This is a genomic window from Vibrio splendidus (assembly GCF_002873455.1).
Lineage (GTDB): Bacteria > Pseudomonadota > Gammaproteobacteria > Enterobacterales > Vibrionaceae > Vibrio > Vibrio splendidus_J.
Genome location: NZ_MCUN01000013.1, coordinates 1 through 115,343 on the forward strand (window position 1 = coordinate 1; position 115,343 = coordinate 115,343).

Consider the following 115,343-nt stretch of genomic DNA (forward strand, 5'->3'; position numbering starts at 1 on the left):
CGATGTTATCGTCATGCGACAGTCCATCATTCAGATAGAGGGCTTCAGTATTGTTCGAGTCTTTATCAAGAGAAGCTTAAAAAGCATGACATAACACCGTCGATGACGGATGGTTATGACTGTTACCAAAACGCGTTAGCTGAGCGCGTCAATGGTATCCTCAAGCAAGAATTCTTGCTTACTCAGTGCGAAGATCTTCGCGAGTTGAAAATGCTTGTTGATGAGTCGATATATACGTACAACGAAATGAGGCCGCATCTCAGCCTAGGTATGAATACGCCAAATAAGATGCATGAAAAAAGCCAGCAACTTGCGTTACTGGCTTACTAAAATCGTCAACGTATTTTAGGACGAGACATAAACTAGGGCGCGTTGACCTTTCGTGGTGAAATTTTGTTCGAAGTAAAAGCGTTTTAATCGCGGCGAGGGAGAAGTAGCCTAGTCATTCTAAGCAAATCTCCCTCAACAAAGAGTAAAGCGCTTTTAGTCGAACCCTTCGGGCAGCGTTTGCTGGTCATTTCTACTACGTTATCGGCTTCTCATGTAGGCTAGCTACACATCAAAGCCTCTGCCTTGTATAAATACCCAGCAACTCGCTGCAAAAATCAGCTCGAAAGATCAACACGCCCTAACAACCTTATCCGTTTTCAGAAAAATTCAGAGCCGTATCAACTAACAGAAACTAGATGCTTCTCTGCCAATGCCATCGCAATGTTCGCTTTGGCGTAGGCGCTCTCATTAATGAAATGTGGATAGATATCTTGTTCGCGCTCCCAATAGATATCATAACCAAAGAAAGTCGCTAACAACGGCTCGCCTTGCTTCACTACTTCGAAATCTCTACCACAGATCGCTGGGTGTACTGTAGCTACTCGCATACCATCAGGACCAAGTGGAACATTCACCTCTTCAACATAGAAGAAGGCACTGTAGTCTTGTAACGCTTTAACCTGCTTCAAGTTATGGTTCTCAACATAATCCAGTACCACTGTCAGCATCTGTTTCATCAGTTTAAGGGTATCAAACTTGAGTGACCCATGCGCCTGAGCTCCCACTTCAATCATGACGCCACAATCACCGGCTGTACAAAGGTATGGCTGCTCACCCCACGGTTTTCTATCTTCGAACAGGATGTTAGCTTCAGGCATACTTTGCTTCACGTACGCGCCCATTTTTTGGTAGAAAACATCATTTGAAAGCAAGATTAATGTCGCGCCCATATTGCTGGTCGTATTGTGTAAATCAACGATCAATTGCTGCTCTCGATTTGCGTACCTTTCAACAAACTGACGCGCAACAGCCTGTTCAGCTAAGTCAGATCCGCTTTCTTCATCACCTATGGCAAATTGACGATTTAGGTCTGTATCTAAGTATCGTACATTCTGTTCTACTGCTTTCGGGTTTGCGATAACAGAAGTCGCAGAAAACGTCGAACGATCAGGCCCATACATGCGTTCTTTAATCAGCTTATGTAGGTAAATACCTGAGAGCTCATTGCCGTGTGTTCCCGCAACCAGCAAGACTTGTTTAATTTTATCCATGATATCGATGTCCAAATGTCGAGTAATTCAGCTACTTATTTTGATACGATATAACATAACAATTAAGAGCGAAATTCTCCAGATAACTTAACCGCCTTATGTAAGATAAGTTTAAGAAAATCCAATACACAGATAAGATCTCACAAGTGCGAGGTCCTATCTGTCATTAAAAACTGTCCATGCAACACCAGCTTTCTTCAATCATTTTTGTTCTGCAAGTTTCGTTGTAGCTTTCGTGTTCAATACCTTAGCAGGCTTAACTATTAAACCGATACCGACTAAAAACAGTACAGATGCAACAACTTGAGCGACTGACAACACTTCGTTATACATAAAGTAACCACTGATCAATGCAAAGATAGGCACTAATAAAGTTAACGGCGCAGTAGTGCTTAACGGGTATTGGATTAATAGCTTATTCCATACCCAATAACCAAATAGCGTGGTTGGATAAGCCTGAAACAGCACCGCTATCGTCGTGTTCCAATCCCATTGTTCGATGCCCTGCCAGATAATTTGTTCACCGTGTAGCATCACGGCAAACAACACTAATGGAACTGGTGCAAACAGCATTCCCCATACGTTAAACGAAAAAGCCTGAGTGGTTTTAGACGCCTTAACAATTACGCCCATTAACGTCCAACTGCACGCTGCAATCATAATCAAGATTACACCATTAACGGTGACATTGCCCGTTGCTGCAGATACCAATACCGCTAACGCACACATGGCTAACATCGCACCAACCAGCTTACGAACTGAAGCACTTTCCTTGAACACCCACACGCCAACCGCCATGCCGATTAATACGTTAGTTGAAAGCAATACCGATGAAAGCCCTGAAGATAGTCCAGCGGTGATAGACCATGAAGCCATACCCCAAATTCCCACACCGAACACAAAGCCATAACTGACTAAGTAACGCCAAGCGACATTAGGTCTCGCCACAAAAAATATTACCGGAATCACCGCCAACGAAAAACGCGCTGCAGTGGCTAATAATGGATGAACGTTGGTCACACCCATTTTGATCATCGAAAAATTGAATCCCCAAATTGCCATGACGAATACCGCTAACAACAAATCATTTCTTTTCATACTCACCCCTCCATTGTTTTGAATGAGTATCCCTTGAACAATAAAACCAGTACAGATACAATTTTTACAATAAATACCAGTACAGTTAAAAAACGGTCGTAACAATGAGTATCTACAGAAAGCTAGCCAATCAGTTTATCGATGAGATAGAAACAGGCAAAAGACAGGAGGGCGGACGCATGCCTTCGCTTCGTCAATTGGCCAAGCAACAAGCGATCAGCATGTCGACCGTGGTGAGCTGCTACCAAGAATTAGAATCACAAGGTTGGATCCATTCACGACCACAAGCCGGGTATTTTGTCTCGCCTCATAAACCTTCTCACTCAACTCCAGAGTGGGCACAGTTCGAAAGCAAAGTATCCAGCGTTAAGCAAACCTCATCGACCCACAACTCAACCAATGGGCCTTTAGGAGTGTCGAGTACCACCAATGATGAACAGTCAGTCGTTGAACTAGAGCGTAGTTTTCGTCGCGCTATTAGGCGTATGAGCAACAGGCTAAACCATTATCCAGATACACAAGGTGAACCGATATTGCGACAGGCATTATCCACTCACTTTGCCAAGCTCGATGTGCACTTTTCACCTGAAGAGATGGTCATCACAGCAGGCTGTATGTCAGCGATTAAGGCTGCGCTTGAATCGTGTACCAAAGAAGGCGACACAATCGCTATTAGCTCGCCATGTTTCAACGGTATACTGGAATTGCTCGGGAAAATGTCGCGACAAATCATCGAGATCCCGTCTCTGGATGATGGTGTCGACTTGCAACAACTGGAAGTGCATTTGAAGAACAAGCAAGTGGATGCAGCGATCTTTTGTACCTCTCATATGAACCCTCAGGGGATCAATATGTCAGCGAGTCAAAAGCAAAAACTCGCCGCGTTGGCTAATCAATATCGAGTGCCAATCATTGAAGATGATGTGTATCTCGAACTTTCTTACTCTTCACACACGCCACTGCCTGCAAAATACTATGACAAAGGCGGCTACGTATTGTGGTGTGGATCGGTATCAAAAAGCCTATCGCCAAGCTACCGTTTAGGGTGGTGCTTACCAGGTAGGTTCATCAAAGAGTACAAGGCCCAATTTTCGGCAGCCAGCTATGGCGTTGCCCTGCCCACTCAGCTTGCGGTTGCTGACTTTATCGAATCTGGTCAATACGCAAAGCACGTTCGAAGACGGTGTACTCAAATCCTTTCTTTACGCCAGCAATACTTAAGTTATTTGGCACAACACCTTCCTCAAAGCGTGAATATAAGTAATCCACAAGGTGGTATGGTGCTTTGGTTGCAAATACCAAATTTGAACCAATCAACCTTTGCTCAAGCAGTTGCCGACCAGAACATTGATATCAGGCTTGGACACCTGTTCAGCACTCTCGACCTTTACAACAATTGCTTACGCATCAATATTGGGTACTCGTTAGAGGGAAAAACCAAGCAACAATTGGACGACTTAATAGAGCTTATTCATACTCATAGTTAATACGCATTAGTTCATAGTTAAGTTAATAGATAATACAAGTTAATAGTTAACACGCGCTAAATTATAGTTAATACGTGCTAGCTCATAGACGCAGCTAGCACACCGTAGCTTTTCAGAGTCGACCTTTTATAACCATACGAGCACCTAATTTTAATAGCCTTTTATCATAAAAAAGGAGGCTATTATTCCCATCAGAACTAGGCTAAATCCCCCGTACTGTAAGGAAAATCATTCGCCTCAAAACCCTTAAATACAGAGTTTGCAAGGGCGTGCAAAAATATGCAACTTGGCTAATGACAGCTCATTTGTTTTCTTCAATATACCTCCGGTCAGCGCTGGCGTTTTCCTGTATTTGAAGAGAACTATTATGAGTGATAAAACAAAAACCAAACCACTACCTTCCTTTATCGAAGAACGCTTGAACTTCTATATTCAAGACCTGATTACCCAAAACGAAAGCCAAAAACATTTGGTATTGGGTAAACGACCTAAGCGCAATGCTGTTGTGATGCAGAGCAACGATTACTTAGCACTATCACACAACAAAACGATCCAAGAAGCCCATCAAGCGGCAATTAGAGAACACGATGACAACGTGGTAATGTCTGCGATTTTCTTACAAGATGAGCAGTCTAAACCCGCGTTCGAAACCGAGCTCGCGAACTATGTCGGAATGGAGAGCTGTTTGCTTTCTCAGTCTGGTTGGGCGGCTAATATAGGGTTGCTTCAAACCATCTGCCCATCAGGTACACCCGTGTATATCGATTTTTTTGCACACATGTCGCTATGGGAAGGCATTCGCGCTGCAAGCGCCCTCGCCCACCCGTTTATGCATAACAATATGAATCACCTACGCAAACAGCTAGAGCGCCACGGCTCAGGTGTCATCGTTGTCGACTCGGTTTACAGCACAATCGGCACCATCGCCCCGCTACGCGACATCTACGAAATGGCGCAGGCGTTTAATTGTGCCGTCGTCGTTGATGAATCGCATTCACTGGGGACACATGGAGAAAATGGGGCTGGCTTAGTTCACGCATTGGGTCTCACTAACCAAGTCGACTTCATTACCGTTAGTTTGGCTAAAACCTTTGCTTATCGTGCAGGCGCTATCCTTGGTCCGAAACAGCTGTCAGAGACCTTGCCTTTTGTCGCATATCCCGCGATTTTTAGCTCGACAGTGTTACCACAAGAGGTGGTTCGTTTAGAGAAAACACTGGAGGTAATAAAAGGCGCAGAAGACAAACGAGAAGCCTTGTTTAAGCGAGCTAAATCGCTCACTACAGGCCTCAAACGGATTGGCTTTAACATCCGCAGCGAATCTCAAATAGTGGCATTAGAGTGCGGTAGTGAAAGAAACACTGAGCGTGTACGTGACTTCCTCGAAGAACGTGATGTATTCGGAGCTGTTTTCTGCCGCCCCGCGACGGGCAAGAATAAAAACATCATCCGCTTTTCAGTGAATGCCGACATGACACCAAGAGATATTGACCATGTGCTCACCGTTTGTCATGAGGCATACAATCATCCGGAGCTAGAGTTCGTATGATTGTATGGTTGATTCACATCTTAAGATTCTTTGAAAGATAAGAACCCTTCCGATAATCAACATAAACGGCAGGACTGAATGGACGCTATCATGTCGCGATACAAAAAGAGCCCAGCAAATTGCTGAGCTCTTTTTGTGTTCATCTATTCATCTATTCATTTATTCATTTATTCATCTATTCATTTATTCATTTATTCATTTATTCATTTATTCAGCCGGATAACTGGACGGTGCAACAAATCAAATCCAGTGAGCGATTTTGTCGAACAGTCGGTTTTTGTCTGCCGGTTTCACAATAAAATCTGACATGCCTGATGATTCCATTTTTTCCAATGTTACTGGAGAACTGTCGCCCGTGTGAGCAATAATAGGTACTGAAGAGTATGCTTTGTTAGCACTTCGAATTCGGCGAGAAGCTTCAACACCGTCCATGATTGGCATCTCGATATCCATCAGAATCAAATCGATATCGTCGCTATCCAACGCGTCTAAGGCTTGTTGCCCATCTTCTTTCTGCACTACGTCAAAGCCCTGTTTTTCCAATAACATCGCGGTAAACCGACGCAGAGATTCGTTATCGTCGACCACCATGATCGTGCGCTTATTGTTAGCTTCTAACGGTTTTACAGAAACTGATGACATCACGTAGTTGGAGTCGAAAAGTAAGCGTTCGATGGTCGCCTTGGTATTCAATAGCCAGACTTGTGTTTCCACCCAAACAGGTTCAAAGGTAACGTTTCGGACACGTTTAATCGGATGATGTTCATACAAATAGATAATTCGAGCTTCAGTGAACGAAAGTAAAGATTCAATCCTGTCGAGGCAGCATGCTCTCAAATCCAAGCTTTCCATATCCACGAATAGCAAGTCGAATTCGAACTGGTATTCCTTATTTTTAAGCGCTGATGCTACATCTAATACAGTGAGTTCGAACCCCATAAAACGAGCTGCCTCAATCATTTTACTGGTGAGAACTTTCTGGTCACTCACCATTAGCACAGTCTTAAGTTTTGTCAGCTCACTCTGGATTTCTTTCACTGAGTGGGAAGCTAAAGATGGGAACGACATCGTGAACTGTGTCCATTGATCCACTTCAGACTGACATTTGATTTCACCACCAAACGAACGCATTACCTTCTGACAAAATGGCAAACCTAAGCCGTAATTTCCCGATTGACCCGTGGTGTAAAAATCTTGGAAAATGCGTCGAATTGCATCACTTGAAATACCAGAACCGTTATCAGTAACCATTATTTGATTGGCCACTTCATCACTGCACATTGTGACATGAATATGAAAATCTTCAGGGCTGCGATGGTGGAATGCATTCTTGAACAAGTTATACATCACGTACTTCAACAACGTGTCGCTACCCAAGAAATCAAAGTTACTCTGTACGTCTAAAGAGATTGCTGATTTATCGGCTGAACGCTTGTAGTTAAAGCTGTCTATCGCGCCCTCGATCACCGCTTGAGCGGTATGCTTCTTGAACGTAGATCGAGAGACTCGGTTTTCATCAATTGAAGTCAGTAACAAATCAATCGTTTCGTTACCTGAGTGAATGATCTCCATCGCTTCATCGCCCACTTCACGCAACTGTATGACGTCTTCATTGCTTAAAGCATATTGCCCTTTGTGATCACCACTTTTAGGGTTCGGCAGTATTGACTGCATAACATCAATCGAGGTCAACAAACCACTCAGAGGGTTTCGCATCTCATGAGCAATACCTGCTCCAAAAGATTTCGCCAACGACACCTTATTCTCATGTTCCATCTGATTACGAAAGTAGAACAAGTTGCCGAACAAGTAGATAAACAAGAAGATTGGCACATGCGTCCAATCCATAGTGAGTTCTAAGTAGAAACCTTGCGCCACCCATGCGCACAAGGTTGCCAAGCCAATTCCGGCAAAGGTTTGTGCGAACATCACTCTGGTGACGTGCACCAATAAAATATGAAGAAAAATGGCCGACATGAAAGACATAACCCAAACACTGGACCAATTATTCATTAACAGCATGTAGAAGAAGAAAAACGGTAAACAGAGGGTTACGGCGACTTGATAATAAGCCGGAAGGTACTTTCGCCATTCAAATGGGACACGATTGCGATAAATAATGCCGAAAAATAATACTGAGCAAAACAGACGCAGCATTAAGCTTTCATAAGGTTGAGGGAATAAGAGCTCCCACACAATATAGTAAATTGGGAAACCGACAAAGCCCATCCAACCCACGAGAGTAAGGTTTGGTTCTGCGTACTGATAAACTTTACGAATAGCGTTCATACGAAATTCTTTATTCTCTAAGCCCTAACGTTTACTAATTCTATGGTTTGATTTTTATTCTTTTATTTTGCCGTGATTATATTACACATCACCTTCGAGCAGTGAGGTTTCAATCAAATATGTATCAACGCTTTTGATTTTATTATTGAGTTAGATGAATGAAGTGTCAGTTTTATACTCTCATCCAGACACTAAACCTGAGTTCCTGAGATTTTTACGCTAACGCTTACACCAATAACGCCTCTTACTTACCATTATGTCACTGTAACTCGGTGCATTTTTCTTGGAGTATCACCATAATCGATCACCGCATAGTGCTGCGTCACTCGATTATCCCATATCGCTATTGCTCCTTTCTCCCATTTGAAACGCACCTGATACTCTGGACGTCGCGCGATTTCAAACAACTGGCTGAGCAAGTCATCGCTCTCTTGACGATCGAGTTCGTTGATATAACGGGTAAACTGCTCATTGATATAAAGCGTTTCTTTGCCGGTTTCCGGATGGATCTGAACAACAGGATGGATTACTGGTGGATTGTCCTGTGCGGTTTTAATCAACGACTGGTGCCAATCAAGCTCAATCTGATCTGACTCTATCCCTTCGAAAGCCACCAACGAATGAGTCGCCGATAAGCCCCTCAGTTTTGCTTTCATACTTTCATCTAATGACTCGAAAACCGCCGTCATAGAACACCAGATAGTGTCTCCACCTACGCTTGGAATGTGTTGAGCATGCAACAAAGAGGCTTTAGATGGCAGGCTACGCCACGTTAAGTCAGTATGCCAATAGCTTTCCATAGGTGCATTGCCACGCGTTGTTTCAATCACACTCACCTGAGGTGCGCTTTCCACGCTAGGAAAAAAAGGATGCGCAGGTTCCAACTTGCCAAAATGCTCTGCAATCATCAAGTGTTGTTCTGGCGAAAGGGTCTGCTCATTCAGGAAAATGACTTGATGGGTAATAAGCGCCTGATAAATCCAATTCAGTTCATTACTACTGCACTTAGCCAGCTCCAACCCTTGGATACGCGCACCGATATGAGGGGTAACTTGTTCTATTTTCAACATACTTCCGCTTATTGGTTTTCTCTGAGTCGAGCTTTAGATTGAGATTCAGTGTAACAGCCTGTTATTAAACCGGACAAAAACAGAATTTCTTTCGACACTATTCGATCCAAAAGAAAAGTTCACCTTAGAAAGAAAAATACGACCTAAAAAAAGAGCCCCTACATAGGAGCTCTTTTCGCTTTTTGATACTTCCTGTATCCATAGACAAGTCCAATCTGTAGTACTTTCACTGAAAGCCAGATCATCGATATCTCCAGTTGTGTATCATCAATAAATCTAGCATACAATCTTCAGATTGTTCTGCGACACAGCCGAGATAATGCGCTTAGTGCCACTCCATCTCGCCACTCAGCACTTTAGCGCCAAGTTCTAGGTCGCCTTCCGTTGCATTAAAGTGCGGGTAAGCAGTCTTCATATATTCACTGATATCGACTGAAGTTGGATTACTTTTGCTCGCCAGTGCTTTTTCGATGTCAGCAACATAATTCATCGTGAACTGAACAGCATTAACGCCTGCCGGCATTTCACCTAAGTAGTGACCCGGGATCACAGTCTCAGGATCAAGCGCTTTTATACGCTCTAAAGATTGTGACCACTGGTTGCGAATCTCTTTTGATGCGGTATCTGCCATCCATACATGCACGCCGCTATAAACCGACACGCCACCGAACACCGTTTTTTCAGATGGAATCCACAAGTATGCTTGATGCGTGTTTATCTCTCTCACTTCGATGGTCTTGCCTTCGATACTCAAAGTAGCGTCATTCATCACCGCTGGAACAATCACTTTAGACGGTGCGTTGTCTTCCAAGATTGGGCCCCAGTAGGCAAGTTTCGCCTCTTTAGTGCGCTTGATATGCGCAACGATCGCTTCGCTGGCAACGATTTCAGCATCTGGAAATGCCGCTACAATCGGTTCCAAGCCAAAGTAGAAATCTGGATCACCACTGCTGATGTAAACCATCGACAACTCTTTACCAGTCGCTTTGATTTGCTCCACCAACTTTTGTCCATCTGCAACGCTAAATTGCGCATCAAACAGAATCACTTCTTTCTCTCCTGAAACCAACACGGAGCTTGCGGGGAATATCGCGTTTTCACCCGGATTGTAATGAGTGATGTTTAGCTCAGCAGCAGCTACAACACTCGATGCAGCTAACATACTTCCTAGACTCATCGCTCCTAAAAGCGCAGTTCTTGATAAAAGGACTTTAGATAATTTATTCATAGCTTTATACCGTTATTTAGAGCTGAACGCCTGCCAACTCGTTGTGTGTGCAAGTATCTTATTTGATTAAATTTAGATGAAATAGGTATCAAATTGACTTTAACTGTTGCAGTTTTCGGACATATACTGAAATCGGTTTGATTATTTAGGCAGTAAAACAATGGATAAACTTGAGGCAATGAATGTCTTTGTCACCATAGTGGAACGTGGCAGTTTGAGCGCAGCGGCAGAACATCTTGATCTCTCACGCACCAAGGTCACTCGCTATTTGGGAGAACTTGAAAGCTGGATGGACACACGCCTGCTTCATAGAACCACTCGAAGCTTGAGCTTAACCAGCGCAGGAAAACAGACGCTTGAAGTCGCAAGAGAGCTGCTTGCCCTTGAGGCGTCGTTAGCAGGTATCAGAAATCAAAGCCACGAGCACTTGAAGGGCCAACTGCGTATTACTGCCAGTTACTCCATTGTCGATAGCTTCTTGATGGACGTGATCAGCCGCTTCATTGACAAGTGGCCAGAGGTTTCTATCGACATCATCTCGACCGACCAAACCGTTAATCTTGTTGAATCACGTATTGATTTAGCGATTCGTATGACCAATGAACTCACGCCCAATATTGTCGCCAAACAGTTAGGTGAGTGTCGCTCAGTAATATGTGCGTCTCCTCAATACCTAAAAGAGAAAGGCACGCCCAAAAACGCGCAAGATTTAACGCACCACAACTGTCTATCATTCAGTTACTTTGGTAAAACAGCGTGGACGTTCAATGGGCCCAATGGGCTCGAATCGGTTCCAATTAAGGGGAATATCAGTGCCAACACCTCTGAGGTATTGCTATCTGCCGCATTAAAAGGCAACGGGATCAGCATATTGCCTGGCCCTTCAGTCGAAACGTTGATACGTGATGGTTTGTTAGTACCACTACTTGCTGAATGGCAACCTAAAACGCTCGGTGTTCATGCTATCTACGGAACTCGCAAACAAGTCACTCCGCTGTTAAGAGCCTTTATTGATCACCTATCTCACGAGATGGAACAATCGAAAAGTTGGTAGATATACAGTTTCATGAAGGCGAAAGTAATGTCATAAAGCTGAGAGCAATCTCGGCATTAACGATACTGATGAATAATAAGAATTATTAATTTTACTTATATCAAGCTTGCTCTTATCGTAACTAGAACCGTTCGAATGAACCAACGTAAACGTCATAGCACTTAGCACTTAGCACTTAGCACTTAGCACTTAGCACTTAGCACTTAGCATGAGCTGGAAGAAATAACATGTGCACGAACAAAAGGATAAAGAATGACTGCCATTACCGATTTAGATGTCTTGTTGAAATCCATGTCACCAGAACTGATTGAAGGGAACTATGTTTTTTGCACTGTTGACGGAGCATTAACGGACTATGTTCAGCTCAATCCAATCTCGACTTTTCGTGAAAAGGAAGGTTTAACGCTAGTTCTTGAAGAAAACGTTGCGACTAGAGCTCTACTAGACTTCGACGGTATATTTAGCCTTATCACATTATCAGTACATTCTAGCCTTGAAGCGGTTGGATTAACGGCTGCTTTTGCCACAAAGCTAGGCTCATACGGCATTAGCGCCAACGTGATTGCAGGCTACTATCACGACCATATTTTCGTTCAGAAAGAGAAAGCAGACGAAGCAATGAGCGCGCTTAGAGAGTTTTCAAAAGCAGATTAATAAAGAACTCTGTTGTTCACAAGCACAAAAAAAGCGACGTAATCTACGTCGCTTTGGCTTATTGCTTACCGCTCTTTTACTGATCAGGCATCAGTAAATGAAGCCGTTAAGCAAGCTTAAAAGTCGCCACTTTGTCACTTAAACCAGCGGCTTGGCTCTTAAGTTCGTTCGACTCAGTTAAGCTGTCCTGTGCCCCCACAACTAAGTGGTCAGTGACATCTTTAATGGTCGTAATATTCTGGGTAATTTCACCCGTCACGTGCGTTTGCTCTTCCGCAGCCGTCGCGATTTGAGTCGCCATATCACTAATCAAAGCAACTGCAGTGTTAATTTCTTCTAACGCATGCGAAGCTCGGTCGGCATCTTCTACTGAATGTATTGCCAGTTTAGAGCTGCTCTCCATAAGCTCAACCGCTTGAGCCGTTGTTCTCTGGAGAATATCAATCGTCGATTTGATCTCTTCAGTAGAAGAATGCGTGCGTTGAGAAAGCACACGTACTTCATCAGCGACCACAGCAAAACCACGACCTTGTTCACCAGCACGAGCCGCTTCAATCGCAGCATTCAAAGCAAGCAGGTTGGTTTGTTCTGCAATACCTTGAATCGTCGCAAGTACCGTCGAGATCTCTTGAGCATGCTTGTTTAGCTCGCTGATCACGTTACCCGCTTCGTTCACTTCATTGGCTAGGTTATTGATCGAACCTTTAGTATCTACAACCAAAGCGTGACCACTGTTAGTGCTTGTCGCTGAGTCTTGTGCTGCTTTTGCTGTTTGCTCAGCATGCGACGCAATTTCTTGAGTTGCACAGGCCATTTCCGTTACAGCCGTTGCCACCATTGTGATTTCTTGCTGTTGATGGTTAAGCTCGTCCACAGAACGGTTCGCACGTTGAGCACTTTGCTCTGACTGGCTGTTTAACTGTTCTGACTGCCCACGAATATGACCAATCAACTGTTGTAAACTACCCACAAACGTATTGAAGTTATGCGCTAGCTCCCCTACTTCGTCTTGGTTTTCAACATGAATACGTTGAGTTAAATCACCACTACCATTCGCGATTTGTGCCAATGCTTGTGAAACATGGTTAAGCGGACGGAACAACATAGTACATAACAGATTAAACAGTACCGTACATACAATCACCACCAACAATGTCACCAAAACTTGGCCGATGACAGCATCAAATAGAGGTGCCACCAAAGAATCGTGATTCACGACACTAACAGTAATCAGGCTTGTTCCTTCTATCGCGCTCGCATAAAGAACATAATCAGTGCCGTTTAACTCAATGGTTGTGTCTTTTCTGCTAGCTAACGCTTTTTTTACATCAGAAAAATCCAACCCAAGTGAGCTAATATTTTTATTCAATAACTTAGTGTCAGAGTGCGTGTAAACCGTACCTTTGTTGGTCGCGATGAACATGTAACCTTCACCCGGTAGAATGACTTTTTCAAGGCTGTTAAGAATATCGGTAATCTCAACGTCAGCACCCAAAACAACTTGCTGTCCATGCAGTTGCATTGCTGTTCCTAACGAAACAACATTAGCACCCGTTGCAGCGGCAACCGTTGGGTTGTCCATGAACACTTTACTTGGATTCGCTACCGCATTGGTGTACCAACCCCACTGGCGAGGGTCATCATTACCCGGTGGCAATACCACTCCGTTCGCATTCTTTTGCGAACCATCAGGAAAAGCCAAGAAAACATTATCAAAAGACGCTGAATCACGAACTTGTTTAAGGTGAGTCTCCAAGCTGTCTTGTTTTGATTCTTTCGAAAGAGAAGTCAACGCGCGCTCTTTGGATAATATCCAATCTGATACATACTGATTGTAAGAAGCCGATGTCCCTTCTAAACGTTGTGCAACCTCAATATCCAGTCGTTGCAATGAAGCTCGAAAAGAAAGGGCCTCAACCAAAATCCCCCCCAGGATGATGGCCATACTAGCTGATATCGCTAGCTTATTTTTAAGCGAGAGTTTCTTGAACATAGGAAACCTATAATTTGGAAGTAAAAAACCGTGGCGACAAATTTGTTACCAAGACGGTTGCAAGCTGAATATATTTTACGCTTTAAAATAAATAATAGAACCAACCAGAGGGTTGAATTATTGATATGTGTGAACGAGGGCACGTACAGTGGCATATTCATGGAGTAAATAGCCCGCCACTCCTCAATAAATCATATCTGACAATCTCTCGAGGGGATGACTTATCGAATGCGTTCTATTTTATCAGTACGCTGATACATCAAATAAAAAAGGACCTAACGTATGACGTTCAGTCCTCTTTATTCCTACTGGAACTGACTAAATATAATTTCTTGTCCAGTCAATATTGATATCCGAATACTTAGATTACTTAACTTATTGAAAATTAATAACCTCTACAAATTGAGACTCAAATAAGTGAGGTGTTGAAAAATTCACTTTCTAGCTTTTGATCTTTCTTTCACCAAATAGCTTTGGTTTGAATGAACCTAGTACTAACTCTGCAAGCAACGGAAGCGCATTAGACATACCGATCAGCTCTTCAATTTTGGCTTTGTCTAGGTACGCTTGGCTTACCTTTCCTTGAGGTATTGATGCTTTAGCAAGCTCTACCATTTCAGGCATCATCGGCACCAAGAACACGAATGCATTGACGCTCAAGAACGCTAGCATCACAAGTTTCATTTTTAACCAATTAGGCTTCTGTTTTGTAGAAAAGTAACAATATAAATCAGCAAACAACTTTAATGCTAACCCCGGTAAAATCAGAATATATGCACTCAACTCTTTATAAGTACCAACATGGTAAGCCGTTTCGGCAGTTTCGTGGCCTAGCGTAGCGCCGATTACAATGTGAGACAAAATACCGCCCACATACATGATGGTGCCGATTTCGTTTAGAAAATTGATCAATCGATTATTCATACTGTTCGCTTTTATATTTGTTTGCTTGTCTATTTATCTGAGTATCTGAGTATCTGAGTATCTGAGTAAGTTTGGTGCTGTTATCAATAATTAGGGTTACTCGTTAATAAGCAGCACTCAATCACAACTATTATTTGTTATTCGTCAAAGAAAGCTTGTAACCCAAATATTGAACATTCACATCAGCATACCCCAACGTAACAGCTTCAAATTGGTGACTTAGCTCTTTTGCATGCTGCGCATCCTTAGCAATAAAAGAAACCGAATACACAGGTCGAACAACATTGTTCTCAAGTTTTTGCGTATCAAGATACGATGACGTCACAAGCCCTGCTTGATTGAGACTGATCACTCTTTGTAAATCAATGCTAAGCACACGGTCTATTTCAAGGGCTTCAATTCCCTGCTTCCATGTGATTGTGACGCCGTAGTTATTGTAATCTGGCGTATTGTCTAACCACTTTGAGCCTAGCGGAATAATTTTGGCAATTTTAACCAAATCTTTCTTATAAAGAGGTAGGTGAGCTAATTTGGCTTGGACCTGTTGTGAGTCATTCGCTTCAATAACAAAACGCAGTAACTGCACCGAACGGCCATCAATCTCACTATGCGATACATACATATCTTTTATCTCGCCTTGGTCAATCAGCTTACTGAATTCAGCTTTTTGTTCCGGCATATTGTCGAGGACTTGTTCTAAGTTGTTTGTATTCCACTCAAGTTCAACGGCATAGTCTGCTGCGCTGGTAAAGGTAGAAAATAAGATTGAAGCTGCAAATGCGGTAAATGTAATAGTTTTCATGTTTTGTTCCTTTTTGGCTGATTAGGTTTGGCTGATAAAATGTGATTAATTAAATTTAACTGGTCGAGTTGGTTGAGTTGTTAAAACAACGCTACCAACGAGAGCGGTATGAGCGATGGCAACTTTTGCAAGTATCTTGCGCTGCTTCTAATCCTGATTCCGCTAGTGATGCATCACCTTGTTGACTACCTTGGTAAAGTTCCTGAAAACCCTGATCCATTTGCATTAGGAGACGATTGAATTTTTCGGGTTCACTCCAAACACTCTCTTTTGCTTTACTCCCCTCTTGGCTGCCCAACGGAAATGACGTCAATAACGCCTGACTGTGAGTTGTTAGCTCAAAGCTCGTGTCTTCGAGTGTCTGCCAATGAGTATCATCGCCATCTAAAGTGTCATTGGCCTTCTCGACTAAGGTTTCAACTTGTGCAAATGCGTGCTGGCGCTGTTCAATTTGGTTTGAATGATCTTGTGAAGAATTACTTTCACTTGCATCGCCTTGTGAGGCCAAAACGTGGGTACTCATTAAAACGGTTGTAGTACACAGTAGGCTCACCAATCTCTTGTGCATCATTCTCTTGTTCATATTGCTCTCTCTTCGCTTCGTATAGCTTTTCTATTTGGTTTCGATACAGACATCGATGATTCGGTTCGATGTTCCGTTTTGTTTCGATGGGCTTAATTTACACAACAATAGTTGCAGTTGCAACTATTGTTGTGTAAATTAATGCAAATGGAATATACATTAAATGAACAAACACAGTAGAGAGAATGAAGTTATGAAAATTTGGGATCTATCAACTCGCCTATATCACTGGGCTCAGGCAGCGCTTTTTATAGGGTTAATGGTATCGGGCATTTCAGGCAATGGACCCCACGTTCAACTGGGGCTAGCACTTATGACATTAGTCGTTTGGCGATTGGTTTGGGGTTGGGTGGGAAGCGAAACAAGCCGATTCAGACAATTTCTACGTTCACCCAAGTCAGTGGTTCGTTATTTATTAGGAAAAGAAAAAGAAAAGCCAGGCCATAACCCTGCTGGCGGTTGGATGGTTGTAACACTGTTATCAGCTTTAATTATTCAGTGTGTTTCTGGTTTAGCCTTGGCTGGGCTTCTTGATCACTTACCCTATGCAAATATCTGGTTGAATGACTCCGTATTTTCATTATTAGAAAACATTCACCTAACTATGGTAAAAGTGCTTCCAACTCTGGTCGCGGTACACGTCTTTGCCGTTTTGTTCTATAAATTACGCTCTAAACCATTAACTTGGGCAATGGTCACTGGCTTCCAAACAAGAATCCAATTTAGTGGAAGCGTAGCGTTTGCATCGCAATGGCGTGCGTTGTTTGTACTTGCTTTAGCTGCAATGTTTACCGTTATTTTGGTTGCATTGGCATAAATCAAACCGATTTAATTTGGAGCATAGGAACGAATCAATGAATGAAGTGTTTAATAGACAGCAAACTGCTAGTTGGTTGATCCATGTAATCGCACACGATGCAGCGAAGACATTCGACTCGGAACTTAAAAAACACGGATTAACGATCGCTCTCTGGCCAACCTTAATGTGTTTGTGGGAAAAAGAAGGAATAACTCAACGAGCAATCGCTAGGAAATCTAAAGTAGAAAATTCGACCACGACTCGAACCTTGGATAAGCTCGAACGTCTTGGTTTGATAGAACGACGACCCGACCCAAATAGTCGTCGTTCTTTCAATATTTATTTAACAGAGAACGGGCGCGCTATCCAAAGAGAGCTCTTGCCGATTCCCGTTCATGTCAATCAAGAATATTTAGGTATATTGGAGCCAGATGAACGAAAAGAGATAAACCGCCTACTAAAAAAAATAGTCTCGCAAATATAATGCGACTAACCAAAATCTAACGTCAACAATAGCCGTGTATCGTTTGATGAAGTCACTGGCGAACGATGTACAAGGCCAGTGTTTTCGTTACCACTCCAGCGCTCGCCTTTTAACAAAGCAACATCGCAACTAGAGAGTTGCTGAATATCAGATTCGTGATTGTACAAGCCTGAAACAGAATCAGATTGCCCGTTGCTTCCGCGGCCTAACTTTGAGCGGTCAACCGTCTCGTTTGGCAACCATTGCGTGGCAACACCATGATAAGTGGTCACTAAACGGCAAGGGACTTGGTCAAAGTGAAAACGCGGACACATCGCTTTGTTTAGAACAGCTAAACGCAGCCCTACTTCTTCAAGCTCGAACAAACAACAGAACATATCCACCAGCTCTGCCATGTTTTCTAATAACGCTTTAGAAGCCGTTCCGTCTGTCGAAAATTCTAGCTTCTCATAGGCATTGTCTGATGAAAGGCTCAAAGACTTACTGAAGTTTGGATTCAAGGCGATAAATTCACGGATTGCCATAGTTAAATCTTCATCAAAATTACGCTGCCATATCGCAATGTTGATTTCACGCTTGTATATGTCTGTCAGAACAGTCGGCTGCAGAGAAGCACTAAAGCATGGCTTGTGACTGTCTTGGTCCTTGATACTCACAGCGGAACTAATATTAATTGGCTGATTGTTATTCGTTGTCAAAGGCTTGGTTAACATGGCGTTCATTACGTCATCTCCTTGATACATGCTTATCGTTTCTCTATTAACACTGTGATCGTCATCCACAGTAAGAATGAACTTTAGTTATGTTATAACATAACTAAAGTTACACAAATAACTTTGTCGATCATGGTTCCAAGAACATGGCGATGCTCTACCTTCCTCAGGTAATTTAATGAATGCTGAACTAAGCTTTTACCTACTCTTCTTCCCTAAAAGTTGTGTAAAGGGTGTTCTCTAAACAACCAGTTCCATAACATTAAATCTGTAAATTCATCAATGTGGTGACCACTTATGAAAAAACTAATCTCTACACTCGGCCTCCTATGCACCGTTATCTCCGCTCAATCTTTCGCGGAAACGGGCTACACGTTAGACCCCAATTTATCGAATATTACGTTCGCAACTATCAAGAAGCAGTTTGTTGTTGAGCCCGCATCCATCAAGCCTTTATCTGGTGGTCTTACCGAAGCGGGTCAATTTGCCATATTGTTAGACTTGAAGAGCATCAGCACGGGAGTATCGATTCGCGACCAGCGACTCAATGAGCTCTACTTTGAATCGATGACTTTCCCTAAAGTGAAGATATCTGGAAAAGTTGAACCGTCAATGTTGTCTGGTGACCCAAAAAGAACAACCATTGCAGCGGAGGTTACCTTGCACGGCGTAACAAAAACGATTGATTTTCCCGTTTTAATCGTTCCATCAGAAGAGTTAGTGATGGTTAGTTCAGCCTCGACAATCATCGTCAATGGCGCTGATTTTGGAATATCGACAGACAACTTGAACAAACTATCAGCTACCGTTGGTGGGTTAGCGATTTCCGACAAAATCCCTTTAAGCTTCAATCTGCTCTTCGATAAATAATAGGGTCACACCTACCCAGTTAGATCTTTTTTAATTCACATTCATCCATCGTTTAAGGCGGGTGAATGTGAGTTAGAACCGGCAAGTCAGTACACAGTTCTAGATAAACAAATCACTCATGTTCAATTAAAGTGGCCTGTCATCCGACTTTGGTCTAACAATTAAACACTCAAATCTGCGGTGATTAAAACAAGCGCTTATTGCCTTATCCACGATAGAACAACACATCCATCTAAGTGTTTAAACACACTCGCTATTTACCTATCTCAAAACCGCTTTTAGATATGCAACTTCTATGACTAACAGCCTAGTGATATTGATGGTAAATGATGTCAGTATACAAAACTAAACAAAGACCTTGCCCTAGAGCTAGAACATCTAATTGAACCTAAAAGAGCCCTTTGATGCTGAATAAACACATCGTTAATCGAGACAGCTTGGCTGGAATGGGGGCGACTCTAATAGGCAACGGGATCGGTAGGTTTGCCTATATCGCATTAATGCCGGCTCTCATTCAAAGTGGTTGGTTTAGCGAAAGTGATGCATCTTACCTTGGTGTCGCGACCCTTCTTGGGTACATATTGGGTGCACCTGCTGCCAACATACTGCTGCGTTACTTTAGTGCTGGGCAGTTAATTCGATTCGCTATGTTGATAAGCAGTTTTAGTTACTTAGGCTGCGCGTTACAAGAGGCACCCTTAACATGGTTCTATGTTTGGCGAACGTTGGCTGGAATTGCGGGTGCCTTATTAATGGTTGTCGCCCCACCAGTGATTGTCCGAAAGTTTAATCCCGATGTGAAGGCGCGTGTCAGCGGTGCCATATTTTCAGGCATTGGACTTGGTGCGATGTTATCAGGCACATTAATCCCAGTACTGATCTATTTTAGTGTGGTGTCGGCTTGGATTGGCATGGGAATCATCGCATTGGTCACCACGATACTGACTTGGAATGCATGGCAAACCCAACCTAACTCGTCAAAAGCGCCTTATATAAAAGCCTCTTTCTCTCAGCTCTCCAAGCCAAAATCACTCAGCGTGGTGCTTATTCTGGTGGCGTATACTTTCGACGCTATCGGTTACTTGCCGCACACCTTGTTTTGGGTTGATTACATTGTGCGTGAACTGGGTATGTCGTTCAGCAGCGGTGGTTTATTCTGGGCAACCTTTGGTATTGGCGCCGCCATCGGCCCATTGATCACTGGCACCTTGGGAGACAAGCTCGGGCTTAAAAAATCCCTCTGCATCGCGTTTAGTCTCAAGGCTCTAGGTGTCGCAATACCTCTTGTTAGTACCCATCCTATCGCGCTATTAATTTCGTCATTACTGGTCGGAATTTTCACGCCGGGAACGGTAACTCTTGTGTCAACTTACACGTTGGAGATTGTTGGCTATGAACTGCACACCAAAGCGTGGGCGGGGATGACGTTATCTTTTGCTGTATCACAAGGTGTGGTTGGGCTTTTGATGGCGTACTACTTAAATCATATGGCTTCATACGACGTTTTGTTCACCGTTAGTACTACTGCTTTGATTTTGTCTTCAGTATGTATCTTAATGACCGCAACTCGATCTAAGCCTGAACACTCGATCTAGATCTGAACTCGCTTTTTTAGCTCAGTTGTCGAATAAAATAAAGGATTATCATGCAACTCTACTTAAATGAAACCTCTCCGTTTTCACGCGTGGTCGCAGCAACTGCGCTTTTATCACGCTGCTCGCCTTTGTCTTTTGTTTGGGTTGATCCATGGAGCTCCCCAGCCAACCTAAAAAACGTCAATCCGTTTTGTTTAATTCCAGCACTCAAACTTGAAGACAAAACAGCACTGACGGAAAGCTTATGCATTTGCCAGTACTTAATTGAAACGTATCAGCCTCGAACTCTACGGCAGGTAACGTTGAGTCGTGCCAACGAAATGCAGCATCTAGGGACAGCAAAGACGTTAATGGAGATCGCGTTTAGAACCGCGGCATTGACTCGCTATGCAGACAATGACAATGCGCTTGTCCAGAGAGGGCAAGAAGGTATCGTTGCCGCCCTAGAGCAACTTGACCAAGAGATAAAACAACAAGGGCTAGAATCCCTTCTGAACGACAACTTGGCCACGTTGTATCTCCATGTCGCTTTAGATTACGTCCAGTTTAGACATACTGAATTGTTTGATGAAGTGAACAGCCGCAACATCATCGATTTTTTACACATTTCTCCGTTCACAGACGTACTGACGCACATAAGCATTGAGAGTTTGGCAAACAAACCCGATTATCACACGTTGCTTGATTCGTTCAGTCGAGATACCTAAGAGCATCCAAAACTAGAATGCGTAAAGTCTTGAATTCAACGTGAGACAAGCTCAGAGATGTCGTTGATGTCACATGTCGTTACACAGCATGACGTGTTAAGGCTTTACATCTTGGACGAGGTAAACAACAATCCCTGAGAATAAATCCATAACATAATGTATTTAGAAATTATGAGTAACACAGAAAACAAAAAATCGAACCCTCTTTTCGAAATCGTTTTTAACGTATTTCTTCCGTCATTCATCTTAATGAAGTTCAGTGGAGAGGAGCACCTAGGAACGGGTTTAGCACTGCTTGTCGCCCTTGCCTTTCCTATCGCTTACGGTGGTATGGAGCTAATCCGCAACAAGAAGTTTAACTTCATCGCTGCGCTTGGCTTTGTCAGCGTGCTATTAACCGGCGGTATTGGTTTCTTCGAATTAGACACGCGTTGGTTAGCACTAAAAGAAGCATTAATACCCGGCCTAATTGGTTTAGCGGTTCTTGGTTCTACTTTCACTCGCTACCCGTTTATCCAAAAGGTTATGTTTACGCCAGCACTATTGAACATCTCTCTAATTGAAGAGCGTTTAAGACAGTTCGGTAACCAAGCAAAGTTTGACCGTTGCCTCATGACATCAAACTACCTATTCGCGAGTACTTTCGCCTTTTCTTCTGCGATGAACTACTTTCTTGCGACTTGGATTGTGACAAGCCCTGCCGGTACTGCAGCCTTTAATGAAGAACTTGGTAAACTGACACTTTACAGCTACCCAGCGATTGCTATCCCAAGCATGCTGATGATGTTAGGCATTTTCTATTACATTTGGCGCCAAGTTCGCGCTATGACGTCACTAGAAACAGAAAAAATATTTATTACTAAGTAGCTCTTACCGAACGACCTTAGTATCTCGTCCTAAAATAGAAACACACCAAAAGCTCAGCAAATTTGCTGGGCTTTTTTGTTTCTATTCTCTCATTTAACCAACAAGTGGTACGCTGAATTAGATTGGCTTTCTCAAAACAATGATAGATTGCGGTCACCTTTCTCGTACTCGCTTGGTCGCTAGCATTTAAATTACCAATAGCTAAAGAACCGCATTCGGTTATACTGAAAGATGATTTAACGCTCAATCTTGTTGATTACTTTACAAAACCCTGCCTAGGTGTTAACACTATTTCAGCCCTTATTGCTAAGATAGAACGAGCTTGGCCTTAAAGTTAAGCGCCAGCCGTACTCAATAAGGAATATAGAATATGAATAAATCTCAGTTGGTTGAACACATCGCAACTTCAGCAGACATCTCAAAAGATCAAGCAGGTTCAGCGTTAAACGCACTTGTTGAAGGTATTTCTAACACATTGGCTAAGGGTGATGATGTTGCCATCCTTGGTTTCGGTAGTTTCAAAGTTAATTCTCGTGCTGCTCGTACTGGTCGTAACCCAAGAACCGGAGAAGAGATTCAAATCTCAGCATCAAAAACACCTGCGTTTAAAGCAGGTAAAGCACTAAAAGAATCATGTAACGCTTAGGGTAAATAGTAACTCAAAGCAGAATCCAAGGAAGATTACGATGTCTATAACTAAAGAAAAAGTTAAAGCTAGCCGCAGTAAAAAAGCAGGCAAGTCAACCAAAGCACAAGCCGAAACGCCTAAGACTCGTCAACGCATTGAAGAGCTTATGGAAGAGCGCGAATTAGCCAAACTGTTAGAGTTATAGTTTGTATCCTTCTAATGCCACTGCAACCCTGCAGTGGCATTGTTTGTTTAAGAGCCAGTGTTCCTAACAACCCCATGTCTATCAGTTATTTTTACCCCCTCCTAATACACTAACGGCACCGCGGTAATATGCTTAGAAGCTTCGCTGATATACTTAGATGCTTCGCTAATAGACTTAGAAGCTCCGCGCTGGATAAACCGCATAAACATAACTCGGTAATTGAACACGATCTAAGCACTAAGTAACTGACTTAATTATATTGTTATACATACCCATACATACCCAAATCGGATTTTTCACTATCATCATTTTCATTGTTAGTTATGAGAGTCAGGGAAGTGTTCGCAACACTGATGTGTTCGTGCAGCGTTCCTTTTTAGAGGTGATTATGAATGTCGTTCGCATGGGAATAGAAGCTAATACCCATAAAAATAAGGGTAAGTACAAGGCGATAATTAAGTTTACTATTCGAGCCCTATTTTATTATTCAGCCACTAGAAAAATGAGTGATAATTTTAACTCTGAAGAGAGAAAGCTGTTATTTATCAAGCAGCCAAACTTCCTATCTAAATTTGTGACTCCTTACTTATGTACTGGCTTTAGCAATAAAGAAAAGATAGAAATCTTATCCAAGCACTACGACTGGTTTGAAGACGCCTTCGCAACAGAAGCTAGACACCAAATTTATAATGAAAGACTCAACCTTTTAAAACTAGAGATAGATGACAACGTTTATCTGGTTAACCTCAGCTTTGAAAGAAATGCGAGAAAAGAAGGTGAACTGACAATTTCATTGACCAATTCTTTACTCGAAAAAATGTATAGTATCTCGTTCACTGTTTTCGACAACAGCATCTACATCGGTGGTATTCAAGGTGGAGCCAACGACAATGGGTTTAGCCGTACCTTCACAAAAGCTTTCTACGGTTTAAGACCTAAATCTTTCATGGTAGAAACACTACGACTGGTAGCCATTAGCTTAGGTATCGACAATATCTATGCAGTAAAAGAATCCGGACATGTGTCGAACTCATTACGCTATGGTAAGAAAAACAAAGACATTAGCCTCAAGTACGATAGTTTGTGGGAAGAGCACGATGGGCAGGTGCATGATGACTATTTTTATCGTCTACCGCTCAATCCTAGCAGGAAAGATCTTGAGGCTCTAAAACGCCAAAAACGTAAATTGTATCGTGAGCGTTATTCGTGGTTAGATCAATATGAGCAAGATCTGCAAACCGTGATGATCCAGCACACTCAGGGTCTATAGACCTAGCTAACGCAAGCTGATTAAGCCAATACGATTTGAATTAGCCAACGCGAGTTAATCTAGCTAATGCAATCTGATTTAACTGTTTAACTGTTTAACTGTTTAACTGGCTCAAGCTAGCTTAACCAACGCGTGCTCATTGAATAAGCAGATAAGCACCCGTGGATCTAACGCTACAATTCAAGTTAACAATTTCGATTAGAGCCAATTCCTTTCTCTTATATAAGATGCCTCTTCACTAGAGGCATCGTCGATACTTGTAACTAATCCGTTATTCCCAACACCAAAAAAATTAGATTTACATTCCTACCCTCTCACAAATATTAGTAAACCCAAAACAAACATTAGACAATGCTAATATTCATCTTTATAGTATCTAGGTATTTCGAAAACCACTCAATAGTCGGCAACTGGACGGTACTTAGGCAACATGAAAATCCACGCTCTGTGCTCGGCAATTTGTATCGTTAAACTTAGAGACAGTAATAGGTAAACAAATGACTAAAATTGTAATCATCGGAGGCGTAGCTGGAGGTGCATCAGCTGCTGCCCGTGCTCGTCGTCTTAGTGAAGATGCTGAAATCATCATGTTCGAGCGAGGCCCGTTTGTCTCTTTTGCCAACTGCGGGTTGCCGTATCACATTGGTGGTGATATCCAGGACAGAAGTAAACTTCTACTCCAAACACCCGAGAGTTTTTTAGCTCGCTTCAACGTTGATGCGCGCGTGATGAACGAAGTTGTCTCTATCGACCGCACCAACAAATCTGTTTCGGTAAAAAACCTCGTTGATGGTAGTAAATATAATGAAAGCTACGACTTCTTATTGCTAAGCCCGGGAGCCAGTGCTGTAGTTCCGCCGATTTCAGGGATAGATAATCCACTCACCCACTCGCTACGCAACATTCCAGATATGGATCGCATCATCGAAACAATCCAAATGAACAAACCTGAACACGCGACAGTTGTTGGCGGTGGTTTCATCGGTTTGGAAATGATGGAAGCGTTTCATCAGCTTGGGATTAAAACTTCTTTGATCGAGATGGCCGATCAGGTCATGACACCGGTAGATCGAGAAATGGCCGGCTTTGCTCATGCAGAGATTCGTCAAAAAGGCATCGACCTTAAACTCGGTATCGCGCTTGAATCAGTGAAATATGTCCCTAATGAACACATCGCAAGTTTTGATTCCGGGGAGAGTGAAAAGCATCAACACCTAGAAGGTGAATTGGAATTAACACTCAATAATGGTGAAACACTCACTACCGATATTCTGATCATGGCGATCGGTGTCCGCCCGGAAACCAAATTGGCGCAAGAAGCAGGCCTACAACTGGGGGCTTTTGGTGGCATTTATACCAATGAATACATGCAGACTAGCGATCCTTCAATTTATGCGGTCGGTGACGCAATAGAAGATCAAGACTTTGTGACTGGTGAGCAAACACTCGTTCCATTGGCTGGCCCAGCGAACCGTCAAGGTAGAATGGCGGCAGACAACATGCTTGGTCGCCAAGAAACTTATCAAGGCACTCAAGGAACGGCAATTTGTAAGATCTTTGACATTGCCGTCGCTTCTACAGGTAAAAACGAGAAACAACTAAAACGCTCCGGGATCGACTACGAAAAAGTTTATGTCCACACAGCAAGTCATGCGAGTTACTACCCCGGCGCAGAAATGGTTTCGTTCAAGATGTTATTCGATCCGAAGACAGGAAAAATACTGGGCGCGCAAGCCGTCGGTAAAGATGGTATTGATAAACGCATCGACATTATGGCCGTTGCCCAACGTGCAGGCATGACCGTTGAACAGCTTCAACACTTAGAGTTAACCTACGCACCACCTTACGGCAGTGCCAAAGACGTGATTAATCAAGCTGCGTTTGTTGCTAACAACATCATCAAAAGTGACTCTACACCTATTCATTTCGATGAGATTGAAACACTGGGCGACCATCAAATCTTACTTGATGTTCGTAACCCTGGCGAACTGGAAAATGGTGGCTTTATTGAAGGGGCAATCAACATTCCTGTAGACCAACTGCGTCATCGAATGAATGAACTTCCAACAGACAAAGAGATCGTAATCTACTGTCAGGTTGGGTTACGTGGTAACGTAGCTTACCGCCAACTCGTCAACAACGGCTTTAAAGCACGTAACTTAATCGGTGGTTATAGAACACTCATGTATGCCAAAGCTTAATGGCTGATAATGAATAACGGTTAACCAATCGCTTTTGTAGAGAGCAAATGATTTTTTCTAGACACTAAATTAAACAAGAGCTTGGTATTTGAGAAAGTGCCAAGCTCTTTTGCTATTCGTACGAATCAATAAAGGCTTGAAGCGCATGCTGATCGATGATCTCTAGTCCTTGCTGGCCTTTCTTGATAAAGCCTTTGTCTAGCAGATCTTTAACCGCTCTTCGATACACTCGACTCGATGTACCAAAACGTTCGGCCTCTTGATTCACTTTATCAAAACCACCTAACACAGTATCCGTCTTATTTTGAACCAACAAATCATAGGCAATATTGTAGGTAATTGAGTGTAATAGCCGGTTGGTGTAAATGCCCATAGAGTCTTGGTAATCTTCTGCCAATGCAGACGCGAAAAAGAACATCATTTCAGGCTTTTCATGCAACGCTTCTGCTAACTTCTGAATGCAAACAACATCAACTTGCATGTGTTCATTCAATCCTTTACCTACCTCTCCATTAATGAAAAGCGTGACTTCCAAAAACGAAACTTTAGCTTACTGGTTTTTGGATGATATCGCGTTGACGAGCGAGTTTGAGAAGCGCATTCTTTAATTTCGAACAGAACAAATTTTAACCTCGCAAGAGTGTGGTTCACTCATGCTTTGTTCTGTGTAACGCATCTAATTGAATGGCAGGTCACATGAATAAAATTGTTATGTTAGTAATGGGGCTGCTTTTTACCAGTCGATTGTTCGCCAGTATTGTGCCGCATGTTAGCCAACTTGAACATGATGCACCTATCCTCATCCGTTCGGCAATGATTGTGGGTGTTGCGGCTTACGCCGTCTGGAGTGCATTCAAATACTTCAAAAAGAACAAAGCTTCTAGTTCAGAACCACTTTAGGAATCAGCATTAGAAACATTTGAGAGTCAGTAGCTAAAATCGGTTACTTATCCGCAAAGTAATCGACCAAGATTTTACGCCACTTTCGCGACTCACGAATTTTCAAAAGAGCACGATTAATCTCTTCTTCATACGCGTTGTTTTCAGTGATGATAAAGCCATAATTCTGCTTTTCTAGCTGATATGGCAACACCTCTAGATCATCAAACTGCCCGCTTATTCTGCCATTACCGATCATATATTTGAGCACCACATCATCAGCGACAATCGCTTCCACTTCACCATCCTCTAAAGCCGCCAACAGTCTTGGCATATCGACATAACTCTTGTGTCGAATACCAAAGCTTGTGAGCATCAAAGAAGAAGTCGTTGCTACCTTGGCGCCCACCTCTACATCTGCGAGATCATTCACGCCTTTAATGTGCGATGAACCTTGGCTCAAAGTAAGTTTGCTCGCTAACACAGCCGTAATACTGGCAATGAAAAGCATGCTAAACACACCAATGAACACCGTCGCAATTCGTCCGGTTAGGCTCTTAAACTCAAAGTAATTAAATGGGCCACGAGTGATAAATAACAAACCTAATATGAAGCTTTCTAACCAACGACCCGTTTTGCTTTTCATCGAGTAGAGTTTTTCATTTTCTCCGTGTTCCAATAGGTAGAAAAAGGCACCTATTAAGCCGGATATAAAAATGATGACACCAATGATTATCCATAAGGCGGGGTTTAAGAATATGGAATGTAGCGAGTGAAGGTAACCTTGCTTCTTAACGGCGATCGCAAGATGAGTTTCGTAAAAGGAATGGGAAAAGTCAGCGAACAACTCGCGTTCTGGGGTTATTGAAATACAGGATACACCGATGTCGATTTGCTCTGTTTCAATGGAATTTAGTAGATCATCTAAGCGGTGATTCTCTACCGTAAACTCTACGTTCATTTCCTTCGCTATCAGCTCCCACAGCTCAATGCTTAAACCGTTCCATTCATTTTCCATAGAACTAACCACAAAAGGAGGACAAGGATAAACACCGACTTTAAGCGGAGAAGCCGACGAAAAAGTGCTCAACAAAGTTAAAAGAAAAATGACTAAAGCTACACAAGATTGAAGTGCCGATTTGAAACAACTTGGCATTGGCAAACCCTCAAGAAAGAGGCAGCGATGAATTGAATCGAGTAGAAGAGCTCGTTCTAATAAACAGAGTTAAGCACGCTCAGGAGCTTAGAAAGTTGATAGTAAATTCAATACTGCCCTAGTTTTTTTCGTTAGTAACTTAACTATAGAAAACCTCTATTTATTGTGCAAAAGAATGGGGTCAATAAAGCGACTTTTACCGAACTTAGGTTCATTGATTAAAGCGACGACATAAACTGGCTTTTTGCCGATGAACATAACTTCCCGCATTGAGTTATTTGGCTTTCTAAGAAGTAAATGTTACGTCTGCTTTTGACCCATTGAGCGCGGATCTCTAACTCTTGGCCAATCAAAATTGGATGATGAAAACGAGACGTTAAGCTAACCGTCATGGCAGTGATATTATTTTGGAACAAGCAATGCAGCATGGTGGCATCGTGTAACGCGGTAACAATGCCGCCCTGCATAATGCCATCGTAGCCCTCAGCTTTATCTGTTGGTACAATCTTGGCTAAAGCTTCATACTTACCTGAGGTTTCATATTTAACTGAAGTTTCATGCTTAACTGAGGCTTCATTCTTGGTTAAGGTTTCGCGCTTAGCTAACGTTTCGCGCTTTGCTAGGGTCTCATGCTCAGCTAAAGCCTCGCGTTCGCTAACAGCTTCAAAGCAAATTGGGCTGTCTGAAAAGAAGCTTTGGCTGCATACTTGGCAGCGCCGATGGTTGTGAGGAATGAAAACTTTCATACTTACCCTTATTCCTTTTACCCTTAGATTCCTAGAGATTGATATGGCTCGACCAAAAAAACATCGTAAGTTATGTACCCGAGCAGCTTATTCTTGTTTTAAGCCCAATGGTGTTCCTATGGACGAGCTTCATAAAGAAGAACTGTTGTTAGAAGAACTGGAAGCACTCCGCTTGGCTGATCAAGAAGGCCTGAGCCAACTTGAAGCCGCCGAACAAATGCAGGTGTCTCGTCAAACTTTTGGTAATATCGTCAAGCGAGCAAGAGCCAAAGTCGCTAACTGCATCGTCAATGGCCATGCGCTAGTGATTCAAGGCTCTTAACGAACACTCAGGCCTTAACTCATGACCTAACCTGACGACCATTAGTTCTCAATATCAGCTTGATGGCTCTGAGATCTGATAAAGCTTCCGGCTATGCTCTTCACACACGTCTTTGCAATTACATTCACGCTCAATGTCTATCTGTGCTAACCCTCCACAACTGCCTTTGATTGGTTGGCGTGAAAAAATCACACCGATCGCCATCAACGCAACGATTCCAATGAAGCCTAATAGTGTCAGTAGGAAGGTCATTTGCGACACCCGCGGATAACACCTAGGTGATTCGATTGTGGCGTAAAAATCACACCTTCTTTTTTATGCCCTTTGTTGCCGCACCCTCTTTTATTGTGTCCTTTGTTACTGTGACAAGCGTTTCGAGGCTCTCGCCCGTAATCTAAATCAGTCACTTCTTGTAGATTGTTAAAATCTAGAGCGCTGATCTCAACCTTTCCTGCCGACGCCAACACTCGGATATCGTGACTGAACAAATGCGCCAGCATTCTCTTGCCAATATGACGAACAACGACGGCCTGCACATCATACGAACGAAGGACAGAGATCCATTGCTTCTTCTTATTACAAGACGCGTCGGATTCAACCAAAGGAACAAGCTGCTTAATTTGTCGTTGCTCATCCACAATCGCTATCTGTGGTGAACGAGCAAAATGGTTGCCGATATGGAGGTTAAGACAAGGTACTGCGTATAACATGGTAACTCCCTGTTATTGATGATTAGGAGTTCAGTATAATCCTCATTATTGGCATATGCCAATAACTATAATATGAAAAATTAGATTTACAGACTGTAGAAATCGCATCACAACAAAGACAGTTCAGAGGAATAAGTGACTGTTGGTATGGTGGGAGAAGTGATAGTAGGTTTAGAGGCCGAAGACAATATCACCTTGTAGTATTGTCATTAGAATTTCAGTATCTGTTATATCGTCGACTGACGAGCGAGTGATATCTTGTTCCAAGACAGCGAAATCTGCCGACTTACCCACATCAATAGAGCCTGTAATATCTTCTATTTCAAGACTAACCGCGGCTTTATGCCATACGCAGCAGATTCTTCCAAACCAGCCTTTAGATTTGTTATTTATGTTGCAGGCCTTTAAGTAAGGAATTTGTCTCTCTTTGATTCAATAAGCATAGCAGTACGACCAAGGGGGCCTCAGAAGAACAAGGATGAAATACGCTTAAGCCGGATAAGTTTGAATGTTAGAGCATGGGCAATTTTGAAGTGACAAAAACACAAATTGTTATATTATAACATTACACTAAATAACCATTAGTCCTCATGAAACAGTTATCTGCATTAATCAACGCATTCACTCGCTTTTCTTTACGCCTTGGAAGTCGATTCTCAGCGTGCGGTTTATCAAAACACGGCTTTTCAAAAGGCGGTGTATCAAAGCGCGATTTTCCAAAATGCCACTTTCCCACACATCACTTTCTTAAACGCTTACCACTTTGGTTTGCGTTATTGTGGTTTGCGTTATTGTGTTTTGCTCCAAACCTATATGCCCACCCTCACTCTTGGATTGAAATGAAAACGCACATTGAGGGAGAGAAAGGCATGATTACGGGCCTCTCCATGGAGTGGTCTTTTGATGCAATGACTTCAATGTACATGTTGGATGGAGAAGACATCTCTGCCGATACAGAAGCTGAAACATTCAAAAAGCTCGCTGCGTCTGTCATCAAAAACATGATGTACGAGCACTACTTCACCTACTTCTATGATGATGAAGAGCCAATCAAATATCAGGTTGCAGAGCACGCCAAGTTTGAGCGTGATAAAGCAAAAATGGTGCTCACTTTTGACCTGCCGCTTTCCAAACCAAAACCGGTAACAAGAGACACGCTTCGTGTATTGATTTTTGACCCTAGCTACTTTGTCGATATGTCGTGGCTCTCTAAGGGAGACGTGACCTTATCGACAGAGCTCGCGAGACAATGTCAGTTAGAACTCGTTGAACCTAACCCGACTCCAGAACAAATGAGTTATGCGATGTCTTTGCCAACAGATGCTGATCCAGATAACACACTCGGGCAACTGTTTACTCAATCGGTCAAGCTTCATTGTGCAGCGCTTCCAGCTTCCTAGTCGCACGGGTTCGTCTCAGTGATTAAACGTCTTAGCTCAAACGAGTTAAACCTTCCAAGTTAGTGAAAATAATAATCTCAAATACGGGTTCTTGTTATATGAAGAAAAATCAATTTAAAGCCAACCATGCCCTCATTGGTGTCGTTGCCTTATTGCTTATTGCTGTCGGTGCATATCAACTGTGGTCGATGTGGCCATCATTGGTTATCTCAAGTATCCAATGGCAAAGAGAAGTTAATTCAGAACTTGCCGACCTACTCTACGAAGCCAAATCGAACCCTTGGGGAGCAGGGAGTTACCTGATTGGGTTTAGCTTTATCTATGGCATGCTGCACTCATTAGGGCCAGGTCATGGCAAAGTTATCGTGTCGACTTACTTAGCTACTCACCCCACCAAAGCGAAAGCCAGTTTAGTGCTTACGGTTGTCTCCGCCTTGCTACAAGCGCTGGTCGCTATCTTATTAGTAAGCGTATTAATATGGGGCTTCAGTGCGTCAATGAGGGTGGTAAATGACAAAGCGAATATGTTTGTGTCATTGAGTTTCACGTTGGTCGCTGTAGTTGGTGCGTTGATCTGTTGGAAGGCTTTGAAAAACATTTACAGCACAATGCGTAAACCTAAGCTTAAAGTGAAAGCCATCACCACATTAGCCACCGATACGTCTTCTGTGATGTCTGCTCGTCCATCAATCTCAGTCCAATCGCCAATCGCGCGTCGTTCATCGGTATCTGCTGATTCAGCGATACTAAACCCCACTAACGCATTACAACCTGTAGAACACGCTCATGCAGATCACTCACACACTGACTGCGGGTGCGGACACCAACACGTCGCCGACCCTGAAGCCATCAATAAAGCCTCAACAATCAGAGAGTACGCAGGGATAATTGTTACCATCGGCGTAAGGCCGTGTACTGGAGCCATTATGGTACTGCTTTTTGCCAATATGGTTGGCCTGTATTGGATGGGGGTGCTTAGTGCGTTGGCAATGGCGGTAGGAACAGCGTTAACGACTTCACTCATAGCGATGATGACGCTAACAGGCAAACATTTAGTAAAGCGCTACTTGGCGGCGGGTAACAACAAAGGTACTGGTTCACTGAAAGTCACTGGTCACTATTTGCAGCTTTTGGGTGGCCTCTTGCTTATCGTAATTGGCCTGCTACTCATGAACGGACAAGGTGGTGGTATGTCGCCTGTCTTCACCATGTAGAGCACAAAAGTATAGTAATAAATCTGAAGTTCTTTTCATCCGTTCCGCACACATCAAGGCCTCGTAAACGCGAGGCCTTAGTTTTAGTCATCATTTAATATCAATTCAGGCAAACAAGTGGGCTATGCCAAGAGTAAACCCGGTCAGTATTATTGATTTACAAAAGAGGATTGAAACCGCTAAGCAAAATGAACATGAAACGATATAATGCGCCTCAACAAAGAATTACAAAGTAACCACACATGTCTAAAGATCCCGGTTTCACCACAGAATATACCCTCGACAAGACGTTTTTCGCAGAGTGCTATGATCAAACCAGCCTTCCTACTCAGTTTCCAAAAGCTTATTTGAAAGGAATACTGTTTCTTGTTTTTGGTGTGGTTCTATTGGAGTTTGAACTATTACCTAACGGTTACGTTGGCTGGTTCTTTATTGTATTAAGTGTGATCGAAGCGTTCAGTGTGTACTGCAAGAGAACCTGGTGGCTATGGCGACAAAAAATCAGCTCAGGTGCTGGCAGCAAAGTGGTCTTTCAAGGTGACACTAATGGTGTGAGTTATAAAAACGCTAAAAATACCAATACTATCGCTTGGACTGACATCTCCCAACTGCAACAAACCGATTTAGGTTTTATCCTTCATATTGGAAAACAGCGCCAATATGTCAGTAAATCTTGCTTAAATGATGAGGCAATTGCGTTCATGATTGAACAACACGAAGCATCGAAAGCAAACTAATATGATTGAATAGCAAGGACACTTTGTCGTCCTTGCTATTCATTGACGATGCGGCTCCCTATTTCAATCATCATATCTTTCATCCAGTTATAGAAAGGGTCTTCACTAAGCCCAATAGACCAGCACATAGAAATAGGAATGGGCTTTAACATTGGCAATGGGATGCTGTTGTAGTAGTTTTTGTCGTCAATGCTTTCAATAAACTTGCTAGGCCCAACCAGATAAGCGTCCGTTGATTTCACCGTTTCTAAAGCTAACCAGAGTGTCGTTTCGTCAAGCAGTACCGGACTCTCACCGATCAGCTCATCATATATGTTCTGATATCGATGCGAGCCTCGAATTTTGACAATGGGGAAACTGGAGAGAGACTGTTCCAGCTGGTCGGTATTAGAAAAAATCGCGTGTTCACGTCTCGCAACCAATGAACTCGACACCTCCCCGATTTCATGGGTCTCGAACCCAGAAAGGCCTTCTGGCAATGATCCTAACGCAAAGTTAATCTCACCCAAGGTCAATTTCTTTATATTCTCATAACTCCAACTCTTGCAGGTAACCGTCACATTAGGTGCATGCGTTGATACTTTTTTGATGACTTGAGCCATCCAATGAGGGCTTGCGTAATCTGAAAGCATGATAGTGACATTTTGTGTCACCTCACTTAAATCAAACTCCTCTGAACCGACTAAACTTTTGAACTGATTACATAGCAGCTCGACTTTGGGATATAACTGAATCGCTTTTTGTGTGAGCACCAATTGATTCCCAACTCTCACCAAAAGAGGATCATCAAACATCTCTCGAAGTTTGGACAATTGCTTGCTTACAGCAGGTTGAGTGATAAACAACAGCTCTGAACTTTTAGAAATATGCTTTTGATCCAATAGAACAAGAAGTGTTTTTAGTAAGTTGAGATCAAGCGCTCTAATCTTTGAGAACTCACTATTCCTCATAGTTATACCCTTCATAAATATCCATCACTTCAAATTCTAAGCGCAGCCGTTATTCTTTTCAAAAGAAATCAATTAGAAATGGTCATTGGAGCAAAATATGATGAGAAAAAGCGTGTTAGCCACCGTTTTAGCCGGTGTACTGCCTTCCCTATCAGCAACGGCAACAGAACAACCCAATGTGGTCATTATGATGGTCGACAACTTGGGTTTTGGAGAGCTTCAATCGTATGGCAGTACACGAGGCGTCGCGACACCAAACCTAGATAAATTAGCAGACGAAGGCATCAGGCTGACAAACTTTAATGTTGAACCTCAATGCACTCCTACCCGTTCAGCATTTATGACCGGTAGACGCCCATTGAGAACGGCAACAACAGAGGTTGTTTGGGGTATGGATTACGGCATGGTGAACTGGGAAGTTACCATGGCAAATAAGTTTAAGGATCAGGGTTACAACACCGCAATGTATGGCAAGTGGCACCTTGGCGATACTGAAGGTCGCACACCTTTAGAGCAAGGGTTCGATGATTTCTTTGGGGTGCTTAATACTTCAGACGAATCACTCTATTCGTCACAACTCCACTTTGAAAACGAAGATGGGTACGTGCCAAAGATCCAAGACACCGTCGATGGAAAGACAAAAGATGTCATGGACTTTAATTTAGATACTCGTCGTACTATTGATGAGCAAGTCACTCAACGAGCGATGACACACATCAGTCAACAATTAGAAAAAGGCAGTCCTTTCTTTACTTTTGTCTCCTTTACTCAGCCGCATCTGCCTACGATTCCTCACCCTGATTTTGCAGGAGTGACAGGCAAAGGAGATTATGCCGATGTTTTGCATGAGATTGATTTTCGCGCAGGGCAAATTATCGACACCATTGATAAAGCCGATGCCAGAAAAGACACATTGATTATCTTTATGTCAGACAACGGCCCTGAGTGGCACTACCCTCATCATGGTATCGCGGCACCATGGAGAGGCAATTATTTTACAGCGCTTGAAGGTTCAATACGTGTGCCATTTATCGCTTCTATGCCAGGCACAGTGAAAGAAAAAAACGTCAGTAATGAAATTGTGCACGTTGTTGATGTAATGCCATCCATCGGCGAGCTTGTCGGCTATGAAATGCCATCAGATCGTCATATCGATGGTATTAACCAATGGGCTCATCTGAAAGGCGACACGGAACAATCTAATCGTGATGGTTTTTATATCAGCAATGGACAAATAGTTCAGGCGTACAAATGGAATGATTGGAAATTACATTTCTACGATCAAGATATTATGCCTGAAGCACCCGTTAAACGTCAGATTCCAGCCGTATACGATCTGTCTAGCGACCCTCAAGAAATGTATGACATGCGAGGCGATGGTGTCCGAATTTTCCCAACGGTAGTGAAACGAAACGTCGCGATTCAGCGAAACCTTGCGGTAAGTTGTGACACCATTCCTTTTCCTGCTCCTATGGGGTACGAACCTGACTGCAAGGGCGTTGATTTCACTCAACATATACCGGACGGTTTTAGAAAAGCTGAAAAGTAATCACCATTTACACGACTGTCATTAACGTTAGGCAGGTAGGACATAAAACCCTACCTGCGCAATCTGAGGAATAAATATGGAAGTGTCTAAGTCTGTTCATATTATGAGTAAACCAACGGGTTCTGTATGTAACCTAGATTGTGACTATTGCTTTTACCTTGAGAAAGAAAAGCTATACCCCGAGCGTAATACTAACTGGAAAATGTCGGATGAAACGCTAGAAATTTATATCGAGCAACACATATTGGCTCAACATACTGACCATGTGACTTTTGCTTGGCAAGGAGGCGAACCTTTGATGGTGGGGGTTGAGTTCTATAAGAAAGCCGTCCAATTGCAAAACAAATATGCGAAAGGAAAGTCCATAGAAAATACGCTGCAAACCAATGGCCTATTACTCAACAATGAATGGTGTGAATTTTTCAAAACAAACCACTTTTTGATTGGTATTTCAATTGATGGACCTGAGCATCTTCACGACAAATACCGCACGAGTCGCTCTGGTAAAGGTTCTTATCGCAAGGTAGCGCAAGCCATCGATTTATTGCGTGCGCATCGCGTTCAGTTCAACACTTTAACGGTCATTGGCAGCCACAATGTTGACCATGCATTGGAGGTATATCAACATTTAAAAGCTTTGGGTAGCGAAGTACATCAATATATTCCTTTAGTCGAAAGAGCAGCAGCAAAGCCAACGTTAGAGGGTTTATATTTAGTTGACCCGGAGCATGATAGCTCAGCTAAGTTGACGGAATGGAGCGTACCGTCTTTAAAGTTTGGACAATTCCTCGCGACCATCTTTGACTATTGGGTGAAACATGATGTTGGTCAGATATTCGTGCCTTATTTTGATAACACTCTCGCAGGTTGGGCGGGAGAACAAGGCAATATGTGCACAATGGCCCCACGGTGTGGCAGTGCATTTGCAATGGAAGCAAATGGAGACATCTACAATTGCGACCACTATGTTTATCCTGAGCATAAGCTAGGGAACATTCACTCAAAAACAATTAATGAAATGAACTTCAGTGCCCAAAACTACGAGTTTGGTATCAAGAAGAAAGAGCTCAGCGAAAAGTGTAAGCAGTGCTCATATATAAAACTCTGCAATGGCGGTTGCCCGAAGCAGCGCTTTATTCCTAGGGCGAATAGCGCCCCCGATAACTACCTTTGCGCAGGCTATGAACACTTCTTTCACAGTAGCGAAGTAAAGATGAAAACAATGTGTGACTTATGGTTTTCTGGCCGTTCTCCCGCAGAAGTGATGGCGCTTTAAACATCCAATTAAAGGCCGTGATACAGGGAATATTGATTCATTGTTGAAAACAGAATGATGAGAGCGGATTATGTAAACATGACATTCAATTGATTCAAGGTTATTTGCATGAAAAGTGAAGTGATACTGTTTGATATAAACGAAACGGTTTTAAATTTGGAGTCATTACAACCCAAATTTAAAGCTGTGTTTGGACACGAGGATGCACTATCACTTTGGTTCTCAAAGCTTTTACACACTTCAACAGTTTGCATCGCAACAAACGTAAAATCGACTTTTGCAGAATTAGCGGGGGTAGCGCTCGAAGCTATAGCACAACGGTACAATTGTCATTTAACGACCGAAAGTAAGAATGCCTTGTTAACTTCTTTTGCAAGCCTACCTCCCCATAAGGATATTAAAGAATCTCTACATAAATTGCGTAAAAAAGGTTTCAAAACAGTCGCTTTTTCCAACTCATCCTTCGACCTCATAACGGCTCAAATCAAAAATTCAGGCTTAGAAGATTACTTCGATACAATAATTTCTGTCGAAGGCACTGGCAGCTTTAAGCCAAATTCAGATGTGTATAAATTTGCCGCAGAAACTTTAAAAGAACCTGTCAAAAACCTTCGACTTGTCGCTACTCACGATTGGGATACGCATGGTGCATTATCTGCAGGCTTACAAGCAGCCTATATAGATAGAACTGGTGTTGAGTATCATCCCTTGTATTTGAAGCCAGAGATTCGCTCAAAAACGATGAATGGTGTGGTGGAACAAATAATTAGTCAGAATTTAGAAAAGTAAGCTCTCAAATACTTTCCCTCATTCTTGTATATGCTTTAGTGTTTGATGTTCAAAACAAAAAAGGAATCTTCATACAAGCAGAGAGCCATGTCTGCGCTACCAATGTGATAAGCGGTTCTGAGACTTTCAGACGGCTGAGTACATGAGAGAAGGTATCTGCGAGCGCCTCTTGCAAGAGACCTGCTTTTGAAACCTCGTGATAGGTGTTCTGATTAAATTGGCTAGTTTTTTAGCTCGATGGGTGCTTGTTGTCGAACTAGTGGATCTTCCGTTGGGTTGATAGTTATGCGAACTAAGCAACACGATAAGCCAAACTGTTTGACGATTGTCTATCGATGTAGCTTGGGGAAAACTTCTAGTTTGTTGTGTTTCACTAGAAGTTTGTTGTGCTTCAATTTATCAATCTGTGATTGAAGCCAGCACTTGAAGAGGTTTGGCGTTACACTCAATAAGGTCGAATAAATAAAGTGGATCTATGACGTTTTCTCCTACCATTTTGCGTAAAGTCTGGTACTCCCCTTCCATTAACCTTGGGCTTCGTGCAACCACTGCCATTGTGTTGTTTCTTGGTTTAGGGGTGCTGTCGAATCAACCCGCTCTCGCAATGACCGCGTTAATGACTATGCCTGCGGCTTTAATTAGTGGTCTTGATGCGGCAGGCCCAAGGCGGTGGACACGTTTTGCGATTACCGCAACCGCTTGGGGAATCACTCAGGCCGTCAGTTACACTCTACTGATCAGCGGGCTGCCTCTATGGGTGACCTATGGCGCAATGGGCGCTTTGCTTGCCAGTGCCGCAGTCAATGGTCCATTCTGGGCGCGGCTAGGTATGTCGAGCCTTCTGGTTGCGGTCGTCACCCTCTCACTTCACAATTCCAACACAGCGCTAAGTTTGTACCCTATGTTGGTACTCGGACCTCTTACTTTTGCACTGTTTAGCTGGCTTTGGTTTGCCCTGTGGAAACACTATGCGTTGCGTGTGTGCCTATCCGCGATTTACGAAACGTTGGCAGACTACATCCAGTATCGCCAAGCATTCCTGCTAGGTAGCGAAAATGACGAACCGAAAAGACGCATCAAATACCAGCTCATCGAGTTGTTCCAACAGGCTCTTCAGTCCGAATCTTTTCGATCGAAACAAGAAGATGCAAGTTCGCTCCGACAAGCTTTGTTCCTAGCTCTCGATACATTTGAAGTGATACTGACCAGTCACACAAGTAACCCTGATCTACTAAGCCAGTTTCAGTCCAGTAAGCAAAAACGAGACTTGTTATTGGTTTGGAGCCAACATTGTCAGCAAAGACTAAGACACAAAGCTAAGCAGCTTTTGCACAACACACATGAAGAAATTAGGCACTTAAGCTCATTAGAGCAAGAAGCCAATGACTTGATCGAAGCGGTCAAGCTCGAAGACCAACCCCGGTTTCGTTATTGGGCCTACGCCGTGAAGCACATCTCTCGTCGTATTGAGCTTAATGAGCCCGCTTATGAACGTTCTTTTGAAGTGCAGCCGTTCGAGTTGTCTTTTCGTCTACCAAGCCGAGGCAATCCGATTTGGCGCCATGTTACCCGTGTCGGTTTGATGTTCGCACTTGGCGCTGGGATTGCGGAATACTTTGAAATGATTCGCCCTGACTGGGTATTAATTTCGATGTTGATGGTGATTCAACCAAGCTTCTTGGCAACACGCAGTAAAACTTGGCAACGCTGTTTAGGTACTGCGCTTGGCGTGCTGTTCGCGACTTCTGTGATTCACATTGGCGTACCGACGACCGCGATGTATACGCTAATTGTCATCCTCTTGCCCGTCGCAATGCTCAATATTTTGCGCCATTACTCGTTAGCCATTGGCTGTATTACAGCGCTATTGATTTTGGTGTATCAAACCATGACCCACCAAGGACTCGACTTTGCAGCGCCACGTTTAATCGACAACATAGTAGGTGGCGCAATTGTCTTACTCGGATATAGCTTGTTATGGCCACAATGGCGAGGCAAAGAGATCCACAATCAAGCGTTAAAAGCACTTGATAGTTCAAAAAACTTATTTGTATATTGCTATGAACAGCTACAAATTGACACTGAACAACATGACCATATTGCACTAACTAAGCAACGTGCTGCCATGTTAACCGCAGAAAGCGACCTTGAGCTGATTTACAACGAAATGCAGCAAGAGCCAAAACATACTCGCGCCGATCCTCACTATTATGAAGATATGCTGAGTCACTATCGACTATTAAGCCATTACCTCTGCTTGCTGATTCCGTTAGTCAGAAAAGGCACGCAATATCAAGGCTCACACCAAGTCGAACGCTTAATTCATGACGCAATGGACGCGTTAATAAATACCATTCGAGATAATCGCGTCCATGAACTGCCGGCGCTAACCAATAAAACCGATGCCGACCACCCCACTTCCAAAACGGGTCAACGCTCAGTAGAAGAAATCATTTGGTTGGCATTGATGACAGTAAAACAGATGCACGATTTAGTTAGACGTAATCTAGAAGGCTAGACTCAGGGCTTAACTATCAAAGGGTCTAACTATCAAAGGGCTTGAATATCAAAGAACCTAAATACCAAAGATCTTAAACACCAATAGCTACTCAGATTTTGATCTGTATTTTTAGAGCGTAGCGTTTGGCACACCTTTAAGAAAAAGAAGAGTATCTAAAACTGGTTATTTAATTCATTCCGTTACTTACGTCCTTTTTCAGTTATTGAATATATCTGGTCATAACGACCACATTGATCTTATTCATACGAGCAATCCAAACCTTGAGTGTTTAAGTTGAGATGCTCTCACCATGAGATTCAAGTCACGTTCATCCGTGTTTTTTCTAGGTATCGTCTAGTCCTCTCAACTGTTTAATTAGAAGCTGATATGACAAAGAAAATCATCCTAGATACAGATCCGGGCATCGATGATGCAATGGCAATTCTATTTGCAGAAGCACACCCAGATATTGAGCTGATGGGGATCACGACCGTCTATGGAAATGCGACGATAGACAATGGCACTCAAAACGCTCTCTATCTGAAGCAAAAATTCGGTATGAAGGCACTCGTTGCTAAAGGTTCGGACAAGCCCTTATTAAGAGATCCCGTTGGAGCAACAGTTGTAGTTCACGGTGAAACGGGGTTTGGTGATGTGACGGCACCAAGTTCGCTAGATTCTGAAGCGATTAAAAAGCCAGCTTATCAGTTCATTATCGACAGTGTTCGAGCTGAACCTAGAGAGATCACTCTTGTGGCTGTCGGTCCTCTGACTAATCTTGCACTTGCACTGGAAGCTGCTCCTGACATCGTCGACTTCGTAAAAGAAGTGGTCGTTATGGGTGGTGCATTCGGTGAAAACGGGCACAGAGGGAATGTAACACCATTTGCCGAAGCGAATATTCATGATGATCCTTATGCTGCCGACAAGGTGTTTACGGCATCATGGCCAGTAGTCATTATTGGTCTCGATGTTACAGAAGAGAGTTTTTTTACCAGCCAATACCTTGATGAGTTGCGAGATGACGCTGGAGAAGTTGGGCAGTTCATCTGGGACATTAGCCGTTACTACTTAAAGTTTTATTCTGACAAAGTAGGAATGGATGGCTGTCATGTTCATGACCCATCAGCCATTGCTTATGTTATCCAACCGTCTCTTTTTACAAGTCGTAGTGGCCCGGTCAGAGTTGTCACAGATGGGCCAGCGGAAGGGATGACTATTCAGAAAGCTGATCAACGTACCTATATGAATGATGAATGGGGTTTATTCCCTGCACAACAAGTCGGCGTTCAAGTAGATAGTGGTACTTTACTCTCACTCTACAGAGAGACGTTGATAAACTATTCACAGCAGTAAAGTGGGTCCTGCCGCAAATGTTGAGTAATGCGCGGCAGGCTCTTTAGCAATTATAATCCAAGTTAAGTCCTAAATAGTCATCACGCAACTTACATGATGTACGGCGTTGTTGCGTAAAAGGGCAAACCTCTAATACAGCCTGCTATTAAACACTTAAGATTCATGACAACCTTATTGTTCAGTAAGAAACTGAAGTAGCATTAAAACTCTCTACTGAATCTAAATATAGATACTGTGTTAATTTTCTATAGAGCAACAAATCCCATCTACTCACAATAATTAATATTTTTCACAAAAAATACACACCATGATTTATAAAATCCTCAGCAGATTCTAATAAACTCAACTGAGAGAAAGTGATGAAGTTAAATCCGATCAAGTGTGCCCTACTAATAACTGCATTTGTAAGCACTGGCTACACTACCAGTGTGTTAGCTCATGCTGACCATGTTCATGAACAGACACTACCTACAAGTGTCAGTAGTTCAAACCAGATGACAATGGAAGCAAGCAAATTGCTTGAAGCTTTAAGCAACGAACAATTAAACGATATATTGTATAAGTTCAGTGACAGTAGCAACCGAACTTATTGGACAAATGCCCCTGTTGATTCGCAAGCGAGAAATGGATTGCCTATTGGTCGGCTCTCTATAGAGCAACGCCACCAATTACATCAACTTCTTATCTCATCAACTAGTTCTCAAGGTTATTATAAAATCTGGGCAGCGATTCAAGGTGATAATCAACTAAAGAAAGAAGGCGAGAATCGCGAGCTAACCTCCGAGAAATTTTTTAATAAAAACCAAAGTCTAGGAGCAAACAACTACTGGGTTTCCTTTTATGGCGATCCCAGAAGCGAAAGTAAATGGGGTTACATGCTAACAGGTCACCACTTAGCCGCTAACTTTACTGTTGTAGATGGAAAGGCTACTTTTGTTCCTATGTTCTATGGTTCAGATCCCGCAGTTATTAGCGAAGGTGCTGAAGCTGGTTATCAATTTTTGCCACAAGAGCGACGTAGAGGCTACGAATTACTTAACAACTTAGATCCTAAGCAAAAATCATTAGCAATCATTAATGACACGGTTCCTTTCACAAAATATGGAGCTAAAGACTTCTTTGGTCCAGGAAGCAAAGACAGCGAAATACAAAAAAGAGGAATCAGAGGGGATCAACTCAACGCTCAACAAAAAGAGCTTCTTTGGATTCTTATCGAAGAATACGTACATAACGCTGACCATGATGTAGCAGATAACCAGTTAGAAAAAATTAAAAACGATGGATGGGAAAACATCTACTTCATGTGGATGGGTCCTAGCGATGGAAGTGAGCAAGTATTTTTCAGAGTTAATAGCCCAAGCATTCTCATTGATTTTGTTGATCAGCGTACGGGGTTCGACTGGAACACACACCCTCACACAATCGTTCGTGATCCATCAAATGACTACGGCGAGAATTGGTTGAAAACCCATATTAGTGAACACCACACGAAAGGGATAAGACCTGAAAAACAATAACTCAACTCACAGAGTCAGTAGGATTCCCCACTGACTCTGTTCTGCATGATGACAAATCACGATCGAACATCTACCTCTATTAACCCTCAGTAATTCTCAGTAATTGATATCGTATAGTGGGTGAATAATCTGGAAAAAAAACAGAGGCTTTGAGATACCTTAGATAATCCGTTAAATACTAATTTAGACAATCCGCTGAATGATTTCTGTCTAGAAATGTTTTTAAAATTGATCAAACTCTATTGTCCTCTGACAACAATGGCTAGATATAGAGCGAGCATAGGGTCAGATAGAGTTTAAAAGTAGGTAGTGGTTAGGGGGGAGTTGGTGATCTTAATTACACATCCCTGTGTAACGTATTCTGAATGTCAACTGGCTTTAAAGCGCTTCATAAATTGACTAAAGCGTGGAATCAGGTTTTGCACAGTCGGTGCATCGGGAATCTCATTTACAAAAATCATAAAGCGCTGTGCTTTACTTTTATCACCTTGAGCAGTCCCTGCTAGTATTGCTTGAGCTAAAATTACATGCTCAGCGGTAACGTCCTTATTCGAAAATTCGTGAATCAACATAGAAAATCCTAATAAGTATAAATACGAATGTAATACTACAATATATTGATGTTTATACCGATAGCTTATGGCATTCATCAATGTCAGATTTGTGTAAAAGGAAGACAGTGATGTGCACCATCAATACTGGACAGTGAACTTAGTGACTTTCCATACTTATGCTAATTCGTGATTTGCTAATACTTGGTTCTCCGAAACTCACTTCTGTCCAAGAGTTTGTTATCACGCCCCGAAAAACAAAAATCCTCACAAGTACGAGGTCTTAGATTTGTCCATAAATAGTGAGTACATATCTAACCTAGGGAAGAGCCCCTAGCCTCCGAATTTTCTGTTATTTTTTCGCGTCTAGATTCGCTTGATGTTTTAAGTGCTCAATGAACATCGGAACCTTTTTTGCTATATGCTTTCTCGACGCATAAAAGGCGTACAGAACCAAATCTTCAGGTTTGTATTCAAGTTCTATGACTTCCAAAGAGCCAGTATCTATTTCATCGCGGCAAAATTCAGCAGGGAGTATCGCAAAGCCCAAACTAGCCAATGCACCTGCTTTGGCAAGTTGCCCACTATTGACCTTAAATGCAGATTTTACTCTTTGAGTAATTACCTCACCGGTTGCGTTCTTAAATACCCATGGCGTACCATTTAACACGGTAAAGCTACTAATACACGGGACATGTTTCAAATCCGTAATCTGAAAAGGTTTAGAAGATACTTGCAGGAGTTTGGGCGATGCCACAACAATGCTAGGCCAACGCTTAATCTCTTTCGCTATCCAATTGTTATCCTCAAGCTTCCCTCGATGAAAACTCAGAATAACGTCAAAACCATCCACAAAGTCCTCTTTAGAACTGATGCTTGTATCACAACACAATGAAATGGAAGGATGCTGAGCACAAAAAGACACAACGGCTCGGGCTAATTCCTGTGAATCTGGCATGAGTACGTTGAGTTGCCCCACCACCTCGCGAGAATGTTGTGTTACCTCTTCGAGCGCATCATTGAGTTTGTCCAACAATGGTTGAGTTCGTAGATAGAGGTGGTCCCCTGCTTCTGTCGAAGCAATTCGGCGAGTCGTTCTATCGAATAATCGAAGGTCTAGTTGCTCTTCTAACAAAGCGATGTGGCGACTGACATTTGAGGTCGGCAAACACAAAAACTCTGCGGCTCTTTTAAAGCTGTTGTTCTCATAAACACAGTGAAAACTTTTAAGCCATTGTTGGTCAATCTTCTCAAGCATTCTAACCATTCCCCCTTATCTCAATAATCTCACGCACCTAAACAATTCCACACACTCAGATAATCCCATCAGGTTGGATTATAAAGCCAATTTTAAGCACTTTATTACCAATATCAGGCTTATACAATACTCAACATTAAAAGTGAACTGGATAAGGTCTCGCCATGAGCTGGTTAGAAAAGCTATTCGATAAAAAGAAACTAATAAGTACACGTAAGGCATCAATTCCTGAAGGGGTATGGACCAAATGCCCCTCCTGTGATCAGGTCTTGTACTACATAGCCCTTAAAGAAAATCTAGAGGTATGCCCTAAATGTGAACACCACATGCGGATGACAGCACGCTTTCGTTTAGACACTTTTTTAGATAAAGGTGAACGAACTGAGTTAGGTAAACAACATGAACCGAAAGATTTGCTCAGTTTCAAAGATAATAAACGCTACACAGAGCGCCTAGCTTTAGCTCAAAAAAACACAGGGGAAAAGGACGCGATGATTGCTATGAAAGGCGAACTGGTGGGGTTGCCTGTTGTAGCGTGCGCTTTCGAATTTTCTTTTATGGCTGGCTCTATGGGATCGGTTGTCGGTGCTCGATTTGTGGAAGCCGTTAATCAAGCAATAGCATCAAACTGTGCACTGGTTTGCTTTTCGGCTTGTGGTGGAGCTCGCATGCAAGAGTCATTGATGGCTTTAATGCAAATGGCAAAAACCAGTGCTGCTTTAAAGCGGCTATCCGATGCAAAGCTCCCTTATATCTCCGTCTTAACCGACCAAACCTTTGGCGGTGTGTCAGCCAGTTTAGCGATGCTTGGTGACATCAATATTGGTGAACCCAAAGCGCGAATTGGCTTTGCAGGACGTAGAGTGATCGAACAAACGGTACGAGAGAAATTACCTGACGACTTTCAACAAAGTGAATTCTTACTGGAGCATGGCGCTTTGGACATGATTATTGATAGACGTGATATGCGTATACGCGTCGCAAAACTCATCGCGATGATGACCAACACACGAATTCAAGCTTAGGATCAATAGCCCCCGTCCCACTCTAACTCTCCTTCGAATGAAGTTTAACGATCTGTTTAGATTGAAGACCGAGGGGAGAATATTCTTTGTCGCTGAACAGGCAGCTGTATTTGCACTAGCTTCTTATAGTTAAAATGCCGTATGGTACAAACGATAGAACCATAAAGACTTGCGGCCTTGCCACAGAGACTCTCCATTTTAAACGATAAGACTTACTATGAATTTTGATATCAATGCACTAAAACACCACCAACTGGTCGAAGATGGTCAACTCGAGGGGTGTTACATTCACCAGCCTGTGCAAGGCAGTCAACCAGATGACAAAGCCGTTTTAGCAGAGCGCCAAGCGCTGGAAAGCCAAGGATATAAGGTAGTTCAGGTTAAAGCGAAGGGCGGAACAACTACGTTTGCCGAGGCTATGCAAGAACTTGCGAGGAAGACTGGCCACCAGCCTAAATAGTAACGAGTGGATAGAGAGAGTGACAAAGTTCGCTAACGACAATCTTTCGTCTATCCTATCGGTTGATCTCAATTAACACCGTTTCGAATTTGCGCAATAAAACGACGAAAATTTCAGTCTAAAATTACCTAACTTTTCTTAATGGTTGTAGTATCAATTGATGCATAACAATTGTGGGACTAATTTAATGAGAGCACCATTTCAGGTATTGATATTCCCATATAAATTTGAAATGGCAAACCCTATGTTCTTGATTGCTCGTCGAGCAGATAATGGTGAATGGCAAGCAGTTTCTGGTGGCGGTGAAGACCGAGAGTCTTTACTCGCTGCTGCGATAAGAGAATTATATGAAGAAACCTCGTTAACAGGTATTGATTGGATCCAATTAGACTCTATGTGTATGTTGCCTAGAGTGTTTTACTCTGATCATGAAAAATGGAACACCCATCCTTATGTGATACCAGAATACGCATTCTCAGTGAAGGTTTCGGGTGAACCACAGTTATCTTCAGAGCACACTCAGTTTCGTTGGTGTAAGGCCTCTGAAGCGAGTGAGTTTCTAAAGTATGATTCAAATCGAATAGCTTTATGGGAGTTATCTGAGCGGCTTAAGTTCCACCCTCGAAAGAGTTAGAATCGAATTTATGTAAGTTCAATTTCTAATGTCTCGAAGAAAAGAAACAAACAGATTTTTGTTATTTCTCAAGCTCCCGAAATATTGCTTATCTAATTATTCGAGTAACGTTAAACCCTTTTGTCAAAGATTCTCCGACCTGCGTAAGTTCGAGTGAAACGCTACGTGAATCTTGATTAGCGCTACCTTTGACTATCAGTTCCTTTAACACCAAACCTCTCATCAATTTGGATATTGCTATCTTATTTAAACTGGTAGTTAATATTATTTCCGCTTGTGTTAGTTGTTTTCGTTATCTTTCACCTTAGTACTGAAGCGAGTATTACAAACTGAGTATGATTAAGAGCCTTAAGTATCCTTAGTGCCTCAGAGTGCCATTTGGTGTAAGTCGCTCAAAATTGTAGCCCTATGCTTTGCGACTAAAGGTCGGGTATAGCCTAAAATTTAACTCTATGTACAACATCGGTGAACTCACATTTATTCTGATTCATTCGAACAGCAATACCCTTACCAAAAATCATTTAAAAACATTCAAGGCGGACATATTTAATATTTACGTCACGTGAATATTAATAACAAAATTATCAATATTAGTATCTATAACCTCTAAACAGTCAATAGAGGTAACATGCCTATAATATTTTGCTACAATCCTGTCGATAATAATTATCGTGAAACCCAATACGTTATCAATCCACACCAGTCATTAGCTTAACAAATAACCCATCGAGTTATATATAGGTATCTTATGTTTGGAATAAAACGAATTAAATTAGAAAATGAAGCACTCAAACAAGAATTAACAGACCTAAAAAAGAAGCATAAGGCTGATGTAAGCGCCCTCGAAAATCAGCTACAAAAGTCTCAACATATTGTTCAGTTAGCACAGCAAGAACAACACAACAGTAATGAAATGATGTCGAATTGTTTGAAAGGTGGAGATATGCTCAAAACCATTCAAAAAGAGATGGTTGAAAGTGCTAGATCCATGGCTCATGAGAACCTAGAACTTCAGCAACTCGATGATATGTTTAAGCAGACGCATCAAGCATTAGTGCGCCTAGACAACCGAGCGCTTAATATCGGTACTCAAGCATCTCAAAGCATTGAATCTGTCACTATATTAGATAACACTGCTGGTGCTATTTCTAACCTTGTATCAACCATTCAAGAGATTTCGGACCAAACCAACTTACTGGCATTAAATGCTGCGATCGAGGCAGCACGTGCAGGTGAAGCAGGACGAGGGTTTGCTGTCGTCGCCGATGAAGTTAGAACCCTTGCAGGTAAAGCCAGCGAAGCCAGTGAAAAAATTGATTCATTAGTGAAACAAGTTTTGACTCAAGTAAATGCGATTAAAACCTCTATCGATGAAAACCAAGTTTGTGCTGAAGAAGTTTCAGCATCTTCTGCGCAAATCAGCTCTATTGTGAATGAAGTTGTTGTGAAATCGGAAAACATGAAACAAGTTATTCATATTGCTTCCACTCGCGCTTTCTTAGATTCGGTGAAGCTCGATCACGCCATTTGGAAAAATAACACTTATCGCTTACTACAAAGCGGTGCCTTTAGTGAAACGATCAATACTCACTCAGAGTGTCGTTTAGGTCAGTGGTATTATCGTGGTGATGGCAAAGCTTACAACCACCTGAGAAGTTATCAATTGCTTGAAGAACCTCATAAAGGGGTACATGACAATGGTCGTAAAGCAATGAATCAAGGAGCATCGGGGGACATTGAAGGAACCATAAAATCAGTTAAAGCAATGGAAGAAGCAAGTATACAAGTTGTCTTTCAAATCGATCGTTTAATGAATGAAATTATCGAAACTGAAGCAAAGTAGCTTGTATTTGTACTTGTACTTGTACTTGTACTTGTACTTGTACTTATCCCATACATTCAAATTGGTTAACGCAATACCACTAACCAACGTGTTCCCAAAAAATTGGTAGAAACCGATTTATTGTGACCACTCTATAAGCAAAAGGCCACGCACACGCGAGGCCTTAGTTTTATCTATCGAACGATTACAACCGCCCTACTCCACCACCGTCATCAACTGTTCATTAAACTGCTTTGGTTGTTCTAGCATTGGGAATTGGTTCAAGCCTTAAAATTAGCCTGGTTAAAGCGCTAAACCATCGACACAGGAAGGGCTATCAGCTAGAAACTACTGTAAGAATGAGGAAGGCGATTTTCTTCGTCCCAACCTAACAACTCAATATTGATCAATGATTTGCGCTTCTCATTACACAATGAAGCGATATTGATGATAGGCAGTTGGCTACGAAACTGCGCGGTAAGTATGACCTTTTTACTTTCACTCAGGCTGTTTCGACATTGCGCTAAAACCGCTTCAGTATCGAGTTGATGTGCGTTCTCGATAATCTGGATATCAGTATTCTCTTGATAGTAATCTATCAGCCAAGATACAGCTGACACTTCTATGCTGGTGAGCACGATGACATCTTTTGTTGCCATAAGCTCGTGGAGTTCAAGCTCTTTTAGTTCAGTTTCCATAAATACTCTCATTCAGCAACAAATACATTAAAGCCGGTTACCCAGTTTAGCCTGTGCCAAATGGTAGCCTCTATCTATCATCTCTTGTGAGCGGTCAAACTCTAAGGTGCCACAAGCATTACGTGGGAGTTCAAGCGTAATATCGGCGGGATAAGCGGCCAGTTTTTGGCGAGCAATAGTCGATTGCATCGCATCAAACGCTTGGTTAGCAATGTCGTAGGCAACAAAATTAAAGCTCATTTTGCTTTTTACGCTGCTACCTAAATTATCAATAAAATGAACAACCTTCTCATGCAGGTTACTCTCTTTCGTTGGTAGGGAAACAGGTATCGTTTCCTGTTGAACCATTTCAGGTTCACCACCTAAATTCACAGCCAGTGTAAAGTCTGTCTTATCTCCGAAAGTGGGCGCAATCGGCACGGGGTTGAGCACTCCGCCATCAATCAGCACTTCGCCATTGACGACATGAGGTGTGAAGAACAGTGGTAAAGAGATTGAGGCGCGAATCGCATCAAACAGAGAACCTGATTGCAGCCAAACCTCTTTTTCATCGGCAACGTTGGCGGCAACCGCGGTATAAGGGATGGGCAAGTCTTCAATTGAAATCTCGCCGATCAGCCCACGTAGTGTGTCGATGATCTTGTCCCCTTTGAACATACCACTCGACTGCCATGAAAAGTCCAACATCATAGTCATATCCGATTGGTCGATACTGGTAACCCACTCCTCAAATTCATCCAACTTACCCGCCGCATAGACACCGCCGATAAGTGCGCCAATTGAACAGCCAGAGATGGATTTTATCTGATAGCCATGCTCAATTAACCAGCGGATGACTCCAACGTGAACCAAGCCTCTTGCGCCACCACTGCCAAGTACTAATGAGACCGTTTTTGCCATCGTATTAATCCTTTAATTTTTGATTCTAGAGCGGCTAACTCGCTGATTTACCAATCCGCCAATCTCAAGTGACTGAATCATTTTCAGTCCATGCGAGTAATGAAGGTTTGCTCGTCATCGACAAAAGCCACATAGTCGCCGTGATAGATAAACACCCGACCACGCCCTTCCACTATACACGCTAGCTGTGGGTTTAAATCTTCTTCAAGATTTTCACTTTGAAAAGTGCCGGTATCGGTGATCACACCCCGGAGTTTAGGTAAAAATCCATAACTGCGCTTGGCTTGGTCAATCAGGCTCAATTCACTGGCGGTAGAAAAATAAGCTGGGATTGGGCCTGCATCTTCGATAAACATCGGTTTCAGTTCTTCAAAAGCTGTAATCACAAGCCAGTCGATGCCGTTTACGTGATGGATAAACATTGTTGATAAATACCTAGTTTTTCGATAATTCTTATGGGGAGATTCTAACACTATCAAGTGCTGAACGTGGGAGAAATTAAGGGACTACAAATAAACAGACACATACTATCTACAGGGTCTAATACTAGTCGTCCGACTCTACGACTAATGTCTAACCGACTGAGACTATTTGTTTTTTTTGGTTTGGTATAAGGTACCAGCCACTAAATGTTAATGAATCTTTAATGATAAGTTTACACATTGTTTACGCCTTTGCGTGAGTCAATAACGTTTGTTGGAATAACACACCTTAGAGTGTGAACGAAAGGAATCAAAATGAGCAGCACTTTAGAGTCGGTACATATACGAACAGATAAGCCTCAAGCCAACGAGGACGAACTCTCCTATGAACAACAACACAAACCAAGCTCAGAGTTTGACTCCCGAGAACAGTATTTAGAACACGAATTACAAATTATGTCGCCTAAACGCTGGCGTCCCAATTTGCCGTTTAAAGATTATCGATTCGAAATAGAAGATACTATCCCAGCGATGGCGGCGACCATTGGCAAGATAGTTATGGTGGGCGCGATTGCAGCCACCTTTGCTGGAGCGCTCGGCTTAAACGAAGGCTTCATCTTAGAAAACGTTCGTTATGAACTGCTCATCGCCTCTGTTTTCATCATTCTTTTCTCTGGTTTTTTATTGCCGACCGCTAACCTCGCAGGTACACACGGCCCACTCATCCCTTTAATTCCAATTGTGGTTGCAGCAGGCGGACACCCTATGGCGTTTGGGTTATTGATTGGCGCTTTTGGCCTCATCTTAGCCATCAGTAAAGGTGGCAGCATGTTGGCCAACCTCACCAGTAAAGGCGTATGTGGCGGATTATTGCTCTACCTTGGCTTTGTTGGAACCGCTTCTCAAGTGAAAAAGCTGTTCGCTTGGGCTGAGGGAATCGGCATGAGCCATATCGCGTTTGTCGTGATCTTTTGCACCATTATTTTGTACGCGCTATTGGAACACTTCCGTAAACGTTGGTTAGCAGTACCTCTTAGCTGCTTGCTGGGTGGTACGATTGCATTTGCCATGGGAGCCCCATTTGCTTTCCACACTGAGCCAGGCTTGCCTAACATGAACCCTATGTATTGGTGGGGAGAAGATACAGGTTGGATGCTAGGCCTACCGACGATTGAACACTTCATGGTGGTATTGCCGTTTGCAATTTTGGCTGTCGCTATGTGGTCGCCAGATTTCTTAGGACATCAAGTATTTCAAAAAATCAGCTACCCAGAACGTACCGAAAAAGTACACATGAACATTGACGACACCATGACCACGGCTTCAATTCGTCAAACGTTCGGTTCTCTGCTCGGTGGTACTAACTTTACGTCTTCATGGGGTACTTACATCGTACCGGCGGCGATTGCTAAACGCCCTATTCCTGCTGGCGCTTTGCTGACGGCTCTGTTCTGTATTATCGCTGCAGTTTGGGGTTACCCGATGGATCTAGCTATCTGGCAACCTGTATTGTGTGTAGCACTTATTGTTGGGGTATTTGTGCCATTGCTAGAAGCTGGCATGGAAATGACGCGTGAAGGGAAAACCACACAATCAGCTGCGATTGTTGTATTTTCTTCAGCACTGGTTAACCCAGCATTTGGTTGGGCTCTCACCATGCTGTTGGATAACTTAGGCTTAGTCGGTTGTAAAGAACGTAGTAGTGAACTGAGTAAAATGAGCCGTTGGGTATTGCCTGGAACTATGTTTATTGTGCTAAGTGGTGTGATGGCGTTGGTTGGTCTTCTACCGGGCATACCAGCGATTATCCCGAGCTTTCGTTAGGCTCGATTAATATTTAGTTTTATTTTGAAAGCATAAGGCCTCGCACACGCGAGGCCTTGTTTTATCTATCAAACCAGTGAGATCAATGAGTGTCGCTATTGTTTCTGTAGCTTATCGAATCCATTAATTCGCTGATGAATCCGTTGGCTATAGGCGAGCGTTAACCTATATTACTGGTACGTTTACGTTCTCATATACTCGGTGTGCTTCGACTGTCACGTATTGACCTAGATAATAGCGGAACTGGTTTATCGCCAGAACTGGTGGTGCTGAGACCATGTCTTGCGTTACCCAATAAAGTAAATCTGCGTCTATGTCTTTTGGTAGCGAGTCTTTCACGAACGTAATGATGCCGGTTTATGCTTCAAGCGGTTTGCTCATTGCATCTAGGTCGCTTTGTGAAACCGCTAGTGCGACGTTTTACGATGTGTCGACATTTACTCTCTTTGCCATCAGTGGTCGGCTTATGCAATAACACCGTCGACCATAAAGTGAATAATCAAGATTACTAAGTCAAATTATTATTTCTCATTAATTTCATTGGCTTGACCTAAATTCCAAACCATTCCAGCATTGCACCAATCACCCATTTTTTCTTCAAACACAGTTAATGATTCTTTATTTGCTAACAGCTTGGGGTCAGAGTAAGCGTTCGCACAATATCTACGTAAATCTCTAGTCTCATCGCCGATATTTCTTAATTGAGAGCCAGTTGCGTAAGCTACAAAGAGTGATAACGCAAAACATGCACTTGTAATTGAAGATAAAACTCCCTTAGTTGTATCAACCCCAAACAAATATATGGAAAAACCGCCTAACAACGTAAACATGGCAGGTATGATGGCTCCAACTACTCCTACTCTACTCATCCCACCAGAAAATCCTGCGCAAGCACCAATTACAGATACCCCAATTAACAAAACCAAAATTAGAGGCAAGGATGATAGTTCTTTATTCTTCCAACAAATAATTGAAGAAAATATCATAGTAATAAAAACAGATATAAACACCGTAAAGGCAAAATAGTTTAGTAAAACAAATAACCAATTCATTCCTAGGTTACTCCTTTGAAGAGAAATAATATATTGTTGCTTTATCAAAATATTTAAGATCTGGATGAACATCTATAATAGACTTATCAATTTGATATAGCGTTGAATTAGGTAGCTCCACCTCTCTAGACTCAGTATCAAGTATCGATTGCAGGTTTTTGTCAGAATAAAATGTAACTGAATTATTCTTATCCTTAATTAAGATAAGACTTTCATCTTTTTGGATTTCAGTCAAAACCGGTACCATTGGTACAGGCATAAACACACCAATCGGTGGTCCCACTGGGTTCTTAGGAGGAGTACAGTGGAAAGGACCAATAGGACATGCATATGCATAATTAGAAGAAAAAATTGCAAACAAAGACAGATATAAAGCATTTTTCATCGTTCTATTCCTTTGCGTAATTTAGATAAATTTAACTAAGTAAAGTTCTCACCGATTAAATTTGATGTACAAACTAAAGGATATGTTTTCGATTGACTTTATCATCAACCGTAACTCTACCTGTTTTAATCGATTGATATAAGTGTTCAAAAACCAAACCAGGATTACCATTTTTGTCATCTAAAAAATACGAGTGTCCTTTCGGATTATCATACATACTATTTAAATCATCGCAGTCAATAGAATAAACATTTGATTGTACTTTTCTGATATCTTCGGGACCGCTATGTCCAAGCCTTCTGGATGCCACTTTATTCTTTAAATTTGAAATCTTACTTGCTCGCAAAGCCAAATCATCTGCTGCATAATAGACCGAAACATTACGTGATGATTGGCTAATTAATTGCCCTTTATGACCCCTCTCAAGTGACTCATTAACTATGTCTGGCGCCATCAATATAGTATTACGAAATAAAAGTGGTGTACCATTCGCTAAATCATACCTATCCCATAACGTTAACGTTTGACGAAGAACTCTATTACCCATAGAGTGTGCTAAAATATTAATTCTTTTAAGACAAGGGTCATTTTCAGGTTGTTCAGACCGCCACTTCATAAAAAACTCTAATGCACGAGAAAGTGAAAATGCACTCATATCTGCAGACTTTTGGTCATCCCAATAGTCTTTAACAATACCGATATCATTATCACAAGGCCAAATAACAGGAACAACTTGAACCAAATTTTCATCTTTTTTATCAAACAATTTTTGTAGTTTTTCTGTGCGAGGAAATATATCAGGCTCAGGCTGGTTTGAAAAACCGTGAATATAGAAAAGAATTTGATCCTTTGGACTTTTTTTCAGTTCATAAAGCCACTTTAGATGCCCGATTTCGGTGTAATCGCCTTCTTTATTTCTAAGGCAACAATAGAGTGAATTCGACGGTGCTGATTTTTTTAAGTCAAATTGAAACTTCCGATCTATCTTTGTTCGTATTGAGCCTTGCGGTTCTCGGTTAGTGATAAATAACATTAGATATTCCTCAAATTCGAACGGCGGCGTTGATAATACACCACTTTATTATTCACCCAGCTTATTATTAAAGCAGTAGCATAAAAACAAAGCGTGATAAAGATCTCATATAGAAGAAGATATTTTCGTTTTGGTGATATGAACAAAAAGGCCTCGCAATCGCGAGGCCTTAGTTTTATCTATAGAATGATTACAACCGCCCTACTTCACTGACTGCACCGCTTTCATCAACGTTGTGTTGAATTGCTGTTATTGCTCAAGCATTGGGAAGAGACCTGAGTCTTCAATGTAGTAAATGTTGTAGTCCTTGATGTGTTTCTTGTTCGCTCCCAAATCTATCAACCTAAAAATTTCCTGCTAAAAAGGTAGAAAAGTTTATGGTATTTTTTAGATAAAGTTGAGAATCGATATGTCATTACAGAAAAAACAATCCAAAGTATCACTGAACATCAAAATCTCATCAGACTTAGATGTTCGTCTTAAACGAGCGAGAAAAGCAGCGCGTGAACAGGGCTTAATATAGATAAAATGATGAAATCAATGGATTAATCAGAACACTAACGTATTGATTAAAATGAATTTAAAAAATGACAAAGCATGGAGATGATTATGGGCACAATAATTGGACTGTTAATTTTGGCTGGTATCAGTGTATTCCTAAAGCGTCAAACGGGACTTCATTTGCATGAGTGGATTACAAAAAAATATAAAGAATCTCAAGACAAAAAGTAATGGACTCTATCAGATTGACAGGCTCCATCGATTTAACTTAAAAACTAAGGCCCTGCAATCTCGAGGCCTTAGTTTTATCTATAGAATGATTACAACCTCCCTACTTCACTGACTGAACCGCTTTCAGCAACGTTGTGTTGAACTGCTGTGGTTGCTCTAGCATTGGGAAGTGGCCTGAGTCTTCAATGTAGTAAATGCTGTAGTCCTTGATGTGTTTATGGTTCGCTTCCGAACCCGTTGGCCATAGGCGAGCGTTAACCAATATTACTGGCACATTCACGTTCTCATACACACGGTGGGCTTCGCCTGTCACGTATTGGCCTAGATAATAGCGGAACTGGTTTATCGCGATTACTGGCGGTGCTGATGCCATGTCTTGCGTTACCCAGTAAAGTAAATCTGCGTCTACGTCTTTTAGTAGAGAGTCTTTCACGAACGCAGTGATACCCGCTTGGAAGTCTGCTTCAAACGGTTTGGTCATTGCATTTAGGTCGCTTTATGAAACCGCTAGTGCGACGTTCTGCGATGTATCGACACCAATAATGCCTTTCACTCTTTTCGGCATCAGTTTAGCGGCTTCTGCAATCACACCACCCGCCATGGAATGGCCGACTAAGATGACGGATTCGAGTTGTTCTTTCTCGATCACCGCTCTGATGTCTTCAGCGAACGCAACCATGGTGTACTCTTCACGGTCGAACGATGAATTACCGTGCCCTGCTAAGTCCATGGTGATCACTTGGTACTGCTTTGAAAACTCACTCACTTGGTTTTGCCAAAGCCTGCTGTCTAAGCTCCAACCGTGAATGAAGATCAGCGCAATATCCCCAATTCCACTTTTGCCATACGCAATTTGCTCACCATCGTGAGATATCGCGATACCATATTTAACCGTTGAATCATGAGCCATGGCATTCATGCTACCAAGTGCCATGAATACCAAGAGTGTGATGTTTAAAATTAAACGTTTCATAGTGTCTCTCTGCTTACTTTGGAGGGAACACAGAAAGCGCCCCTCTCAATCAATATAGCCACTATAAAGTGTGAAGCTTTAGACGGGTCAAGGGTGATTTAGATAAACACCTCTCCCGTGCTTGGTAACTTAACCAACTCATTTCTGCCCCACGAGATTCTTGACCACTTTCTCATGTAAGTTCTTGACCAATTTTTCCTATTAGCAGAGTATGAACTTAGTTGAGCACTTTGTGAAAATACGATTTAGCCAATGTCTGCCGAAAAGACACTGTTAGAATTTCGAGGTTAATATTGATGAAGAATCCATCATCCTTTTTCAAATTTGTATCATTTGAACGAAAAGATATCTTAGAAAACGGACAGATTAGATTTGCTCCAATTGGTGAATTTAATGACCCCTTTGAACTTGAGCCTGTCATCACGCCACTTTCTCGTAGATATATTGAGTGGGTATTAAGTTTACCGGAAGAAGATTTGAATAATATTCAATTTTCTGATGAAGATAGAAGCTACTCTTCAGAGAGAGAATCTCATTTGGATGAGTATCAAAAAATATATAAGGATAAGGTAAAAAATTACGGTGTTCTTAGCTTGACTTCAAACCCTAACGTGAATCCATTGTTGTCAGTTTATGTGCCTGAAAAAAAAGATCCAAGAACTAATATATTGATGTGGTCTCACTATGCAAATTCACATAGCGGGTTTGTTATTGAGTTTGGTAGTGACTTTATCTCTGGTATAGAGGTTGAAAAGGTTGAGTATAGCGATAGTAGAGATTTCCTGACGTACGAAGATATTGATGAAGACAACTTTCACAGGGTATTTTATAAAAAGTCAGAGGAGTGGGGTTATGAACAAGAATACAGAGCAGTATTACCATTGAGCGAGGCTTCAGAAGTTAAAGATGGAAAGTTTCATTTGTTTAACTATAACAAAAAAAGCATTAGATCAATTACATTTGGTTGCGCAATGGATGAAGATAAAAAACAAGAGATAATCGACTTAATCGAGGGCGATGACGCTTTCGATTTTGTTCAGTTCAATCATGCACTATTGAATGACGATGATTTCTGCCTACAGTTTTATCATACTTCAGGTGGGTGGACTAATAATCCAGCTCCGTTCGGATTTAAATCATTTAGACAAATACCCCAACAAAAAGAATTCTAACAAACGAGTATGGTCTAAAAATACTTTTCCTAATCTGACAGAAACACTATAGAACATCAGTTCTAAAACGTTTCTGTCCAATAATGAGTTAGCATCCGTTTCCTGATTTAAAAAAGCCTCGCATGCGAGGCCTTTGATTTTTCTATCTATCAGAAGAGATTAGTCGCGAAGTGCTGCGCCGAATTTCTCTGAGATTGAAGCTACGATAGCATCTACTGAACCAGCGATGTCTGCATCTTCAAGTGTGCGCTCTACAGACTGTAGGCTAAGTGCGATTGCTAGGCTCTTCTTACCTTCTTCAACGCCTTGACCAACGTATACGTCGAACAGTTTAGCGCCTGTTAGGAATTCGCCACCAGCTGCGATACACGCTTCTACGATGTCACCAGAAGCGACTGCTTCGTCAACAACTACTGCGATATCACGACGGTTTGCAGGGAACTTAGATACTGCTACTGCTTCTGGAAGCACGCGAGTGTTGATAGCTGCCCATTCGATTTCGAATACGATAGTACGGCCGTTAAGACCAAACTTACGCTCTAGTTCTGGGTGAACAGTACCAATGATACCCACTTCTTTGCCGTCTACTACGATAGCCGCAGTTTGACCTGGGTGAAGTGCTGGGTGCTTAGCAGATTTGAAGCTGTATGCGATTTCGTTTGCTGAAAGCTCAAGAACGGCTTCTAGGTCACCTTTAAGATCGAAGAAATCTACAGTGTTAGTTGCAATGTCCCAGTGCTCTTCGCCACGTGTACCAGAGATAACGCCCGCAAGCATCATTTCTTGGCGCATGCCGTTTTCAGCTGTTGCTTCAGGGATGAAACGTAGGCCTGATTCGAATAGACGAACGCGAGACTGTTGACGCTTCTGGTTGTGAACAACTGTATTTAGTAGACCTTGGATTAGGCCAAGACGCATTGCTGACATATCCGCAGAGATTGGGAATGGCAGGATTAGCGGCTCAACACCAGGTACAACAAGCTTTTGCTGTTCTGGTTCTACGAAGCTGTATGTGATTGCTTCGTGGTAGCCACGGTCTACAAGAAGGTCACGAACGCGCTTAAGCGGTTGGTTAGCTTCTTTGTGGTCATTCATTTTAAGTGCCGCTTTAGGCGCTTGGTTTGGAATGTTATCGTAACCGTAGATACGACCTACTTCTTCAATTAGGTCTTGCTCGATTGCGATATCAAAACGCCAAGATGGAGACGTTGCCGTCCAGCCAGCGTCTGTGCTTTCTGTATCTTCAACAACAGTAACGTTACAACCTAGGCGAGTAAGAATTTCCACTACGTCTGTAGATGGGATTTCGTGACCTAGTAGGCTGTCTAGCTTAGCGCGACGTAGAGCAACTACGTTTGCTTTAGGAAGTGAAGCTTCAGATTCGCTGCCGTTTACTGGCGCAACTTCACCACCGCAGATTTCAACTAGAAGCTGTGTTGCACGCTCCATTGCTGCTGCTTGAAGTGTTGAATCAACACCACGTTCGAAACGTAGAGAAGAATCAGTGTGAAGGCCGTAAGCACGTGCGCGACCACGGATGTGATCCGGTGCGAAGAATGCAGCTTCAAGAAGTACGTCTGTTGTTTCAGTAGTAACACCTGAATCTTGACCGCCAAAGATGCCAGCGATTGCTAGTGCTTTGTTTTGGTCTGCGATAACAAGTGTGTTGCTGTTTAGTTCAGCTTCGTTGCCATCTAGAAGTGTTAGCTTTTCGCCCTGCTCTGCTAGACGAACCACGATACCGCCTTCGATCTTAGCTAGATCAAATGCGTGCATTGGTTGGCCTTGCTCTAGCATCACGTAGTTTGTGATGTCTACAACTGGGTCGATTGAACGGATACCACAACGACGCAGTTTTTCTTGCATCCAGATTGGAGATTCTGCTTTCACGTTTACGTTCTTAACCACACGGCCAAGGTAACGTGGACAAGCATCCGTTGCTTTGATTTCAACAGATACTGTGTCTTCGATGCTTGTTGCAACAGCTTCAACTGTTGGCTCTGTAACGTCTGCGCGGTTTAGTACGCCAACTTCACGAGCAAGGCCACGGATGCTGAAGCAGTCTGCGCGGTTTGCTGTTAGGTCTACGTCGATAGTTACGTCGTTAAGCTCAAGAAGCTCACGAACGTCCATACCTAACGTTGTGCCTTCTGGCAGCTCAAGGATACCGTCAGACTCTACGTCGATACCTAGCTCAGAGAAAGAACAAAGCATGCCGTGCGATGGAACGCCACGTAGTTTTGCTTTCTTGATTTTGAAGTCACCAGGAAGTACTGCGCCAACTGTTGCTACTGCTACAGTTAGGCCAAGACGACAGTTAGATGCACCACAAACGATATCTAGCAGCTCTTCTTCGCCGATATCAATTTTAGTTACTTGTAGTTTGTCTGCGTCTGGGTGCTGACCGCACTCAACCACTTTACCTACTTTAACGCCGGTGAAAACACCCGCAACAGGTTCTACATCGTCAACTTCCAAACCAGCCATAGTGATTTGGTGAGCTAGCTCTTCGCTGTTAATTGCAGGTTTAACCCACTCGCGTAGCCAAGATTCACTGAATTTCATAGTTTTGACTGCCCCGGATTACTTGAATTGTTTAAGGAAACGAAGGTCGTTCTCGAAGAACGCACGAAGGTCATTTACGCCGTAACGAAGCATCGTTAGACGCTCTACACCCATACCGAATGCAAAACCAGAGTATTTCTCAGGGTCGATGCCAACAGAGCGAAGAACGTTAGGGTGAACCATGCCACAGCCTAGAACTTCTAGCCATTTGCCATCTTTACGTTTCACGTCAACTTCAGCTGAAGGCTCTGTGAACGGGAAGAATGAAGGACGGAAACGCACTTCAACTTCTTCTTCAAAGAAGTTACAAAGGAAATCGTTAAGAATGCCTTTAAGTTGTGCAAAGTTTACGTTCTCATCAACTAACATACCTTCCACTTGGTGGAACATTGGCGTGTGAGTTTGATCGTAGTCGTTACGGTAAACACGACCCGGAGCAATGAAGCGGAATGGCGGTTTGCCGTTTTCCATCGTACGGATTTGAACACCAGAAGTGTGCGTACGTAGCATTAGATCAGGGTTGAAGAAGAAAGTATCGTGATCAGTACGAGCTGGGTGATCGTCTGCGATGTTTAGTGCATCAAAGTTGTGGAATGCATCTTCGATCTCAGGGCCAGACTCAGTGCTAAAGCCAAGCTCACCAAAGAACTGTTCGATACGCTCAACTGTGCGAGTTACTGGGTGAAGACCACCGTTCTCAATGCGACGACCTGGTAGGCTCACATCGATAGTTTCTTCAGCTAGTTTCGCTTCAAGCTCTGCACGTTGTAGTGCGTCTTTGCGAGCTGCGATCGCTTGTTGAACAGCACCTTTCGCTTTGTTGATCTCTTGACCAGCAGTGCGACGCTCTTCAGGTGGAAGTTTACCTAGGCTTTGTAGTTGAAGAGTTAATTCACCCTTCTTACCTAAATACTGAACTCGCACTTCATCAAGTGCGACTAACGAATCTGCTGTATCAATAGCAGTCGTTGCATTAGCAATGATCTCTTCTAGATGTTGCATCATTTCCTCATCTACCAGTTGGTAGTGTCCGTATCGGATGATTAGTTTTTTTAGATAGCTACACATACTAATCAAACACGCTAACAATGCCAAATTGAATCGTTAAAAGAGCAAGTTATTGACTAAAAACACGGCAAATTTAACAGGATATTAATGAGGAGTAAGAAGAAGTGGAACAATTACTGGTTCCACTTCTTTATTTGGAGGCGAGCTAGGTTTTGGATTTAAAGCGGCTAGACTCTAGATTTAAAGTCGCTAGGTTCTAGATTTGAAGCGAGCGAAGCTCTAAAACTAAAGTGAACTGTGTTCTAAATCTGAAGTGAGTTATGTTCTAAATTAACAGCGAGCTACGTTCTAGACCTGACATGAACGGAGCTCTAAGTCTAAAGTGAACCGTGCTCTAAATCTGAATGGAACTGCTCTCTAGATTTTAAATGAACTGAGTTCGATATCTGAATAGAACAAACGCTGTTTTTACCTGCGTTTTTCGCTAAATAAACAGACTCATCGGCGGCTTTGACTAACTCGTTAATTGAACCTAATTCTTGGGTTAGTTCGGCCACACCGACACTAATGCTGCCATTCCAAACTTGATTGCCAGTTTCAACCTGCAATTCAGACACTTTCTGTCGAGTTGCTTCAGCGATATGCATACCACCTTGAAGATCGGTATTTGGACAAATAACCAAGAACTCATCGCCCCCTAATCTGCAAACAATATCGTCATTGCGAAACGTGTTTTTCAGTTCACGCGAGAGGGTTTGTAGCACCAAATCACCTGCATCATGCCCGCAAGTGTCATTGATGCGCTTGAAGTGGTCGGCATCAATCATAATGCACACTAAAGGCGTGCCAAATTCTTTGGAGTCTTGCCAATGTACCGCTAATTGTTTAAAGGCACAGCGACGGTTAGGCAAAGTGGTGAGTGAGTCTGTTAACGACAGCTCTTCGAGTTTCTTATTCGCTCGTTTTAATTCTGCCGTGCGCTCCTCGACTTTTTCTTCAAGTAACTGGTTGAACCGTAATAACTGTTTGTTGCGCTCAGAAACTTGTTCAAATAAGCCATTAAGAGCCGCTAACAAAGGGACGGTTGAAGAGTCTTTCTGCTTTTCTTCTGCTTCATACGCTTGTCGAGGTGTCGCACCCTCTTCTATCGCGGCCATTTGTCGCGCCATATTTTGGTCGATACCAAGGATGTGATAAGCAAGCCAATGGATGAGGAAATCCAATAGCTGACGCGCCGACGACTGATCATCTTCTAAAATGAATGCTTGCATGCTGTAGATATCTCGCATAAACATTCGATGAACTTTGATGTGTTCTTCAATATGCAAGCCGTACACATTGCGCGCTCTCATCAAAGACTCTTCTTCTTCAAAGTGAAACTCGGCATAACGTGTAAGTTCAATCAAAGCGACGTTAATGTCATCGATAGAGATCGTATTCTCCGACAACAGGTTTCCGTAGTGGTTAATAAAACCGACAAGGTATTGATGTTGGTCATCAACAACACCAATGCCGGTTTCAAAGTTCATATCCCAAGTGAAAGAATTCATAAATCCCTCAATGCCCATGCCACCCAGCACAATTTCATGCATATGTGGAGGCTATATGTGCTTAACAAATATAACCATTCTACCTGTGGGTCTATTCGATTGTTTACTCCTTTTTATAAAAAGACGACTTTCATCATTCTAAATAGAAATCATCTTAAATTTGAGACGTTTTACTCAACCAGAACGCCCAATAAACCGGCATTAACTTGTTGGAAATACCTAACTTTTTGGAAATGCTAAGTTGTTAGAAATGCTCACTCGTTGGAAATACTAAAAGTAATATTCCAACGCCATCTCAACAAAATCATCCTTACGCGCAAAGAACAACAAGTCTTCTGGGGTTTCGTTCTCAAACAACCACGCGTTTAATCGCCACTTGAGGTTGTTGTTAATACGGCTTGATGCTTCCAACTTTGCACTGTAGACATCGCTGTTATCTAAGTCTTGAGTGATGCCCGTGAGCACTTCGGTTCCGTCTTCATCGTTTAAGGCGAAACGCGCACCAAGAAACACATCGTTTTGGCCAACACTTTGCGCGTTGTTGCCACGGCTGTCATACAAGTATTCCGCAATAAAACCGATGTCCCAATACGACTCAAGCGCCCCAACCCACGTGTATTCAAAACCTGTCACAACGCCAGTGTGATTGTCGTAACTGTCGCGATAAATGCTTTCAAGCTTCCATAACCAATCACCAACAATGCCTTGCACATCAAGTCCGAAGTGCTGCATTTGCGCGTAATACGGTTTAAGTTGTGAGCCTTCAACACGGTAATAAGGGTCGCGATTGGTGCCACCTAAGTAACTTAAACCGACATCCCAGTCGCCGTACATTTGGCTATAGCGCAGTGCTACATCAACGTGCTTTTCTTCTCTCGAAGATTCGTAAAGCGCATCGTCTGAAACGGGTACGGGCGTTCTTAACCGACCGTCTTCCCCTGCAAAGGTGCGCTCTCGAAAATAAGGCAGTAACATAGCATCGATGGTTCCCCAGTCTTTGATGGACGTAAAGTGCAACATAGGCTGACCTAACTTAGATTCACCATCGACCGATTCAATGGCATCGGTTTGGTTGACAACATCGACCAAGTGCGCCGATTCGGTCACACCCCAGAACACTTTGCCAACACCTACGCGCAGTTCGTAATCGTCCCAATAATTGAGATACAGAGCTTCACGAACGTCACCATGAGTTCGCTCATCATCTTCGCTGTCTAGGCGATAAAATGGCGTAAAGGTAAAGCTGCCATTGCCCTCGTCTTGCTCCCAGTAAAACTCTGGTTGCAACACCAGTGAGGTCTGCCCTTTGCCCTGCCCTTGTAAGCCGTCGCTAAAGAACTGCCTGTGTTCAAGGTTTATCTGCCCTGCAAGTTCCGGGGTGAACTGTTCTAGTCGCGCTTGGCTAAACAGCTCTACTCGCTCTGAGCTAAAACCAGCCGCCACACAAGGCAACGACACCTGCATAAGCCCAACTGTCGCTGCCAAGGTTAAAGATAACTGCGTTCCTGTTAACACAATCCTTTTCATATTCTTGCCTTACTTTGCACGTTTAAGTGTGTTTTTTTGAAAATCCTTGTCCTTAAGACCGGTCTGGAACGCTAAATCTGTCGTGGTTAGAACCGTGCTCTTGCCTGTTTGGTGGTTTTGCATCGACATGGTGTGTGCACGCCAGTATTGGTTTAGGTATTGTTTGTAGTCTTGGAACGAGAGGGTTTTGAGCAATGCGCCTTTACGGTCGTAAAACTCCACTTGAACTGGGCGGTAATATTGTTGGTCTAGCCATACTTTTTGCATCGTATAACCTGAGTTTTTGTCAGTCGGCACTTGCTCTAAAACAAAGGTATCGACACCTTCGATTTTGGCGTCTTCAATGTAGTTGAAGGTGTACTTTTTCAGCTCAAACGAGCTTAGGTCTTCGTAAGCAAATTCACTGCCCATAAACGGGCCCGATTTATTGCGTGAAGAGATGCGTTTTACACGCTTTAATGCAGGCAGATACAGCCATTGGTCATCCGATTTAGAGATGTGTGAATGGTTTAAAAAAGCCGTACCTTTTACGTCGCGCGGCTCGTCAAAAATAGTCAGCCCTTTATCACCATCGTCATCCACTTCTAATGATTTCAATCGCATTAAGCGTGTGCTGCTTTCACCTTGTTTATTACGAAGTAGCATTTCCATGGTTGCGACTGAATCGCCCCAACCCATATCAACGGCTTTACGTTGTTCGGCAATCTCTAGGCCTTTCGCGGGGTCGGCCATCGCAGGGAAAGAAACGAATGCGCCAATGGTCATCAATGACGTTATTAGTGTTTTCTTTGCAATAGAGTGTTTAAAGCTTTTCATAATGATCTCCTTGAGTCAGCCCACCACAGTAGGCTGACGTTTCCTTATTTAGTTGAAGTAGACAGTTCGCCTGCGGGGCTAGATTGCGCTGTTTTAACTAGTTCGGCTTTAGATGGCTTTGATTCGTGCTGAGGTTTATCTGCATAGTGCGTCTGTTTATCGAAGATCATCAGTAAGCTTGGTAGCAGAACGAAGTCGACCACTAGCGCAATGAAAATCACAATCGCGCTGAGTAAGCCCATATCGGAATTGAGTCTAAAGCTCGACATTGCCAATACAGAGAAACCCGCCACTAACACAACCGTGGTAATCCACAATGCACGGCCAACAGTGTGGAAGGCGTACCGAACCGCTTCTTCCGCTGATTTCCCTTCTAATCGTGCACGTTGGTATTTACTCAAGAAGTGCACTGCATCATCGACCACGATACCCAGTGTAAGCGTGACCACGACTGACAAACCCAAGTTGATTTCACCGGAAATAAGCGCCCACAAACCAAAGCCGATAATTGCAGGAGCAATGTTGGGGACTAGGCTGATCATGCCTAAACGAACTGAGCGCAATGCAAAGATCATCAAGCCAGAGATAAGCACTAAGGTGATAGGCAAAGTCGACAGCATGCTCGCCATGTTGGTTTCGCCAATGTGAGCAAACATCAATGATGGGCTCGACGCGACCACTTCATATTGCGGCGCATTAGCGGCAAACCATGAGTAGATGCGCTCTTCGAGTTCAACCAATTCCACACTGCCTAGGTTGTCTACCGTAAGCACCATTTTGATCGATGACTTGTCGACGTTGATCTGGTTGTTCAAATCTAAGCCGTACGGCAAAGACATCTCGTAAAGCAGTAGGTATTGCGCGGCGAGTTCACGGTTAAGTGGCAGTTGGTAGTAGCTATCGTCGTCACCGTGCATGTTCTTGTTCAAACGCATGTAAACATCCGTCAGTGTCGCCACATGGTCGGTTTCAGGTTGAACGCGCAGCCAATCGGTAAAGTCACCAATCGCTTGCAAGAACACAGGATCAGCAATCGCTTGAGATTCGTTGGTTTTCACCGCGATGCTGATGGTCGTCATACCGCTTACAGTCTCTTCCATGAAGTCCGCTGCTTGTCTGAATTCGCTTGAGGTATCGAAATACTTCACCGATTCATCATTCACTTTGTTCAATGGAATTAACGCGGCAGCGCCAACAATCACTAAGGTAGAAATCGGCAGCAATGCTTTGCGGTTGGTCACCACAAAGTCGCCCAGTTTATCCATGAAGGTCACTTTGTTTTGTGCTGCTTCATTCGCTGGCAAGGTCTTCACCGGCAAGATTTTTAATAGCGCAGGAAGCATGGTCACGGATAGGAAACACGCGATGATCACACCCAATGCCGACAAGTTACCGAAGTCTCGCAATACGGGAGAGTCAGACATGTTCATCATCAAGAAGCCAATCGCGGTGGTGACAGAAGTAATCAAGATCGGCATCGCATTGAGCTTAATGCTGTATTGAATGGCTTGTGCTTTTTCCATGCCGCGCTGCATGGCTTGTCTCATGGTCACAATCACGTGAACACAATCGGCAACTGCAAGGGTTAATACCAAGGTTGGAACGTTAACCGTCGCGGTGCTGAGGAACATTCCTGCCCAACCAGACAAACCCATGGTCGCGACAATCGAAGAGATAATCACAACTAAGGTTGCCACCACACTAAAGAACGAACGAAGCATAAAGGTGAGGAACACCAACACCACTAGCAGCATCAACGGCACTAACGTTGAGCTGTCATCTTGAGCCGACATCATAAAGGCGTTGTTCATGGCAATGATGCCCGCCTTATGAAATTCGACATTCGGGTAATCGGCTTGGTACTTAGCGATCATGGTATTGATAGCCGCAATGACTTCTTGCACTTCCGCGGTTTTATCCACTTCAGGCAATTGCACCGTCACGTTAACAATGGTCACGTCGCCAGAGGCCGATACCAACGCATTCTTAAGCAGAGGTTCATTGAGGGCGGTCTGTTTTACTTTGGCAATTCGCTCTGGTGTGTGCTCGTATTCTTCGTACAACAAGTCTTCAACTAACAAGTCGTCTTCAACCGCTTCGGTATGCTGATAATTGGCAAGGGAATCGACACGGCTTGAGTACGGGATCTGCCACGCATCGACCGTGAGATTTTGAATTAAAGTGAGGGTTTCGGGAGTGAAGACATTGCCATCTTCAGGTGCAACAACAATCGCGAGGTTGTCGGTTTTTGCAAAGGTAGTTTGGATCTCGTCAAACGCCATCAACTGTTTGTTGGTGCCTTCGAAGAAGATGTTGTAATCCCCTCTAAAGTAGAGGTTCTTCGCACCAAAAGCAGAAAGCATGATGATTGAAAAAACCACCAGCAAAACGATAAACGAACGCTTGGTCGGTATTGAGTGCCAACTGTTATCTAGATTATGAGCCTGTTGAGCTGAGTTGGACGATTGGCTAGTTAAATCGGGGTTACTGGCTAAATTTGGCTTCTGGCTGTCATGTTTCATCACAGTCTCCATTTGTGACGATTCGTCATAGTTGTGTCTTAAAAAATCAGCCGAAGCTGACAAAAACACAATTCTTAGTCATTTATTTAAGAAAACCAAAATTGTTTTCGGTTAAACTCAAGTTTATGACGAATCGTCACCAATGGTTATTAATAAACCCACACGAGTGGGCTTAATGGAAGCTTATCGACCTACTGATTCTAAGTAAGCGACTTCTTCACTGAACAGTTCTTGTTCCACACGACGCCAAGTTTTACGGTAATCCCACTCGCTAGAAAGGGGTTGCCAACTCAGGCCATCTAGAATCATATTCGCGTTATGTAATACTGAATACGGGTCTTGTAACCGATTGATACAATGACTGTTTGATGCATTCTGTGACAAGGCATTTGAACCAAATGCGATTGACCAGTTTGCAAACACGATGGCATCTGAACCCACGCCAGAAGAGAATTTCAAATCACCCGCTTCGACCGCTTTATTTACCAGTACATCGGCTTGTTCAATGACAATTTCTTCCAGTTCATTCATTTCAGCTACGCGTACACTAGATGCTTTCTCTAGTACCCACGGGCTTTTTGCCATGATCGCACAGGTTGATAATACCGGCTCCATGCGAGCATAGATTCGATAAGCAACATGCAATGCAACGATCTTTTCACGCGTGTTACCTTCAAACTCTCCAGAGCGAGCGAACAACAGAGCCTCGGCCTTTAGAGAATGAATACACAACGCTAAAACCACATCTTCTTTGCTACAAAAGTGATTGTATATCGTACCTTTAGAATAAGAGCTTGCGGCCGTTAGCTTATCCATCGTGAGGTTTCCGAACCCTTGTTCTCGAACCAGATCTTTTGCTAACAACATCAATTCTACTTCTCGGTCTGCAATAGACTGCTGCTTTTTAGACAGACCGCCCTTACAACCAAAGATACTTTGTTTATCGCCTTTACAACCAAAGCCAAACATAATTTCTCAGTCCGTATTTTCGCTTAGCTATTACCTAAGCTGAGTCAGTATTTGAAACACTCCTATCCAATATATTAACACGAATAGTAAATTCATGTAGTTAACCATTTTGTGACGCTTCGTCATTTCTGACTTATCGTCATAATAGCGCAAATATTGATCATATCAAGGTGTTTTATAAATTAAATGCAACTTATGAATGAATGGATAGCTCTGTTGATAAATAGATAAGAAAATCATCATTCGTTATTAGAGAGAAGAGAAAAGAGAAAAGAGAAAAGAGACGTTTTCATGAAGACAACACGAAAGTTAAAAGCTCATTCTTAACGTTAATAGACCACGTTATTTTTAGGCCTTGGTGCATAATCAGACCCAAAAAATACAACCGCAAACCCCATATTTAGCCATCTTCTGACCTAGAATGAATGAGTGTAGGCTTACTTTTTGGGGCAGACCTCTCCTTATGGTCAATATTTGGCTTACTAATGTCGTTTTCTGTTAAGTTGCTATAAATTCGGTAAGGGGTGACTTACAATAGTGACAACGACTTACCTTTTTTGAGAACACGATATTGAGCGCCAAATATTCTTATTTAGCTTGGCAAGTGAATACTTCTAGCCCAGCAGAAAAGCTGGTTTTATTGATGCTTGCGGATGGTGCTGATGAATTCGGTTACACCAATGTATGCCTGCAAACGGCCGGTCAGCTTTGTGCTCTCTCTACATTTGGTTTAGCCGACTGTCTTAAGTGTTTAGTCGACCAAGGTTACCTCGATAAGGTGAAAGTAGACTATCGAGATAAGAAAGAGATCCACGTTTTCAAAATGCTCATTGAGCAAGAGCAAGCTACGGCGCACGTTGAGGTTCAACCGACCAACAGTATTCCGGTCTACTCTACTGCACCTGCACCTGCACCTAAGTTTCAGCCTGCTCCGGCACCAATCCAACACATGCCGCAAGCCCCTCGCCCACAAGGCCGAGGCTCAATGAACAGCAACACCGTCTCTACTCATGATCTCAACGAAGAAGAGATACCGTCATGGGCAGAACGTGCGTTTAAATTCTCCGGCTTGGCCGGTGACCATAGTTTAGTATGGAAGAAATTTGTCCTCTGGTATAAAGCCAAAGCCAATGAATTAATGCCATTATCTCGGATTGAATCCAAGCTGCAGTACTGGCTAGTTAACGAGAAGCAAAATGAAAGACAACAACAGCAGAAGACCTCTCAATATTCAGGAAATGCAGGACAAGCTCAAGGAAATGGGTATAGACAAAAGCTTAGCCCATCTGAACGCTTCAGGCAGCAGCTCATTCAAAAAGGCAAAAAGCCAACCTTCTGAGCCAGCTCAACCTGTTGTACCTGACGCTACCGTTCTGCCTAAAGATTCAGTAGTGCCTGACGTTATTGAAGCGCAAAGTACCGAAGTAAATGTAGCGGCTCCACAAGCTGCTGACTCTGGTGCGTCTCAACAAGTGCCTGTTGTTGATCAAGATCCAGCAGAGCTAGAGCTAACCGATTGGTGTGTTCATGTGTTTGGCTCTTTCTTAAGCGTGTATGAAACACAATGGGAATACCAATACGGTAGTGAGCCGAGCGGTAAGTTTATTGAATTCGCTAACTCTGTCGATTCAGACGGCCTAAACCGTGTGCTAATGCACTGTCATGAACGTATTCAACTTGGCAACAGTTGGCCGCCGCAAATGGGTGAGCTTTGGATCCTGAAAGATTCTTTAACTGAAGAAGAACTGTTGGATAGTCGTATTCGTGTGTTGTCGCGCACAGCGGTGAACAAGATTGAGAAGTGGTTAATCCAAAACAAACTGTATGACTTGAAGCGTACGGCTGAAAACAAGCTCGATGGCCTGTTCAAGAAGTATTACTTAGAAGCGAAACGCTTAGACGAGAAAGGCATGCTTGAAACCGAGTTGCCAGAATTCCTTCTTGCCGCTAACTCAGTGAAGAACTTGAACGACTTGAAACGCGAAGAGTATGAAAGCCAACACGGTAAAGCGATTAATCCAAGAATTCAGAAAATTCTAAACAGCAAAAAATAACGCTGCTCGCTCAACTTATACCGCTTAGGTCAGCAACATTACTATTCTATAGATACAAAAATGCCAGCTATCAAGCTGGCATTTTTTATGAATTCTTGCGAACTCTTTAACGACTAAACGACCATTATTTACGATCGCCTTACTGATTAATTACAGTAAGTGAATAGTTGCGTTTAGAGAGAAAACGCCTGCGTCGTCATCTTTCATTTTGAAGTTTTGGTAGCTAGCGCCTACAGATAGTGGACCAAAGATGAAGTATTCTGCGCCAACAGCAAACATTACGTCTACATCGTCTTGCTTAAAGTTATCGCCTTTCACTTCGTATGAGTGAAGACCACCTTTCGCGTATACGTGTAGAGGACCGAAATCGATGCTTGGTTTGATCGCTAGGTAAGCTGTGCTTATGTCAACACCTTGTTTAGCACGGTTACCGTAGCTAACGTTGTCGAAAGAACCTAGATCCCAGTAACCCGCTTCAACACCGATCAGTGGCAGGATACCTGTACCCACGTGGATGCCCATCGCATTTTCATCTTCACCAGCGAATGAGTTTTGACCACCCATTACACCGCCGTACAACCAAGAATCAGCCATTGCTGTTGAAGATGCACCTAGCAGTGCTAGTACCAATAACGTTTTTTTCATATTCGACCTTTTTCGTCCTAGTGGCAGGCCTTGCGTGGTAATAAATTGCCACCAAGTCGCCCTTTTTGTTGTAACTATTTAATTAGTATTGCAATAAGCAAGATTTATACCCAAACCTTGCTATTGCGTCTAGCTTTATTCCTTTAGCAAGCATCAATCGCGTTTTTAACACGCTTATCTGATACTGGGTAAGGCGTACCGAGCTGCTGTGCGAAGAAGCTTACACGAAGCTCTTCTATCATCCAACGCACCTCTTTTACATTTTCTGGAACCGCGACCCCTTTTGGAATTTTATTCAACAGTTCTTTGTAATCATTCATTACCGACTCAACTTTGATCATATGAAGACGATCTTTGTTCGGGTCAATCGGCAATTTTTCCATACGACGCTCAATGGCTTTCATATAGCGTAGAATATTTGGCAAGCGTTTCCACCCGCATTCTGTGGCAAACCCCTTAAAAATCAAACCTTCTACTTGAGCTTTGATATCTGAAAGCGCAAATGCCATTGAAAGGTCAACACGTCCCTTCAGCTTCTTACTGATGCTGAATGCCGTGGTTAAGATGGTTTCAACCTGTTGAGCAATCTCAACTACGCTGTCACCCAACTCTGCACGTACGTGTTCTTTCAGTGCTTCAAACTGCTCCGGCTCCCAAACCAAACCGCCCTTCTCTTCAATCAGCTTATCAATACCACAAGCGATGCAGTCATCGATCAAGTCGAGTACCTGACCGTATGGGTTGAAATACAAGCCAAGCTTAGATTTGTTCGGCAAGTTAGAGTGCAAGTATTTGATCGGCGATGGTACGTTCAGCAAGATTAAGCGACGCTGACCCGATTTCATTGCTGAGATCTGCTCTTGCTCGGTTTCGAACAATTTGATCTCTACGCTGTCTTTAGAATCCACCAACGCAGGGAAAGCTTTAACATCGTAACCGCCACGTTTCTGTTGGTAGACTTTAGGTAACTCACCAAAGCTCCACGTATGCAGGTTCTGCTGTTCGATATCATCGTCTGCCACTTTAGAAAGCGTTTCTTGAACCTTGTCTTTTAAGCTTTCTTTCAGCTCATGCAGATCTTTCTGTTCTTTCAGCTTACGCTTGCGATGATCTACGGCGCGGAATGTTACCTTTAAGTGCTCAGGGATCTGGTCTAACTTCCAGTCATCACGTACCACTTCTACACCCGTCATGCGGCGCAGCTCTTTCTCAAGAGAATCCAACAACGGTGCTTCGAGTGGTGTTACACGTGCCAAGAACGCATCGGCGTAGTTTGGCGCAGGCACAAAGTTACGGCGTAGCGTTTTAGGTAGTGACTTGATTAGGCTGATCACCAGTTCCTGACGTAGGCCAGGGATCTGCCAATCAAAACCGTTCTGGTCGATTTGGTTCAAGATAGGCAACGGGATATGTACCGTTACACCATCGTTGTCGTCGCCCGGCTCAAATTGGTAGCTCAGCTTCAGCTTGATCCCATTTTGGTGCCAGAAGTTCGGGTAATCCAAATCAGTCACATGGCTTGCATCACCTCGGAACAGCATCGACTTTTCGAAGTTAAGTAGCTCTGGTGTTTTCTGACTGGTTTTCTTCCACCATGTATCGAAGTGACGGCCTGACACGGCCTCTTCACCTACACGTTGGTCATAGAAATCAAACAGCTCATCATCATCGATCAAGATGTCACGACGACGCGATTTATGCTCTAGCTCTTCGACTTCTTGCAGTAGCTTACGGTTCTGTTTGAAGAAGGCATGCTTGGTTTCCCACTCACCTTCAACCAATGCGCTGCGTACAAATAACTCACGGCTGACCGTTGCGTCAATCGCACCGTAGTTCACTAAACGTTTCGGAATGATTGGGATTCCGTAAAGCATCACTTTTTCGTGTGCCATTACTGCCGCTTGTTTCTTAGACCAATGTGGTTCGCTGTAGCTGCGTTTAATCAGGTGTTTTGCTAGGGGTTCAATCCATTCAGGCTGAATCTTGGCGATAACACGACCCCAAAGTTTTGAGGTTTCTACCAGCTCAGCAGACATGATCCACTTAGGCTGCTTCTTAAATAGGCCAGACGCAGGGAAGATATGGAAGCGCGCATTACGAGCACCTTGATATTCATTCTTCTCTTGGTCTTTCATACCGATGTGCGAAAGCAAACCTGATAGCAATGACATATGAATGCCATCGTAGCTGCCCGGTTCTGTATTCAGCTTGGTATCCAATTCACGCATTGCTTGGTGAATTTGGAAGTACACATCTTGCCATTCACGGATACGTAAATAGTTCAGGTAATCTTGCTTACACTGTTTGCGGAATTGGTTACTCGACAGCTCTTTTTGTTGCTGCTTAACGTAATCCCAAAGGTTCACAAACGTGATGAAATCAGATTCTTTATCGAAGAAGCGCTTGTGCTTATCGTCAGACGATTGTTGCTTGTCTGATGGACGCTCACGCGGATCTTGAATCGACAATGCAGAAGCAATAACCATCACTTCGTGCAAGCAGCGGTTGCTTGGCGCTTCAATCACCATACGTGCTAAACGTGGGTCAATCGGCAACTTAGCCAGCTTACGGCCTATCGCGGTCAGCTTCTTCTTATCGTCGCCATGATTCTTGTTTTTATTCGCAGACGGTTCGACTGTCGCAATTGCACCGAGCTCTTCAAGCAACCTTACACCATCTTGAATGTTGCGCTTATCTGGCGCTTCAACAAATGGGAATGCTTGAATGTCGCCAAGGCCTAGCGCAGTCATCTGAAGGATAACGGATGCTAGGTTAGTACGAAGGATCTCAGGGTCAGTAAACTCTGGGCGTGATTCGAAATCTTCCTCAGAGTACAGACGAATACAGATACCTTCCGCAACACGACCACAACGACCTTTACGCTGGTTCGCACTCGCTTGAGATATTGGCTCAATCGGTAGGCGTTGTACTTTAGTACGGTAGCTGTAACGGCTAATACGTGCCGTACCCGGGTCGATGACATACTTGATGCCCGGAACCGTTAACGAGGTTTCTGCCACGTTAGTCGCCAGAACGATGCGTCGACCAGTATGAGACTGGAAGATTCGGTTCTGTTCACCCGCAGAAAGACGTGCGTAAAGCGGTACGATTTCGGTATCGCGTAAATTACGCTTACTTAGAGAATCGGCCGTGTCACGAATTTCACGCTCACCGTTCATGAAGATCAAGATATCGCCTTGCCCTTCATCACAAAGCTCATCTACCGCTTCAAATATACCTTCGATTTGGTCGCGGTCTGAATCACTTTCATCACCACCCAATGGGCGGTAACGCGTATCTACAGGGTACGTTCGACCTGATACTTCAATGATCGGTGCATTGTTAAAGTGCTTCGAGAAACGCTCTGGATCGATGGTTGCCGATGTAATAATAACTTTAAGATCAGGACGCTTTGGCAGAAGCTCTCTCAAGTAACCCATGATGAAATCGATGTTCAAGCTACGTTCGTGCGCTTCATCGATGATGATGGTGTCGTATTGACTTAAGAAACGGTCGTGCTGAATTTCCGCCAGTAAGATACCGTCGGTCATCAATTTGATTTGTGTTTTATCAGAAATTTGGTCGTTAAAACGAACTTTATAACCAACAAAATCGCCCAGCTGTGTTTCCATCTCTTCCGCGATGCGGTTGGCAACAGAACGCGCAGCAAGACGACGAGGCTGAGTGTGACCAATTAAGCCCATGCGGCCACGGCCAAGCTCAGAACAAATCTTGGGTAGCTGAGTCGTTTTACCCGAACCCGTTTCACCCGCCACGATAACCACTTGGTTTTCAGCAATGGCCTTCGCGATATCATCACGCTTTTGGCTAACTGGAAGAATCTCTGGGTATTCGATGGTTGGTTTGTGCGAGGCACGCTGATTTGCCGTCATCATTGACTTGGCAATGTCTAGCGCAATCTCATCAAAGACAGCATTCTTAGATTGTTCGTTCTTAATTTTACTTGCGCCAGCAATTCGCTTACTCAAACGGAAGCGATCGCGCATCATACATTCGTTGAGCGCTTTACGAAGAGAGGCTGGGCTATTTTGAGATGATTTTGTATGGGTTGCTGCTGAATGATCGGCAGGTGTAGCTTTTGGTTGATTAGTTTTTAGTTGATTAGCTTTTAATTGCTTAGCAGGTCGGTTCGATGCAGGCTTATTCGATTTCGCTTCGTTCTGTGGAGAACTTGGCTGTGCTGCATTCTTGTTGTTGTCTGCTTTTTCCGGAGACGAAGTCAAAGCGTGTCCTATTCTTGTACTTATTAAACTCGCGCGATTATATCACAAGTCTCAAACAAAAAAGCCTGACAGCAAAGGGAAAAGCCTTTGCTATCAGGCTGATTAATCTCGCTAACACTCGCGGGAGCTATAGAAGCGAGGTCAAATGTAAGTCGTACTTAGTAAACTCTGGCTTAAAGCTAACATTAAAAACTGCGCTTAGAACTCATATTGGAAGTAAACCGTGTTGTAGTTGCTGCCGCCTTTGATACGCCCGAACTGGGATGCGTTTTCAAAGATCGCAGAACGGTGATGCAATGAGTAGCCGAACCACAAGTTGTTCAAGTCATTCTTACCAATCAAGTCGCCAACGTTCACATCGAATGAGAAGTCTAAGTAGTTCAACAGATGGCTTGCTGTGTAACCTTTGCGGTCCATCTCAGATCCTTCGATATAGGTAATCGAATCGATGTAAGACATACCTTCTGCCACACCTACACGCCACTGAGTTGGCCAATCAAAGGTGTAGTACGCTTTGATTGCGATGATGTATTCAGTACTGCTTGATTGAACGTCTGAACTCCAATGGTGCGCGATACCGGGCGTTAGATAGATGTCTAATGGGAAGCCGAATACTTCATCCGTTAACGGGTGGCCATAGAAGAATGAGGTCAACTGGTTGTTGTATTCGTCTTTCTCGGCGTTGAACTTCATGATGTCGCCAATGTTTGATGGCGTTGCCCAACCATGCGCTACTCGCAAGTAAGGTGCATTACTCAGCTTAGGTTTTGGTGCTTTCTCTTTATCGTTAAAGAAACCAAAGCCAAGGTATAACTCACCTTGATAACGGTCTTCAACCACTGACGAATCGTACGCGTTATCATCTAATCGAGTGACACTGGTTGAACCCAATAAGTATAAGTTCGAAACCACGTGGTAACGCGCTTCAACGCCGACATTCAGATCAACACCGGCACCAATCGACTCGCCTACCGAAGAATAGTACTCACTGTTGAAGTCGGCACTTTTGTAACGCAAAGTGGCACTTGGAGAAAACTCCCAATCTCCGGTTTCATACTTCGCTTTTGCACGTAAGTTACCGTGGAAGTTGTATTCACTGTCACTCATAATTTCAGTTTCGACGGCCCATTGCTCATCAAGTTGATAAGTAAATTGAGCACCGAAATCGGCGGTATCACCTTCAATGGCGTTTTGCTCTGAAGCTGGAATATCAATAAAACGCATACGAGAAATAGCGTTCAGTGACCACTTTTCATCATCGGCTTGATAGAGGTATGCGCCCATTTCTGTGCCATCAATGAACACGTAATCGTTCTTGAAAAATAGCATAGGAACAAAAGAGCCAACCGTTTGATCCCCACCTGATGTGCCGTAGGGAATACTCGCGGTGCGGAACATTGCAGCAATGCCCCACTCTTGCTCTTCAGCAGCCCAAACCACGCTATTACCTAAAAAAGCGTTACTTAATAAAACAGCTCCATACGAAATGAGCTTCGGTGAAAATTTGTGCTTCATTCTTGTGTAATTACTCTTTGTAATAATTTTTGTGTTACTGAATAGACATTTATTGGCCATGCCAGCCAACTAGTTTTAGGTTTGATCGACATTGACCGTTACAATGAAGAATATTCTCGGTTAAATGAAAGTATTGTGAAAGTCTCAGAATTACAAAACATTATAGACCACTTACCCCAAGATTCCGATCCTGATATTGTCATGGGTGAGGCGTGGTTGCCCGAACGTTTAGTGAATACCAACCTAGACGGCGACATGCTATTCCTTGAGTTCGATAATGCCCCTGAAGACAATCAAGGGGATGAAGAAGGCCGTGGTTTTGTTGAACACGAAATAGCTATGATTCGTGAAAAACTGGAGCAGGTGTTAGACGACACATCCGATACTAAGACGAAAGCAGATGCCCTACTGGCAATATTTCTAATGGGCCATGAACTTTCTAGCTCGGAAGTTATCGAAGTTCTTGAAATGACAGAGCTTGAATCAACGGAACCTGAAATGACAGGATTTGAGGCTAAGGAGTCTGACATAGCAAAGCTTGAAGCATCAGAACTTGAAATAACAGAACTCAAAGCCACAGAGCCTGAAACGAATGAACTCGAAACAAAAGAACTCCACGACGACTAGCCACCAACGATTTTAGGTACCGTATTGAAACCCTCTACGACATCATCTCTCCCCTTGTTACTCGCCGGACCCATTTTAAGAAAAACCACCGCTACTGAAGTGGTACTTTGGTTAGCCACCAGCTCGCCCCTTGTTGGCAGGGCTAATATTTATATTCGAGAAACAGGCTTTTCTAACGAAAAAGATCTTTCTGACGCAGAGCAAGATAAACCGTTTTATACCTCATCGCTTGAAGATCATGACTCTATTCAAGTCGGTACACATGCTTGGGTGACACTCATCCGCTTACAAGGTGAGTTTCCGACCAACACGCCCCTTGAATATGATATTCACACAGAGTCAGGCTCACTGATAACTCAGGCTCCTCATCTTGTTTACAACGGTAAATCTCGTGTTGAGTTTAAGATATCGACATCGGCTGATTATATTCTGCATGGCTCTTGCCGTAATCCGCATCATCCAAGCAAAGACAGTTTAGTCGCAGCCGATAACAAGGTTGCCGATCAAACTGTCCCAGAAAGACCGGATATGCTGATGATGAGCGGCGACCAGATCTACGCTGACCATGTGGCAGGCCCGACACTCGATGCTATCCAACAAGTGATTCAACGGCTTGGCCTAGTGGGTGAAAGCCTACCTACCGATTCACAAATTAACCAAATCAACAGCAGTGACGCGCTTTATAGCAGCGAATATCACTTATATCAGCGTCATCATTACTTGCCGCACCACTCGACTTCAGAATCCATGCTCGATAAGTTCTTTCCGAGTCGTGGCGTGCCGATTTTTAGCTCTACCGATTGTGAAAACCACTTGGTCACGCTGTCTGAGTTTATCGCGATGTACCTGTTAGTTTGGTCTCCGACACTATGGCAATGTATCAATCGAGATCGTTTAATTGAGAATAACTTCACTCAAGGTGGACGCCAACTTACACCGACCGAACAGCAACAGTGGCGCGATGAAAGCGTTATCATTGATGATTTCATCGCTGGCCTACCGCAAGTGCACCGCCTATTCGCTCATATTCCAACGTACATGATCTTCGATGATCATGATGTCACTGATGATTGGAACCTGACTGTGGGTTGGGAACATGCCGTCGACCAAAACCAGTTCGCCACTCAAGTCATAGGTAACGGTCTTGCTGCGTACTGGATGTGCCAAGGCTGGGGCAACAAACCGGAAAGCTTCAACGAAACGTTCATCGAGCAAGCAAGACAGCTTTTTGTTGTTCAAAGGCATGCTGTTCAACAAACGCGCCTTGATAAGCAAACGCATCTTGATAAACAAACGCGTCTTGAGAAACAAACGAATGATGTCAAACAAACGCATAATGTTGAACAAACGCATAATGTTGAACAAACGCATAATGAAACTGGCGATACCCATACGACTCACTCTGTTGGCAACATCGAACCAAACAAGCATCAAGCCTTCATTGAGATGCTAAGCCGCTTTGAAGAGTGGCATTACACAATAGATACCTCACCCAAAGTTATTGTGTTGGATACCCGAACGCGTCGCTGGCGCTCTGAGTCTCGCATGAATAAACCTTCAGGCTTGATGGACTGGGAAGCCTTAATTGAATTTCAACATCAATTGCTGCATCAAGAAAAAGTGGTGATTGTTTCTGCTGCGCCTATGTTTGGCGTAAAGTTTATCGAAACACTGCAAAAGATGGCGACCACAATTGGTAAGCCATTAGTGATTGACGCTGAAAACTGGATGGCGCATCCGGGCAGTGCCAATACGTTAATCAGTATCTTTACCCATACAAAAACACCGACCAATTTTGTGGTACTTTCTGGTGACGTTCACTACTCCTTTGCTTACGACATAAAACTTAGGTATCGCCGCAACAGTCCGAATATCTATCAGATCACCTGCAGTGGCATTAAAAATCAGTTCCCTGCTCCGCTGCTTAAATTCTGCGATGTATGGGACCGACTGTTATACAGCCCTCGCTCAATCTTGAACTATTTTACCAAGCGTAAGCGCTTGAAAATCGAGAAGCGTAGCCCTGACAACCAAACCTTCTATCGCCTTTCAAACCGCAGTGCGATTGGTGAATTGAGGTTAGATAATGAGGGTAAACCGCAATCGATCACGACACTCAGTGGTGACGGTAAAATTACACGCTTTCCTGAACCTGGCTAAGAAAGTGCGCCTTATCGCTCGCGTATCCGTAATGTCAGTTTTAAGTAAAGACGCTTGCGATCACACTCTGTAGACCCAATAGTTATACTTATAGTTATCAGCGCTAAGCAACCCGATACAAATTTTAACTGGAGCTCGTTATGTTCAATTCTCTCACGTCAATGTTTAAACAATTGATTGAAGGCCAGGACCTAAGCAAAAACCAAGGCACATCACCTAATATCGCAATCGCGAGTTTGTTGTGTGAAGTTGCAGGCGCCGACCATCAGATCAATGAATCAGAAAGAGTTGCCAAGCTTCAGCTTATTCAACGTTTGCTAGATTTAGATGAACAACAAGCGAAGACGCTACTAGAACAAGCCGAACCCAAAGTTGAGCAATCAGTCTCGCTGTATGACTTTACATCTCAACTTAGAGATCTCTCTCAGCCAGTGCGAATCGACTTAATCAAAGCGATGTGGGAAGTGGCGCACGCAGACGGTGAAATTGACCCTATCGAAGACTCTGTGATCCGTAAAACAGCGGAACTTCTCTACGTTGACCACAGTGATTTTATTAAGACTAAGCTAAACGTCCTCGGTAAAAGCTAACCAAGGGCTTTCTAATCGTGTTAATAGCCGCTAATCGTGTCAATGGCCGCCAATAGTGCAAACGAGCTCTACTAGGCCGATAAGTATCGATTAAAATGGGCGGTAACTATCAGCGTAATCGATCGCCATGCATGATGCCTTTGAGCTCTAACGGCGTGCCCTTTTTGGTGACATAAAGGCCGCGCTGATTTGATACCAACACACTACGCTTGCCTTGCGTTTGTTGAATGTATAAATGCTTGATATTGAAAGTTTGTTTATCTTGGGCCTGATCTTGGTCCAATTGATAAAAGTAGTAATGATTACCCCAGCGCAAGAACACACCAAACATTTGCTTGGTTTGAGCGATATTCCCATCGATGTCGTATCCAATGTACTGCATTTTAACGCGACCATTTTCCAATCGAAGTGAGATTTTCTCCCAACCTACCATCGGATACTCTGCTTCGAATTTATAGGTGCTTTTGGTTGCGAGCCCAGAGATTAAGCCTACATTTATAATCACAAAAAGCGTTGATAAAATAGGCATCCAAAACTTACGATTCATACTGGTTATCCTCGCTCATCGTCATTGTCGTCATCACAAGAGAGCGACTTAAACTGATGGCTCATCTCTTTCCAGCGCCCGTTGATCAAAGCAACGGCTTGAATGTTCTGACACCCTACTCCGATGCGATGTAGGTAAAGCGAATCAACACCGAGTTCTGACACGGTGTTTAACTCGGTTAAGAGCGCTCGATCAAAATTCAAATTGTCGTGATAAACATCCATACCGTGATAGCTAGTCTTATCCATAAAAAACGCAAACTGATAAAACAGCAGGATAAGAAACACACTGGCTACGATCCCAGCGATACGAGATTGGTGACGAGTGATCAAGTGCTTCGTTTTAGACTGACGTGATTGCGGGTCCTGTAGCTTTGATTGCCCAGCTTGTCGGTTCATGCCTGAAGGTTTGAATGGTGGCGCTGATGTCAATTCATCGACGATGGCACCTTTCTCTGAAACGATGATGTTTTTCTCTGAAACGATAGCGACTTTATCTGAAACAATGTCGGCTTCCTTTGAAACAATAGCGGCTTTATCTGAAAATGCCGCTCCAACATGCGCTTCAACGGTAGGTGTTGGCATCGATAAATAACTACCTACCTGTTTCAAGCCGTTGAAGCTGTACCCTTCCTTCTGAACCGTTAAGATTTTGCAATCACACTCAAACGAATTTAATGCAGTACGAATGTTCTTAACCGCGACATTAAGTGAACTGCCCGTCACAACTCTGCCCGGCCAGCAATGTTCAAGTAAAAAGTCTCGACCAACGGCCTTTGGGCTATTTTTCACTAGATGTTCTAGGATCAGGCTTTCTGAGGGGGATAAAGCAACTCGCTTGCCAGATTCCGAATCAATGAGCGAATTATTGATCAGTTCGACACCCGAAGCATCTAAAGTGATTTTTTCATGGCTATTGGCGTTCATTTCGGCGAGGTGTTCATAAATAAAAAGGTCATCAAAAAGGTGTTTGTTTGGTCGTTCTAATGCCAAACCATACATAGAAAAGAATAGCGGTAAGTTTAGCCAATAATTAAGCCAAATATAAGCTCAGCGAGTAACAAGATGAAATAACAATAAGGTGAGTCAGTCACGTAAACTCACTCACCTTTGAACATAGCCCAAGGTTTAACTCTAAACTTGTCATTGTCCTATATTAAAACCTCGTTATTACGCAATCTGAAAACGGGGTCACAATTCTGTTCTAGCGAAATTAAAGTTCCAGTTTGAATCCGAGTTCACTCACCATAACTTCAGCGAACCCTAACTTTACCGCATTCAACTGACTGGCAACTTCGCGTGCTTGCTCTTCGTTTTTGGCCAATATTGCCATTGAATAAACAGGCCTGATCATCGCTTTTTGGTTTGGCTTCTCTTGTGCTATTTCTTGATGTTTTAAGTAAGCAGAAGTAATTACACCTTGAGCACTCCAATCGACAACCATTTGCAAATCTTTGCTAATAACCTCATCGACAATGAATTGATTTTCAGGCTCTTTCCAAGCGAGCTCTACTGCGTAGTTTGTGAAAGCGACATCGGTGTTTAACCACTTGTTACCGATGTCTCTGATTTCAGTCACCTCAACAAGCTCTTTAAATTGGAATGGTAAGTTACCAATCAACTCTCTAACGTGCTGTTCGCTATCCGCTTCAATCACAAACTTAATCATCGGGAATTTTTTATCCCCAATAAAGCTTTCTGAAATGAACATGTCGTGCACTAAGCCCGCATTAATTAGGTTGGCAAATGCCTTTTTCTGACGAGGCATTACCTCAAATACCGCTTGAGCATCATCGGTTTTCCAAGCCACTGACACACCGTAAGCTGCGGCATGAACATGGGTTGAAAAAAGAAGGGGTGAAAGTAGTAAGCTAAAAATAGCTAAAAAGGTTCCTAGAGTCGTTTTCATTGTATTGGCTTCCTAATTAGTCGCGAATAATTTCATACAAGTTAGGTTCAGCAGAAACCCCTTCAATTTTTAAAGGTGGTAATTCCTTTCTCATCGCCTGTATCGCATCATGGAAATGCTTTTTGCTTTCCCATTCTGCAACATTAATGAAACGGTATGTCGCGTCCGAGCTTAAAGATCGGTGCAATTTGGTAGAGAGATATCCGGGCTGCTTAACCAATATATCTCTCGCATTTTCCCAATACGCTAATGTAGCGGCTTCATGGACTGGCTCGACTGAAAAAGTGTTTATCAATACAACGGGTTGCGCCGAAACTAACGCACTTAGGCTTAGCGCCCCCATTGCCAATCCATATTTAATAATGTTCATCATCCTAATCTCCTTGTTTTGGGTGAGCTAACGCTACCACCTAACCCTACCCAATCAAGGTCGAAACCTGCGATTTAATATTAATTAAAAAGCTAAATTTCAAACGAATATTATTCACTCGTAAAATAAGCGATGTAGCCATTCACTATTGATAAACCACTTGTTGAAATTAGGTTTTTTGGGGTAGTCATTGCCTTCAACGTAAATAGTCATTGCGCTTAATGTGAATAGTCATTGCGCTCGACGTGAATAGTCATTGCCCTCAATTGGGGTCGTCATTACCCTCAAATAATAGGCACAAAAAAACCACCTAATAAGTAGGTGGTTCTTTATTTTAATAACTCACAAAATTCAGGCTGGCTTTCAGTTATTAACTAAGCGCCTCTCTGAAATACAAACGATTACAACATCGTCAGTGCAAGCTTTGCCAAGTTATAAGCGTCAACATAACCAGAGTGCTGACGACCTTCCCACTCAATGTTTTTCGCTTCTTGAGCAGCACGGTGACCAATACGTTTCTCTTTCAATCGATTCTGAACTCGATAAAGCGTGGCAATATTCAAGAACTCGCTGAACGGAGGTTCAATGCCTTTCTCAATACACTCTTTGTGTAAGATAAGGTCATCACGCCCCCAAGCTGCATAGATCTTCTTGGGGCCACCGAAATTCTTGATCATCGACTTGATAACAGACTCTAATGGGCGACCCTGTTTTTCGATTTTACGAGGTGTAATGCCCGTTAACTCGGCACAGAATAGAGAGACTTCGTCTTTTTCAGGCTTAACGTAATATTGCGCGCGCTTCACGATGGTTCCAGAGACAAGATCGATCTCAGCAAGACCAATTTCAATGATCTCCCCTGTTGTTCCTACACCGTCTTCGCTCCAACAGCACATTTCCAAATCGAAACACACCACTCGATTGTGATTCATACGTCGCCTAATTCTCTCGTCAAAAATTTCGTGAAATTGTACATGAGCCTAATAAAGAACTCGACCCCAGTTGCATCAAGTGCTCATTTAGCCTGCAATTGTGACTCGATTTCGGCCATTTGACTTACTTAGATACAACATGCTGTCGGTTTTTTGAAGAAGCTCTTCAATATCTTCATTTGTACGGATGGTAGCCCCGATGCTTAGAGTGCAACTCAATAGCTGACCATAATGCTCGCAATAAGACTCACTCACCGTATCTAAAATACATTCTAAATAGCGACTCAATGCGTCATGTTCAGTGATACTCGAAATGATACCGAACTCGTCCCCTCCCATACGAAATAGATTATCTCCAGACTTCAAGCTCACTGAGATAACCTTAATCACATGGATAAGTAACGCATCACCGGCTGGGTGCCCGAATTTATCATTGATCTCTTTAAACTTATCAACATCAAACACGATTAAGCTAAACGGTTTGTCGCTTTGTACCGATTGACCGAGCATCTTATTAAAAGCTCGGCGATTATAAATTTCCGTTAAACTGTCATGATCGGCAAGAAAACGAAGTTCTTCTGTTCTTTCATCAATCATTCGATACAAACGCTCTTTCTCTCGAATTTGCAGGTTCACAATATAAGCAAGCAATAATGAAATAGTGGTACCAACGATGCCGATTCCCGCCAACACTAAGTAGCCATTAAATGAAATACAGGCATCTATCTTGAAGTCAATAATCCACTCACGGTTAGTCAGCGTGATTCTCTTGGTAATGTGTTGTCCAGTGACCTCTTCATAACCATTTGTTTCGAACATTATCGGGGCATCTTCAGCTTCAAAACCGTTATCGGTAACACGTACATAAACGTCCATATCACCGACAGTAGATGCCAGAAGTTTCTCAAAATAGTATGTAGTACGAACAACACCAATCACAACCCCTAACAAATTGTCGGTTTGACCATCAAACACAGGGTGGTAGACCAACATTCCGCTCTTGGGTGTGTCGCTATCTAAACCATCTTGCAATAGACGAACTTTGTCTGAAATATTCGCTTCACGTGTTTTTTTAATATTCTCAATGATCAGATTAAACCGCTCACGAGAAGAGTAAAAACCCAAAACACCGTTGTTCACTGGATCATTCGGATAAATATCTGTCGCGATAAATACAGGCTCGCCACCCAAGATGTAACCATAAGTTTTTGGCCCATGTTTAGGGACCGTAAACACTCTATAGGATGGGTATTGAGCTTTCATTTTGATGGTGTGTTCGGCAATATCTTCTGCCGCGACTTTTTGCATCCATTGCAATCCGATCAGGCTTTTCGAACCATTAATCGTTTGCTCAGCAAAACGATCAAATCGAACACGACTATCTACATCATTAGAATAGAAAAAGTTCGCACCGGAACCGATATAAGCGACATCGTTATCAATAAACGCTTTTAAACTGAGCGTTTGATGCTGAGCAAAGCTGTCCAGATTCTCATTCAAAGACCGATTTTGATTCAATGCAACCAAAACAAAACACAACACCGTCATCAAAAATGTGGCAAAAAAGACAACTAACGGCAACGTTCGTTTCTTCAACCCTGTTATAGGGTCGGTAGTGTGGGGCATACAGCTTCCCATGTGATGTTATTTCGAGTCGAAAGTATACACTGCCGGAATGCTAGGCTCTATTTATCTTTGGCTCTGACAATGGGATAAAACTAACACTATTTACAACCCATGGACATTTGCGGCTAACAAACCAACAAATCTCGATTAATTTTCAAGCTAACTCACCAAAAAGCCAGTTTATTGAAAACATTAAATAAAGCCCTTAAGCCTTGAATATGCTAGTATCCACCCATATTTATAGCTTGAAAGTGACCAATTCGGCCTTATGCCACTAAGTTTCTTTCCAACCTGTATATTCCTTTAAACCGACGAATATGCCGTTAAATCAATTTTAAAGAGAAATCACTATGATCGTTGATTTGAACCTAATCCCACAAACGTTTGATATGCTTCACGCAGGCCTAACTGCATCAAGCGTTTTACTACTGCTAATTGCCGTTTCTCGTAAAACCAAAGTGGTTGAGAAAGTCGTAGAAAAACCAGTAGAAAAGATCGTTGAAGTTGAAAAGCCAATTGAGAAAATTGTCGAAGTAGAGAAAGTTGTTGAAGTTGAACGTGTGATCGAAAAAGTAGTAGAAGTTGAATCTAAGCTTGCAACAGCACCAACAGATTCTGCAATGCAACTATTGTCAATCATGCAGCAAGAAGCACGTTTAATCGACTTCCTAAAAGAAGACCTAACTTCATTCTCTGATGAAGAAGTTGGCGCGGCAGCACGTGTTATTCACACTGGCGGCCAAAAAGTATTAGCAGACTACGTAACACTTGCACACATCCGTAATGAAGATGAAGAGACTCGTATTACTGTAGTTGAAGGCTTTAACCCTCAAGAAATCCGTCTAACAGGCAACGTAACAGGCAATGCTCCATTCAACGGCACACTGGTTCATAAAGGCTGGAAAGCAACTGACATGAACCTGCCTAAGCTAGCTCAAAACTACGACGCATCTGTAATTGCACCGGCAGAGGTGGAGCTATAATGGAACACCAAACTCAGCCATCATCGCACGAGTCATCTGCACAGACACATTCACAAGAGCTATCTTCTCAAGAGCAACATCAGGCGCCTAAGTTCAGTGTTGGTATCGATTTAGGTACCACACACTGCGTTTTGTCTTACATCGACACAACCAATGAAGACGCTCGTGTAGAGGTGATGCCAATCCCTCAACTGACGGCTCCTGGTACAGTAGAAACTCGCAGCCAACTTGGCTCGTTCCTATACCAGCCGCACGAACATGAAATGAACTCTGGTTCTCGCGTTCTGCCTTGGTCTTCTGAGCCGAAAGCACTAGTTGGTGCTATCGCTCGTAACCTTGGTTCTAAAACCCCTATTCGCTTGGTCGCGAGTGCAAAATCTTGGTTATGCCACAGTGGTGTAAACCGTCGCGATGCATTCCTTCCAGCAGGCAGCCCTGAAGAAATTGAAAAAGTATCTCCGCTTAAGACAACTGAGTTGTACCTTGAGCACCTTAAAGATGCTTGGAATCACGCGAATCCAGAGCACAAACTGGCAGACCAAGATGTAACGATCACCGTCCCTGCTTCGTTCGATCCTGCCGCTCGTGACCTAACGGCAGAAGCCGCACGTAATGTGGGCTTCACTCACCTGACGCTTCTAGAAGAACCACAAGCCGCACTATATAGCTGGATTGATAACAGCAACGACACATGGCGTGATGAAGTAGACGTGGGTGACATCGTGCTTGTAGTCGATATCGGTGGTGGTACAACTGACCTTTCTTTAGTTGAAGTAACACAAGACGATGGCAATCTAAGTCTGAACCGTATCGCAGTAGGTGAACATATTCTACTTGGCGGCGACAACATGGACTTAGCTCTTGCTTACCGTCTGAAAATGAAACTGGCTCAAGAAGGCAAAGAACTGGCTCCTTGGCAGGTTCAAGCGATGACTCACGCGTGTCGTGATGCAAAAGAAGCATTGCTTAATGATGCTGAGCTTCAATCTGTGCCGATCGTTGTTCCTAGCCGTGGCTCTAAGCTACTCGGCGCAACACTGAAAACAGAACTGACTCAGCAAGAAGTACAACAAACATTGGTTGATGGCTTCTTCCCACAAGTCGCTGTAACGGATCACCCGGTACAGAAAACTCGTGGTGCACTGACTCAAATGGGTCTGCCTTACGCTCAAGACGCAGGTATTACTCGTCACATTGCCGCATTCCTTTCTAAGCAAGCGAACGCGCTTTCTGGAAACAGCGAAGCTGCTCAGCAAGATTTCAACCCGTTTGCAAACATGCCCGGCATGCCCGGTACAGAAGCGCAAGGGTCAGAAGCGCCAGCGGCAGACTTCATCAAACCAACAGCGGTACTGTTCAATGGTGGTGTTCTAAAATCGAACCTACTGTCAGAACGCCTTTCAGATACGATCAACGAATGGCTGATCAATGCTGACGTTGAGTTTGCTAAACAACTTTCAGGTTTAGACTTAGACCTAGCGGTTGCAAGTGGCGCTTCTTACTACGGCGCAGTTCGTCGTGGCCAAGGCGTTCGTATCCGTGGTGGTATCGCCTCTTCTTACTACGTTGGTATTGAAAGTGCGATGCCTGCAATCCCAGGAATGGCTCCTCCAATGGAAGCTCTGTGTGTTGCACCATTTGGTATGGAAGAAGGTTCAAGCGTTCAAGTTCCTAGCCAAGAATTTGGTCTGGTGATTGGTCAGCCCGTACACTTCCAGTTCTTCGGTTCAACAACACGTCGTGAAGACGAGGCCGGTACGCACCTTGATCACTGGGCTCCAGAAGATCTTGATGAGCTTCCTGAGATCCAAGTGACACTGCCTGTATCTGAAGGTCGTCGCGAAGGTGAAGTGGTTCCGGTGACTTTAGCGTCTCGTGTTACTGAATTAGGCACGTTATACCTAGAAGCGATTGCCACTGACAATGGTCAGAAATGGCACGTTGAGTTCGACGTTCGTGAAGATACGAATAGCGACTCAAACGAACAAGCATAATGAATCAACGGCACCTTAACGGGTGCCGTTACTTTATCAATGCGATTCCCTAGCCCTGTATTAAAAGCATTCCAAAGACAATAATAAGACCAAGACTATCCATTAACTGGTCATCACTTTGGCAGAATAAGGTTTTGTATGGCATCTCCTCGTTTTTTAGTCGGCATTGACTTAGGCACAACCAACACTGTGGTTGCCTACTGTGAAATCAACGACGACCTACAACATGCTCCCGTTTCTCTTTTCGATATTGACCAACTCATCGGCCCCGGTGAAGTGGTTCGCAAGCCGCTACTTCCATCCTTTCGTTATCATCCCGCACAAGGTCAGATCTCCCCTTCCGATCTCACTATGCCTTGGGAACCGAGCTTGGTTGAAGGTGATATTCAAAACGTCATCGTAGGTGAATGGGCTCGCGAACTTGGCGCTAAAGTTGAAGGCCGCCAAGTATCCAGTGCTAAAAGCTGGCTATCTCACCAAGCGGTTGATCGTAACTCCGATATTCTGCCTTGGGCAGGCGCAACTGACGTCGATAAGGTGTCCCCTGTTGTTGCAAGCGCAAGCTACCTGAACCACATCCGTCAAGCATGGAACTACCGTAACCCAAGCAACAAGCTTGAAGACCAAGACGTTGTAGTAACGGTTCCCGCTTCATTCGATGAGACAGCACGTAAGCTAACACTCGAAGCGGCAGAGCTGGCGGGCTTAGGTAAGATTCTGTTACTCGAAGAGCCGCAAGCCGTTTGTTATGACTGGTATGCACGTCACCAACAAACCGCTGCAGACGAACTTCAACAGATTCCGCTGATTCTAGTGTGTGATGTTGGCGGCGGTACTACCGATTTAAGTTTGATCGAAGCGAGCTTCAACTCAAGCAATGGCGATGACCAAGAACTCGCACTCGACCGTATCGGCGTTGGTGAACACTTGATGCTAGGGGGGGATAACCTCGATTTAGCGCTTGCTCACCTTGCTGAGCAACGCTTCAATCAAAACAAAAAGTTGAATGCATCTAGCCTAACCAAACTGATTCAACAGACGCGTGCCGCAAAAGAGAGCCTACTTTCAGCTAACGCACCAGACGATGTAAAAATAACCATGCTAGGCAGTGGTTCAAAACTGCTTGGTGGTACCAAGAGTATTGGTTTAACCAAACAAGAAGTTCATCAGATTGCACTCGAAGGTTTCTTCCCGCTTTCTGAGTTCACTGAAGTACCAGACAAACGCCGTAGCGCAGTAGTTGAGTTCGGCTTGCCCTACGCTGCAGATCCTGCGGTAAGTAAGCACGTTGCCGAATTCCTAGCGACACATCAACAAGTATCAAAAGCAGCACTAGAGAAATCTGGCGCAATCGAATTTGATGAGACAAAACCGGCTATTCCTGTCGGTGTACTACTCAACGGTGGTGTGTTCAACAGTGAGCTTGTTACTGAACGTATTACTAAGTTACTTGGCAATTGGAATGGTTCTCCAATCACTGTGTTAGACAACCCTCACCCCGATTGGTCTGTAGCCCTTGGCGCGGTTGCTTTTGGTAAAGCTCGTCGTGGTGCACAATTGAAAATCGGTGGTGGTGCTGCCCGTTCTTACTTCTTACACCTACAAGAAAAAAACAAGATGGGTAAAGCACTTTGTCTGCTTGCAAAAGGGACAGAAGAAGGCCAAGAGATACGCTTGAACAGCCGTCGTTTCTCACTGACTTTGGGTGAGCCGGTACGTTTTAACTTACTGACTTCAACACACGATCAAATTGCTCATGACACTGCCATTCAAAACGGTGTGATGGTCAATGTCGACGCTGACTTGTTCTCCCCTCTTCCACCGTATATTTCTACGTTAGAAGGATCAGGCACTGCCGAGCTTCAAGTCAACCAAAAAGAACGCGTCGAAGTATTGCTCGCTTGTCAGTTAACTGAAGTCGGCACATTGAAAATGGAATGTGTAAGTACGGAGGATGACACTAAACGTTGGTTGCTTGAATTCGAAGTTAGAAACAAGCAAGGCGATGAGTCTGATACCACTAAACTTCACCCAAGATTGGACGAATGTAAGGAGCTTATTTCTCGCCTATACAGCGGCAACAAGAAAAGTGCTGAATCTAAAGAGATCAAAACACTGGCCAAAGATCTTGAGAAACGACTTGGTAAGCGTGAAGAATGGGACTTTACTACCCTTCGCCACCTGTTTGATTCGTTCTCTTTAGGTCGTAAACGCCGTCGTCGTTCAGAAGCACACGAGAAGAACTGGCTGCGTTTGGCGGGTTACTCACTGCGCCCAGGCTTTGGTGATCCAACCGATTCATGGCGTATTGAGCAAATTTGGGGACTCTACCAGCAAAACATCCAATTTCAGAACCATCAAGGTTGGACAGATTGGTGGGTATTCTGGCGTCGTGTAGCGGGCGGTTTGAACCAAGAACAGCAAGAGACTATCTTGGCTGACATCGCTAAATACCTCCACCCCGGCGCAATGAAGAACCCTAAGACAGCCAAAGATGCGCAAGACAACGGCTATGAAGCCATGGTTCGTTTAGCCGCATCACTTGAGCAACTTGAAGTAGAAGATAAAGTGCTGTTGGCAAGCTGGTTCTTAAGCAAAGCGATTAACCATAACCAATTTGAACAAGCTCACTGGTGGGCGCTAGGTCGATTAGCATCAAGAACGCCTTTGTATGGCAGTCAACACAACGTGATTCCTAGAGAACAAGCGGAACAGTGGCTACCGAAGCTGCTTGAGCAGAATTGGCAGAAAGAGCAAATGATTGCCTTTGCAGCAGTGATGATTTGTCGTAAGACGGGTGACCGACAGTTCGATATCTCTGATGACTACCGCGCTCAAGTTCTTGATAAGTTGAAGCAAAGTAAGGTACCTGATTCATGGCTAACGCTAGTAAGTGAAGTCACTGAACTTTCTGAAAGCGAGTCTAAGCGCGTATTTGGTGATGCATTGCCAAGCGGGTTAAGCCTGATTAATAACTAGTTTTAGAGCTCATTAGATTGGAGCACTAACTAGAAAAGAAAAAGCCACTTTCGATTCGTTGAAAGTGGCTTTTTTATTGGTGGCTTAAGGCTGGTATGTTTAGTCGACTTATCGCTTCTTGGTTAAGAGCCTTAGCCGTATTGCAGTTCATCATTGTTAATGTTTCGTTCCTGTTGGGTTGATAGAAAAATCCGTATTTTCATAAATATCAGATAACTTTTTCGGTTTCTTCTCTTTCGCTCCTTTGTTCGATTGATTATGAGTTTCGCTTAAAAGCCATTGCTCATGCATTTTTGCTGAATCCAAAAACTCTGGATCTTCCATTGCTTCCTTGCGAAGTTTATTTACACGTTCGAGAGTATCCCAAATCATAATACTTCACCTCCACTAAGGCAGTAATATAAAGATAGCTCAACTCCATAAAACTTCAACTAGCCCAATGAGATAGCGATCTCAATTTCGCAAATTACCTGCTCTATGTCAGTGAAAATAGTCATCATCAACTGAGGGAAAATAGTCGTTTTCTTCCGATGATCTTCGAAGATCATTAGGCATAAAAAAGCGAGCTCAATGCTCGCTTTTTGTCTGTTTATCGGTTGTTCGGATCGCCAACACTCACTCGATTAAATCACACCGAACTTAAGCACGGTTACCAATTTTCACTGTGCCATTTGTCGCAAACCAAAGCGCTTCTGAACGGCGGCGGCCTAGTAGGATCGGGCCATCATCGTAGAACAAAAAGTTCTTCCAGTGTTTCTTGAAAACTGACCATTTGGTTTCTAAAACATTGTATTTTTCGTAACAAAAATAAACAGTTACGTCATCTTGCCAATCAATGAAGTTTAGAATTTCTTCTGGCATTTCAGGCTCATCCGCTTCCCAATTTGCCATCCAGCTGATCTCTTCATTCCAGTTCGATGCTTTGCTTGGCCAGTCTTGCGAGCTTAGTCTTTCCGCATCAGGACTTTGAGGGCTCACGTTCTCTTTCCAAAACTGAGATGCTCTCGCCTGTGTCATTGGTTTAATCTTTTCCAAATCCTCTGCCGGCAGCGGCATTGACTGGTGAGTGAAAATCCATTTTCTTTGGTATTCGTCCAAAGTTGTGTATGACATCAAAATTCCTCAAATATCTTCTCAGGCTGATGGATCTACCATGCCTATATGTTCTTTTTGATACAGCGGCGATTAGAGATCGCTTGATATTCGCTGCCTTTAAATTCGTTATTAACTTGGGCGCTTAAATACTATTTATTTAAACAGCGCGTCTGTCTTCCCAGTTTGGGTTAACTAACGCGGTCAGTACATGGTCTTCCCATTTACCGTTAATCTGTATGTAATCTTTAGCAAAACCTTCTCGAGCAAAGCCAAGATGTTCCAATACACTCGCACTGCGTTCATTGTGAGGCATGTAGCCCGCCATTAAGCGGTGCATGTTCTGCACATCAAACATGTAGTCTTTGGCCATGCTCAAACCTCTGCGCATATAACCATGACCCTGTGCACTTTCAGCAAGCGAATAGCCGACATTACATGCATAGAAAGGAAATCGAGACAGATTACTGAATGAAATGGTGCCCAACATTTCGTTGGTGTCATCATTAACAAGCAAACAGTAATAACCTAGCCCCATTTTATGAAGCTCGTTTAACTTAATTAGGCGCTGCGCCCAACCCGTTTTATCAAAAAACGCATCTTCGCGAATCGGTTCCCAAGGCTTAAGGTACTCTCGGTTAGTTTGAAAGTACTCGCTGATCATGTTCGCATCGTCTATTTCAGCGGTGCGTAGAATCAGGTTGCCATCGCGCTTATAAATGCGTTCTGGTGTGCTCAAATCTTCCATATCTTGTTCTTATTCGATCAGTTCTTTCTGATACCGTAATCACGAAGCTTATTCGCAATTGAGGTGTGAGATACATTCAAACGTTTCGCTAACTTACGGCTTGATGGGAAAGACTGGTAGAGCTTTTCAAGGATCTGAGATTCATAGTCTTTCATGATCTCGTCAAGCGAGCCGTCTAAGCTCAAGTTAGCCATTCCAGCAGTCATGGTTTCAAGCTGTGGCAAGTGAAATTGTTCAACCGTTAGCGTATCTGAATCCAACTCTGTTAGTGCACGTAGCACCATGTTGTCTAACTGACGAATGTTGCCCGGCCATTGGTAGTTACCTAGTTGGTCGATTAGTTCTTGAGTCAGTTTCGGTTTCAACATGCCTAATTGCTGTGCGTATTTCGCGACAAACAATTCCAGTAACGGAGCAACGTCATTAGAGCGCTCACGTAGGGCTGGAATCGACAGAGTCAAAACATTCAAACGGTAGAACAAATCTTCACGGAATGAACCTGAGTCAGCTAATTCGGAAAGACGATGACGTGTTGACGCGATAATGCGTACATCGGCGTGCATCTCTTCTTCTTCGCCTACACGTCGGAATGAACCATCTTGAAGGAAGCGCAACAGTTTGATTTGTAGATGTGGGCTCATCTCGCCGATCTCATCTAAAAATACTGTGCCGCCATTCGCTTGTTCGAAAATGCCTTTATGACCTTGTTCATGATTGAATGAACCCGGTGCATGACCAAACAGCTCAGTTTCAGCCACGTCATCAGGCATTGATGCACAGCTTAGAATCAAGAATGGGAAAGACGCTCGGTTCGAACGGTTATGACACGCTTTAGCCAACATCTCTTTGCCCGTACCTGTGTCACCTTCAATAAGCAAAGGTTGATCCAGCATAGCCAGTTTCTTAGCTTGGCTGATCAAGGCCTTATGGCGATTAGAGACTCCAACAAAGTGTTCAAAACCTAGGTTATTCTGTTCAGGGATTGAATCTGGCGTGTTCATCTCTTGGTTACAAGAACGAATTGTCATTACCGCGCTAGCCAGTACTGCTTCGTTCACATCACCACCAAGATAAATCGGCAGGATCTCAATAGAGAAATCTAAACCGTCTAACACCACAACTTCACGATGGCGAGTTACATCGCCTTCAATCCAGCGAGCAAAGTTAAAGCTAGGGACAAACGTCGCTAACGGCTCACCGATCACTTCCTCTTCTTGTTTACCAAAAAGATTCAATGCAGCGTGGTTCGCCATATCGACTGAGCCTTTAAGGTCAATCGCGATCACTGGGTCAGGTAAGTTGGCAAGCAGAGCAATCAGCTCTGTATTATGCCTTTCGCTCGGCATAAATTGGATTTTACGTACATCCTTTACACCTGAAATTCGGCGAATTTCAGCCATAAGTTCACTAAAAGCATCAAAATTGATATCAGGACAGTTTAGGTAAATAATGCCTTTAACATCAATTTCGATTCCTCTTAAATCAATGCTTTTTGAGGCCAAGATATCGAGCAACTCACGCGTTAAGCCGAGTCTGTCTTCACACAATACTTCAAGACGCACAAATAGTCCTATTATAGGTGTCAGGATAAGTTGACAGTAGTGTGGATTAAGCTCTGAGTTCAGTCAAGAAGAAGAGTAAACATATGTTTACTCTTCACTTGCAAACGACTCAATGTCATATACTTTATTGACAAGTGATTCGCTTTATCTAAGCGTAATACGCTTTAATTGATAAGCAACTCACTTTATTTGAGCGTAATGCGCTTTATTTCAGAAAGGACGGCTTTGCGAAGATCTGAGAGTTTTACTTTTCGGTCATTGTTCCACGGTATTGGACGCAATAATGTCATGGCTTTTAGCCCCAGTCTCGCAGTAAGAATACCGACACCTAAGCCCTGCCCTGCTCGAGCTGAGACTTTACCTGCAAGATCCATCGAGACTAAGTCCATGCTCGCATCAATGGCCAACTCACTCGCCCCAGCCGCTGCCATGTTGATCAACACCAACTTGAACAATTTAATTCGAGACCAGTAACCAAGCTCAATGCCATACACGTCAGCAAGCTTATCTATCATGGTGAAATTGCGCCATGCTACCAACAACATATCGGCAGCCGCCAATGGGCTCACAGCCACCAAAGCTGCCGATTCGGTCGAGAACTTAGTGACAATTTGAGTCGCCACTTTGTCTTGTTGGGCAACAACGAGTGCATCGTACATATCTAATACTTCAGCATCGCTGTGCGCAGGGTTAATGCTGTTTCGCCACTTATCGAACGAAGGTGATTCAGCAACTATACCGCCCTGCTTGGCAATGTTTTCACAGAACGCTTTGCCTTTACCCACACTCTGGCTTTGTAACAGTTCTTCACTCTGCTCTTGCACACTAAAATGGTCCTTCAGCGAACGCAGCTTCCACAACTCTTTGCCTATTGCACCTAAACCTAATGAAGCAATGGCAACAATAAAGCCTGCCCAACCTAACGCGAGCCAGTCTGCTGTTTGAACTGCAGTGATGACAGAGTCAATCGCCTGCCAGCCCACCAGACCAGAGAAAGCGACTAACAAGCCAGTTCCAAACCACTTCTTCTTTTTGCTCGGTCGAATCACTTGTTCCAGTTGTTGCTCAGCGTCACCATCAAGGTCGGTTTCCACTTGTGGTGCTACAGGTACAAACTTCTCTTGTTCAGTAAACAACTGCTGAGCACCAAGATCTGAGTTAACTTCATTCTTATCCGGCTCATCGAACGAGGTCTTCAACGGTTCATCAAAGACCTGTTTCGTTTTTAATTCACTCATTTTGATTGCCTCAATTACTTCAACTTGTCGCCAATGAGATACTCTAAAACCTTGTCGACTCTTAGATGCTGACAAGGCTCATCGGAGTGTTGCTCCATAGGCCTAAAGCTTGTGAAATCGAACTGGTTAGTTTCCCAGTACTGTTTGTTCGGCAGTTTGCGCGGCACCTCCCCCGGATACATAGTTTGAGGTACGTTATCTAGAGTCACGCCTTGTAATGCAGGAACATTCGATGAACCTGACGAGATATAACCCGCACTTGTCGCTTGAATCGACGCGATGCTCATACAACTCATGTCGATGTGTTCAAACGCCGCCTGTTGCCAAGCCGGATGCACCATCTGTTGTAACAGCGATACCAAGTTCGGATGTTGTTCCGGTGTTACGTGATCAGCTTTGGTGGCAGCAAACAGGATCTTGTCGATCTTCGGCGCAAACAAGCGTCTTAAGATATTGCTTCTACCGTACTTAAAGCTTTTCAATAACTGTTCTAAAGCGCCACGCATATCCATGAAAGAGTCATAACCCGCATTCAGTGGTTGTAGGCAATCCACCAGCACGATTTGTCTATCGAACGTCGCAAAGTGATTCTTGTAGAACGCCTTTACGACCTTTTGTTGATATTCTTCATAGCGCATCTTCAACACCGCATAGTTGCTTGTTTTTGAGAACTTGCCCTCAGGTGCAATACACGGGAAAAATTGCAACACAGGCGCACCTTCCAACTCACCCGGCAATACAAATCGACCCGGCTGTACCCAGTGCAACCCGTTATCCTTACAAGTGTGAAGGTACTGAGTGTAACTATCGGCAATAGCGACCAGTTTCTTTTCATCAGCTTCCGCTAGCAAATCAATGTCATCACGCACTGCGTTCCACTGTTGCGAGTAGGTTTTTCTATCGCCTTTTAACGCTGCGAATTGAGACTGACTCCACGTATCGAAATCCATATCCAACAAGGGTAAATCAAGTAACCACTCTCCCGGATAATCAACAATATCGAGATAAAGGGTGCTGTTTTTACTCAGTAGCTTCTTAGCACCTTTGGCTGGCTTATATTTGATTGCTAGACGAATCTCACTGACATCGCACGTCGGCACTGGCCATTCTGGTGGCTGCGCATTCAAAGATTCCATCGCTTCATCATAAGAGAAGCGTGGAATCATCATGTTGTGTTGAGGGATGCGCTTAGCGCCAATAATTCTTCCGTCTCTTGCCGATGCAAGTAGAGGCAGGTTTTTATGGGTAGACGTATGAAGAAGCTGATTAACCAGCGAAGTAATGAATGCTGTCTTACCCGCACGAGAAAGCCCCGTGACCGCTACTCGAATGTGAGAATCCGTTCCTCTGCTTATAAAGTCACTCATTTCTTGAGTTAGGTGTTTCATTTGAACGACTCCGTGATAATTAGGCTAACCGGTTATGATAATAAAGAGGCAAGCCTATGTTCTTTCCCTGTTGGGATAGTATGTGTACTTTTGCTTTTGCTAACTAGTAGTGAGTATGCAATACACATTCTTAATGCTAGATGAATAAAAGCCCCTGACTACATTCATAATCAGGGGCTTTAGAATTTATCTGCGATATCCGACTCTTAATCGTCTTCAATCAACTTGTAGATAACAAATAGTGCGATCTCTGCGATTAGCCAAAGCGCACAAGTAATTGTCACGTATTTATTATCAAAGATACTAATCCCTTTCAAGATCAGATCGTAGCCAACAAAAGCACCAATCACCACTGCCAAGATAATCTGTAGGATCTGAATAAAACGAGGCATTCCTCTCTCCTATGTTCTTATATCAAACTATGTTTTTATCACTATATCATTGATAATAAGACAAAAGTGCAAATAATGCTGCACTTTTGTCTTCAACTTTCTGTCAAGAATTGCAATTCAAACGCTGAAGCTAGCGCCTGTTACGACTTTTGACTTCGGTAAATTATGCTTTTTCAGCTTCAGCAATTTTCACTTTCCACGTGTCAGGGCCGATCTGGTGTGCGTTCACGCCGTTAGAGTCAACCGCGACCGTTACCGGCATGTCTTCAACTTCAAATTCGTAAATCGCTTCCATACCGAGATCTTCAAACGCAACCACGCGTGCTTTTTTAATTGCTTTCGCCACTAAATAAGCTGCACCGCCAACCGCCATCAGGTAAACCGATTTATGTTGTTTGATTGACTCTACCGTTGCAGGGCCACGTTCTGCTTTACCAATCATGCCCATAATGCCGGTTTCTTCTAGCATCATGTCGGTGAACTTATCCATACGAGTAGAGGTTGTTGGGCCAGCAGGACCTACCGCTTCATCACCCACAGCATCCACAGGGCCAACGTAGTAAATGAACTTACCTTTCAGGTCGACGCCTTCAGGTAAACCTTCACCGCTTTCAAGCATGCCTTGAATACGCTTATGCGCTGCATCACGACCGGTTAAGATCTTGCCTGATAGAAGAACCGTTTCGCCAGTCTTCCACTCTTGAACGTCTTCTTTAGTAATTTCATCTAGGTTAACACGGCGTGTATTTGCGCCTGCTTCCCAAGTGATGTCTGGCCATTCTTCTAACTTAGGTGGTGTTAGCTCTGCAGGGCCGCTGCCGTCTAATGTGAAGTGTACGTGGCGTGTTGCCGCACAGTTCGGGATCAAGCAAACAGGCTTAGACGCTGCATGCGTTGGCGCTGTTTTGATTTTAACGTCAACCACAGTGGTTAAACCGCCAAGACCTTGTGCGCCAATACCAAGCTTGTTTACACGGTTGAAGATATCTAAACGAAGCTCTTCTTCTGCGTTCTCTGGGCCTTTGTCGATAAGGTCTTGGATATCGATGTGTTCCATCAGAGATTCTTTCGCTAGTACCGCTGCTTTTTCAGCCGTACCGCCAATACCTATACCAAGCATGCCAGGTGGACACCAACCAGCACCCATCGTAGGCAGCGTTTTCTCTACCCACTCTGCAATGTCATCAGAAGGGTTGAGCATGACCATCTTGGTTTTGTTCTCAGAACCGCCGCCTTTAGCCGCGATTTGAATTTCAACTTTATTACCTGGAACCATATTAATGTGAACAACCGCTGGTGTGTTGTCTTTGGTATTAATACGCTTACCTGCAGGGTCCATTAGGACAGATGCACGCAATGGGTTATCTGGATTGTTGTAAGCTTGACGAACGCCTTCATCAACCATTTGTTGTACTGTCTGATCCGTTTCCCACCTAACATCCATACCGATGTTCACGAAACAAGTAACAATACCTGTATCTTGACAAATTGGACGATGGCCTTCCGCAGACATACGCGAGTTGATAAGAATCTGAGCGATCGCATCTTTCGCAGCTTGGCTCTCTTCTTTCTCGTACGCTTTTTCTAGGGCTTGGACAAAGTCTAAAGGGTGATAATAAGAAATGTACTGAAGTGCGTCAGCGACACTGCTGATCACATCTTGCTTACGAATAACCGTCATTGCATGCCTCTTTATTGTTCTGGTTCCATGTAGGTTCTTGGTGTAACTGTTTTTGTCTAACCGGACTAGTTGGCTTAGCTTTTTATTATGTTGAGCTGTATTTAGTTGCTTTAGCAATCTCTTGCATAGCTTTAAACTAAACCATTTGGTTTGCACCGTTCTAATCAAGAACCCATTTTATTTTCAATTTATGATACTCTTGCTTCCTCTCACACGCTATGCAGTGATCGAACTCTTTGTCACAAATTAAACAAATGAATAACAACGAATTTCGCTCTATCCAAATCAAGCCGCTTGAATATCAATCAACTTTAGCTAAACAGCTGTTTTCCCATATTGAAAACCTGCCGTGGGCAATGCTATTACGCTCCGCTTCAGAAAACCACGTTGATAGTCGATACGATATTTTAGTTGCTCAACCCATCGCCACCTTCGAGACAATCGGAGCAAAAACGACCGTTAATGTTAATGATACGTGCGAGGTTTCAGAGTCAGACCCTTTCGAACTACTCGACCAATATCAGCAGCAATTGCTACCCGCAACCAGTGAGCATCCTGAACTGCCTTTCATAGGTGGCGCTTTAGGGTATTTTAGTTACGATTTAGGGCGACGAGTAGAAGCTCTGCCCTCTCTTGCTAAGCGCGATATTTCTGCTCCAGACATGGCGGTTGGATTGTATGAATGGGCTGTGATTGTTGATCATAAGCTTAAAGCTGCGTTCCTTGTTGGGCAAAACATTGATACCCATTGGGATTGGTTAACGCAACAACAATCGCCAAGCCAACAAGCAGAAAGAGCTCATCAGAGGTTTGGATTAACCACCCCATGGCAATCCAATATGACTGAACAGAGTTATGCCAATAAGTTCGATAGCGTTCAAGAGTACTTGTTGTCGGGTGACTGCTATCAGATAAACTTAGCGCAGCGCTTCAATGCCCAATACCAAGGCAATGAATGGTTGGCCTATGACAAGTTAGAACAGTATAACTCGGCTCCATTCTCTGGTTTCATCCGTTTGGCTGACTGCGCAATTATCAGTGTGTCACCTGAACGTTTCTTAGAGCTTAAAGACAATGTCATTGAGACCAAGCCTATCAAGGGTACGCGCCCTCGCTCTAACGACCCTGTGATTGATGATACTAACGCACAAGACCTAGTAACCGCCGATAAAGATCAAGCAGAAAACCTGATGATCGTCGACTTACTTCGCAATGACATTGGTCGAGTCGCGAAGCCGGGAACGGTTCATGTACCAAAGCTGTTCGATATTGAGAGCTTCCCTGCCGTGCACCACTTAGTAAGCACGATACGAGCGGACCTTGATGAACAATATTCTGCAACTGACCTTCTGAGAGCTTGCTTCCCTGGAGGTTCAATTACTGGCGCTCCAAAAGTGCGTGCTATGCAGATCATTGAAGAGTTGGAACCCCATCGACGCTCAGCGTATTGCGGCAGTATCGGCTACATCAGTCGAAATGGCAGAATGGACACCAGCATTACCATTCGTACGTTAGTTGCCGAGAACAACACGCTTTATGCTTGGGCTGGTGGTGGTGTTGTATTCGATAGTGATTGTGCTTCTGAATACCAAGAAACACTGGATAAGCTGAGTAGAATTCTACCGATACTTGAAGATTGCAAAGCATAGCATCATTAATCGGCAGTACCGCCGCTTAACGACCAACGAAAGCTAGACATAAAAAACCGAAGAATCACAAGATCACTTCGGTTTTTTAGTTTCTAAATCAAGCAGTGAACTATTATTAGTCACTCCTTATTAGCGCTGTTTAAGCGACCTTCACAGTAGAAACACCCCACTTCTTAAGCATCTCTTTAAGATCACTAGCTGTGTAAGGTTTACTCAAAATGTCATCCATTCCACACTGAATACAACGCTCGCGTTCTTCAAGTGTCGTTCCGGCAGTGAGAGCAACTATAGACCTGGAATACCCTTTCTTTCTTAGCTTCTCTGTCGCTTCAAATCCATCCATAATTGGCATTCTACAATCCATGAATACAATGTCGTACTCATTGTCTGACGCGAGCTCAAACCCTTCAGCACCATTACTTGCTATAGCGGGTTCAATCTCGTGTTTACGTAGCATTTGTTGGATGATGATCTGGTTCATCTTAATATCATCAACGACCAACACTTTTAACAGAGACAAGCCAACATCAGATTCAGTCTCTTGGGATACTCGACTGCTTTGATCAGAAACATCGATTACCTGTAAAGGGATCGCAATGGTAAAGGTCGTCCCGCTTCCCACAATACTGGTCACGCTGATATCACCATGCATCAATCCTACTAGCTTACGACAGATGGCGAGACCAAGCCCTGTCCCTTCGTAGTTTCGGCTACTTGAGTTATCCGCCTGAGTAAAAGGTTCAAACAGTGTCTTATGAGCGGATTGAGCGATCCCAACTCCAGTGTCCTCGACCGAAAAAATAAATTGGTCTCTCAGCCATTTAATCTCAACGCTCACATGTCCTTGATCCGTAAACTTTATAGCGTTTCCAATCAAGTTTACGAACAATTGAGTAATACGTTCTAAGTCACCATAGAAGTGGCTCGGTACACTTTGGCCTACATCAACATCAAATTTAAGCTGCTTTTCAAGTGCTCGATTGGTAAAGATACTATTAATCGTATTTCTCAAATCATGAAGCGCGAACTTCTTCGGTATTAACTCCAACATTCCCGCATTAATTTTACTGTAATCCAGTAGGTCATTGATGATGGTTCTGAGAAACTCTCCAGATTGACTTAAGTTGTTCACTATTTCACGTTGCGAACTGTTCAGCTCGGTATCGCTGATCAATTCTGCACTACCGAGTAAGCCATTTAGCGGTGTTCTTAATTCATGGTTGATCATGGCTACAAAGTCACGCGTTGCCCTTTCAGACTCTTCTGCTCGTTTACGTGACTCAATGTTACGATTGATTGCAAGTTGGTGAGTTAGCGCACTACAAATAAGGTCTGTGACCAGCAACAATTGGCTTTGTATGAATTCGTAATCCTGCTCAGAGAGATTTACATCGACAATCAATGTACCCACGATGACGCTTTCGACCTCTAATGGCACATTCAATAGGTCACCGTACCAAACAGGATGTTGAATTTGCTGAGTCGGCTCTTCGAGCGAGTCGTCACCGTAATCGTGTGTTTTGAGCTGAGGAATGAGCTTGGGTGGCAGAATCAAGCGGCTGGAATTAATCAGATAGCTGTTGGTTACATTGCTCGTCAACTGAGACAACATCACATCATCTAAATCACTGCGGAGAAAAGCCCGTCCAAAATCAATCAACAAATTGTCGATCTGTTCCTGAAACTCGATTCTTCGAAGATTCGCATTTGAGCGTTTCTCTAATTGTCGCAGAGCCAACTCGAGTTGCTGATTCGACTCAAACAACTCCAAGCTTTTTTGTTCCAGTAATCTTTCCGCTTCTTTTCTTGCCGCGATTTGACGCTTGAGCTTACGCTCAATTGCCGACTCTGAACTCATAAGGCTATTCTACTTTTAAGTTGAAACGTACGACACTTTGATCTTCATTCTGCGGCGTCATCTCGGCATGTATCGATTCACCGTGATAAGTTGCACACCCCTCAATCAATCCAAGACAAACATGCGACATACACCTTGCGCTCTTGTAGTCGAATACAAGCTCAGCTTCGGTAGTGGTGATAAAACTGAATTCTGGCGGCTCAGCGTCTGGGTAAAGCTTTTTCACTTCAACGTGAATATAGCGCTCTACGTGCTGAATAAATTGGAATGTCGTGTTGCTGTGTGCAAGGCTGGCTTTATTTGGTAATGAGGCGAGTAGGTTCTTAAACACAGATTGTCCAAACACACGCTGTAGACTCGCAGCATCTATATCGGTCTTTTTGCTTAAGTTGATGATGAGTTTTACCAGGTCTTTATGGTCGTAACTTCCGACCGATGTATAGATCCCTTCATCTTCTGACATTTCTAAAACTTCTTCCAAGAGTTCTAGGCCAAACTTGTCTTCAACAAGTTCTAAAAATTCGGTGAATATGATTCCTTTCATTTCATACCTTTTATTCTATTTCTTTTTAGAATGAGCTACTAAGTTATTGTTATCAAATTCTTACCCATAAAATATACGCTTTATCACTCTATTTTATGACATGGGTAACGCTTACTCGTATATATGCACATATTGAATATAGCAAAAACCATCGATTTAAGGGAATACATGGCGATATTGATGGCTCACAGACAACAAGAAATGCCAAATTGGCATTCAACTCAGTGTTGCGTCTATACTTAAAAGTATAATTATCAATATATTGGCATGATATGAATCGAGATAACTTCCTTCAACAGTTCCAACTTAACCCAACCGTAGGCTACCACCCAGAGTCAGTGGAGCGCGTTTCTCATATAAGCGGGGAGCAACTACGTAAAGCGGCGGTTGTGGTCGGTTTAGTTGAACGAGAAGATGGTTTACATGTCATTTTTACTAAAAGAGCCGCTCATTTAAAGCATCATCCCGGCCAAGTCAGCTTTCCTGGAGGTAAACACGAACTCTCTGACCCTTCTATGCAATTTACTGCACTTAGAGAGCTCCACGAAGAGGTGGGAATTCGATCGGATCAAGTTAAAATTGTTGGCCAATTACCTGCATTGAGTACTATTAGTAAATTTTCTGTAACACCGATTGTTGCAATGGTCGATCCTGACTATAAAGCCATCATCGATGAGAACGAAGTTGCCTCGATTTTTGAGGTACCTGCCACTTATGTTTTAGACCAAGCCAAGTTACATAGCCACACCGTTAACTTTAAAAAAATTAAGCATCGTGTTTTTGCGATGCCCTTCGAAGAGCACCTAATTTGGGGCGTTACGGCTCAAATCATCCAATCACTGCAGCAACACGTAGTGCAACAAATTACATAGAAACTACGTTTTGTTTAATCTCTGTTAACAAAATTCAGTCTTTCCATGGAACAGATTTATTAATGCAATTTTACGCAAACGATTCCCTGGTATAAATCTACGCAACCCTGCCTTTCACATAAATAAAACTAATGCCAAGCATGAGCATAAATCACCTGTGGCACGCTATTTTCGTGATCAAAAATCCGTTTTTCGCATATCATGTGACACGCCGTTTCATTACATGATTTAGATCTATTTTTTGCAGACGAAAATTCTGCAGAATTAGCCCCGACTTATTTCCTGTTCCCAAAAAATGAGTAATTTAACATGAACACAACAACTTCTTCGGCAAATGCCGTTAAAGATTCAAGCAAGTTTAACTATAAAGATTTTACCTGGTGTTTATCACTATTTGGTACAGCAGTTGGTGCTGGCGTACTATTCCTTCCAATCAAAGCAGGTGCGGGTGGTTTCTGGCCATTAGTTATCCTTGCTCTAATCGCGGCACCAATGACTTGGTTCGCACATAAATCTCTAGCTCGTTTCGTTTTATCTTCTAAGAACCCAGAAGCAGATATTACGGATACAGTTGAAGAACACTTCGGTAAGACTGGCGCAAACCTTATTACTTTTGCATACTTTTTCGCTATCTACCCAATCGTTCTTATCTACGGCGTTGGTATCACCAACACGGTAGATTCTTTCCTAGTAAACCAAATGGGTATGGAATCTATTCCACGTCCTCTTCTTTCTGGTGCACTTATCCTTGCTATGACAGCAGGCGTTGTATTCGGTAAAGAGCTGATGCTTAAAGCAACTTCAGCAATGGTTTACCCACTAGTATTCGTATTACTAGCGTTATCTTTCTACTTAGTTCCTGATTGGAACACTTCAATGATGGAAACAAGCCCTGAATGGTCAGCAATGCCTTCTATTATCTGGCTTGCGATTCCAATCATCGTGTTCTCTTTCAACCACAGCCCAATCATTTCACAGTTCTCTAAAGAGCAACGTCGTGTATACGGTGAAGACGCAGTTAAGAAAACTGACGCGATCACTGGTGGCGCAGCTATGATGCTGATGGGTTTTGTAATGTTCTTCGTTTTCTCTGTAGTACTTTCTCTATCTCCAGAGCAACTAGCAACAGCACAATCTCAAAACATCTCGGTTCTTTCTTACCTAGCTAACGTTCATGAGTCTCCACTTATCTCTTACATGGGTCCTCTAGTGGCGTTCGCAGCAATCACTTCTAGCTACTTCGGTCACTTCCTAGGTGCTCATGAAGGTCTTGTTGGTCTAATCAAGTCTCGCTCTGGTTCTTCAATCAGCACGATCGAGAAAGCATCTCTAGCGTTCATCGTTGTTACAACTTGGATTGTTGCGGTAGTTAACCCAAGCATCCTAGGTATGATTGAAACAATGGGTGCTCCAATGATTGCAGCTATCCTGTTCCTAATGCCTGTATTCGCGATGCAGAAAGTACCAGCAATGGCTAAGTACAAAACATCAGCACCTGTGCAAATCTTTACAGCTTTATGTGGTCTAGCGGCTATTAGTTCTGTAATCTACGGCGCTCTTTAATCTCAAGTCCTTTTTATAAGATTACATCCATCTTATATCGCGAGATTAGACAAAAAATATAATGATAATAAATGAGCCTCCCTACTCCCCTTGGGAGGCTCTCTTTTTGAGGTAATCGCTATGATTAGTGTATTTGATATCTATAAAATCGGTGTTGGTCCATCGAGCTCACACACAGTTGGACCAATGAAAGCGGGTAAAGAGTTTATTGATGACCTACGTTCAATGGGAAAATTGCGCGACATCACTAAAATCACCGTGGACGTATATGGATCACTATCACTGACAGGGAAAGGTCACCACACAGATATCGCTATCATCATGGGTCTTGCTGGCAATACTCCTGAGAAAGTAGATATCGACTCTATCGCAGGCTTTATTGCTCGAGTAGAAGAAACTGAACGTCTACCTGTTGGTATGCACTGTCATACTGTTTCGTTCCCTAAAGATGGCGGAATGAACTTCCATACTTCGAACCTTTCATTGCATGAAAATGGCATGAGCATTCATGCTTGGGTTGATGACGAAGTAGCATACTCAAAAACATACTACTCAATTGGTGGCGGTTTCATCGTTGACGAAGAGAACTTCGGCAAAGAAGAAGAAAACCCAATTAAAGCACCTTACGAATTCACAACAGCTGAAGAGCTGGTTAATCAGTGTAAGGAAAGCGGTCTTTCTATCAGTACACTGGTTATGAAAAACCAAGCGGCTTTCCACTCAGACGAAGAGTCTCGTACCTACTTCGCTAACATCTGGAGAACGATGCGTGAGTGTATGGATCGCGGTATGAATACTGAAGGTATCCTGCCTGGTCCACTGCGTGTACCTCGTCGTGCAGCAGCACTTCGCCAACAACTGATCACTTCAGAAAAAACAACCAACGATCCAATGACGGTTGTTGACTGGGTGAACATGTTTGCTTTCGCAGTAAACGAAGAAAACGCCGCTGGCGGTCGTGTAGTAACAGCACCAACAAACGGCGCGTGTGGCATCATCCCAGCTGTATTGGCTTACTACGATAAGTTCATCCAAACAGTGACAGAGAAAGACTACATCCGTTACTTCGCAGCTTCTGGCGCGATCGGTGGTCTTTACAAGCGTAACGCTTCTATCTCTGGCGCTGAAGTTGGCTGTCAGGGTGAAGTTGGTGTGGCATGTTCTATGGCTGCTGCAGGTCTTGCTGAGCTTATGGGTGGTAGCCCTGAGCAAGTATGTATGGCTGCAGAAATCGGCATGGAGCACAACCTAGGTCTAACGTGTGACCCAGTTGCTGGCCAAGTACAAGTACCATGTATCGAGCGTAACGGTATTGCTGCAGTTAAAGCAATCAACTCAACTCGTATGGCACTTCGTCGCTCTTCTGCTCCTACTGTTTCTCTAGATAAAGTTATCGAAACAATGCTAGAAACCGGTAAAGACATGAACGCTAAATACCGTGAGACATCTCAAGGTGGTTTGGCAGTTAAGGTGGTTTGTTAATTAGCATTAGTTTGTTAATAGCTTTCGAATCAATCTGCTTTTAATGAGCAGATAATAAAAAGGAACGCCGATGCGTTCCTTTTTTGTATCTAAAGCTTTTGTAGCTGAAACTTGGTGACTAGGGCGTGTTGATCTTTCGAGCTGATTTTTGCAGCGAGTTGCTGGGTATTTATACAAGGCAGAGGCGTCGATGTGTAGCTAGCCTACATGAGAAGCCGATAACGTAGTAGAAATGGCCAGCAAACGCTGCCCGAAGGGTTCGGCTAAAAGCGTTTTACTCTTTGTTGAGGGGGATTTGCTTAGAGTGACTAGGCTACTTCCCCCCTCGCCGCGATTAAAACGCTTTTATCTCGAACAAAATTTAACCACGAAAGGTCAACACGCCCTAATTATTCAACCACCAAATTGTTTTGCTAAATCACTTGTGAGATAAGCAAGAAGCAACCAAATAGCAATGAGAAAAGCATCATTGGTCGGCCACCTTCAGCGCTGTATCTGTCTTCCGCTACTTTCATAAAGCGTTGCTTATGAACCATAACCAGAGGAACAAAAACAGCCAAGAACACTAAGATGATGCCGGCATAGTTCAACACTTGTAGGAACTTGTCTGCTGCAAGCAATGAACCTGCGAGCGGCAAGATAAAGCTAATGCAGTAAGTCACTGATGTATTTTGGTTGAACATGTCTTTGTTCTGATTGAACAACGCCATCGCAACACCAAAGAAAGAGGTCAACAACGCCAAGCCCGTAAAGGTAGACAGAACGTTACCCACCCAAGGAGACTGAGCTTCAAACGCCGCCATCAAGTCAGACACGTTCTTGAAGCTTCTAAATTGCTCTTCACTCAAGTTACCGACCACAGCAAACAACCAGCACAAGTAGCACACTAATGGGATCAGAGAACCTACGATCACCATGTTACGCAGCTGTTTGTCTGTCGCTTCGTGGTTGTAAGAAACCAAGGTTGGAATCACAACCATAAAGCCAAAACTCGTAAACAGGATGGCACTGGTTTTTATCAGGTCGACGTGGTCATGACTGGTGACCTGCATCAGGTTATCTTGAGTCATGTTTGGCGCCAAAAACGCCATGGTGACCAACAAACTAGCAAGCATCACAAAGAACAATGCGCGGTTGAGCTTATCAATCACTCCTGTGCCACTCGCGACGACAACGCCGGCAAGCAAAGTGAACACAATTTGACTCGTGGTCGCGGTGATTTCAACGCCAAAATTAGACAGTAACTTACTCAGCAAGTCACCTGCGCCCAGAATGTAAGCCATTAATAGGCAAATTAATAACGCATACAGCAAACCATTGGTCAGCAACTGACCTTGTTTACCCAAGGTTTTGCGGGCAATTGAATTTAACCCTAGACCGCCACCCGCTTTGATGGTCGCTTCTAGAAGTAATAGTGCTGCGTAAGTGGTACCGAAACAGATCAGAACCATCAGCAGCGTGCCGTAAAGCAATCCGAATTGAGCTAATACCATTGGGATCGCAAGCATACCAGCACCGAGAGCGGTACCAGCGATAATTAGGGAGCTACCCATCATTTTAATATTCATTGTTTTTAACTTATTTGTTTAGTTTTTATAGGTGTGAGTCTTCGTGCATCGAACGGATGACAAAGGGGTTCAGATAGAAATAGAGTTATAAAACGAATAACGATAGGAGCGATAAACAGTAAAGAAGCGTGCAGAGACGTTGTCGAACAGGGCGTTCAAAGGGAAGCTGGTCTTAAAAGAGGTCAAACGAAAAGCATGAGTTTGCGTTAACTGATGTGGTGAACCTTCCGTAGGTTCGATAATCGGTGATGTAATCTTGAATTTCATGTATGTGTCCAATAACTAAGTCACATTCCATAGCATTTGAAGCAGCGTATCCGTTGCTGCCCTACCTCTGTCATTAGAGGTCTTTTCATCTTATCGAATGAGCTTCGAAACACAACGCTATAGCTGCATTTTTTACTATTAAAGTGAACAAAATGGCCATTCGAACAAATATCAACCACCTAACCTTGTAAAACAATAATCATTATTAATAAAAACCAAAGAGAGACGCAATGATCTCTCTTTTTATCCAAACGAAAACATTACATTTATGGCGCAGGACTGTATAGACGAGGTGGACTGCTGTTGGGTAAGTGAATCAGATTTAAGCGATTACGTCTTGCCCATTCGACCGTCAATGAGGTCGGAGCTGACAAACAAACCAAGGTTGCGATTTCAGCACGCACGGCTTTATGGATAAGCTCTAAACTGCAACGACTCGTCATAATGGCGAAACCCAACTTAGGGTTGATCTCGTTCACGGCCATTGCCCCTATCAATTTATCCAGAGCATTGTGGCGGCCGATGTCTTCACGACAAAGTGAAATTTCACCTTTCGAATTCGCAAACAAAGCGGCATGTAAAGCACCGGATATTTTGGCTGCTTTTTGATGTTCGGCAATTCGCCCTCTCAACCCCTGAAAAACCAATGGACTGGGTGGTAATGACGATGGCAATGGAACCAAATCCGGAAGTGCTTGTTCAAGCGCCTCAACACCACACAAGCCACAGCCTGTAGTTCCAGCCAAGTTACGCCGCTGAGTTTTCATGTCCCAAAAAGCACGGTTGCTGATTTCTACTTGCGCAAAATGAGATTCACCATTGCCACCAATCTCAATATCACGAATTTCACTGAATTTTTTTACGATACCGGTGCTTAAACTAAAACCGCGCACAAAGTCTTCCATGTGACCAGGCGTCACCATCATAACCGCCTGACTGATCCCGTTATAACTGATCGCCAATGCAGATTCGTTTGCCAGAGGTGCATCCACCACTATGCTATAGCCCGTAAGCTCTCGATAGCTCATGGCATTGGGCTGTGGAGGCGCTTGATTAAAATCAGGCAGTTCAATATAGGATTGAGTTATACATCTCATAAAATCACCCGGAAAGACGGTCAGCTTGACGATATCGCCTTAGACTGAAAACGTTACTGATTAAACTAGTATTACTGATTAAACAAACATCACTGATTAAACAAGTGTTTTGCTTCAGCAAAGCACTGATCAGTGAGTGCCGAATAAGGTTCTTGTTTACGCTTAAGTAGACCGAGAGGCGAATGCACCACGGCTTTTTCTATCGGTACGATACGCAGTTGTTCGTTGAGCTCTTCCAATCCTGAGTTAAGCGGCATAACAGCACAGCACAGGCCACTGGTGACGGCTTGGATAAGATGAAACGTAGAGTTACTTTCAATCAAAGTCTGCGGAACTAGGCCTTTACTACCGAAGCTCAAATCAATCGAATGACGATAATGCATGCCTTTCGACAAAAGCCCCAAAGGAATGCTATTGAGTGATTCCCATAAGACTTCCGACTCAGCAAAATCAAAGAATCGGCTATCATACAGAATGCCTAAATCCGTCGAGTTCATTTCTATAACGTCAAAATAAGCCGTATTGATCTGATCGGTGTAACACATACCTAAATCAAGTTGGTTACGATTGAGCTGGTCTATGATCTGCTCAGATGTCATCGACAAAATTTGAAAACGAAGTTCAGGGAATTTTTCTGCTAAAGGCTTAATCAACTGCATCGGGTTTTGGCTGGCTAAAGGCACCATGCCAACTCTTAGCGAGCCGACCAGTTGACCACGGCAGTTAGCCGCTTCAGCTTGTAAACCGTCATGAGCCGCTAAGACCGTCTTTGCCCAAGCCAATATGCGTTCGCCCGCTTCGGTAAACCCCTCAAAACGTTGACTTCTTGAAATCAACTCGAGGTCTAACTCTTCTTCTAAACGCCTTATCCTCATCGACAACGTAGGCTGAGTAATATGGCAAAGTGTCGCAGCCTGACCAAAATGTTTCGTTTGATCTAAAGCGATTAAGTACTTAAGTTGTTTTATATCCATGAATGATTAGTAAAACCTTGAAATGAAGCGTCATCTTCGCATTCGTCGTACATTCACTGTTCTCTGCGATAGAAAAGAGCTATCACAGGAAATGGCTCAACCTGCAAAGCAACAGCTAAAATAAAACAGTATTTTTTGATTTAAATCAAAGTATGTCTAATTTAAATACAGGTCAAATCTAAATTATCTATAGCGTGATAGACAGCAACTATCATGGAGGGCTCAGCTATATCAAGGCTGCTCGACGAATCCCTCATAAAATAGAACTCACATCGCGCTGGCTAATAAATTTTATTTATCACTGTAACAAGTCTATTTATCACTGTGACAAAAGCGATACTTTCCATATTTACTCGCCATGATAGATTCTATTTATCACTTAGTCGGCAATATCAATTGGACGTACCGCCCCTTAGCGACATAACCTTTGATTTAGATCATGGAAAAAATCAGCCAGTCTATTTCTAAATATTCAAAGCAGTAAACAGGTATCGACACCAAATAATTAAAACCGTTTTACTCCCGCCTTATTTTTATAACGCGCCTGTTTTTACCGGTTCCCTTGTTTACTGCAGTTCCCACGTGTGAGGAGTGCAGTTGTGAGCCAAAAAGAACAGATAAAAAAATATAAAGGTCCTGCTGGTGGTTGGGGCGCGTTAAAAGCCGTCACTAAGAGTTGGTGGGGCAGCGAAAACGCCATCAAAAACATTCGAACAATGCTTAAAACGAATCAAAACGGTGGTTTTGATTGTCCGGGGTGCGCATGGGGGGAATCTCCAAACAACAATAAAGTGAACTTCTGTGAGAACGGGGCAAAAGCCGTGAACTGGGAAGCCACAAATCGATCTGTGGATCCTGATTTTTTCGCTGAACACAGCGTAACATCCTTATCATCACAAACAGATTACTGGCTGGAATACCAAGGCCGAATAACCCACCCGATGAAGTACGACGCTGCATCCGACCACTATATTCCTATCGCGTGGGACGAAGCATTTTCGCTGGTAGCCAAGCATTTGAAGCAACTCGACTCACCGCATCAAGCCGAATTTTACACTTCGGGTCGAGCCAGTAATGAAGCAGCGTTTTTGTATCAACTCTTCGTTCGTGCGTTTGGAACAAATAATTTCCCAGACTGTTCAAACATGTGCCACGAAGCCAGTGCAATTGGCATGAAAGATACGGTCGGTGTGGGCAAAGGAACCGTGATTTTTGACGACTTTGAAAAAGCAGACGCGATCTTTGTGCTCGGGCAAAACCCAGGTACTAACCACCCCCGCATGCTTGAACCATTGCGTGAAGCGGTAAAACGCGGTGCGCAGGTGATCTGTTTCAACCCATTGAAAGAACGTGGACTTGAACGTTTCCAAAATCCTCAAGTTCCGGTTGAAATGTTAAGCAATGGTTCAAAGCCAACCAATACCGCTTATTTAAGACCAGCATTAGGTGGCGATATGGCGGTCTTTCGTGGAATGGCTAAATATTTGCTGCAATGGGAACGTGATGCGCTCGCAACCGAAGGAAAAGCCATATTTGATCGTCAATTCATCAGCGAACACACCACAGGAATTGATGAATACTTAGCAGAAGTGGATGCGACGACATGGGAACATATCGCTGAACAATCGGGGTTAGCGTTAAGCGAAATAGAAATGGTCGCTGACATGTATCGCCGTTCAGAAAAAGTAATCATGTGCTGGGCAATGGGGCTAACACAACATCGTCATTCAGTACAAACAGTCAAAGAAGTAGCCAATGTGCAATTGTTGCGCGGCAACGTCGGTAAGCCAGGTGCTGGGCTATCACCGGTTAGGGGACATAGTAATGTCCAAGGCGATCGTACGATGGGTATTGATGAAAAACCCTCAACCCAATTGCTTGATAGCATTGAACGCCGCTTTAACTTCAATGCCCCACGCGATGCAGGCCACAACACGATACAAGCGATTAAAGCGATGGAGGAAAAGCGCTCTAAAGTCTTTATTGGTTTAGGGGGTAATTTTGCGCAAGCCACGCCAGATACTCCTCGTACGCATCTGGCGATGAAAAATTGTGACCTAACCGTTCATATCTCAACCAAACTCAATCGCTCTCACCTTGTTACCGGTCAAGATGCCCTGATTCTGCCATGTTTGGGACGTACGGAAATCGATACACAAGCGAATGGACCACAAGGCATCACCGTAGAAGATACCTTCAGCATGGTTCATATCTCTTACGGGCAACTCGAACCTCGATCAGAGCATTTGCGTTCTGAACCAGCAATAGTCGCAGGTATTGCCAATGCCACACTGGGCTGCCATCCAATAGATTGGAATTGGGTCATTCAAGATTATGCGCATATTCGTGACCTCATTGCAGATACGATTCCAGGCTTTACTGACTTCAATCAGAAATTGGAAAATCCGGGCGGATTTCATTTAGTCAATCCGGCCGCTAATCGTCAATGGAACACCCTCAGTGGCAAAGCGCAATTTGGCTCCAATGAACTGCCAAAACAGCTGATTAATGAAGCGGTGTTGCAGAGTGGTAATAAACCCGATCTGATCTTGCAAACCATGCGTTCCCATGACCAATACAACAC

The 115,343-nt window shown here is 43.3% G+C and carries 98 protein-coding genes and 4 pseudogenes (1 of these 102 running past the window's edge); 45 read left to right on the top strand and 57 right to left on the bottom strand.

Annotated elements, in window-relative coordinates:
• The coding region (locus BCU75_RS12730) for an integrase core domain-containing protein (protein WP_133148294.1) at nt 1–330 on the top strand (330 nt) is incomplete at its 5' end.
• A 338-nt stretch (nt 331–668) separates the two neighbouring features.
• Here BCU75_RS12730 and BCU75_RS12740 read toward each other — a convergent pair.
• Together BCU75_RS12740 and BCU75_RS12745 are read right to left on the bottom strand one after the other, a co-directional pair.
• Nucleotides 669–1,541 carry an aspartoacylase gene (locus BCU75_RS12740; RefSeq protein WP_102474072.1) on the bottom strand — a complete coding sequence of 291 codons (873 nt, stop codon included), beginning with the start codon at nt 1,539–1,541 and terminating at the stop codon, nt 669–671.
• Nucleotides 1,542–1,742: 201 nt separating this feature from the next.
• Complete coding sequence (locus tag BCU75_RS12745; protein WP_102474073.1) at nt 1,743–2,639, bottom strand: EamA family transporter; 897 nt, start codon at nt 2,637–2,639, stop codon at nt 1,743–1,745.
• Between the two features lie 104 nt (nt 2,640–2,743).
• On the opposite strand from BCU75_RS12745, the gene BCU75_RS12750 reads away from it, so the two are divergent.
• The gene (locus BCU75_RS12750) at nt 2,744–4,126 is read left to right on the top strand and encodes a PLP-dependent aminotransferase family protein (RefSeq protein WP_102474074.1); all 1,383 of its coding nucleotides are present in this window, start codon (nt 2,744–2,746) and stop codon (nt 4,124–4,126) included.
• A 367-nt stretch (nt 4,127–4,493) separates the two neighbouring features.
• Complete coding sequence (cqsA, locus tag BCU75_RS12755) at nt 4,494–5,675, top strand: alpha-hydroxyketone-type quorum-sensing autoinducer synthase (protein WP_102474075.1); 1,182 nt, start codon at nt 4,494–4,496, stop codon at nt 5,673–5,675.
• A 240-nt stretch (nt 5,676–5,915) separates the two neighbouring features.
• Here cqsA and BCU75_RS12760 read toward each other — a convergent pair whose 3' ends face one another.
• The 3 genes from BCU75_RS12760 to BCU75_RS12770 form a co-directional block, all read right to left on the bottom strand.
• Entirely contained in the window at nt 5,916–7,964 is a 2,049-nt protein-coding gene (locus BCU75_RS12760; protein WP_102474076.1) for an ATP-binding response regulator, read from the bottom strand.
• Between the two features lie 254 nt (nt 7,965–8,218).
• Nucleotides 8,219–9,034 carry a TauD/TfdA dioxygenase family protein gene (locus tag BCU75_RS12765; protein ID WP_102474077.1) on the bottom strand — a complete coding sequence of 272 codons (816 nt, stop codon included), beginning with the start codon at nt 9,032–9,034 and terminating at the stop codon, nt 8,219–8,221.
• A gap of 325 nt (nt 9,035–9,359) precedes the next feature.
• Complete coding sequence (locus BCU75_RS12770; RefSeq protein WP_102474078.1) at nt 9,360–10,262, bottom strand: Vmh family MBL fold metallo-hydrolase; 903 nt, start codon at nt 10,260–10,262, stop codon at nt 9,360–9,362.
• Nucleotides 10,263–10,422: 160 nt separating this feature from the next.
• Between BCU75_RS12770 and BCU75_RS12775 the strand changes: the two genes are divergently transcribed.
• Both BCU75_RS12775 and BCU75_RS12780 read left to right on the top strand, forming a co-directional pair.
• A complete protein-coding gene (locus BCU75_RS12775; protein WP_102474079.1) occupies nt 10,423–11,316 on the top strand; it encodes a LysR family transcriptional regulator in 894 nt (297 codons plus the stop codon).
• 252 nt (nt 11,317–11,568) lie between these two features.
• Nucleotides 11,569–11,970 carry an ACT domain-containing protein gene (locus BCU75_RS12780; RefSeq protein WP_076677498.1) on the top strand — a complete coding sequence of 134 codons (402 nt, stop codon included), beginning with the start codon at nt 11,569–11,571 and terminating at the stop codon, nt 11,968–11,970.
• Between the two features lie 106 nt (nt 11,971–12,076).
• Here BCU75_RS12780 and BCU75_RS12785 read toward each other — a convergent pair whose 3' ends face one another.
• The 4 genes from BCU75_RS12785 to BCU75_RS12800 form a co-directional block, all read right to left on the bottom strand.
• Nucleotides 12,077–13,963 (bottom strand): methyl-accepting chemotaxis protein, encoded by a 1,887-nt coding sequence (locus BCU75_RS12785; RefSeq protein WP_076677500.1) that lies wholly within the window; start codon nt 13,961–13,963, stop codon nt 12,077–12,079.
• Between the two features lie 441 nt (nt 13,964–14,404).
• The gene (locus tag BCU75_RS12790) at nt 14,405–14,887 is read right to left on the bottom strand and encodes an enoyl-CoA hydratase (protein ID WP_102465798.1); all 483 of its coding nucleotides are present in this window, start codon (nt 14,885–14,887) and stop codon (nt 14,405–14,407) included.
• 130 nt (nt 14,888–15,017) lie between these two features.
• Nucleotides 15,018–15,689, bottom strand: coding sequence for a hypothetical protein (locus BCU75_RS12795; protein ID WP_076677504.1), 672 nt, complete (start codon nt 15,687–15,689; stop codon nt 15,018–15,020).
• Nucleotides 15,690–15,780: 91 nt separating this feature from the next.
• The gene (locus BCU75_RS12800; protein WP_372202485.1) at nt 15,781–16,257 is read right to left on the bottom strand and encodes a cytochrome c; all 477 of its coding nucleotides are present in this window, start codon (nt 16,255–16,257) and stop codon (nt 15,781–15,783) included.
• Nucleotides 16,258–16,465: 208 nt separating this feature from the next.
• On the opposite strand from BCU75_RS12800, the gene BCU75_RS12805 reads away from it, so the two are divergent.
• Together BCU75_RS12805 and BCU75_RS12810 are read left to right on the top strand one after the other, a co-directional pair.
• Nucleotides 16,466–17,089, top strand: a complete 624-nt coding sequence (locus tag BCU75_RS12805; RefSeq protein WP_102474267.1) for a cytochrome b/b6 domain-containing protein — start codon at nt 16,466–16,468, stop codon at nt 17,087–17,089.
• A 37-nt stretch (nt 17,090–17,126) separates the two neighbouring features.
• Nucleotides 17,127–17,555 carry a MarR family winged helix-turn-helix transcriptional regulator gene (locus BCU75_RS12810; protein WP_102474081.1) on the top strand — a complete coding sequence of 143 codons (429 nt, stop codon included), beginning with the start codon at nt 17,127–17,129 and terminating at the stop codon, nt 17,553–17,555.
• A 5-nt stretch (nt 17,556–17,560) separates the two neighbouring features.
• Here BCU75_RS12810 and BCU75_RS12815 read toward each other — a convergent pair whose 3' ends face one another.
• Nucleotides 17,561–18,277 carry a DUF1826 domain-containing protein gene (locus BCU75_RS12815; protein ID WP_102474082.1) on the bottom strand — a complete coding sequence of 239 codons (717 nt, stop codon included), beginning with the start codon at nt 18,275–18,277 and terminating at the stop codon, nt 17,561–17,563.
• A 288-nt stretch (nt 18,278–18,565) separates the two neighbouring features.
• Between BCU75_RS12815 and BCU75_RS12820 the strand changes: the two genes are divergently transcribed.
• The 8 genes from BCU75_RS12820 (at nt 18,566) to BCU75_RS12855 (ending at nt 26,611) form a co-directional block, all read left to right on the top strand.
• A complete protein-coding gene (locus BCU75_RS12820) occupies nt 18,566–19,138 on the top strand; it encodes a YceI family protein (RefSeq protein ID WP_102474083.1) in 573 nt (190 codons plus the stop codon).
• Between the two features lie 404 nt (nt 19,139–19,542).
• On the top strand, nt 19,543–20,733 hold the full coding sequence (locus BCU75_RS12825) for a YbfB/YjiJ family MFS transporter (RefSeq protein ID WP_102474084.1): 1,191 nt from the start codon (nt 19,543–19,545) through the stop codon (nt 20,731–20,733).
• A gap of 50 nt (nt 20,734–20,783) precedes the next feature.
• The gene (locus BCU75_RS12830; protein WP_076677514.1) at nt 20,784–21,440 is read left to right on the top strand and encodes a glutathione S-transferase family protein; all 657 of its coding nucleotides are present in this window, start codon (nt 20,784–20,786) and stop codon (nt 21,438–21,440) included.
• Nucleotides 21,441–21,611: 171 nt separating this feature from the next.
• A complete protein-coding gene (locus BCU75_RS12835; RefSeq protein WP_076677516.1) occupies nt 21,612–22,307 on the top strand; it encodes a VC0807 family protein in 696 nt (231 codons plus the stop codon).
• 370 nt (nt 22,308–22,677) lie between these two features.
• Entirely contained in the window at nt 22,678–22,953 is a 276-nt protein-coding gene (locus BCU75_RS12845; RefSeq protein ID WP_004734824.1) for an HU family DNA-binding protein, read from the top strand.
• A 40-nt stretch (nt 22,954–22,993) separates the two neighbouring features.
• Complete coding sequence (locus tag BCU75_RS24430; protein ID WP_004734823.1) at nt 22,994–23,140, top strand: hypothetical protein; 147 nt, start codon at nt 22,994–22,996, stop codon at nt 23,138–23,140.
• 388 nt (nt 23,141–23,528) lie between these two features.
• Nucleotides 23,529–24,410: a VirK/YbjX family protein gene (locus BCU75_RS12850; protein ID WP_133148297.1), complete on the top strand. Its 882-nt coding sequence runs from the start codon at nt 23,529–23,531 to the stop codon at nt 24,408–24,410.
• 497 nt (nt 24,411–24,907) lie between these two features.
• Nucleotides 24,908–26,611 carry an FAD-dependent oxidoreductase gene (locus BCU75_RS12855; protein ID WP_076677518.1) on the top strand — a complete coding sequence of 568 codons (1,704 nt, stop codon included), beginning with the start codon at nt 24,908–24,910 and terminating at the stop codon, nt 26,609–26,611.
• Between the two features lie 112 nt (nt 26,612–26,723).
• Here BCU75_RS12855 and BCU75_RS12860 read toward each other — a convergent pair.
• A pseudogene (locus BCU75_RS12860) lies at nt 26,724–27,101 on the bottom strand (Crp/Fnr family transcriptional regulator); the annotation flags it as partial.
• Nucleotides 27,102–27,307: 206 nt separating this feature from the next.
• Here BCU75_RS12860 and BCU75_RS12865 point away from each other — a divergent pair.
• Nucleotides 27,308–27,511 carry a hypothetical protein gene (locus tag BCU75_RS12865; protein WP_102474086.1) on the top strand — a complete coding sequence of 68 codons (204 nt, stop codon included), beginning with the start codon at nt 27,308–27,310 and terminating at the stop codon, nt 27,509–27,511.
• Nucleotides 27,512–27,554: 43 nt separating this feature from the next.
• Here BCU75_RS12865 and BCU75_RS12870 read toward each other — a convergent pair whose 3' ends face one another.
• Together BCU75_RS12870 and BCU75_RS12875 are read right to left on the bottom strand one after the other, a co-directional pair.
• Nucleotides 27,555–28,646, bottom strand: coding sequence for a transporter substrate-binding domain-containing protein (locus BCU75_RS12870; RefSeq protein WP_102474087.1), 1,092 nt, complete (start codon nt 28,644–28,646; stop codon nt 27,555–27,557).
• Between the two features lie 218 nt (nt 28,647–28,864).
• Nucleotides 28,865–29,392, bottom strand: coding sequence for a PaaI family thioesterase (locus BCU75_RS12875; protein ID WP_102474088.1), 528 nt, complete (start codon nt 29,390–29,392; stop codon nt 28,865–28,867).
• Nucleotides 29,393–29,435: 43 nt separating this feature from the next.
• Here BCU75_RS12875 and BCU75_RS12880 point away from each other — a divergent pair, with 43 nt between their 5' ends.
• Nucleotides 29,436–29,714 (top strand): DUF134 domain-containing protein, encoded by a 279-nt coding sequence (locus BCU75_RS12880; protein WP_076677757.1) that lies wholly within the window; start codon nt 29,436–29,438, stop codon nt 29,712–29,714.
• Between the two features lie 54 nt (nt 29,715–29,768).
• Here the strand turns inward: BCU75_RS12880 and nqrM are convergent, their stop codons facing one another.
• The 3 genes and pseudogenes from nqrM to BCU75_RS24205 form a co-directional block, all read right to left on the bottom strand.
• Nucleotides 29,769–29,966 (bottom strand): (Na+)-NQR maturation NqrM, encoded by a 198-nt coding sequence (nqrM, locus tag BCU75_RS12885; protein WP_076677530.1) that lies wholly within the window; start codon nt 29,964–29,966, stop codon nt 29,769–29,771.
• Nucleotides 29,963–30,424, bottom strand: coding sequence for a NifB/NifX family molybdenum-iron cluster-binding protein (locus BCU75_RS12890; RefSeq protein WP_102474090.1), 462 nt, complete (start codon nt 30,422–30,424; stop codon nt 29,963–29,965). Before BCU75_RS12890 ends, nqrM begins: the two co-directional genes overlap by 4 nt.
• A 171-nt stretch (nt 30,425–30,595) precedes the next feature.
• Nucleotides 30,596–30,763: pseudogene (locus BCU75_RS24205) on the bottom strand (amidohydrolase family protein); the annotation flags it as partial.
• 251 nt (nt 30,764–31,014) lie between these two features.
• Here BCU75_RS24205 and BCU75_RS12895 point away from each other — a divergent pair.
• From BCU75_RS12895 to BCU75_RS12905, 3 genes are all read left to right on the top strand, one after another.
• Entirely contained in the window at nt 31,015–31,824 is an 810-nt protein-coding gene (locus BCU75_RS12895; RefSeq protein WP_102474091.1) for a DUF1007 family protein, read from the top strand.
• A 98-nt stretch (nt 31,825–31,922) separates the two neighbouring features.
• A complete protein-coding gene (locus BCU75_RS12900; protein WP_102474092.1) occupies nt 31,923–33,038 on the top strand; it encodes a nickel/cobalt transporter in 1,116 nt (371 codons plus the stop codon).
• 242 nt (nt 33,039–33,280) lie between these two features.
• The gene (locus BCU75_RS12905) at nt 33,281–33,775 is read left to right on the top strand and encodes a YcxB family protein (protein ID WP_102466255.1); all 495 of its coding nucleotides are present in this window, start codon (nt 33,281–33,283) and stop codon (nt 33,773–33,775) included.
• 35 nt (nt 33,776–33,810) lie between these two features.
• On the opposite strand, the gene BCU75_RS12910 is transcribed toward BCU75_RS12905, so the two are convergent.
• Nucleotides 33,811–34,740 carry a LysR family transcriptional regulator gene (locus tag BCU75_RS12910; RefSeq protein WP_102474093.1) on the bottom strand — a complete coding sequence of 310 codons (930 nt, stop codon included), beginning with the start codon at nt 34,738–34,740 and terminating at the stop codon, nt 33,811–33,813.
• An 82-nt stretch (nt 34,741–34,822) separates the two neighbouring features.
• On the opposite strand from BCU75_RS12910, the gene BCU75_RS12915 reads away from it, so the two are divergent.
• The 6 genes from BCU75_RS12915 to BCU75_RS12940 all read left to right on the top strand — a co-directional run bounded on the left by BCU75_RS12915 (nt 34,823) and on the right by BCU75_RS12940 (nt 43,712).
• Nucleotides 34,823–36,274, top strand: coding sequence for a sulfatase-like hydrolase/transferase (locus BCU75_RS12915; RefSeq protein WP_241905377.1), 1,452 nt, complete (start codon nt 34,823–34,825; stop codon nt 36,272–36,274).
• A 76-nt stretch (nt 36,275–36,350) separates the two neighbouring features.
• Nucleotides 36,351–37,550, top strand: a complete 1,200-nt coding sequence (locus tag BCU75_RS12920; protein ID WP_102474094.1) for an anaerobic sulfatase maturase — start codon at nt 36,351–36,353, stop codon at nt 37,548–37,550.
• A 108-nt stretch (nt 37,551–37,658) separates the two neighbouring features.
• Nucleotides 37,659–38,339, top strand: coding sequence for a haloacid dehalogenase type II (locus tag BCU75_RS12925; RefSeq protein ID WP_102474095.1), 681 nt, complete (start codon nt 37,659–37,661; stop codon nt 38,337–38,339).
• Between the two features lie 475 nt (nt 38,340–38,814).
• Nucleotides 38,815–40,857, top strand: coding sequence for an FUSC family protein (locus tag BCU75_RS12930; protein WP_102474096.1), 2,043 nt, complete (start codon nt 38,815–38,817; stop codon nt 40,855–40,857).
• 369 nt (nt 40,858–41,226) lie between these two features.
• Nucleotides 41,227–42,195, top strand: coding sequence for a nucleoside hydrolase (locus BCU75_RS12935; RefSeq protein WP_102474097.1), 969 nt, complete (start codon nt 41,227–41,229; stop codon nt 42,193–42,195).
• Between the two features lie 359 nt (nt 42,196–42,554).
• Nucleotides 42,555–43,712 carry a DUF3500 domain-containing protein gene (locus tag BCU75_RS12940; protein ID WP_102474098.1) on the top strand — a complete coding sequence of 386 codons (1,158 nt, stop codon included), beginning with the start codon at nt 42,555–42,557 and terminating at the stop codon, nt 43,710–43,712.
• A gap of 368 nt (nt 43,713–44,080) precedes the next feature.
• Here BCU75_RS12940 and BCU75_RS12945 read toward each other — a convergent pair whose 3' ends face one another.
• Together BCU75_RS12945 and BCU75_RS12950 are read right to left on the bottom strand one after the other, a co-directional pair.
• The gene (locus tag BCU75_RS12945; protein WP_004736343.1) at nt 44,081–44,284 is read right to left on the bottom strand and encodes a hypothetical protein; all 204 of its coding nucleotides are present in this window, start codon (nt 44,282–44,284) and stop codon (nt 44,081–44,083) included.
• A gap of 331 nt (nt 44,285–44,615) precedes the next feature.
• Nucleotides 44,616–45,521: a LysR family transcriptional regulator gene (locus BCU75_RS12950; protein ID WP_102474269.1), complete on the bottom strand. Its 906-nt coding sequence runs from the start codon at nt 45,519–45,521 to the stop codon at nt 44,616–44,618.
• Between the two features lie 164 nt (nt 45,522–45,685).
• Between BCU75_RS12950 and accD the strand changes: the two genes are divergently transcribed.
• The 4 genes from accD to BCU75_RS12970 all read left to right on the top strand — a co-directional run bounded on the left by accD (nt 45,686) and on the right by BCU75_RS12970 (nt 49,483).
• Entirely contained in the window at nt 45,686–46,546 is an 861-nt protein-coding gene (gene accD, locus BCU75_RS12955) for an acetyl-CoA carboxylase, carboxyltransferase subunit beta (RefSeq protein WP_102474099.1), read from the top strand.
• A gap of 217 nt (nt 46,547–46,763) precedes the next feature.
• Nucleotides 46,764–47,006 (top strand): hypothetical protein, encoded by a 243-nt coding sequence (locus BCU75_RS12960; protein ID WP_102474100.1) that lies wholly within the window; start codon nt 46,764–46,766, stop codon nt 47,004–47,006.
• Nucleotides 47,007–47,193: 187 nt separating this feature from the next.
• On the top strand, nt 47,194–47,640 hold the full coding sequence (locus BCU75_RS12965; protein ID WP_102474101.1) for an NUDIX hydrolase: 447 nt from the start codon (nt 47,194–47,196) through the stop codon (nt 47,638–47,640).
• A 748-nt stretch (nt 47,641–48,388) separates the two neighbouring features.
• Entirely contained in the window at nt 48,389–49,483 is a 1,095-nt protein-coding gene (locus BCU75_RS12970) for a methyl-accepting chemotaxis protein (protein ID WP_102474102.1), read from the top strand.
• 320 nt (nt 49,484–49,803) lie between these two features.
• Here BCU75_RS12970 and BCU75_RS12975 read toward each other — a convergent pair whose 3' ends face one another.
• The 3 genes from BCU75_RS12975 to BCU75_RS12985 all read right to left on the bottom strand — a co-directional run bounded on the left by BCU75_RS12975 (nt 49,804) and on the right by BCU75_RS12985 (nt 51,482).
• Nucleotides 49,804–50,172, bottom strand: a complete 369-nt coding sequence (locus tag BCU75_RS12975) for a hypothetical protein (protein ID WP_102474103.1) — start codon at nt 50,170–50,172, stop codon at nt 49,804–49,806.
• A 15-nt stretch (nt 50,173–50,187) separates the two neighbouring features.
• On the bottom strand, nt 50,188–51,060 hold the full coding sequence (locus BCU75_RS12980; RefSeq protein WP_102474104.1) for a patatin-like phospholipase family protein: 873 nt from the start codon (nt 51,058–51,060) through the stop codon (nt 50,188–50,190).
• A gap of 83 nt (nt 51,061–51,143) precedes the next feature.
• Nucleotides 51,144–51,482 carry a cytosolic protein gene (locus tag BCU75_RS12985; RefSeq protein WP_102474105.1) on the bottom strand — a complete coding sequence of 113 codons (339 nt, stop codon included), beginning with the start codon at nt 51,480–51,482 and terminating at the stop codon, nt 51,144–51,146.
• Nucleotides 51,483–51,797: 315 nt separating this feature from the next.
• Between BCU75_RS12985 and BCU75_RS12990 the strand changes: the two genes are divergently transcribed.
• Nucleotides 51,798–53,306 (top strand): DUF3360 domain-containing protein, encoded by a 1,509-nt coding sequence (locus BCU75_RS12990; RefSeq protein WP_102474106.1) that lies wholly within the window; start codon nt 51,798–51,800, stop codon nt 53,304–53,306.
• A gap of 168 nt (nt 53,307–53,474) precedes the next feature.
• On the opposite strand, the pseudogene BCU75_RS24755 reads toward BCU75_RS12990, so the two are convergent.
• From BCU75_RS24755 to BCU75_RS13020, 5 genes and pseudogenes are all read right to left on the bottom strand, one after another.
• Nucleotides 53,475–53,821, bottom strand: a pseudogene (locus BCU75_RS24755) (alpha/beta fold hydrolase); the annotation flags it as partial.
• 6 nt (nt 53,822–53,827) lie between these two features.
• Complete coding sequence (locus BCU75_RS24210) at nt 53,828–54,358, bottom strand: hypothetical protein (protein ID WP_133148295.1); 531 nt, start codon at nt 54,356–54,358, stop codon at nt 53,828–53,830.
• A gap of 7 nt (nt 54,359–54,365) precedes the next feature.
• Nucleotides 54,366–54,743, bottom strand: a complete 378-nt coding sequence (locus tag BCU75_RS13010; RefSeq protein ID WP_102474109.1) for a hypothetical protein — start codon at nt 54,741–54,743, stop codon at nt 54,366–54,368.
• A gap of 73 nt (nt 54,744–54,816) precedes the next feature.
• Entirely contained in the window at nt 54,817–55,776 is a 960-nt protein-coding gene (locus tag BCU75_RS13015; RefSeq protein WP_102474110.1) for an alpha/beta hydrolase, read from the bottom strand.
• A gap of 832 nt (nt 55,777–56,608) precedes the next feature.
• Nucleotides 56,609–57,481: pseudogene (locus BCU75_RS13020) on the bottom strand (alpha/beta fold hydrolase).
• Nucleotides 57,482–57,777: 296 nt separating this feature from the next.
• Here BCU75_RS13020 and BCU75_RS13025 point away from each other — a divergent pair.
• Complete coding sequence (locus BCU75_RS13025) at nt 57,778–58,653, top strand: DUF2971 domain-containing protein (RefSeq protein WP_102474111.1); 876 nt, start codon at nt 57,778–57,780, stop codon at nt 58,651–58,653.
• A 159-nt stretch (nt 58,654–58,812) separates the two neighbouring features.
• On the opposite strand, the gene pheT is transcribed toward BCU75_RS13025, so the two are convergent.
• From pheT to BCU75_RS13065, 7 genes are all read right to left on the bottom strand, one after another.
• A complete protein-coding gene (pheT, locus tag BCU75_RS13030; RefSeq protein WP_102474112.1) occupies nt 58,813–61,218 on the bottom strand; it encodes a phenylalanine--tRNA ligase subunit beta in 2,406 nt (801 codons plus the stop codon).
• A gap of 18 nt (nt 61,219–61,236) precedes the next feature.
• A complete protein-coding gene (gene pheS, locus BCU75_RS13035; protein ID WP_004734764.1) occupies nt 61,237–62,220 on the bottom strand; it encodes a phenylalanine--tRNA ligase subunit alpha in 984 nt (327 codons plus the stop codon).
• Nucleotides 62,221–62,603: 383 nt separating this feature from the next.
• The gene (locus tag BCU75_RS13040; RefSeq protein WP_102474270.1) at nt 62,604–63,776 is read right to left on the bottom strand and encodes a GGDEF domain-containing protein; all 1,173 of its coding nucleotides are present in this window, start codon (nt 63,774–63,776) and stop codon (nt 62,604–62,606) included.
• 270 nt (nt 63,777–64,046) lie between these two features.
• Nucleotides 64,047–65,303: a hypothetical protein gene (locus tag BCU75_RS13050; protein WP_102474114.1), complete on the bottom strand. Its 1,257-nt coding sequence runs from the start codon at nt 65,301–65,303 to the stop codon at nt 64,047–64,049.
• A 9-nt stretch (nt 65,304–65,312) separates the two neighbouring features.
• Nucleotides 65,313–66,119 (bottom strand): outer membrane lipoprotein-sorting protein, encoded by an 807-nt coding sequence (locus BCU75_RS13055; RefSeq protein WP_102474115.1) that lies wholly within the window; start codon nt 66,117–66,119, stop codon nt 65,313–65,315.
• Between the two features lie 44 nt (nt 66,120–66,163).
• Nucleotides 66,164–68,704, bottom strand: a complete 2,541-nt coding sequence (locus BCU75_RS13060; protein WP_102474116.1) for an efflux RND transporter permease subunit — start codon at nt 68,702–68,704, stop codon at nt 66,164–66,166.
• Nucleotides 68,705–68,824: 120 nt separating this feature from the next.
• Entirely contained in the window at nt 68,825–69,610 is a 786-nt protein-coding gene (locus BCU75_RS13065; RefSeq protein WP_076677595.1) for a TetR/AcrR family transcriptional regulator, read from the bottom strand.
• 571 nt (nt 69,611–70,181) lie between these two features.
• On the opposite strand from BCU75_RS13065, the gene BCU75_RS13070 reads away from it, so the two are divergent.
• A complete protein-coding gene (locus BCU75_RS13070) occupies nt 70,182–70,949 on the top strand; it encodes a hypothetical protein (protein WP_102474117.1) in 768 nt (255 codons plus the stop codon).
• Entirely contained in the window at nt 70,870–71,664 is a 795-nt protein-coding gene (locus tag BCU75_RS13075; RefSeq protein ID WP_076677599.1) for a hypothetical protein, read from the top strand. Before BCU75_RS13070 ends, BCU75_RS13075 begins: the two co-directional genes overlap by 80 nt.
• Before the next feature lie 150 nt (nt 71,665–71,814).
• On the opposite strand, the gene BCU75_RS13080 is transcribed toward BCU75_RS13075, so the two are convergent.
• From BCU75_RS13080 to BCU75_RS13090, 3 genes are all read right to left on the bottom strand, one after another.
• A complete protein-coding gene (locus BCU75_RS13080; protein ID WP_102474118.1) occupies nt 71,815–72,309 on the bottom strand; it encodes an outer membrane beta-barrel protein in 495 nt (164 codons plus the stop codon).
• A 143-nt stretch (nt 72,310–72,452) separates the two neighbouring features.
• A complete protein-coding gene (gene hrpA, locus BCU75_RS13085; protein ID WP_102474119.1) occupies nt 72,453–76,553 on the bottom strand; it encodes an ATP-dependent RNA helicase HrpA in 4,101 nt (1,366 codons plus the stop codon).
• 198 nt (nt 76,554–76,751) lie between these two features.
• Nucleotides 76,752–78,068 carry a MipA/OmpV family protein gene (locus BCU75_RS13090; RefSeq protein WP_102474120.1) on the bottom strand — a complete coding sequence of 439 codons (1,317 nt, stop codon included), beginning with the start codon at nt 78,066–78,068 and terminating at the stop codon, nt 76,752–76,754.
• Nucleotides 78,069–78,149: 81 nt separating this feature from the next.
• Here BCU75_RS13090 and BCU75_RS13095 point away from each other — a divergent pair, with 81 nt between their 5' ends.
• The 3 genes from BCU75_RS13095 to BCU75_RS13105 all read left to right on the top strand — a co-directional run bounded on the left by BCU75_RS13095 (nt 78,150) and on the right by BCU75_RS13105 (nt 81,445).
• Nucleotides 78,150–78,695: a hypothetical protein gene (locus BCU75_RS13095; RefSeq protein ID WP_102474121.1), complete on the top strand. Its 546-nt coding sequence runs from the start codon at nt 78,150–78,152 to the stop codon at nt 78,693–78,695.
• 24 nt (nt 78,696–78,719) lie between these two features.
• Nucleotides 78,720–80,855, top strand: coding sequence for an alkaline phosphatase D family protein (locus tag BCU75_RS13100; RefSeq protein WP_102474122.1), 2,136 nt, complete (start codon nt 78,720–78,722; stop codon nt 80,853–80,855).
• Between the two features lie 140 nt (nt 80,856–80,995).
• Nucleotides 80,996–81,445, top strand: a complete 450-nt coding sequence (locus BCU75_RS13105) for a TerB family tellurite resistance protein (protein WP_076677609.1) — start codon at nt 80,996–80,998, stop codon at nt 81,443–81,445.
• Between the two features lie 109 nt (nt 81,446–81,554).
• Here the strand turns inward: BCU75_RS13105 and BCU75_RS13110 are convergent, their stop codons facing one another.
• The 6 genes from BCU75_RS13110 to BCU75_RS13135 all read right to left on the bottom strand — a co-directional run bounded on the left by BCU75_RS13110 (nt 81,555) and on the right by BCU75_RS13135 (nt 86,828).
• Nucleotides 81,555–81,992 carry a hypothetical protein gene (locus BCU75_RS13110; RefSeq protein WP_102464262.1) on the bottom strand — a complete coding sequence of 146 codons (438 nt, stop codon included), beginning with the start codon at nt 81,990–81,992 and terminating at the stop codon, nt 81,555–81,557.
• A 5-nt stretch (nt 81,993–81,997) separates the two neighbouring features.
• Nucleotides 81,998–82,783 (bottom strand): winged helix-turn-helix domain-containing protein, encoded by a 786-nt coding sequence (locus BCU75_RS13115; RefSeq protein ID WP_372201883.1) that lies wholly within the window; start codon nt 82,781–82,783, stop codon nt 81,998–82,000.
• A gap of 421 nt (nt 82,784–83,204) precedes the next feature.
• On the bottom strand, nt 83,205–83,900 hold the full coding sequence (locus BCU75_RS13120; RefSeq protein WP_102474123.1) for a hypothetical protein: 696 nt from the start codon (nt 83,898–83,900) through the stop codon (nt 83,205–83,207).
• Nucleotides 83,901–83,916: 16 nt separating this feature from the next.
• Nucleotides 83,917–84,273, bottom strand: a complete 357-nt coding sequence (locus tag BCU75_RS13125; RefSeq protein ID WP_102474124.1) for an antibiotic biosynthesis monooxygenase family protein — start codon at nt 84,271–84,273, stop codon at nt 83,917–83,919.
• A gap of 398 nt (nt 84,274–84,671) precedes the next feature.
• Nucleotides 84,672–85,202 carry a 3'-5' exonuclease gene (locus tag BCU75_RS13130; RefSeq protein WP_004734743.1) on the bottom strand — a complete coding sequence of 177 codons (531 nt, stop codon included), beginning with the start codon at nt 85,200–85,202 and terminating at the stop codon, nt 84,672–84,674.
• Between the two features lie 87 nt (nt 85,203–85,289).
• The gene (locus BCU75_RS13135) at nt 85,290–86,828 is read right to left on the bottom strand and encodes a sensor domain-containing diguanylate cyclase (RefSeq protein WP_102474125.1); all 1,539 of its coding nucleotides are present in this window, start codon (nt 86,826–86,828) and stop codon (nt 85,290–85,292) included.
• 350 nt (nt 86,829–87,178) lie between these two features.
• Here BCU75_RS13135 and BCU75_RS13140 point away from each other — a divergent pair, with 350 nt between their 5' ends.
• The 3 genes from BCU75_RS13140 (at nt 87,179) to BCU75_RS13150 (ending at nt 92,784) form a co-directional block, all read left to right on the top strand.
• Nucleotides 87,179–87,811 (top strand): DUF2760 domain-containing protein, encoded by a 633-nt coding sequence (locus BCU75_RS13140; protein WP_102474126.1) that lies wholly within the window; start codon nt 87,179–87,181, stop codon nt 87,809–87,811.
• On the top strand, nt 87,811–89,805 hold the full coding sequence (locus BCU75_RS13145) for an Hsp70 family protein (RefSeq protein WP_102474127.1): 1,995 nt from the start codon (nt 87,811–87,813) through the stop codon (nt 89,803–89,805). Before BCU75_RS13140 ends, BCU75_RS13145 begins: the two co-directional genes overlap by 1 nt.
• Nucleotides 89,806–89,943: 138 nt before the next feature.
• A complete protein-coding gene (locus BCU75_RS13150) occupies nt 89,944–92,784 on the top strand; it encodes an Hsp70 family protein (RefSeq protein WP_102474128.1) in 2,841 nt (946 codons plus the stop codon).
• A gap of 156 nt (nt 92,785–92,940) precedes the next feature.
• Here the strand turns inward: BCU75_RS13150 and BCU75_RS13155 are convergent, their stop codons facing one another.
• From BCU75_RS13155 to BCU75_RS13190, 8 genes are all read right to left on the bottom strand, one after another.
• Nucleotides 92,941–93,156 carry a hypothetical protein gene (locus BCU75_RS13155; RefSeq protein ID WP_102474129.1) on the bottom strand — a complete coding sequence of 72 codons (216 nt, stop codon included), beginning with the start codon at nt 93,154–93,156 and terminating at the stop codon, nt 92,941–92,943.
• A 267-nt stretch (nt 93,157–93,423) separates the two neighbouring features.
• Nucleotides 93,424–93,897 (bottom strand): DUF2947 domain-containing protein, encoded by a 474-nt coding sequence (locus BCU75_RS13160; protein WP_004734736.1) that lies wholly within the window; start codon nt 93,895–93,897, stop codon nt 93,424–93,426.
• Nucleotides 93,898–94,036: 139 nt separating this feature from the next.
• On the bottom strand, nt 94,037–94,624 hold the full coding sequence (gene rimJ / locus BCU75_RS13165; protein WP_102465331.1) for a ribosomal protein S5-alanine N-acetyltransferase: 588 nt from the start codon (nt 94,622–94,624) through the stop codon (nt 94,037–94,039).
• 17 nt (nt 94,625–94,641) lie between these two features.
• Nucleotides 94,642–96,186 (bottom strand): transcriptional regulator TyrR, encoded by a 1,545-nt coding sequence (tyrR, locus tag BCU75_RS13170; RefSeq protein ID WP_102465329.1) that lies wholly within the window; start codon nt 96,184–96,186, stop codon nt 94,642–94,644.
• Between the two features lie 185 nt (nt 96,187–96,371).
• On the bottom strand, nt 96,372–97,424 hold the full coding sequence (locus BCU75_RS13175; protein ID WP_102474130.1) for a YcjF family protein: 1,053 nt from the start codon (nt 97,422–97,424) through the stop codon (nt 96,372–96,374).
• A gap of 14 nt (nt 97,425–97,438) precedes the next feature.
• On the bottom strand, nt 97,439–98,812 hold the full coding sequence (locus tag BCU75_RS13180; protein WP_102474131.1) for a YcjX family protein: 1,374 nt from the start codon (nt 98,810–98,812) through the stop codon (nt 97,439–97,441).
• Between the two features lie 206 nt (nt 98,813–99,018).
• Nucleotides 99,019–99,204 (bottom strand): hypothetical protein, encoded by a 186-nt coding sequence (locus BCU75_RS13185; RefSeq protein WP_004734731.1) that lies wholly within the window; start codon nt 99,202–99,204, stop codon nt 99,019–99,021.
• A gap of 163 nt (nt 99,205–99,367) precedes the next feature.
• A complete protein-coding gene (locus tag BCU75_RS13190; RefSeq protein WP_010441395.1) occupies nt 99,368–100,885 on the bottom strand; it encodes a fumarate hydratase in 1,518 nt (505 codons plus the stop codon).
• Nucleotides 100,886–101,139: 254 nt separating this feature from the next.
• Between BCU75_RS13190 and pabB the strand changes: the two genes are divergently transcribed.
• Nucleotides 101,140–102,534, top strand: coding sequence for an aminodeoxychorismate synthase component I (gene pabB / locus BCU75_RS13195; RefSeq protein ID WP_102474132.1), 1,395 nt, complete (start codon nt 101,140–101,142; stop codon nt 102,532–102,534).
• A gap of 139 nt (nt 102,535–102,673) precedes the next feature.
• Here pabB and BCU75_RS13200 read toward each other — a convergent pair whose 3' ends face one another.
• Both BCU75_RS13200 and BCU75_RS13205 read right to left on the bottom strand, forming a co-directional pair.
• Complete coding sequence (locus BCU75_RS13200; RefSeq protein ID WP_102474133.1) at nt 102,674–104,392, bottom strand: ATP-binding protein; 1,719 nt, start codon at nt 104,390–104,392, stop codon at nt 102,674–102,676.
• Between the two features lie 4 nt (nt 104,393–104,396).
• Entirely contained in the window at nt 104,397–104,936 is a 540-nt protein-coding gene (locus BCU75_RS13205; protein WP_102474134.1) for a heme NO-binding domain-containing protein, read from the bottom strand.
• Between the two features lie 272 nt (nt 104,937–105,208).
• Here BCU75_RS13205 and BCU75_RS13210 point away from each other — a divergent pair, with 272 nt between their 5' ends.
• From BCU75_RS13210 to BCU75_RS13220, 3 genes are all read left to right on the top strand, one after another.
• Entirely contained in the window at nt 105,209–105,808 is a 600-nt protein-coding gene (locus tag BCU75_RS13210; protein ID WP_102474135.1) for a CoA pyrophosphatase, read from the top strand.
• A gap of 309 nt (nt 105,809–106,117) precedes the next feature.
• Nucleotides 106,118–107,371 (top strand): aromatic amino acid transport family protein, encoded by a 1,254-nt coding sequence (locus tag BCU75_RS13215; protein ID WP_076677637.1) that lies wholly within the window; start codon nt 106,118–106,120, stop codon nt 107,369–107,371.
• A 120-nt stretch (nt 107,372–107,491) separates the two neighbouring features.
• Nucleotides 107,492–108,853 carry an L-serine ammonia-lyase gene (locus BCU75_RS13220; protein WP_017109686.1) on the top strand — a complete coding sequence of 454 codons (1,362 nt, stop codon included), beginning with the start codon at nt 107,492–107,494 and terminating at the stop codon, nt 108,851–108,853.
• A 413-nt stretch (nt 108,854–109,266) separates the two neighbouring features.
• On the opposite strand, the gene BCU75_RS13230 is transcribed toward BCU75_RS13220, so the two are convergent.
• The 4 genes from BCU75_RS13230 to BCU75_RS13245 all read right to left on the bottom strand — a co-directional run bounded on the left by BCU75_RS13230 (nt 109,267) and on the right by BCU75_RS13245 (nt 112,759).
• Complete coding sequence (locus BCU75_RS13230) at nt 109,267–110,409, bottom strand: amino acid permease (RefSeq protein WP_102474136.1); 1,143 nt, start codon at nt 110,407–110,409, stop codon at nt 109,267–109,269.
• A gap of 81 nt (nt 110,410–110,490) precedes the next feature.
• Entirely contained in the window at nt 110,491–110,688 is a 198-nt protein-coding gene (locus BCU75_RS13235) for a hypothetical protein (RefSeq protein WP_102465311.1), read from the bottom strand.
• A gap of 266 nt (nt 110,689–110,954) precedes the next feature.
• Nucleotides 110,955–111,785: a formate dehydrogenase accessory sulfurtransferase FdhD gene (gene fdhD, locus BCU75_RS13240; protein ID WP_102474137.1), complete on the bottom strand. Its 831-nt coding sequence runs from the start codon at nt 111,783–111,785 to the stop codon at nt 110,955–110,957.
• An 89-nt stretch (nt 111,786–111,874) separates the two neighbouring features.
• Nucleotides 111,875–112,759, bottom strand: coding sequence for a LysR family transcriptional regulator (locus BCU75_RS13245; RefSeq protein ID WP_004734714.1), 885 nt, complete (start codon nt 112,757–112,759; stop codon nt 111,875–111,877).
• 599 nt (nt 112,760–113,358) lie between these two features.
• Between BCU75_RS13245 and BCU75_RS13250 the strand changes: the two genes are divergently transcribed.
• Nucleotides 113,359–115,343: the 5' portion of an FdhF/YdeP family oxidoreductase gene (locus tag BCU75_RS13250; RefSeq protein WP_102474138.1), read on the top strand. The gene runs 340 nt beyond the window's last position; only the first 1,985 of its 2,325 coding nucleotides appear in the window; it begins with the start codon at nt 113,359–113,361; its stop codon lies off the right edge, out of view.

Bases quoted from the DNA above. Each gene is read 5' to 3' on its own strand.
- BCU75_RS12740 (WP_102474072.1), bottom strand. From the start codon at position 1,541: ATGGATAAAATTAAACAAGTCTTGCTGGTTGCGGGAACACACGGCAAT.
- BCU75_RS12745 (WP_102474073.1), bottom strand. From the start codon at position 2,639: ATGAAAAGAAATGATTTGTTGTTAGCGGTATTCGTCATGGCAATTTGG.
- BCU75_RS12750 (WP_102474074.1), top strand. From the start codon at position 2,744: ATGAGTATCTACAGAAAGCTAGCCAATCAGTTTATCGATGAGATAGAA.
- cqsA (WP_102474075.1), top strand. From the start codon at position 4,494: ATGAGTGATAAAACAAAAACCAAACCACTACCTTCCTTTATCGAAGAA.
- BCU75_RS12760 (WP_102474076.1), bottom strand. From the start codon at position 7,964: ATGAACGCTATTCGTAAAGTTTATCAGTACGCAGAACCAAACCTTACT.
- BCU75_RS12765 (WP_102474077.1), bottom strand. From the start codon at position 9,034: ATGTTGAAAATAGAACAAGTTACCCCTCATATCGGTGCGCGTATCCAA.
- BCU75_RS12770 (WP_102474078.1), bottom strand. From the start codon at position 10,262: ATGAATAAATTATCTAAAGTCCTTTTATCAAGAACTGCGCTTTTAGGA.
- BCU75_RS12775 (WP_102474079.1), top strand. From the start codon at position 10,423: ATGGATAAACTTGAGGCAATGAATGTCTTTGTCACCATAGTGGAACGT.
- BCU75_RS12780 (WP_076677498.1), top strand. From the start codon at position 11,569: ATGACTGCCATTACCGATTTAGATGTCTTGTTGAAATCCATGTCACCA.
- BCU75_RS12785 (WP_076677500.1), bottom strand. From the start codon at position 13,963: ATGTTCAAGAAACTCTCGCTTAAAAATAAGCTAGCGATATCAGCTAGT.
- BCU75_RS12790 (WP_102465798.1), bottom strand. From the start codon at position 14,887: ATGAATAATCGATTGATCAATTTTCTAAACGAAATCGGCACCATCATG.
- BCU75_RS12795 (WP_076677504.1), bottom strand. From the start codon at position 15,689: ATGAAAACTATTACATTTACCGCATTTGCAGCTTCAATCTTATTTTCT.
- BCU75_RS12800 (WP_372202485.1), bottom strand. From the start codon at position 16,257: ATGCACAAGAGATTGGTGAGCCTACTGTGTACTACAACCGTTTTAATG.
- BCU75_RS12805 (WP_102474267.1), top strand. From the start codon at position 16,466: ATGAAAATTTGGGATCTATCAACTCGCCTATATCACTGGGCTCAGGCA.
- BCU75_RS12810 (WP_102474081.1), top strand. From the start codon at position 17,127: ATGAATGAAGTGTTTAATAGACAGCAAACTGCTAGTTGGTTGATCCAT.
- BCU75_RS12815 (WP_102474082.1), bottom strand. From the start codon at position 18,277: ATGAACGCCATGTTAACCAAGCCTTTGACAACGAATAACAATCAGCCA.
- BCU75_RS12820 (WP_102474083.1), top strand. From the start codon at position 18,566: ATGAAAAAACTAATCTCTACACTCGGCCTCCTATGCACCGTTATCTCC.
- BCU75_RS12825 (WP_102474084.1), top strand. From the start codon at position 19,543: ATGCTGAATAAACACATCGTTAATCGAGACAGCTTGGCTGGAATGGGG.
- BCU75_RS12830 (WP_076677514.1), top strand. From the start codon at position 20,784: ATGCAACTCTACTTAAATGAAACCTCTCCGTTTTCACGCGTGGTCGCA.
- BCU75_RS12835 (WP_076677516.1), top strand. From the start codon at position 21,612: ATGAGTAACACAGAAAACAAAAAATCGAACCCTCTTTTCGAAATCGTT.
- BCU75_RS12845 (WP_004734824.1), top strand. From the start codon at position 22,678: ATGAATAAATCTCAGTTGGTTGAACACATCGCAACTTCAGCAGACATC.
- BCU75_RS24430 (WP_004734823.1), top strand. From the start codon at position 22,994: ATGTCTATAACTAAAGAAAAAGTTAAAGCTAGCCGCAGTAAAAAAGCA.
- BCU75_RS12850 (WP_133148297.1), top strand. From the start codon at position 23,529: ATGAATGTCGTTCGCATGGGAATAGAAGCTAATACCCATAAAAATAAG.
- BCU75_RS12855 (WP_076677518.1), top strand. From the start codon at position 24,908: ATGACTAAAATTGTAATCATCGGAGGCGTAGCTGGAGGTGCATCAGCT.
- BCU75_RS12865 (WP_102474086.1), top strand. From the start codon at position 27,308: ATGAATAAAATTGTTATGTTAGTAATGGGGCTGCTTTTTACCAGTCGA.
- BCU75_RS12870 (WP_102474087.1), bottom strand. From the start codon at position 28,646: ATGCCAAGTTGTTTCAAATCGGCACTTCAATCTTGTGTAGCTTTAGTC.
- BCU75_RS12875 (WP_102474088.1), bottom strand. From the start codon at position 29,392: ATGAAAGTTTTCATTCCTCACAACCATCGGCGCTGCCAAGTATGCAGC.
- BCU75_RS12880 (WP_076677757.1), top strand. From the start codon at position 29,436: ATGGCTCGACCAAAAAAACATCGTAAGTTATGTACCCGAGCAGCTTAT.
- nqrM (WP_076677530.1), bottom strand. From the start codon at position 29,966: ATGACCTTCCTACTGACACTATTAGGCTTCATTGGAATCGTTGCGTTG.
- BCU75_RS12890 (WP_102474090.1), bottom strand. From the start codon at position 30,424: ATGTTATACGCAGTACCTTGTCTTAACCTCCATATCGGCAACCATTTT.
- BCU75_RS12895 (WP_102474091.1), top strand. From the start codon at position 31,015: ATGAAACAGTTATCTGCATTAATCAACGCATTCACTCGCTTTTCTTTA.
- BCU75_RS12900 (WP_102474092.1), top strand. From the start codon at position 31,923: ATGAAGAAAAATCAATTTAAAGCCAACCATGCCCTCATTGGTGTCGTT.
- BCU75_RS12905 (WP_102466255.1), top strand. From the start codon at position 33,281: ATGTCTAAAGATCCCGGTTTCACCACAGAATATACCCTCGACAAGACG.
- BCU75_RS12910 (WP_102474093.1), bottom strand. From the start codon at position 34,740: ATGAAGGGTATAACTATGAGGAATAGTGAGTTCTCAAAGATTAGAGCG.
- BCU75_RS12915 (WP_241905377.1), top strand. From the start codon at position 34,823: ATGATGAGAAAAAGCGTGTTAGCCACCGTTTTAGCCGGTGTACTGCCT.
- BCU75_RS12920 (WP_102474094.1), top strand. From the start codon at position 36,351: ATGGAAGTGTCTAAGTCTGTTCATATTATGAGTAAACCAACGGGTTCT.
- BCU75_RS12925 (WP_102474095.1), top strand. From the start codon at position 37,659: ATGAAAAGTGAAGTGATACTGTTTGATATAAACGAAACGGTTTTAAAT.
- BCU75_RS12930 (WP_102474096.1), top strand. From the start codon at position 38,815: ATGACGTTTTCTCCTACCATTTTGCGTAAAGTCTGGTACTCCCCTTCC.
- BCU75_RS12935 (WP_102474097.1), top strand. From the start codon at position 41,227: ATGACAAAGAAAATCATCCTAGATACAGATCCGGGCATCGATGATGCA.
- BCU75_RS12940 (WP_102474098.1), top strand. From the start codon at position 42,555: ATGAAGTTAAATCCGATCAAGTGTGCCCTACTAATAACTGCATTTGTA.
- BCU75_RS12945 (WP_004736343.1), bottom strand. From the start codon at position 44,284: ATGTTGATTCACGAATTTTCGAATAAGGACGTTACCGCTGAGCATGTA.
- BCU75_RS12950 (WP_102474269.1), bottom strand. From the start codon at position 45,521: ATGCTTGAGAAGATTGACCAACAATGGCTTAAAAGTTTTCACTGTGTT.
- accD (WP_102474099.1), top strand. From the start codon at position 45,686: ATGAGCTGGTTAGAAAAGCTATTCGATAAAAAGAAACTAATAAGTACA.
- BCU75_RS12960 (WP_102474100.1), top strand. From the start codon at position 46,764: ATGAATTTTGATATCAATGCACTAAAACACCACCAACTGGTCGAAGAT.
- BCU75_RS12965 (WP_102474101.1), top strand. From the start codon at position 47,194: ATGAGAGCACCATTTCAGGTATTGATATTCCCATATAAATTTGAAATG.
- BCU75_RS12970 (WP_102474102.1), top strand. From the start codon at position 48,389: ATGTTTGGAATAAAACGAATTAAATTAGAAAATGAAGCACTCAAACAA.
- BCU75_RS12975 (WP_102474103.1), bottom strand. From the start codon at position 50,172: ATGAGAGTATTTATGGAAACTGAACTAAAAGAGCTTGAACTCCACGAG.
- BCU75_RS12980 (WP_102474104.1), bottom strand. From the start codon at position 51,060: ATGGCAAAAACGGTCTCATTAGTACTTGGCAGTGGTGGCGCAAGAGGC.
- BCU75_RS12985 (WP_102474105.1), bottom strand. From the start codon at position 51,482: ATGTTTATCCATCACGTAAACGGCATCGACTGGCTTGTGATTACAGCT.
- BCU75_RS12990 (WP_102474106.1), top strand. From the start codon at position 51,798: ATGAGCAGCACTTTAGAGTCGGTACATATACGAACAGATAAGCCTCAA.
- BCU75_RS24210 (WP_133148295.1), bottom strand. From the start codon at position 54,358: ATGAATTGGTTATTTGTTTTACTAAACTATTTTGCCTTTACGGTGTTT.
- BCU75_RS13010 (WP_102474109.1), bottom strand. From the start codon at position 54,743: ATGAAAAATGCTTTATATCTGTCTTTGTTTGCAATTTTTTCTTCTAAT.
- BCU75_RS13015 (WP_102474110.1), bottom strand. From the start codon at position 55,776: ATGTTATTTATCACTAACCGAGAACCGCAAGGCTCAATACGAACAAAG.
- BCU75_RS13025 (WP_102474111.1), top strand. From the start codon at position 57,778: ATGAAGAATCCATCATCCTTTTTCAAATTTGTATCATTTGAACGAAAA.
- pheT (WP_102474112.1), bottom strand. From the start codon at position 61,218: ATGAAATTCAGTGAATCTTGGCTACGCGAGTGGGTTAAACCTGCAATT.
- pheS (WP_004734764.1), bottom strand. From the start codon at position 62,220: ATGCAACATCTAGAAGAGATCATTGCTAATGCAACGACTGCTATTGAT.
- BCU75_RS13040 (WP_102474270.1), bottom strand. From the start codon at position 63,776: ATGAATTCTTTCACTTGGGATATGAACTTTGAAACCGGCATTGGTGTT.
- BCU75_RS13050 (WP_102474114.1), bottom strand. From the start codon at position 65,303: ATGAAAAGGATTGTGTTAACAGGAACGCAGTTATCTTTAACCTTGGCA.
- BCU75_RS13055 (WP_102474115.1), bottom strand. From the start codon at position 66,119: ATGAAAAGCTTTAAACACTCTATTGCAAAGAAAACACTAATAACGTCA.
- BCU75_RS13065 (WP_076677595.1), bottom strand. From the start codon at position 69,610: ATGTTTGGCTTTGGTTGTAAAGGCGATAAACAAAGTATCTTTGGTTGT.
- BCU75_RS13075 (WP_076677599.1), top strand. From the start codon at position 70,870: ATGGGTATAGACAAAAGCTTAGCCCATCTGAACGCTTCAGGCAGCAGC.
- BCU75_RS13080 (WP_102474118.1), bottom strand. From the start codon at position 72,309: ATGAAAAAAACGTTATTGGTACTAGCACTGCTAGGTGCATCTTCAACA.
- BCU75_RS13090 (WP_102474120.1), bottom strand. From the start codon at position 78,068: ATGAAGCACAAATTTTCACCGAAGCTCATTTCGTATGGAGCTGTTTTA.
- BCU75_RS13105 (WP_076677609.1), top strand. From the start codon at position 80,996: ATGTTCAATTCTCTCACGTCAATGTTTAAACAATTGATTGAAGGCCAG.
- BCU75_RS13110 (WP_102464262.1), bottom strand. From the start codon at position 81,992: ATGAATCGTAAGTTTTGGATGCCTATTTTATCAACGCTTTTTGTGATT.
- BCU75_RS13120 (WP_102474123.1), bottom strand. From the start codon at position 83,900: ATGAAAACGACTCTAGGAACCTTTTTAGCTATTTTTAGCTTACTACTT.
- BCU75_RS13125 (WP_102474124.1), bottom strand. From the start codon at position 84,273: ATGATGAACATTATTAAATATGGATTGGCAATGGGGGCGCTAAGCCTA.
- BCU75_RS13130 (WP_004734743.1), bottom strand. From the start codon at position 85,202: ATGAATCACAATCGAGTGGTGTGTTTCGATTTGGAAATGTGCTGTTGG.
- BCU75_RS13135 (WP_102474125.1), bottom strand. From the start codon at position 86,828: ATGCCCCACACTACCGACCCTATAACAGGGTTGAAGAAACGAACGTTG.
- BCU75_RS13140 (WP_102474126.1), top strand. From the start codon at position 87,179: ATGATCGTTGATTTGAACCTAATCCCACAAACGTTTGATATGCTTCAC.
- BCU75_RS13145 (WP_102474127.1), top strand. From the start codon at position 87,811: ATGGAACACCAAACTCAGCCATCATCGCACGAGTCATCTGCACAGACA.
- BCU75_RS13150 (WP_102474128.1), top strand. From the start codon at position 89,944: ATGGCATCTCCTCGTTTTTTAGTCGGCATTGACTTAGGCACAACCAAC.
- BCU75_RS13155 (WP_102474129.1), bottom strand. From the start codon at position 93,156: ATGATTTGGGATACTCTCGAACGTGTAAATAAACTTCGCAAGGAAGCA.
- BCU75_RS13160 (WP_004734736.1), bottom strand. From the start codon at position 93,897: ATGTCATACACAACTTTGGACGAATACCAAAGAAAATGGATTTTCACT.
- rimJ (WP_102465331.1), bottom strand. From the start codon at position 94,624: ATGGAAGATTTGAGCACACCAGAACGCATTTATAAGCGCGATGGCAAC.
- BCU75_RS13175 (WP_102474130.1), bottom strand. From the start codon at position 97,424: ATGAGTGAATTAAAAACGAAACAGGTCTTTGATGAACCGTTGAAGACC.
- BCU75_RS13180 (WP_102474131.1), bottom strand. From the start codon at position 98,812: ATGAAACACCTAACTCAAGAAATGAGTGACTTTATAAGCAGAGGAACG.
- BCU75_RS13185 (WP_004734731.1), bottom strand. From the start codon at position 99,204: ATGCCTCGTTTTATTCAGATCCTACAGATTATCTTGGCAGTGGTGATT.
- BCU75_RS13190 (WP_010441395.1), bottom strand. From the start codon at position 100,885: ATGACGGTTATTCGTAAGCAAGATGTGATCAGCAGTGTCGCTGACGCA.
- pabB (WP_102474132.1), top strand. From the start codon at position 101,140: ATGAATAACAACGAATTTCGCTCTATCCAAATCAAGCCGCTTGAATAT.
- BCU75_RS13200 (WP_102474133.1), bottom strand. From the start codon at position 104,392: ATGAGTTCAGAGTCGGCAATTGAGCGTAAGCTCAAGCGTCAAATCGCG.
- BCU75_RS13205 (WP_102474134.1), bottom strand. From the start codon at position 104,936: ATGAAAGGAATCATATTCACCGAATTTTTAGAACTTGTTGAAGACAAG.
- BCU75_RS13210 (WP_102474135.1), top strand. From the start codon at position 105,209: ATGAATCGAGATAACTTCCTTCAACAGTTCCAACTTAACCCAACCGTA.
- BCU75_RS13215 (WP_076677637.1), top strand. From the start codon at position 106,118: ATGAACACAACAACTTCTTCGGCAAATGCCGTTAAAGATTCAAGCAAG.
- BCU75_RS13220 (WP_017109686.1), top strand. From the start codon at position 107,492: ATGATTAGTGTATTTGATATCTATAAAATCGGTGTTGGTCCATCGAGC.
- BCU75_RS13230 (WP_102474136.1), bottom strand. From the start codon at position 110,409: ATGATGGGTAGCTCCCTAATTATCGCTGGTACCGCTCTCGGTGCTGGT.
- BCU75_RS13235 (WP_102465311.1), bottom strand. From the start codon at position 110,688: ATGAAATTCAAGATTACATCACCGATTATCGAACCTACGGAAGGTTCA.
- fdhD (WP_102474137.1), bottom strand. From the start codon at position 111,785: ATGAGATGTATAACTCAATCCTATATTGAACTGCCTGATTTTAATCAA.
- BCU75_RS13245 (WP_004734714.1), bottom strand. From the start codon at position 112,759: ATGGATATAAAACAACTTAAGTACTTAATCGCTTTAGATCAAACGAAA.